At 72.0% G+C, this 113,539-nt stretch carries 105 protein-coding genes and 1 pseudogene (1 of these 106 cut by a window edge); 74 read left to right on the top strand and 32 right to left on the bottom strand.

What is annotated here, in order from left to right; genetic code table 11:
- Together ACIQU6_RS16765 and hemB are read left to right on the top strand one after the other, a co-directional pair.
- A protein-coding gene (locus tag ACIQU6_RS16765) for a uroporphyrinogen-III synthase (RefSeq protein WP_403482363.1) crosses the window boundary here: on the top strand, window positions 1-618 show its end. 1,041 nt of this gene lie to the left of the window's left edge; only the last 618 of its 1,659 coding nucleotides appear in the window; its start codon lies beyond the left edge, outside the window; its stop codon occupies window positions 616-618.
- A 130-nt stretch (window positions 619-748) separates the two neighbouring features.
- Complete coding sequence (hemB, locus tag ACIQU6_RS16760) at window positions 749-1,741, top strand: porphobilinogen synthase (protein WP_403482362.1); 993 nt, start codon at window positions 749-751, stop codon at window positions 1,739-1,741.
- 77 nt (window positions 1,742-1,818) lie between these two features.
- Here hemB and ACIQU6_RS16755 read toward each other — a convergent pair whose 3' ends face one another.
- Entirely contained in the window at window positions 1,819-2,370 is a 552-nt protein-coding gene (locus tag ACIQU6_RS16755) for a DUF4232 domain-containing protein (protein WP_403482361.1), read from the bottom strand.
- A gap of 111 nt (window positions 2,371-2,481) precedes the next feature.
- Window positions 2,482-3,210, bottom strand: coding sequence for a DUF4232 domain-containing protein (locus tag ACIQU6_RS16750; RefSeq protein WP_403482360.1), 729 nt, complete (start codon window positions 3,208-3,210; stop codon window positions 2,482-2,484).
- A 326-nt stretch (window positions 3,211-3,536) separates the two neighbouring features.
- Between ACIQU6_RS16750 and ACIQU6_RS16745 the strand changes: the two genes are divergently transcribed.
- Complete coding sequence (locus ACIQU6_RS16745) at window positions 3,537-4,985, top strand: helix-turn-helix domain-containing protein (RefSeq protein WP_403482359.1); 1,449 nt, start codon at window positions 3,537-3,539, stop codon at window positions 4,983-4,985.
- Between the two features lie 59 nt (window positions 4,986-5,044).
- Here ACIQU6_RS16745 and argS read toward each other — a convergent pair whose 3' ends face one another.
- Complete coding sequence (gene argS / locus ACIQU6_RS16740) at window positions 5,045-6,799, bottom strand: arginine--tRNA ligase (protein ID WP_403482358.1); 1,755 nt, start codon at window positions 6,797-6,799, stop codon at window positions 5,045-5,047.
- A 222-nt stretch (window positions 6,800-7,021) separates the two neighbouring features.
- Between argS and lysS the strand changes: the two genes are divergently transcribed.
- Window positions 7,022-8,746 (top strand): lysine--tRNA ligase, encoded by a 1,725-nt coding sequence (gene lysS / locus ACIQU6_RS16735; protein WP_403482357.1) that lies wholly within the window; start codon window positions 7,022-7,024, stop codon window positions 8,744-8,746.
- 98 nt (window positions 8,747-8,844) lie between these two features.
- Complete coding sequence (locus ACIQU6_RS16730; RefSeq protein ID WP_403482356.1) at window positions 8,845-9,072, top strand: hypothetical protein; 228 nt, start codon at window positions 8,845-8,847, stop codon at window positions 9,070-9,072.
- Window positions 9,073-9,171: 99 nt separating this feature from the next.
- On the opposite strand, the gene ACIQU6_RS16725 is transcribed toward ACIQU6_RS16730, so the two are convergent.
- Both ACIQU6_RS16725 and ACIQU6_RS16720 read right to left on the bottom strand, forming a co-directional pair.
- Window positions 9,172-9,885 carry a DUF3558 domain-containing protein gene (locus tag ACIQU6_RS16725; protein ID WP_403482355.1) on the bottom strand — a complete coding sequence of 238 codons (714 nt, stop codon included), beginning with the start codon at window positions 9,883-9,885 and terminating at the stop codon, window positions 9,172-9,174.
- Between the two features lie 200 nt (window positions 9,886-10,085).
- Window positions 10,086-10,973 carry a hypothetical protein gene (locus ACIQU6_RS16720; protein ID WP_403482354.1) on the bottom strand — a complete coding sequence of 296 codons (888 nt, stop codon included), beginning with the start codon at window positions 10,971-10,973 and terminating at the stop codon, window positions 10,086-10,088.
- 162 nt (window positions 10,974-11,135) lie between these two features.
- Between ACIQU6_RS16720 and ACIQU6_RS16715 the strand changes: the two genes are divergently transcribed.
- Window positions 11,136-12,329 carry an RtcB family protein gene (locus ACIQU6_RS16715; protein WP_403482353.1) on the top strand — a complete coding sequence of 398 codons (1,194 nt, stop codon included), beginning with the start codon at window positions 11,136-11,138 and terminating at the stop codon, window positions 12,327-12,329.
- Window positions 12,330-12,420: 91 nt separating this feature from the next.
- Here ACIQU6_RS16715 and ACIQU6_RS16710 read toward each other — a convergent pair whose 3' ends face one another.
- The 3 genes from ACIQU6_RS16710 to ACIQU6_RS16700 all read right to left on the bottom strand — a co-directional run bounded on the left by ACIQU6_RS16710 (window position 12,421) and on the right by ACIQU6_RS16700 (window position 15,982).
- Window positions 12,421-13,188, bottom strand: a complete 768-nt coding sequence (locus ACIQU6_RS16710; RefSeq protein WP_403482352.1) for an SDR family oxidoreductase — start codon at window positions 13,186-13,188, stop codon at window positions 12,421-12,423.
- A 282-nt stretch (window positions 13,189-13,470) separates the two neighbouring features.
- Window positions 13,471-13,806, bottom strand: coding sequence for a YnfA family protein (locus ACIQU6_RS16705; protein ID WP_403482351.1), 336 nt, complete (start codon window positions 13,804-13,806; stop codon window positions 13,471-13,473).
- A 391-nt stretch (window positions 13,807-14,197) separates the two neighbouring features.
- A complete protein-coding gene (locus ACIQU6_RS16700) occupies window positions 14,198-15,982 on the bottom strand; it encodes an FAD-dependent monooxygenase (protein ID WP_403482350.1) in 1,785 nt (594 codons plus the stop codon).
- A gap of 102 nt (window positions 15,983-16,084) precedes the next feature.
- Between ACIQU6_RS16700 and ACIQU6_RS16695 the strand changes: the two genes are divergently transcribed.
- Window positions 16,085-16,765 carry a TetR family transcriptional regulator gene (locus tag ACIQU6_RS16695; protein WP_403482349.1) on the top strand — a complete coding sequence of 227 codons (681 nt, stop codon included), beginning with the start codon at window positions 16,085-16,087 and terminating at the stop codon, window positions 16,763-16,765.
- 37 nt (window positions 16,766-16,802) lie between these two features.
- Here ACIQU6_RS16695 and ACIQU6_RS16690 read toward each other — a convergent pair whose 3' ends face one another.
- Window positions 16,803-17,231 (bottom strand): MazG-like family protein, encoded by a 429-nt coding sequence (locus ACIQU6_RS16690; RefSeq protein ID WP_403482348.1) that lies wholly within the window; start codon window positions 17,229-17,231, stop codon window positions 16,803-16,805.
- Window positions 17,232-17,374: 143 nt separating this feature from the next.
- Here ACIQU6_RS16690 and ACIQU6_RS16685 point away from each other — a divergent pair, with 143 nt between their 5' ends.
- A complete protein-coding gene (locus ACIQU6_RS16685; protein ID WP_403482347.1) occupies window positions 17,375-17,899 on the top strand; it encodes a cupin domain-containing protein in 525 nt (174 codons plus the stop codon).
- Window positions 17,900-17,995: 96 nt separating this feature from the next.
- Complete coding sequence (locus tag ACIQU6_RS16680; RefSeq protein WP_403482346.1) at window positions 17,996-18,814, top strand: SDR family NAD(P)-dependent oxidoreductase; 819 nt, start codon at window positions 17,996-17,998, stop codon at window positions 18,812-18,814.
- A gap of 100 nt (window positions 18,815-18,914) precedes the next feature.
- Here the strand turns inward: ACIQU6_RS16680 and ACIQU6_RS16675 are convergent, their stop codons facing one another.
- Window positions 18,915-19,511: a hypothetical protein gene (locus ACIQU6_RS16675; protein WP_403482345.1), complete on the bottom strand. Its 597-nt coding sequence runs from the start codon at window positions 19,509-19,511 to the stop codon at window positions 18,915-18,917.
- A 320-nt stretch (window positions 19,512-19,831) separates the two neighbouring features.
- Here ACIQU6_RS16675 and hemL point away from each other — a divergent pair, with 320 nt between their 5' ends.
- The 7 genes from hemL (at window position 19,832) to ccsB (ending at window position 27,672) form a co-directional block, all read left to right on the top strand.
- Entirely contained in the window at window positions 19,832-21,157 is a 1,326-nt protein-coding gene (gene hemL / locus ACIQU6_RS16670; RefSeq protein ID WP_403482344.1) for a glutamate-1-semialdehyde 2,1-aminomutase, read from the top strand.
- 35 nt (window positions 21,158-21,192) lie between these two features.
- Window positions 21,193-21,888: a histidine phosphatase family protein gene (locus ACIQU6_RS16665; protein ID WP_403482343.1), complete on the top strand. Its 696-nt coding sequence runs from the start codon at window positions 21,193-21,195 to the stop codon at window positions 21,886-21,888.
- A gap of 147 nt (window positions 21,889-22,035) precedes the next feature.
- Window positions 22,036-23,244 (top strand): hypothetical protein, encoded by a 1,209-nt coding sequence (locus ACIQU6_RS16660; RefSeq protein ID WP_403482342.1) that lies wholly within the window; start codon window positions 22,036-22,038, stop codon window positions 23,242-23,244.
- Between the two features lie 129 nt (window positions 23,245-23,373).
- Window positions 23,374-23,988, top strand: coding sequence for a TlpA family protein disulfide reductase (locus ACIQU6_RS16655; RefSeq protein ID WP_403482341.1), 615 nt, complete (start codon window positions 23,374-23,376; stop codon window positions 23,986-23,988).
- A gap of 7 nt (window positions 23,989-23,995) precedes the next feature.
- A complete protein-coding gene (locus ACIQU6_RS16650) occupies window positions 23,996-24,757 on the top strand; it encodes a cytochrome c biogenesis CcdA family protein (protein ID WP_403482381.1) in 762 nt (253 codons plus the stop codon).
- Window positions 24,758-24,760: 3 nt separating this feature from the next.
- A complete protein-coding gene (locus ACIQU6_RS16645) occupies window positions 24,761-26,587 on the top strand; it encodes a cytochrome c biogenesis protein ResB (RefSeq protein WP_403482340.1) in 1,827 nt (608 codons plus the stop codon).
- Entirely contained in the window at window positions 26,584-27,672 is a 1,089-nt protein-coding gene (ccsB, locus tag ACIQU6_RS16640) for a c-type cytochrome biogenesis protein CcsB (protein ID WP_403482339.1), read from the top strand. Before ACIQU6_RS16645 ends, ccsB begins: the two co-directional genes overlap by 4 nt.
- Before the next feature lie 92 nt (window positions 27,673-27,764).
- On the opposite strand, the gene ACIQU6_RS16635 is transcribed toward ccsB, so the two are convergent.
- The 4 genes from ACIQU6_RS16635 to ACIQU6_RS16620 form a co-directional block, all read right to left on the bottom strand.
- Window positions 27,765-29,192 carry an alkaline phosphatase family protein gene (locus tag ACIQU6_RS16635; RefSeq protein WP_403482338.1) on the bottom strand — a complete coding sequence of 476 codons (1,428 nt, stop codon included), beginning with the start codon at window positions 29,190-29,192 and terminating at the stop codon, window positions 27,765-27,767.
- Window positions 29,193-29,384: 192 nt separating this feature from the next.
- A complete protein-coding gene (locus tag ACIQU6_RS16630; RefSeq protein WP_403482337.1) occupies window positions 29,385-30,023 on the bottom strand; it encodes a DUF4291 domain-containing protein in 639 nt (212 codons plus the stop codon).
- Window positions 30,024-30,109: 86 nt separating this feature from the next.
- A complete protein-coding gene (locus tag ACIQU6_RS16625) occupies window positions 30,110-30,673 on the bottom strand; it encodes a nucleoside deaminase (protein WP_403482336.1) in 564 nt (187 codons plus the stop codon).
- A gap of 66 nt (window positions 30,674-30,739) precedes the next feature.
- A complete protein-coding gene (locus tag ACIQU6_RS16620) occupies window positions 30,740-31,225 on the bottom strand; it encodes a PLD nuclease N-terminal domain-containing protein (protein ID WP_403482335.1) in 486 nt (161 codons plus the stop codon).
- An 87-nt stretch (window positions 31,226-31,312) separates the two neighbouring features.
- On the opposite strand from ACIQU6_RS16620, the gene ACIQU6_RS16615 reads away from it, so the two are divergent.
- Entirely contained in the window at window positions 31,313-32,767 is a 1,455-nt protein-coding gene (locus ACIQU6_RS16615) for a menaquinone biosynthesis decarboxylase (protein WP_403482334.1), read from the top strand.
- A complete protein-coding gene (gene mqnP / locus ACIQU6_RS16610; protein ID WP_403482333.1) occupies window positions 32,764-33,666 on the top strand; it encodes a menaquinone biosynthesis prenyltransferase MqnP in 903 nt (300 codons plus the stop codon). The genes ACIQU6_RS16615 and mqnP overlap by 4 nt, the downstream gene beginning before the upstream one ends.
- A gap of 211 nt (window positions 33,667-33,877) precedes the next feature.
- On the opposite strand, the gene ACIQU6_RS16605 is transcribed toward mqnP, so the two are convergent.
- A complete protein-coding gene (locus ACIQU6_RS16605) occupies window positions 33,878-34,450 on the bottom strand; it encodes a DUF4870 domain-containing protein (RefSeq protein WP_403482332.1) in 573 nt (190 codons plus the stop codon).
- A 118-nt stretch (window positions 34,451-34,568) separates the two neighbouring features.
- Complete coding sequence (locus ACIQU6_RS16600) at window positions 34,569-35,174, bottom strand: rhomboid family intramembrane serine protease (RefSeq protein ID WP_403482331.1); 606 nt, start codon at window positions 35,172-35,174, stop codon at window positions 34,569-34,571.
- A 107-nt stretch (window positions 35,175-35,281) separates the two neighbouring features.
- Between ACIQU6_RS16600 and ACIQU6_RS16595 the strand changes: the two genes are divergently transcribed.
- Window positions 35,282-36,001, top strand: a complete 720-nt coding sequence (locus ACIQU6_RS16595; protein WP_403482330.1) for a UbiX family flavin prenyltransferase — start codon at window positions 35,282-35,284, stop codon at window positions 35,999-36,001.
- Here ACIQU6_RS16595 and ACIQU6_RS16590 read toward each other — a convergent pair.
- Window positions 35,998-36,132 carry a hypothetical protein gene (locus tag ACIQU6_RS16590; protein WP_274914975.1) on the bottom strand — a complete coding sequence of 45 codons (135 nt, stop codon included), beginning with the start codon at window positions 36,130-36,132 and terminating at the stop codon, window positions 35,998-36,000. The genes ACIQU6_RS16595 and ACIQU6_RS16590 overlap by 4 nt on opposite strands.
- 126 nt (window positions 36,133-36,258) lie before the next feature.
- On the opposite strand from ACIQU6_RS16590, the gene ACIQU6_RS16585 reads away from it, so the two are divergent.
- From ACIQU6_RS16585 to ACIQU6_RS16565, 5 genes are all read left to right on the top strand, one after another.
- Window positions 36,259-36,717, top strand: a complete 459-nt coding sequence (locus ACIQU6_RS16585) for an Lrp/AsnC family transcriptional regulator (protein WP_274914976.1) — start codon at window positions 36,259-36,261, stop codon at window positions 36,715-36,717.
- A 178-nt stretch (window positions 36,718-36,895) separates the two neighbouring features.
- A complete protein-coding gene (gene mqnE, locus ACIQU6_RS16580) occupies window positions 36,896-38,059 on the top strand; it encodes an aminofutalosine synthase MqnE (RefSeq protein ID WP_403482380.1) in 1,164 nt (387 codons plus the stop codon).
- 41 nt (window positions 38,060-38,100) lie between these two features.
- Window positions 38,101-38,625, top strand: coding sequence for a GNAT family N-acetyltransferase (locus ACIQU6_RS16575; RefSeq protein WP_403482329.1), 525 nt, complete (start codon window positions 38,101-38,103; stop codon window positions 38,623-38,625).
- A gap of 97 nt (window positions 38,626-38,722) precedes the next feature.
- Window positions 38,723-39,010, top strand: a complete 288-nt coding sequence (locus ACIQU6_RS16570) for a DUF4229 domain-containing protein (RefSeq protein WP_403482328.1) — start codon at window positions 38,723-38,725, stop codon at window positions 39,008-39,010.
- A 425-nt stretch (window positions 39,011-39,435) separates the two neighbouring features.
- Window positions 39,436-40,800, top strand: coding sequence for a dicarboxylate/amino acid:cation symporter (locus ACIQU6_RS16565; RefSeq protein ID WP_403482327.1), 1,365 nt, complete (start codon window positions 39,436-39,438; stop codon window positions 40,798-40,800).
- A 166-nt stretch (window positions 40,801-40,966) separates the two neighbouring features.
- Here ACIQU6_RS16565 and ACIQU6_RS16560 read toward each other — a convergent pair whose 3' ends face one another.
- Window positions 40,967-41,974, bottom strand: coding sequence for an alpha/beta fold hydrolase (locus ACIQU6_RS16560; RefSeq protein ID WP_403482326.1), 1,008 nt, complete (start codon window positions 41,972-41,974; stop codon window positions 40,967-40,969).
- A gap of 255 nt (window positions 41,975-42,229) precedes the next feature.
- Here ACIQU6_RS16560 and ACIQU6_RS16555 point away from each other — a divergent pair, with 255 nt between their 5' ends.
- A complete protein-coding gene (locus ACIQU6_RS16555; RefSeq protein WP_403482325.1) occupies window positions 42,230-42,913 on the top strand; it encodes a TetR/AcrR family transcriptional regulator in 684 nt (227 codons plus the stop codon).
- Between the two features lie 539 nt (window positions 42,914-43,452).
- On the opposite strand, the gene ACIQU6_RS16550 is transcribed toward ACIQU6_RS16555, so the two are convergent.
- The 3 genes from ACIQU6_RS16550 to ACIQU6_RS16540 all read right to left on the bottom strand — a co-directional run bounded on the left by ACIQU6_RS16550 (window position 43,453) and on the right by ACIQU6_RS16540 (window position 44,661).
- Entirely contained in the window at window positions 43,453-43,764 is a 312-nt protein-coding gene (locus tag ACIQU6_RS16550) for a hypothetical protein (RefSeq protein ID WP_403482324.1), read from the bottom strand.
- Window positions 43,765-43,776: 12 nt separating this feature from the next.
- Complete coding sequence (locus ACIQU6_RS16545; protein ID WP_158690127.1) at window positions 43,777-43,914, bottom strand: hypothetical protein; 138 nt, start codon at window positions 43,912-43,914, stop codon at window positions 43,777-43,779.
- Window positions 43,915-44,457: 543 nt separating this feature from the next.
- Complete coding sequence (locus ACIQU6_RS16540; RefSeq protein ID WP_274914984.1) at window positions 44,458-44,661, bottom strand: cold-shock protein; 204 nt, start codon at window positions 44,659-44,661, stop codon at window positions 44,458-44,460.
- Between the two features lie 318 nt (window positions 44,662-44,979).
- On the opposite strand from ACIQU6_RS16540, the gene ACIQU6_RS16535 reads away from it, so the two are divergent.
- A complete protein-coding gene (locus ACIQU6_RS16535) occupies window positions 44,980-45,822 on the top strand; it encodes a menaquinone biosynthetic enzyme MqnA/MqnD family protein (RefSeq protein ID WP_403482379.1) in 843 nt (280 codons plus the stop codon).
- Between the two features lie 42 nt (window positions 45,823-45,864).
- On the opposite strand, the gene ACIQU6_RS16530 is transcribed toward ACIQU6_RS16535, so the two are convergent.
- Window positions 45,865-47,007, bottom strand: coding sequence for an alpha/beta hydrolase (locus tag ACIQU6_RS16530; RefSeq protein ID WP_403482323.1), 1,143 nt, complete (start codon window positions 47,005-47,007; stop codon window positions 45,865-45,867).
- A gap of 152 nt (window positions 47,008-47,159) precedes the next feature.
- On the opposite strand from ACIQU6_RS16530, the gene ACIQU6_RS16525 reads away from it, so the two are divergent.
- The 4 genes from ACIQU6_RS16525 to ACIQU6_RS16510 all read left to right on the top strand — a co-directional run bounded on the left by ACIQU6_RS16525 (window position 47,160) and on the right by ACIQU6_RS16510 (window position 52,820).
- The gene (locus ACIQU6_RS16525) at window positions 47,160-49,121 is read left to right on the top strand and encodes a protein kinase (protein ID WP_403482322.1); all 1,962 of its coding nucleotides are present in this window, start codon (window positions 47,160-47,162) and stop codon (window positions 49,119-49,121) included.
- A 122-nt stretch (window positions 49,122-49,243) separates the two neighbouring features.
- Window positions 49,244-50,443 (top strand): cyclic dehypoxanthinyl futalosine synthase, encoded by a 1,200-nt coding sequence (gene mqnC, locus ACIQU6_RS16520; RefSeq protein WP_403482321.1) that lies wholly within the window; start codon window positions 49,244-49,246, stop codon window positions 50,441-50,443.
- A gap of 308 nt (window positions 50,444-50,751) precedes the next feature.
- Entirely contained in the window at window positions 50,752-51,324 is a 573-nt protein-coding gene (locus ACIQU6_RS16515) for an imidazolonepropionase-like domain-containing protein (protein WP_403482320.1), read from the top strand.
- A gap of 788 nt (window positions 51,325-52,112) precedes the next feature.
- Window positions 52,113-52,820, top strand: a complete 708-nt coding sequence (locus tag ACIQU6_RS16510; RefSeq protein ID WP_403482319.1) for a demethylmenaquinone methyltransferase — start codon at window positions 52,113-52,115, stop codon at window positions 52,818-52,820.
- A gap of 533 nt (window positions 52,821-53,353) precedes the next feature.
- Here the strand turns inward: ACIQU6_RS16510 and ACIQU6_RS16505 are convergent.
- The gene (locus tag ACIQU6_RS16505) at window positions 53,354-54,256 is read right to left on the bottom strand and encodes a D-alanyl-D-alanine carboxypeptidase family protein (protein ID WP_403482318.1); all 903 of its coding nucleotides are present in this window, start codon (window positions 54,254-54,256) and stop codon (window positions 53,354-53,356) included.
- Between the two features lie 218 nt (window positions 54,257-54,474).
- On the opposite strand from ACIQU6_RS16505, the pseudogene ACIQU6_RS16500 reads away from it, so the two are divergent.
- Window positions 54,475-55,851, top strand: a pseudogene (locus ACIQU6_RS16500) (geranylgeranyl reductase family protein); the annotation flags it as partial.
- A 223-nt stretch (window positions 55,852-56,074) separates the two neighbouring features.
- Complete coding sequence (locus tag ACIQU6_RS16495; protein ID WP_403482317.1) at window positions 56,075-56,530, top strand: carboxymuconolactone decarboxylase family protein; 456 nt, start codon at window positions 56,075-56,077, stop codon at window positions 56,528-56,530.
- A gap of 223 nt (window positions 56,531-56,753) precedes the next feature.
- Here the strand turns inward: ACIQU6_RS16495 and ACIQU6_RS16490 are convergent, their stop codons facing one another.
- A complete protein-coding gene (locus ACIQU6_RS16490; protein WP_403482316.1) occupies window positions 56,754-57,581 on the bottom strand; it encodes a C40 family peptidase in 828 nt (275 codons plus the stop codon).
- Between the two features lie 762 nt (window positions 57,582-58,343).
- On the opposite strand from ACIQU6_RS16490, the gene ACIQU6_RS16485 reads away from it, so the two are divergent.
- From ACIQU6_RS16485 to nuoN, 14 genes are read left to right on the top strand one after another with little or no spacing between them, the layout of a single operon-like run.
- Window positions 58,344-58,703 carry an NADH-quinone oxidoreductase subunit A gene (locus ACIQU6_RS16485; RefSeq protein WP_067349851.1) on the top strand — a complete coding sequence of 120 codons (360 nt, stop codon included), beginning with the start codon at window positions 58,344-58,346 and terminating at the stop codon, window positions 58,701-58,703.
- 9 nt (window positions 58,704-58,712) lie between these two features.
- Window positions 58,713-59,303, top strand: a complete 591-nt coding sequence (locus ACIQU6_RS16480) for a NuoB/complex I 20 kDa subunit family protein (protein WP_403482315.1) — start codon at window positions 58,713-58,715, stop codon at window positions 59,301-59,303.
- On the top strand, window positions 59,300-60,055 hold the full coding sequence (locus tag ACIQU6_RS16475) for an NADH-quinone oxidoreductase subunit C (protein ID WP_403482314.1): 756 nt from the start codon (window positions 59,300-59,302) through the stop codon (window positions 60,053-60,055). Before ACIQU6_RS16480 ends, ACIQU6_RS16475 begins: the two co-directional genes overlap by 4 nt.
- A complete protein-coding gene (locus ACIQU6_RS16470) occupies window positions 60,055-61,389 on the top strand; it encodes an NADH-quinone oxidoreductase subunit D (RefSeq protein WP_403482313.1) in 1,335 nt (444 codons plus the stop codon). The genes ACIQU6_RS16475 and ACIQU6_RS16470 overlap by 1 nt, the downstream gene beginning before the upstream one ends.
- A 35-nt stretch (window positions 61,390-61,424) precedes the next feature.
- Window positions 61,425-62,219, top strand: coding sequence for an NADH-quinone oxidoreductase subunit NuoE (nuoE, locus tag ACIQU6_RS16465; RefSeq protein WP_403482378.1), 795 nt, complete (start codon window positions 61,425-61,427; stop codon window positions 62,217-62,219).
- Entirely contained in the window at window positions 62,219-63,601 is a 1,383-nt protein-coding gene (gene nuoF / locus ACIQU6_RS16460) for an NADH-quinone oxidoreductase subunit NuoF (protein WP_403482312.1), read from the top strand. Before nuoE ends, nuoF begins: the two co-directional genes overlap by 1 nt.
- Entirely contained in the window at window positions 63,598-66,126 is a 2,529-nt protein-coding gene (locus ACIQU6_RS16455) for an NADH-quinone oxidoreductase subunit G (protein ID WP_403482311.1), read from the top strand. Before nuoF ends, ACIQU6_RS16455 begins: the two co-directional genes overlap by 4 nt.
- The gene (gene nuoH, locus ACIQU6_RS16450; RefSeq protein WP_403482310.1) at window positions 66,123-67,508 is read left to right on the top strand and encodes an NADH-quinone oxidoreductase subunit NuoH; all 1,386 of its coding nucleotides are present in this window, start codon (window positions 66,123-66,125) and stop codon (window positions 67,506-67,508) included. Before ACIQU6_RS16455 ends, nuoH begins: the two co-directional genes overlap by 4 nt.
- Window positions 67,501-68,106 carry an NADH-quinone oxidoreductase subunit NuoI gene (gene nuoI, locus ACIQU6_RS16445; RefSeq protein ID WP_403482309.1) on the top strand — a complete coding sequence of 202 codons (606 nt, stop codon included), beginning with the start codon at window positions 67,501-67,503 and terminating at the stop codon, window positions 68,104-68,106. The genes nuoH and nuoI overlap by 8 nt, the downstream gene beginning before the upstream one ends.
- Complete coding sequence (locus ACIQU6_RS16440) at window positions 68,103-68,966, top strand: NADH-quinone oxidoreductase subunit J (protein ID WP_403482308.1); 864 nt, start codon at window positions 68,103-68,105, stop codon at window positions 68,964-68,966. The genes nuoI and ACIQU6_RS16440 overlap by 4 nt, the downstream gene beginning before the upstream one ends.
- The gene (nuoK, locus tag ACIQU6_RS16435) at window positions 68,963-69,262 is read left to right on the top strand and encodes an NADH-quinone oxidoreductase subunit NuoK (protein ID WP_403482307.1); all 300 of its coding nucleotides are present in this window, start codon (window positions 68,963-68,965) and stop codon (window positions 69,260-69,262) included. Before ACIQU6_RS16440 ends, nuoK (ACIQU6_RS16435) begins: the two co-directional genes overlap by 4 nt.
- Before the next feature lie 13 nt (window positions 69,263-69,275).
- On the top strand, window positions 69,276-71,159 hold the full coding sequence (gene nuoL / locus ACIQU6_RS16430; protein ID WP_403482306.1) for an NADH-quinone oxidoreductase subunit L: 1,884 nt from the start codon (window positions 69,276-69,278) through the stop codon (window positions 71,157-71,159).
- A gap of 4 nt (window positions 71,160-71,163) precedes the next feature.
- A complete protein-coding gene (locus ACIQU6_RS16425; protein ID WP_403482305.1) occupies window positions 71,164-72,852 on the top strand; it encodes an NADH-quinone oxidoreductase subunit M in 1,689 nt (562 codons plus the stop codon).
- Window positions 72,849-74,501 (top strand): NADH-quinone oxidoreductase subunit NuoN, encoded by a 1,653-nt coding sequence (nuoN, locus tag ACIQU6_RS16420; protein ID WP_403482304.1) that lies wholly within the window; start codon window positions 72,849-72,851, stop codon window positions 74,499-74,501. Before ACIQU6_RS16425 ends, nuoN begins: the two co-directional genes overlap by 4 nt.
- Window positions 74,502-74,591: 90 nt before the next feature.
- On the opposite strand, the gene ACIQU6_RS16415 is transcribed toward nuoN, so the two are convergent.
- Window positions 74,592-75,080 carry a hypothetical protein gene (locus ACIQU6_RS16415; RefSeq protein WP_403482303.1) on the bottom strand — a complete coding sequence of 163 codons (489 nt, stop codon included), beginning with the start codon at window positions 75,078-75,080 and terminating at the stop codon, window positions 74,592-74,594.
- Window positions 75,081-75,263: 183 nt separating this feature from the next.
- Window positions 75,264-76,481 (bottom strand): fumarylacetoacetase, encoded by a 1,218-nt coding sequence (gene fahA, locus ACIQU6_RS16410; protein ID WP_403482302.1) that lies wholly within the window; start codon window positions 76,479-76,481, stop codon window positions 75,264-75,266.
- 839 nt (window positions 76,482-77,320) lie between these two features.
- On the opposite strand from fahA, the gene ACIQU6_RS16405 reads away from it, so the two are divergent.
- From ACIQU6_RS16405 to ACIQU6_RS16390, 4 genes are all read left to right on the top strand, one after another.
- A complete protein-coding gene (locus ACIQU6_RS16405) occupies window positions 77,321-78,334 on the top strand; it encodes a polyprenyl synthetase family protein (protein ID WP_403482301.1) in 1,014 nt (337 codons plus the stop codon).
- 333 nt (window positions 78,335-78,667) lie between these two features.
- Window positions 78,668-79,915 (top strand): outer membrane lipoprotein carrier protein LolA, encoded by a 1,248-nt coding sequence (locus ACIQU6_RS16400; RefSeq protein WP_403482300.1) that lies wholly within the window; start codon window positions 78,668-78,670, stop codon window positions 79,913-79,915.
- 194 nt (window positions 79,916-80,109) lie between these two features.
- Window positions 80,110-81,165, top strand: a complete 1,056-nt coding sequence (locus ACIQU6_RS16395) for an ABC transporter ATP-binding protein (RefSeq protein ID WP_403482299.1) — start codon at window positions 80,110-80,112, stop codon at window positions 81,163-81,165.
- 34 nt (window positions 81,166-81,199) lie between these two features.
- On the top strand, window positions 81,200-82,096 hold the full coding sequence (locus ACIQU6_RS16390; RefSeq protein WP_403482377.1) for an ABC transporter permease: 897 nt from the start codon (window positions 81,200-81,202) through the stop codon (window positions 82,094-82,096).
- A 27-nt stretch (window positions 82,097-82,123) separates the two neighbouring features.
- Here ACIQU6_RS16390 and rarD read toward each other — a convergent pair whose 3' ends face one another.
- The 6 genes from rarD to ACIQU6_RS16360 form a co-directional block, all read right to left on the bottom strand.
- Window positions 82,124-83,149 (bottom strand): EamA family transporter RarD, encoded by a 1,026-nt coding sequence (gene rarD, locus ACIQU6_RS16385; RefSeq protein ID WP_403482298.1) that lies wholly within the window; start codon window positions 83,147-83,149, stop codon window positions 82,124-82,126.
- 216 nt (window positions 83,150-83,365) lie between these two features.
- Window positions 83,366-84,460 (bottom strand): 2-oxoacid:ferredoxin oxidoreductase subunit beta, encoded by a 1,095-nt coding sequence (locus ACIQU6_RS16380; protein WP_403482297.1) that lies wholly within the window; start codon window positions 84,458-84,460, stop codon window positions 83,366-83,368.
- A complete protein-coding gene (locus tag ACIQU6_RS16375) occupies window positions 84,453-86,405 on the bottom strand; it encodes a 2-oxoacid:acceptor oxidoreductase subunit alpha (protein WP_403482296.1) in 1,953 nt (650 codons plus the stop codon). Before ACIQU6_RS16375 ends, ACIQU6_RS16380 begins: the two co-directional genes overlap by 8 nt.
- A gap of 305 nt (window positions 86,406-86,710) precedes the next feature.
- Window positions 86,711-87,370 carry a response regulator gene (locus ACIQU6_RS16370; protein ID WP_403482376.1) on the bottom strand — a complete coding sequence of 220 codons (660 nt, stop codon included), beginning with the start codon at window positions 87,368-87,370 and terminating at the stop codon, window positions 86,711-86,713.
- Window positions 87,371-87,549: 179 nt separating this feature from the next.
- Window positions 87,550-88,878 carry a sensor histidine kinase gene (locus ACIQU6_RS16365; protein ID WP_403482295.1) on the bottom strand — a complete coding sequence of 443 codons (1,329 nt, stop codon included), beginning with the start codon at window positions 88,876-88,878 and terminating at the stop codon, window positions 87,550-87,552.
- Window positions 88,879-89,046: 168 nt separating this feature from the next.
- On the bottom strand, window positions 89,047-90,267 hold the full coding sequence (locus tag ACIQU6_RS16360; RefSeq protein ID WP_403482294.1) for a sensor histidine kinase: 1,221 nt from the start codon (window positions 90,265-90,267) through the stop codon (window positions 89,047-89,049).
- Window positions 90,268-90,414: 147 nt separating this feature from the next.
- Here ACIQU6_RS16360 and ACIQU6_RS16355 point away from each other — a divergent pair, with 147 nt between their 5' ends.
- The 24 genes from ACIQU6_RS16355 (at window position 90,415) to ACIQU6_RS16240 (ending at window position 112,591) form a co-directional block, all read left to right on the top strand.
- On the top strand, window positions 90,415-91,536 hold the full coding sequence (locus tag ACIQU6_RS16355; RefSeq protein ID WP_403482293.1) for a secretion protein snm4: 1,122 nt from the start codon (window positions 90,415-90,417) through the stop codon (window positions 91,534-91,536).
- 538 nt (window positions 91,537-92,074) lie between these two features.
- Entirely contained in the window at window positions 92,075-93,349 is a 1,275-nt protein-coding gene (locus ACIQU6_RS16350; RefSeq protein ID WP_403482292.1) for a hypothetical protein, read from the top strand.
- A 259-nt stretch (window positions 93,350-93,608) separates the two neighbouring features.
- The gene (locus ACIQU6_RS16345) at window positions 93,609-94,010 is read left to right on the top strand and encodes an NADH-quinone oxidoreductase subunit A (RefSeq protein WP_403482291.1); all 402 of its coding nucleotides are present in this window, start codon (window positions 93,609-93,611) and stop codon (window positions 94,008-94,010) included.
- Window positions 94,001-94,651 carry an NADH-quinone oxidoreductase subunit B gene (locus tag ACIQU6_RS16340; RefSeq protein WP_403482290.1) on the top strand — a complete coding sequence of 217 codons (651 nt, stop codon included), beginning with the start codon at window positions 94,001-94,003 and terminating at the stop codon, window positions 94,649-94,651. The genes ACIQU6_RS16345 and ACIQU6_RS16340 overlap by 10 nt, the downstream gene beginning before the upstream one ends.
- Window positions 94,648-95,808, top strand: coding sequence for an NADH-quinone oxidoreductase subunit C (locus ACIQU6_RS16335; RefSeq protein ID WP_403482289.1), 1,161 nt, complete (start codon window positions 94,648-94,650; stop codon window positions 95,806-95,808). Before ACIQU6_RS16340 ends, ACIQU6_RS16335 begins: the two co-directional genes overlap by 4 nt.
- Window positions 95,805-96,770 carry an NADH-quinone oxidoreductase subunit H gene (locus ACIQU6_RS16330; RefSeq protein WP_403482288.1) on the top strand — a complete coding sequence of 322 codons (966 nt, stop codon included), beginning with the start codon at window positions 95,805-95,807 and terminating at the stop codon, window positions 96,768-96,770. The genes ACIQU6_RS16335 and ACIQU6_RS16330 overlap by 4 nt, the downstream gene beginning before the upstream one ends.
- A 2-nt stretch (window positions 96,771-96,772) precedes the next feature.
- Entirely contained in the window at window positions 96,773-97,357 is a 585-nt protein-coding gene (locus ACIQU6_RS16325; protein WP_403482287.1) for a NuoI/complex I 23 kDa subunit family protein, read from the top strand.
- Window positions 97,354-97,944: an NADH-quinone oxidoreductase subunit J gene (locus ACIQU6_RS16320; RefSeq protein ID WP_403482286.1), complete on the top strand. Its 591-nt coding sequence runs from the start codon at window positions 97,354-97,356 to the stop codon at window positions 97,942-97,944. The genes ACIQU6_RS16325 and ACIQU6_RS16320 overlap by 4 nt, the downstream gene beginning before the upstream one ends.
- On the top strand, window positions 97,944-98,321 hold the full coding sequence (nuoK, locus tag ACIQU6_RS16315) for an NADH-quinone oxidoreductase subunit NuoK (protein WP_403482285.1): 378 nt from the start codon (window positions 97,944-97,946) through the stop codon (window positions 98,319-98,321). The genes ACIQU6_RS16320 and nuoK (ACIQU6_RS16315) overlap by 1 nt, the downstream gene beginning before the upstream one ends.
- A complete protein-coding gene (locus ACIQU6_RS16310; RefSeq protein WP_403482284.1) occupies window positions 98,318-100,357 on the top strand; it encodes an NADH-quinone oxidoreductase subunit L in 2,040 nt (679 codons plus the stop codon). Before nuoK (ACIQU6_RS16315) ends, ACIQU6_RS16310 begins: the two co-directional genes overlap by 4 nt.
- Window positions 100,358-100,374: 17 nt before the next feature.
- On the top strand, window positions 100,375-101,964 hold the full coding sequence (locus tag ACIQU6_RS16305; RefSeq protein ID WP_403482375.1) for a NuoM family protein: 1,590 nt from the start codon (window positions 100,375-100,377) through the stop codon (window positions 101,962-101,964).
- On the top strand, window positions 101,964-103,487 hold the full coding sequence (locus ACIQU6_RS16300) for an NADH-quinone oxidoreductase subunit N (protein WP_403482283.1): 1,524 nt from the start codon (window positions 101,964-101,966) through the stop codon (window positions 103,485-103,487). The genes ACIQU6_RS16305 and ACIQU6_RS16300 overlap by 1 nt, the downstream gene beginning before the upstream one ends.
- 222 nt (window positions 103,488-103,709) lie before the next feature.
- Window positions 103,710-104,579, top strand: coding sequence for a zinc metalloprotease HtpX (htpX, locus tag ACIQU6_RS16295; protein ID WP_403482282.1), 870 nt, complete (start codon window positions 103,710-103,712; stop codon window positions 104,577-104,579).
- Between the two features lie 118 nt (window positions 104,580-104,697).
- A complete protein-coding gene (locus tag ACIQU6_RS16290) occupies window positions 104,698-105,090 on the top strand; it encodes a YccF domain-containing protein (protein WP_403482281.1) in 393 nt (130 codons plus the stop codon).
- 117 nt (window positions 105,091-105,207) lie between these two features.
- On the top strand, window positions 105,208-105,843 hold the full coding sequence (locus tag ACIQU6_RS16285; RefSeq protein ID WP_403482280.1) for a hypothetical protein: 636 nt from the start codon (window positions 105,208-105,210) through the stop codon (window positions 105,841-105,843).
- Between the two features lie 592 nt (window positions 105,844-106,435).
- The gene (locus tag ACIQU6_RS16280) at window positions 106,436-107,041 is read left to right on the top strand and encodes a hypothetical protein (RefSeq protein ID WP_403482279.1); all 606 of its coding nucleotides are present in this window, start codon (window positions 106,436-106,438) and stop codon (window positions 107,039-107,041) included.
- Between the two features lie 456 nt (window positions 107,042-107,497).
- Entirely contained in the window at window positions 107,498-108,736 is a 1,239-nt protein-coding gene (locus ACIQU6_RS16275) for a helix-turn-helix domain-containing protein (RefSeq protein WP_403482278.1), read from the top strand.
- A 137-nt stretch (window positions 108,737-108,873) separates the two neighbouring features.
- Window positions 108,874-109,323 (top strand): recombinase family protein, encoded by a 450-nt coding sequence (locus ACIQU6_RS16270; protein ID WP_403482277.1) that lies wholly within the window; start codon window positions 108,874-108,876, stop codon window positions 109,321-109,323.
- Complete coding sequence (locus ACIQU6_RS16265; RefSeq protein ID WP_403482276.1) at window positions 109,320-109,571, top strand: hypothetical protein; 252 nt, start codon at window positions 109,320-109,322, stop codon at window positions 109,569-109,571. Before ACIQU6_RS16270 ends, ACIQU6_RS16265 begins: the two co-directional genes overlap by 4 nt.
- A gap of 184 nt (window positions 109,572-109,755) precedes the next feature.
- Complete coding sequence (locus tag ACIQU6_RS16260; RefSeq protein ID WP_403482275.1) at window positions 109,756-110,172, top strand: hypothetical protein; 417 nt, start codon at window positions 109,756-109,758, stop codon at window positions 110,170-110,172.
- Window positions 110,173-110,177: 5 nt separating this feature from the next.
- Complete coding sequence (locus ACIQU6_RS16255) at window positions 110,178-110,795, top strand: hypothetical protein (protein ID WP_403482274.1); 618 nt, start codon at window positions 110,178-110,180, stop codon at window positions 110,793-110,795.
- Complete coding sequence (locus ACIQU6_RS16250; RefSeq protein WP_403482273.1) at window positions 110,765-111,652, top strand: protein kinase; 888 nt, start codon at window positions 110,765-110,767, stop codon at window positions 111,650-111,652. Before ACIQU6_RS16255 ends, ACIQU6_RS16250 begins: the two co-directional genes overlap by 31 nt.
- Window positions 111,649-112,143: a GNAT family N-acetyltransferase gene (locus ACIQU6_RS16245; RefSeq protein ID WP_403482272.1), complete on the top strand. Its 495-nt coding sequence runs from the start codon at window positions 111,649-111,651 to the stop codon at window positions 112,141-112,143. The genes ACIQU6_RS16250 and ACIQU6_RS16245 overlap by 4 nt, the downstream gene beginning before the upstream one ends.
- A 235-nt stretch (window positions 112,144-112,378) precedes the next feature.
- Window positions 112,379-112,591 carry a hypothetical protein gene (locus ACIQU6_RS16240; protein ID WP_403482271.1) on the top strand — a complete coding sequence of 71 codons (213 nt, stop codon included), beginning with the start codon at window positions 112,379-112,381 and terminating at the stop codon, window positions 112,589-112,591.
- Window positions 112,592-113,539 lie beyond the last annotated feature (948 nt).

Here is a 113,539-nt window from a genome sequence, read left to right as displayed (position 1 = left end):
GGGCTGGACGCCCGGGCGTTCGCCGGCATCAAGGTCGCGGCGGTCGGCGAGCAGACCGCCAAGGCGCTGGTCGCCTTCGGCGTGAAGCCCGACCTGGTGCCGTCCGGCGAGCAGTCCGCGGCCGGCCTGTTGGAGGACTGGCCGCCCTACGACCCGGTCTTCGACCCGATCGACCGGGTCTTCCTGCCGCGCGCCGACATCGCCACCGAGACCCTGGTGGCCGGCCTGATCGAGCTGGGCTGGGAGGTCGACGACGTCACCGCCTACCGGACCGTGCGCGCCTCGCCGCCGCCGGCCGAGACCCGCGAGGCGATCAAGGGCGGCGGCTTCGACGCGGTCCTGTTCACCTCGTCCTCGACCGTGCGGAACCTCGTCGGCATCGCCGGCAAGCCGCACAACGTGACCGTGATCGCCTGCATCGGTCCGGCCACCGCCAAGACCGCCGAGGAGCACGGGCTGCGGGTCGACGTGATGTCGCCCGAGCCGTCGGTGCACAAGCTGGCCGAGGCGCTCGCGGACTTCGGCGCGGCACGCCGCGACGCCGCGGTCGAGGCCGGGGACCCGGTCACCCGCCCCAGCGAGCGGCGGCCGGGCTCGCGCCGGCGGGCCCGTAGCTGAGCGGGATCCGGCACGCCGCGCAGGGGCGCCTCCGTTTGGGGGCGCCCCTCGCGCGTGCCCGCTCCGCCGCCCCGGACGGCCGACGTTCCGTCGGCAAAGGCGGGTGCGGGGCGGGCGTAGCGTGGAGGGCATGACGAAGTACGGAAGCTATCCGGGGGCGCGGCCGCGCCGGCTGCGCACCACCCCCGTCATGCGGCGGATGGTCGCGGAGCACCGCCTGCATCCGGCCGACCTGATCCTCCCGGCCTTCGTGCGCGAGGGCATCGCCGAGCCGGTGCCGCTCGCCGCCATGCCGGGCGTCGTCCAGCACACCCGGGACACCCTGCGCAAGGCCGCGGTCGAGGCGGTCGAGGCCGGGGTCTCCGGGATCATGCTGTTCGGCGTGCCCGAGGACGCCAAGAAGGACGCGGTGGGCACGGCGGGCACCGACCCGGACGGCATCCTCCAGGTCGCCCTCCGGGACGTGCGGGCCGAGGTCGGCGACGACCTGGTGATCATGTCGGACCTGTGCCTGGACGAGTTCACCGACCACGGCCACTGCGGGGTGCTGGACGCCCAGGGGCGGGTCGACAACGACGCGACCCTGGAGCGGTACGCCGAGATGGCGCAGGTCCAGGCCGACGCCGGCGCCCACGTGGTGGGTCCCAGCGGCATGATGGACGGTCAGGTCGGCGTCATCCGGGACGCGTTGGACCAGACCGGCCACGAGGACGTGTCGATCCTCGCCTACGCCGTGAAGTACTCCTCGGCGTTCTACGGCCCGTTCCGCGAGGCGGTCGGCTCGTCGCTGCAGGGCGACCGGAAGACCTACCAGCAGGACCCGGCCAACCTCCGGGAGTCGCTGCGGGAGTTGGCGCTCGACCTCGACGAGGGCGCTGACATGGTCATGGTCAAGCCGGCGCTGCCCTACCTCGACGTGCTGGCGAAGATCGCGGACGAGGCGGACGTGCCGGTCGCCGCGTACCAGATCTCCGGCGAGTACGCGATGGTCGAGGCGGCCGCCGAGAAGGGCTGGATCGACCGCGACAAGGCGATCCTGGAGACCCTGACCGGCATCAAGCGGGCCGGCGCCCAGACGATCCTCACCTACTGGGCGACGGAGGTCGCGCGGAAGCTGCGCTGACCGGCGACGACGCGAAGGGGCCCCGGGCGCCGCAACGGGATTGCGGCGCCCGGGGCTTCGTCATACCGGCCGACGTCTCACCACACCAGGGCGTCGGCCGGGTTGGTCTGCCAGTAGGTGACGAAGGCCGAACTGTCCACGTACACGCCGCCCTTGGGCAGCTTCGGGCGGGCCCAGCCGCCCACGCTGCCGTCCATCGCGCGGTTGGAGAACAGCACGCCCAGCCTGTGCGCCTGGTACCCGTGGGTGCCCTCCGGCGACTCGGTGCCGATGGCGGCGTACGCGCTCTGGCCCGGCTCCAGGGTGACGACGGCCTGCGGGACGCTGTCCTGGAGCACGAAGGTGGCGGCCTGGGCGTCGTCGAAGCGCAGGACGGGCGCGCCGTACGCGTAACAGGGCTTGCTGCCGGTGTTGGTGGCGGTGAGCAGCAGGTGGTTGAGCGGGCGGTTCACCTTCTGGACGGTGACCTTGGTGGTGGCGGCGGTGCAGGTGACCGGCTTGGCCGGGGCCTTGGCGGCGGCGGTGGCGGTGGCCGGGGCGGAGGCCAGCGCGCCGAGGGCCAGCGTGGCGGTCAGGGCCGCGGCGGCGGCCGTGGCGCGGGTGGAGCGGCGGCGGAGGCGGGTCAGCATGGGGTGGGGTTCCTTTCTCGGGGGCCCGTGTGGGCCGTTGAACGGTCTTCGGCGGGCCGGGTGCGGTGGGCGAAGTGGAGTGCCGGTGCCGGGTGTTGGTGGCGCCGGGCGTTACTGGAGCGCGTCGGCCGCGCTGGTCAGCCAGTAGGTGACCCGCAGCGCATTGTCGATGTGCACGCCGCCGGCCTGGAGTGCGGCGTCGGCCATCTTGTCGTTGTCCTGGAAGCCGACCTTCAGGTGCCGTGCGGTGTAGCCCCCGCCGCCGCTGCCGTCGCCGGCGGAGAGGATGATGCCCGCATAGCCCTTCGCGCCCGGCTTGAGCGAGGTGACGGCCTGGGGCTTGCTGTCCTCCATGACCGGCGGCACGGACTGCGCCCCCTCGAACTGGACGATCGGGTAGCCCATCAGGTCGCACATCGCGGAGCCGGTGTTGGTGACCGTCAGGAGCATGTGGTTGAGCGGGCGCGGCGCCAGGGTGGCGGTGACCTTGGTGTTGGTGGCGGTGCAGGGGACGCGGTGGGCCGGGTCGTAGGGGTCGGAGGCCGCCGGGTGCCGCTTGCCGGAGGACGCCGTCGAGCCGCCGCCGGTGGTGGATCCGGAGTGCGATCCGGAGGAAGAACCGGAAGCGGAACCGGAGGAGTTCGAGTTCGAGGCGCTCGGCTCCGGCGCTGCGCCCGGGGAGGCGGCGGCGGACGCGGTGGCGTTCGCCGTGGCGGAGCCCTCGTTCCGTACGCCCGAGCCGTTGTCGGGGCCGCAGGCCGTGAGCGAGAGCGCGGCGAGCGCGAGGGTGGCGGCGGCGAACAGGCGGGTGCGGGGTCGGCGGAGGACCGGGGAGCGCATGGCTGGATCTCGCTATCTGTGCGGCGGGTTGGACGTGGCTGACGGGCCGGCCGGGCGTGGCCGACCGGACCGGTTGGGCCGGCTGGGCTGTCGTGATCTGCTGGTGGGGTGCGCGGCCGGTGACCGGGTGACCGGGGGACGCGCGGCGCTCGACCCGTTCGAGGGGAGCGGCGTGCTTGGATGGCCCCAGCTTGCGGCCCGTTGTGTCCCAGCCGCCAGCGCCGCCCGGAAACCCGGGACGCTGGAACGCTCAAACCGGATCTGACCTGGGAGAATGGGGGCCGCATGGAATGGCTGGTTGGAACGGCGGGGGGACGGAGGAGCACGTGGGGGCGGGGGATCTCACCGCATTGCTGCGGGAGTTGAAGGAGCGGTCGGGGCTGAGCTACGGGGTGCTCGCCAAGCGGCTGCACCTGAGCACGTCGACGCTGCACCGGTATGTCAACGGGACCGCGGTGCCGACCGAGTTCGCACCGGTCGAGCGGCTGGCGCGGCTGTGCCGGGCGACGCCGGAGGAACTGGTGGAGGTCCACCGACGGTGGATCGTGGCCGACGCGGCCCGGGGGCGCCGGACCGCGGACCCCGCAGCACAGAAAACGGAACCGGAACCGGAGCGCGAACCGGACCCGGAGCAACCGGAATCGGAGCAGCCCGAGCCGGAGCAACCGCTACCGGTGCAACAGCCGGCACCGGAAGGGAAGTCGGGACCCCCACCGGCCACGACGAGCCCATCGGCCCCCTCGACCCCACATCCCCTCTCCACCCCTCGCATTCCCCGCATTCCCCGCATTCCCCGCGCGCGCCGCCTGGCCGCCGTCGTCGGCGTGGGCGTGGCCCTGGCCCTCGGCGCCACCGCCCTCGCCGTGCAAGGCGGCTCGGGGACGTCGGGGACGTCAGGGACGGCCGCCGAGGCATCGCCCGACGGCGCCGGCCGGCCCGCGACCGGGACACCGGGAGCCGGCGGCCCGGAGCATCCCCCGAGCGGCACGGCCGGAACGGGCGCCAAGGGGCGCGGCACCGACGGGCCGGGCACCGACGACGCGAACGGCAGCGGGGCCGACGGCAAGGGCACCGGGGACACCGCCTCCCCCGGCGCGACCGCCCCCGGCGGCGGCCGGCCGGCCACCGGCACCCCGCTGACCGTCTCCACCCAGCCGCAGTTCTGGGACAGCCCCTGCGGCCACCCCTACCTCCTCGACCGCGCCCCGTCCGCCCTCACGCCCCCGCCCAACGAACAGGACGCCCCCGGCTGGGTGTCGGTCTACAAGGCGGTGTCCGCCGGCGAGCAGACCGTGCGGCTGATCGTCCAGGGCACCGGCGAGGACACCGTCGTCCTGGAGTCCCTGCACGTCCGCGTCGTCGGCAGCGACGCCCCGCTCGCCTGGAACGACTACGCGATGGGGTACGTCGGGGTGGGCTGCGGCGGCGATGTGCCCAAGCACTCCTTCGACACGAACCTCGACGCCTCGGTGCCCCGCCTGACCCCGTCGTCGGACGCGAAGGACGACTTCCCGTACACGGTCAGCGCGCACGACCCGGAGACCTTCTACGTCAACGCGACCGTCAGGGACCACCACGTGCGCTGGTACCTGGAGTTGACCTGGTCCAGCGGCGGGCGGCGCGGGACGATGACCATCGGCGACACCGGGCAGCCGTTCCGCACCAGCGGCGACCAGGGGCGGCCGCAGTACGGGTACTCGCTCGACAAGAAGGCGTGGGTGCGGATCCGGCGCGGGCCGGACGGATCGGTCACCGAGCTCCCGGACGGCGCGTGAACGCCCGGGCCCCGTACCGCGAAGTGCGGTACGGGGCCCGGGCGTTGCGTTGCGGGCGCCTACAGCCGCTCGGGGGTGCGGATGCCCAGCAGTGCCATGCCCTTGTGCAGGGTGCGGGCGGTCAGGTCGCAGAGGAAGAGGCGGTTCTCCACCTGCTGCGGGGTGTCCGCCTTCAGCACCGGGCACTGGTCGTAGAAGGTCGTGTAGAGCGACGCGAGCTGGTAGAGGTACGCGGCCAGCTTGTGCGGGGCGTACTCCGCCGCGGCCTCGGCGACGGTGTCGCCGAACGCGTCCAGGTGCAGGCCCAACGCCCGCTCCGCCGGGGCCAGTTCGAGCTCCGGGTGGGCGGTCGGCCGGGTCTCGCCGGCCTTGCGCAGGATCGACTGGATGCGCGCGTAGGCGTACTGGAGGTAGACGGAGGTGTCGCCGTTGAGCGAGACCATCTGGTCCAGGTCGAACTTGTAGTCGCGGCTCGGCGACGTGGACAGGTCCGCGTACTTCACCGCGCCGATGCCGACCTGCGCGGCCCGCTCCTGGATCTCGTCCTCGGTGAGGTCCAGCGCCTTCTCACGCACCACCTCGGCGGCGCGCTGGACGGCCTCGTCGAGCAGGTCCTGCAGCCGCACCGTCTCGCCCTCACGGGTCTTGAACGGCTTGCCGTCCGCGCCGAGCACCGTGCCGTAGCCCATGTTGTGGGCCTTGGTGCGGTCGTTCAGCCAGCCCGCCCGGCGGGCCGTCTCGAAGACCATCCGGAAGTGCAGCGACTGGCGGACGTCCACGACGTAGAGCAGCGTGGTGGCGTCGAGGTCGAAGACGCGGTTGCGGATCGCGGAGAGGTCGCTGGCCGCGTAGCCGAAGCCGCCGTCCGCCTTCTGCACGATCAGCGGGACCGGCTTGTCGTCCTTGCCCTTGATCTCGTCGAAGAAGACGACCAGCGCGCCCTCGGAGCGCACGGCGACGCCGGACTCCTCCAGCAGCCGCGCGGTCTCGGCCATCATCGCGTTGTACGCGGACTCGCCGACGATCTCCTCGTCGCGGATCTCCATGTCCAACTTCTCGAAGACCGAGTAGAAGTAGACCTTCGACTCGTCCACGAACCGCTGCCACAGGGCGAGGGTCTGCTCGTCGCCGGACTGCAGCGCGACGACCCGCTTGCGCGCCCGCTCCTTGAACTCCGCGTCGGCGTCGAAGACCGCGCGGGACGCCTTGTAGACGCGGTTGAGGTTGCTCATCGCCTGGTCGCCGTCGGTGTCGGCGGCCGGCGCGAGCTGCTCCGGGTTCTCGATCAGGTACTGGATGAGCATGCCGAACTGCGTGCCCCAGTCGCCGATGTGGTGGCGGCCGATGGTCTTCTCGCCGGTGAAGTCCAGCATGTTGCGCAGGGCGTCGCCGATCACCGCCGACCGCAGGTGGCCGACGTGCATCTCCTTGGCGACGTTGGGCTGCGCGTAGTCGATGACCGTGGTGCCGGTGGTGGCCGCGCGCGGCACGCCGAGCCGGTCGTCGGCGGCGCGCTCGGCGAGCGTGGTGGTGATCGCCGAGTCCGCGACGGTGATGTTGAGGAAGCCCGGGCCGGAGACCTCGACCTCCGCCAGGACGTCGTCGGAGCCGAGCCCCTCGACGACCTTGCCGGCCAGCTCCCGGGGGTTGCCCCCCAGCTTCTTGGCCAGCGCGAGCAGCCCGTTGGCCTGGAAGTCGGCCCGGTCGCTACGTCGCAGCAGCGGGTCCGCGGCGCCGGCCTCCGGCAGGGCTGCCGAGAGGGCGTCCGCGACGCGCTGGTTGACCGTAGCTGACAGGGAGGTGACCGAGGCCATTGAGCTGCCGTTCCGTTGGGGTGGAAAGGGTTTGCCCCGAGTATCCCACGGCACCACCACTGAATTTCCGGGCGGCGGGCGTCTGGGACAATGGGCGGCGTCAGGCTTGTCCGTCCGGACCGTTCCGCCCGCGCCGCGGGTGACGGAGCGCGGCACCGGAGGGCGCGAGTGGGCGCATCGGAAAGCCACCGGGAAGAGCACCAGGAAGAGGAAGGGCCGATCGTGGCTCAGCAGAGCACCGAGACCGACTGGGTCTCCAGGTTCGCGGACGAGGTCATTGCCGAGGCGGAGCGCCGCGCCCCCGGCAAACCGGTCGTCGTCGCCTCGGGCCTGAGCCCGTCCGGCCCGATCCACCTCGGCAACCTCCGCGAGGTGATGACCCCGCACCTGGTCGCCGACGAGATCCGCCGCCGCGGCCACGCCTGCGTGCACATCCTGAGCTGGGACGACTACGACCGGTACCGCAAGGTCCCGGCCGGCGTCGACCCGTCCTGGGAGGAGCACATCGGCAAGCCGCTGACCGCGGTGCCGGCCCCGCCCGGCAGCACCCACGCCAACTGGGCCGAGCACTTCCGGGCCGCCATGGAGGAGGCGTTGGCGGAGCTGGGCGTGACCTACCGCGGCGTCAGCCAGACCGCGCAGTACACCTCCGGCGCCTACCGCGAGCAGGTCCTGCACGCGATGAAGCACCGCAACGAGATCGACGCCGTCCTGGACCGCTACCGCACCAAGGACAAGGCGACCGGCAAGCCGAAGAAGCAGCAGAAGCCGGTCGACGAGGCCGAGTTGGAGGCGGCCGAGGGCTCCGGCGCGGCCACCGAGGACGACGGCAGCGCCGGCGGCGCGGGCTACTACCCGTACAAGCCCTACTGCACGGTCTGCAACAAGGACTTCACCAAGGTCATCGGCTACGACGACGCGACCACCGACCTGACCTACGAGTGCGTCGCCTGCGGCCACTCCGAGACCGTGGCGCTGCGCGAGTTCGACCACGGCAAGCTGGTCTGGAAGGTCGACTGGCCGATGCGCTGGGCCTACGAGGGCGTGATCTTCGAGCCGTCCGGCGTGGACCACTCCTCGCCCGGCTCGTCGTTCGTCGTCGGCGGCCAGATCGTCCGCGAGGTGTTCGGCGGCGACCAGCCGATCGGCCCGATGTACGCCTTCGTCGGCATCAGCGGCATGGCGAAGATGTCCTCGTCCAAGGGCGGGGTGCCCACCCCGGGTGACGCGCTGCAGATCATGGAGGCGCCGCTGCTGCGCTGGCTGTACGCCCGCCGCAGGCCCAACCAGTCCTTCAAGATCGCCTTCGACCAGGAGATCCAGCGGCTCTATGACGAGTGGGACAAGCTGGTCGCCAAGGTCGCCGACGGCACCGCGCAGCCCGCGGACGCCGCGGCGCACGCCCGGGCGATCGGCACCGCCGCCGGTGAACTGCCGCGCACGCCGCGCCCGTTGCCGTACCGCACGCTGGCCTCCGTCGCGGACATCACCGCGGGCCACGACGAGCAGACCCTGCGCATCCTGAGCGAGCTGGACCCGGAGCACCCGGTCGCGTCCCTGGACGAGACCCGGCCGCGGCTCGACAAGGCGGAGCACTGGATCGCCACCCAGGTCCCCGCCGACCAGCGCACCGTCGTCCGCGCGGAGCCGGACGCCGAACTGCTGGCCTCCCTGGACGACCAGTCCCGCGGCGCGCTGCGGCTGCTGCTGGAGGGCCTGGACGACCACTGGTCGCTGGACGGCCTGACCACGTTGGTCTACGGCGTCCCGAAGGTCCAGGCGGGCCTCACCCCGGAGGCCAAGCCGACCCCGGAGCTGAAGGTCGCCCAGCGCGCCTTCTTCGCCCTGCTCTACAACCTCCTGGTCGGCCGCGACACCGGCCCCCGGCTGCCCACGCTGCTGCTCGCGGTGGGCGCGGACCGGGTCCGCACGCTGCTGGGCGGCTGAGCGGAGGAGAGCGACGGCGTCGGCTCCTCCTTGAGAGCGAGAACGGGTTCGGCCCCGGGAACGAGGGTTCCCGGGGCCGAACCCGTCACGATGGCTCTATGAGGGGAATCATCGGTTTCATCGTCATGCTCCAGGGCGGCCTGGGCCTCGTCGGCCGGCTCTTCTTCGACGGCCCCTGGGGCGTGCTGCACCACTTCGTCGACCTGTCGACGCCCGTCTACGCCGGCATCTTCGCCGTCGGCGTCGCCCTGCTGGGCTGGGAGGAGTGGGACCGCAACCGCAAGGGGAAGGCGGCGGAGGGCGCTTCGGGCGGCCAGGGCGCCTGAAGGTGCCCACCGGCGCCTTCAGGCGCCAACTCCCGCCAGGCCGGAGCCGCTTGCCGCACAGGACCGTCGGAGGGTCTCCTCCGACGGTCCTGTGACGTGTCAGGCGCCGTTGGCCTTGGCCGCCGAGGCGACGGCCTCCTTGGCGGCGGCCTGGACGGCCTTCAGCAGGTCGTTGCCGTTGGGGGAGTCGGCCCCGGCCATGCCCGCGCCGTTGTAGTTGACCGTCACGACGATGTTGGCGGTGCGCGCCACGACCGTCGTGTTCTTGAAGTCGTTGTCGTCCTTGGAGATGTCGTAGGTGATGGCGGTGGCCGCGTCACCGGTGCCGGTGGACGCCACCGCGTTGACCTTCTTGGCGCCCTGGGTGCCCTTGGCGTCGTTGATCTGCTGGGTGTAGAAGTCCGTGGCGCGCTTGTCGCCGGAGCCGACGGTCGGGTCGGAGTCGTAGCGCTGGTAGGCGACGTCCAGCCAGCGGAACTGGGTGCCGTCGACGCCCTGCTCGTCCGAGCTGCTCCAGGAGCAGGCCCCGCGGGCGTTGGCGTCGGTGGACTTGCCCTGGTTGCCGGCGGCGTCCTTCACCTTGGGCAGCATCTTGTTGATGGTGTCCTTGGAGAACGCCTCGCAGGGGTTCGGCAGCTTCTTGAACTTGGCCGCCGCGACGGTCGGCGACGGCGAGCCCGTGGCGCTGGACGAGCCGGAGGGAGTGCTGCCACCGGAGCTCTTGCTGTCCGAGCCGGAGCACCCGGCGACGAGCAGCACCGGTACTGCTGCGCAGGTGAGGAGGCTGGCGAGTCGCTTGGCTGATCGGTGCATGGTTCCTTCGCTGTTCGTCGTCGTCGAGTCGTTGCGGACCCTTGTGGAACGTGACGACCCGCCCCACCGGTCGGGACGGGTCCAAGGGCACGGTACGCGGCGCAGCGAGGCGAGTGGTCGTTTCGCGGCGATTGACCGACGGGGCGAATCGGGCGAAAGCGGTATCAATACCCTCTTCGTGGCGATCTGCTCTTACGGTGCTATTCGCTGAGCCTGTCGGCCAGTTCGCCGGCCAGGGAACGGGCCTTGTCCTGCAGTTCCTGGCTTTCCGGCAGTCGCGTCTTGTCCGTGGACCACTGGTCGTAGGTGAGCGTCACGATGACGTTCGACGTGCGAAAGACCACAGTGATGTCGCGGTGCACGCCGGAGTCGGCGGTGATCAGCTGGTCGTTGAGGAAGCCCACGTCGCCGAGGCCGTCCAGGACGCGCGGCGCGAGCGGGCCGCCGGGGTTCGACGCGGGGGCGGAGGGGGCGTCGGACGGGCTGGCCGACGGCGAGCCCTTGTCCGCCGAACCGTCCGCCTTCTTCCCGCCGGTGTCCTTGCCCGTGGCGCTGTCCCCGGGCTTGGGCTGGTCCGAGGGCTGGTCCTTCGGGGACGCTGAGGGCGAGGCGGCCTCGGTGCCGGCGGACGGGATCTTGGCGGCCTTCTCCTTGTCGGAGTAGAGCTGTTGCGCCCGGTCGTCGTCGCTGACCGCGGCGTCGTACGAGACCACGCGCTGGATGTCGAGCGTGAGGTGGCGGGTGCCCGCGGTGGTCTCCCGTGCCCACTGGCAGCCGACCCGGCGGTCGGTGTCGTAGGTGATGTCGGCCCGGCCGGCGAGGATCTTCTCCGCGTCCGCCTGCGACGGTTGCTGGCCGTCGCCGGGCAGCATGTCGCGCAGGGTGCTGCGCGAGGGGAGGGTGCAGGGCTCCGGCAGGGTCTGGTAGCGGCCGGGCTGGGCGGACTGGCTGGCGGCGGTGGCGTCGCCGCCCTTGCCGTCGCCGCCGCTGGTGTCGGTGGTGGAACCGCCGGAGCAGCCGGTGAGGCCGGCGGCCAGGGCTGCGGTGACCAGCAGCGCGGCACCCGGTACGAACGATTTGCGCGGCACCGTTCGTGGCTCCTCTCCCGCGGAAATGTGGTTGCCGCCGGGCGGCGGCCGATGGACACAATGTGTACCGCACGTCGAGCCGTGAACGCCGGTTCGCCGTCCAGGATCGGACGTATTGTCCGCATAGTGCGTTTTTCGGATTTCCGGGGGAAGAGTTCAGCCATGTCGTACACCGAAGTGCCCGGCGCCCAGGTGCCGATCCGGATGTGGGCCGACCCGTCCACGGTCGAGGGCGTCGCGATGCAGCAGTTGCGCAACGTCGCCACGCTGCCGTGGATCAAGGGCCTGGCCGTCATGCCGGACGTGCACTTCGGCAAGGGGGCCACCGTCGGCTCGGTCATCGCGATGAACGGGGCGGTCTGCCCGGCCGCCGTCGGCGTGGACATCGGCTGCGGCATGAGCGCGGTCAGGACCTCGCTCACCGCCGACGACCTGCCCGACGACCTGTCCCGGCTGCGCTCCCGGATCGAGCGGACCATCCCGGTGGGCCGGGGGATGCACGACGACCCGGTCGACCCGCGCCGGATCCACGGCTTCCCGACCGCGGGCTGGGACGACTTCTGGGCGCGCTTCGACGGGGTGGCCGAGGCGGTCAGGTTCCGGCACGAGCGGGCCGCCAAGCAGCTCGGTTCGCTGGGTTCGGGCAACCACTTCATCGAGTTCTGCCTCGACGAGAGCGGCGCGGTCTGGCTGATGCTGCACTCCGGCTCCCGCAACATCGGCAAGGAACTGGCCGAGCACCACATCGAGCAGGCCCGCAACCTGCCGCACAACCAGGGGCTGGTCGACCGCGACCTCGCCGTCTTCGTCGCGGACACCCCGCAGATGGCGGCCTACCGCAACGACCTGTTCTGGGCGCAGGAGTATGCCCGGCACAACCGTGACGTGATGATGGCCCTGTTCCAGGACGTCGTCCGCAAGGAGTTCCCCAAGGCCCGGCCGACCTTCGAGCCGGTGATCTCCTGCCACCACAACTACGTGGCGGAGGAGACCTACGACGGCATGGACCTGCTGGTGACCCGCAAGGGCGCGATCCGGGCCGGCAGCGGCGACCTGGGGATCATCCCCGGCTCGATGGGCACCGGTTCGTACATCGTCCGGGGACTGGGGAACCCGGCGTCCTTCAACTCCGCCTCGCACGGCGCCGGTCGGAAGATGAGCCGGAACGCCGCGAAGAAGCGCTTCTCCACGCGCGACCTGGAGGAGCAGACCCGGGGCGTGGAGTGCCGGAAGGACTCCGGGGTCGTCGACGAGATCCCCGGCGCGTACAAGCCGATCGAGAAGGTCATGGACCAGCAGCGGGACCTGGTCGAGGTCGTCGCCAAGCTCAAGCAGGTGGTGTGCGTCAAGGGGTGAGGGCCAGGAGGGCGCCGGGTCGGGCCCGGGCGGGCTCGGAACCGGCCCGGGGCGGGGCGCTGTCGGGGCGCCCCGCCCCGGGCCTCTTGTCTCAATTGCCGCGGTGCACCTTGGTGTTGGACGCCTGGGCGCGGGGGCGGACGACGAGCAGGTCGATGTTGACGTGCGGGGGGCGGGTGACCGCCCAGGCGACGGTGTCGGCGACGTCCTCCGCGGTGAGCGGCGCGTCCACGCCCTCGTAGACCCGGGCGGCCTTGTCGGTGTCGCCGCGGAAGCGGGTGGTGGCGAACTCCTCGGTCTTGACCATGCCGGGGGCCACCTCGATGACCCGCACCGGCTGCCCGCACAGCTCCAGGCGGAGCGTCTCGGCGATGACATGGGCGCCGTGCTTGGCGGCCACGTACCCGCCGCCGCCCTCGTACGTCGCGTGCCCGGCGGTGGAGGAGAGGACGACGACGGTGCCGTCGCCGGAGGCCGTCAGTGCGGGCAGCAGCGCCTGCGTCATGTGCAGCACGCCGAGCACGTTGACCTCGTACATCGCGCGCCAGTCGGCCGGGTCACCGGTGGCGACCGTCTCCGAACCGAGCGCGCCGCCGGCGTTGTTCACCAGGACGTCGATCGAGGGGAAGCGGTCCATCTCCTGAGCGAAGGCGTCGACGGCGGCGCGGTCGGTGACGTCGAGCGCGTACGCCTCGGCGTGTGGCAACTCGGCGGCGAGGGCCTCGATCCGGTCCTTGCGGCGGGCGGTGAGCACCACGCGGTAGCCGGCGGCGGCCAGGGCCCGGGCGGTCGCGGCACCGATGCCACTGCTCGCTCCGGTGACGACGGCGGTACGGAGGCCGGCGGTGTCGGCGGTCATGGTGCTCTCCCTCTACACGGTGTGGGTGGACAGTGAGCCGAGCCGCGGTGCGGCACGTGAACTGCGGCGCCGCGCATGGACCGTGGTGCGGTGCGTGCGCGGCAGCGTGGTTCGCGACCCGCGGTGCGGAACGTGTCCTGTGGTGTGGGTGATGCGTCTGTGGTCAGGATATGCAGTGGTGGAGGGTGCGTTGGCGGTCGGTGGGTGTGCGCTTCCCGCTTCGGCCCCGAGGCTTGATGGCGTCCCCGGCGCGGGGGACCGGGGCGGGGCGCGCTCGTTCGTCTAGTGGCCGCGGGGGGCGTACATGATCACGGCCATACCGGCCAGGCAGACCAGCGCGCCGATGACGTCCCAGCGGTCGGGGCGGTAGCCGTCCGCGACCATGCCCCAGAGCAGCGACCCGGCGACGAACACCCCGCCGTACGCGGCGAGGATCCGACCGAAATGGGCGTCCGACTGGAGCGTGGCGACAAAGCCGTACAGGCCCAGGGCGATCACCCCGGCGCCGATCCACGCCCAGCCCCGGTGTTCCCGCACCCCCTGCCAGACCAGCCAGGCACCGCCGATCTCGAAGAGCGCGGCGACGATGAACAGGGCGGCGGAGCGGGCGACGAGCATGCCGCCCAGCGTAGAGAACGCCGGCGGGCCGGCGTCTTGGCGGTCCGGTATGCGGGTGCCCGGTGGCCGGTGGCCGGTGGCCGGTGCCTCGGCCTTGGGGCGCGGCCTCGGGTCTCGGCGGCCCAGGGGCTGGGCTGTGGGCTGCTGGGCGGTGCGGCGTCGGGACCGGTTTTGGCGTCGGGGCCGGTTTTTGTGTGGTGCGCCTCCCTGCCGTCGTGGTGGGTGCCGGGTGCGGGGCCTCCGGGGTGGGTGTTCGGGCTGCTTCGCTTTACGTCCGAACACCCACCCCTCCGGTCCCGCACCCTCCCGTGAGGGAACGGGGTCCTGCTGCCCCCGGGGCGAGCGGCGTGGGGCGAGCGGCCCAGAGCGAGCGGGCCGGGGCGGCAGCGGGTCATATCTGTTCGGAAGGCGCGGAGCGCCCGGAGCGTGTCGAGGGCTCGGAGGGGGCGGAGGTCGTGGACGGGGCGAAGGGGGTGAACGGTGCGGTGGCGGGCCGGGGTTGGGGGATGGTGGGGGCCGTCGCGGTGCCGGTCCAGTGGGCGAGGGCGGTGCGGATTTCGGCGGTGCGCTCGGTGGGGGTGGTGGTGTCCGTGGCCCAGGCGATGTAGCCGTCGGGGCGGACCAGGACGGCCGTCGTGCGGTCGCTCGCCCAGGAGGCGGTGACCAACCGGTCGGGGGCGGGGACCGGGGGCGCGTCCGACGACGGTGCGTCCGTCGCCGATGCGTCCGTCGGCGGCTCGTGCTCGGGGGTTATCAGGGCGAACTTGCCCTGCCGGAGGAGCTCGTAGAGTCGGCCGCCGCCGGCGAGGCGGATGTCGGGGGCGCGCCGGCCGGCCAGTCGATGGGCGCCGGGGCCGGCCGGGTAGGCGAGGTCGATGCCGGAGAGGCTGCCGACCGCCCGGCGGGGCAGCGCCGGCACCCGCCGGAGGAGCTGCAGGCCGAGGCCGCGCAGCGCCCGGGCGGGGGCGGAGCGCATCAGCGCGAGCCGGATGATGGCACCGCTGCTGCGCAGCACCGTCTTGCCGACCGGATGACGCTCCGCCTGGTAGCTGTCCAACAGGCTGTCGGGGGAGTGGCCCCGGAACACCGCCGCCAGCTTCCAGCCGAGGTTGGCCGCGTCCTGGAGGCCGACGTTCATCCCCTGGCCGCCGGCCGGGGAGTGGACGTGCGCGGCGTCACCGGCGAGGAAGACCCGCCCGACGCGGTAGGACGGGGCCTGCCGCTCGTCGCTGTGGAAGCGGGAGACCCAACGGGCGTCGTGCAGGCCGAAGTCGGTGCCGAAGGCGAGGCGGGTGACCTCGCGGACCTCGCCCAGGGTGGCGGGGGCGTCCTCGGCGGCCTGGGCGTGGCGGTTCCAGCCGATGACGCGGTACCAGCCGTCCCCGAACGAGGCGATCAGGCCGAAGGCGTCCGGGGTGGCGTTGACGGTGAAGGGGGAGGCGGGGGGCTGGGCCAGCCGGACGTCGGCGAGGACGACGGAGCGGATGACGGCCTTGCCGGGGAAGGGCAGGCCGATCGCCTCGCGGACGGAGCTGCGGCCCCCGTCGGTGCCGACCACATAGGCGGCACGCAGGCTCCCGAGGCCGTCGCCCGCGCCGCCGTGCTCCGCGCCGCCGTGCCCCTGACCGTCGCCCGGGCCGCCGTTCGCGCCAACGGCCGCCCGGAAGTGGACCGTTGCGCCGTCCGCGTCCTGGTCCAGGCCCAGCACCTCGGAGCCGTACCGGAAGGTGACGCCGGCCCGCTCGGCGCGCCGCAGCAGCAGGCGCTCGATTTCGTACTGCGGGGTGATCAGGACGAAGGGGAAGCGGGAGCGGAGCCGGGCCATCGGCAGCGTCGCCATCCCGAACAACTGGAGCCCGGCGAGCCGATGGCCGCCCGCGACCAGTTCGTCGGCGAGTCCGCGGGCGTCCAACTGCTCCAGTGACCGGGCGTGCACGGCCAGGGCCCGGCTGAGATTGCTGGTGGTGCGCTCCCGGCGCTCCAGGAGCGTGACGGCCAGGCCGGCCTCGGCGAGATCGCCGGCGAGCAGCAGCCCGGTCGGGCCGGCGCCCACCACGATCGCGTCCGCGTCCCGCCCGGTCGGCGCGGCGTCGGTCGGGCGCGCGTCCGCTCTGCCGACGGCGTGGCTCTCGCTGTCGCCGCGGGTGGCTCCTGGCTTGCGGTTGAGGGCATCCATGACTGTCGCCTCCTGCCAACGCATGTTGGTCAACGCTTGTTGGCAAAAGCGTATGGTGTCCACGGCTCGCGTGTCAACGGTTGTTGGCCTACATTTGTTGGCATGGTCGAACGTGCTCTCTCCGCCACCCCCGCCGACGCTTCTTCCGGCGCCCCCGAGGTCCGGCCGGAGGTCGACAACGGCCCCGTCCCCGTCGTCCCCGAGGCCCCCGACGCCGGCGTCCACCCCCGCCCCCGCCGTTCCGACGCCACCCGCGCCGCGATCCTCGCCGCCGCCCGGGACCGCTTCGCCGCCGACGGCTACGAGCGGGCCACCATCCGCGCCATCGCCCGGGACGCCGGCATCGACCCGTCGATGGTGATGCGCTACTACGGCAACAAGGAGGGCCTCTTCGCCGCCGCCTCCGCGATCCGCGTGCCCGCCCTCGACCTCGCCGCGGTGCCGGTCGGGGAGCGGGGCGCCCGGCTCGTCCGCCACTTCATCGAGCTCTGGGAGGGCGACGAGACGCTCACCGGCATGATGCGCGTCGGCGTCACCAACGAGGCCGGCGCGGAGCGGATGCGGCAGGTCTTCACCGAGCAGGTCCGCCCGATGCTCGACGCGGTCTGCACGGTGCCGGAGGAGGCGCCGGCCCGCGCCGCCCTGGTCGGATCGCAGATCCTGGGCATGGCGCTGTGCCGCTACGTCCTGCACTTCGGCCCCGCCGTCGACTTCAGCCACGACGAGCTCGTCGCCTGGATGGCCCCCACCATCCAGCGCTATCTGACGGCCGAACGACCGTAGCGGCGGCCCCCGTTGGGGCGGCGCGGCGGCCGACGGCTCAGGCCGACGGCCCCGCGCCCCCGTCCGGCACCTGCCCCGCGATGCGCCGCAGATGGGCCTCGAAGACCCGCCGCGCCTCGGGCGTCAGCGTCCGCAGCGCCACCATCGCCGTCACGATGACATCGCACAGCTCCGCCTGGACGTCGTCCCAGGTGTGGCTGTGGCCCTTGCGCGGATTCTGGCCGGTGGCCCCGATGACGGCCTGGGCGACCTCGCCGGCCTCCTCCGAGAGCTTCAGGAACCGCAGCAGCCGCTCCTGCTCCGCCGGCAGCACGCTCTCCCGGTCGAGCCAGCGCACCAGCCCGTCGACGGTGTCCCAGGGGGCGGCGTCGGACGGGGGCGCGGAAGAACGGGCGGGAACGGGCCGGGAGTTGGCGGCGGCCGGAGTGTGCGCGGGCTCCGGCGGGACGGTGGGGTGATCGGGCATGGCCCGATTCTGCCGCTCGTTCCGGGGCCCGCGCCCCCGTGGCCCCTAGGGTGAGGCGACACCGGCAGGAGAGGCGACGACCGACAGACCGGCGCACCGGGGCGACCCCGGGCGCGGCGGACGAGCGGAAGGCGGCCAGGCGGATGGACGAGCACCCCGAGATGCCCCGCGACCGGTTCCCCCAGGAGCTGATCGCGTTCTACGGGCTGACCCGGCTGCCCCGCGAGGGCGGCTGGTACCGCAGCACCTGGGCCGGCCCGGAACGGCCGGACGGCCGGCCCGAGGGCACGGCGATCGTGATGCTGCTGACCGCCGAGCCGGGCGTCTTCTCCGCCCTGCACCGGCTCCCGACCGACGAGATCTGGCACTTCTACCGGGGCGACCCGCTCACCCTGCTCCTGCTGCCCGAGCACGGTGACGCCGGCGGTGCGGCCGCCCGCACCGTCGTCCTCGGCCCGGACGTACTCGGCGGTCAGCACGTGCAGTTCACGGTCCCGGCCGGCACCTGGATGGCCGCCGAGGTCGCCCCCGGCGGCTCCTGGACGCTCTTCGGCTGCACCATGGCGCCCGGCTTCACCTTCGCCGACTACGAGCACGGGGACGCCGGCCGGTTGGCCGCGCGCTTCCCTCAAGAGGCGGCACGGATCGGGGCGTTGAGCCGAGCGTGACGGCGACGCCCACCCGTCGGGCCCACCCGGCACCCGACGGGCCCACCCCGCAGCGAGAAGCACCAAGAAGACCGCCGGCAAGGAGAACCCCACCCCATGACGAGCATCCCGCACGCCGACCACACCGGCCCCCGACCGGGCGCACCCGACCCCGCCCTCCCCGACCTCACCGGTCAAGTGGCCCTGGTCACCGGGGCGTCGGGCGGGATCGGCCGGGGCATCGCGCTGCGGTTCGCCGCCGCCGGTGCGGACGTGGTCGCGCACTACCGGGCCGGCGAGGAGGCCGCGGGGGCGCTGGTCGAGGAGATCCAACGGGGCGGCGGGCGGGCGCTCGCGCTGCGCGCCGACCTGACCGCGGAGGAGGAGTGCCACCGGCTGGTCGCGGAGGCGGCCGGGTGGCGCGGGCGGCTGACCGCGCTGGTGAACAACGCGGGGGTGCAGCCCACCCAGGAGCTGACCGGGATGTCGCTCGCCGACTGGCGGGCCGTCGCCGACCCCAACGTGCACAGCGTCTTCGCCTGCACCCAGGCCGCCGTGCCGGCGCTGCGCGCGGCCGGCGGCGGCACGGTGACCCACATCGCCTCCATCGAGGCGGACCGCCCGGCGCCGCACCACGCCCACTACTGCGCGTCCAAGGCGGCGGTGGTGATGCACGCCCGGGCGGCGGCCCTGGAGTACGGGCCGTACGGGATCCGCGTCAACAGCGTCTCGCCGGGGCTGATCGCGCGGCCGGGGCTGGCCGAGGACTGGCCGGAGGGGGTGGCCCGGTGGCAACGGGCCGTGCCCACCGGGCGGTTGGGGCGGCCCGAGGACGTCGGCGACGCCTGTGTCTTCCTCGCCTCGCCGATGGCTTCCTGGATCACCGGCCACGATCTCGTCGTGGACGGCGGGGTCTCGGCCCGTCCCACCTGGTGAGCCCGTCGCGAGGGAGGGCCCGTCCACGAGCCGGCACCCGCGGTGCGTCGGCCCCGCGGCGCCGCCCCGGCCGGGCCTTACGCGGACCGCGTCCGGCGGCTCACGGCCACACCAGGCAGTACGCCTGGTGCCCCGCCTCGTGGAGGCGGTGGGAGAAGTCCTGCCATTCGTGCAGGAGTTGGTAGACGCTGAAGGCGTCGCGGGGGCCGCCGCGGTCGGGGACGGTGGACCAGATGAAGGCGGCCGCGCCGACCGACTCCTCGCCGACGCCGCGCAGCGGATCGACCACGGTCATCGGGAGCTTGACGACGGCGTAGTCGGGGTGGAGGACGACCAGTTCCAGCGGGGGCACCTTGTGCAGCGGTATGCCCTCTATACCGGTGAGGACCATGGCCGCCATGGTCTCCGGCTTGATCTTGGTGAACATGCCGCCCATGCCGAGCTCGTCGCCGCCGAGTTCCTCGGGGCGCATCGAGATCGGGACCCGGGCGGCCGTGGCGCCGTTGGGCGCGCCGAAGTACTTGTACGTCACCCCCATGCGGCCGCCCCTGTTTTCCCCGCCCGTAATGCTCTCGGTGCCCCTGTACCGGTCTTCGTCCCCGTGGCGCTCGGCGCCCTCCCGCCGGTGACGGCCGCGCTGGGCGCGCTCGGGACCCCGGTCATTGGTTCCCTCGCCCAGTTCGCCACCGCGATGCATATCTCCACCCGACCACTCGCAGCCCCAGCCGCGCAACCCGATCATCGTCCCAGAGACCTCCCCCGTCACCGGCGCGTGAAACGCCCGGCCGCACGCCCCCGTGCACCTCTGAGACCATTGCTTGCGTGACTTACTCGTACGACGCCCCAGTTTCGCAGACGCGCGGGGGCTGACGCCCGGTCGCGAGCGAGAGGAACGAAAAAGAAACCAAGCGGGAATGCAGGGGAATCGCGCGGGCGGGCCGGGTGGTCCGCGGGTGCTTCCCCGCGCCCCAGCCAGCCGGGCCGTGTCCGCGCGCCGCCGCCCTCCCTCCCCCGTATATGCAGGTCAGGATCACAGTGTCTTTTCCGTATGAAGCCCCTGTTTCGCAGTCGCTGTTCGACCGCGCGTCCGTGGTGACGCCGGGCGGCGTGAACTCTCCGGTGCGGGCCTTCCGGGCCGTGGGCGGTACGCCCCGGTTCATGGTGTCCGGTACCGGCCCGTACCTCACCGATGCCGACGGCCGGGAGTACGTCGACCTGGTGTGCTCGTGGGGACCGATGATTCTCGGCCACTCGCACCCCGAGGTGATCGCGGCGGTCCAGGAGGCGGTGTCCCACGGCACGTCCTTCGGGACGCCCGGCGCCGGCGAGGTCGAGCTCGCCGAGGAGATCGTGGCGCGGATCGCCCCCGTCGAGCAGGTGCGGCTGGTCTCCAGCGGTACCGAGGCGACGATGTCGGCGATCCGGTTGGCGCGCGGCTTCACCGGCCGGGCCAAGGTGATCAAGTTCGCCGGCTGCTACCACGGGCACGTGGACGCGCTGTTGGCCGCGGCCGGTTCGGGCGTGGCGACGTTCGGACTCCCGGACACCCCCGGGGTCACCGGTGCACAGGCCGGCGACACCGTCGTGCTGCCGTACAACGACCTCGACGCGGTCCGGGCCGCCTTCGCCGCCCACCAGGGCGAGATCGCCTGTGTGATCACCGAGGCGTCGCCGGGCAACATGGGCGTCGTCCCGCCGCTGCCCGGCTTCAACCAGGGCCTCAAGGGCCTCTGCGAGGAGCACGGCGCGCTCTTCATCTCCGACGAGGTCATGACCGGATTCCGGGTCAGCAGGGCCGGTTGGTACGGCATCGACGGCGTCCGCCCGGACCTGATGACCTTCGGGAAGGTCATGGGCGGCGGCTTCCCGGCCGCGGCCTTCGGCGGCCGCGCGGACGTCATGGCGCACCTGGCCCCGGCCGGGCCGGTCTACCAGGCGGGCACGCTGTCCGGGAACCCGATCGCCACCGCCGCCGGCGTCGCGCAGCTCCGACTGCTCGACGACGCCGCGTACGCCAGGGTCGACGCGGTCTCGACGGAGGTCCGCGGACTGGTCACCGCCGCGCTGGCCAAGGAGGGCGTGGCGCACCGGCTCCAGGTCGCCGGGAACATGTTCTCGGTCTTCTTCACCGACGCCGAGGTCACGGACTACGACAAGGCCAAGGCGCAGGAGTCGTTCCGCTTCACCGCCTTCTTCCACTCGATGCTGTCGCAGGGCGTGTACCTCCCGCCGTCCGCGTTCGAGTCGTGGTTCGTCTCGACCGCGCACGACGACGCGGCGATCGAGCGGATCGCCGCCGCGCTGCCGGCCGCCGCGCGGGCCGCGGCCGAGGCGACCGCGTGATCGGCACGGGCGGAGCGGACCGGAAGATGGGTGACATGAACAACGGCGACGCGAACGGCGACGAGATCACCGTCGTCCACCTGATGCGGCACGGCGAGGTGCACAACCCCGAGGGCGTGCTCTACGGGCGCCGGCCCGGCTACCACCTCTCCGATCTGGGGCGGAAGATGGCCGACCGGGTCGCCGAGCACCTCGCGGACCGGGACATCACGCACGTGGTGGCCTCGCCGCTGGAGCGCGCGCAGGAGACCGCGTCGCCGATCGCCGGCGCGCACGGCCTGGAGATCGCCACCGACGAGCGGCTGATCGAGGCGGCCAACGTCTTCGAGGGCAAGACCTTCGGGGTGGGCGACGGTGCGCTGAAGAAGCCGGGCAACTGGAAGTACCTCACCAACCCGTTCCGCCCGTCGTGGGGCGAGCCGTACATCGAGCAGGTCGTCCGGATGATGGCGGCGCTCGGCGCGGCCCGGGACGCGGCCCGCGGGCACGAGGCGGTGGCGGTCAGCCACCAGCTCCCGATCTGGATCGTGCGCAGCTTCGCCGAGCGGCGGCGGCTGTGGCACGACCCGCGGAAGCGGCAGTGCACGCTGGCCTCGCTGACGTCGTTCACCTTCCACGGTGACAAGATCGTTTCCGTGGGATACAGCGAACCGGCGCGCGACCTGGTGCCGTCCCATCTGTTGGCGGGCGCCAAGCCCGTGAAGGGCGGGTCCAAGGCGTTCGGCGCCTGACAAGCCATCACGTGGCGAAATGTCAAATTCGCCGGAAATGCAGAGTCTGAGCCAATAGCACGGAACCTCACCGTCCGACATGCCCTCTATAAAGATGTCCGTTTATATGGATATCTAGTTCGTCGAGCACGGATGGGGAACGACGCTATGGGCGCGATCAGTCGGCGAAGCCTGCTGGGCATGGGAGTTGGGGCGGCCGCCGCGCTCGGCGTGGCGGGCTGCTCCAGTTCCGGGTCCGGCGGCGGTCAACGGGTGAAGAACGCGGCGCCGGCCCGGCCCAAGCTCATAGGCGACGGCTCGACCTCGGACTACGGCAAGCAGCCCAACCAGCCCGCCGCCCCCGAGCGGCTGGAGCCGGGTCAGACCCCGCCGCAGTTCGTGATCTTCTCCTGGGACGGGGCGGGGGAGGTCGGCAACGGCCTCTACCCCCGCTTCCGCAAGCTGGCCAAGGACCACGGCGCGGCCATGACCTTCTTCCTCTCCGGGCTGTACCTCCTGCCCGAGCAGAAGAAGCACCTCTACCTCCCGCCGAACAACAAGCCCGGCGCCTCCGACATCGGCTACCTCAGCGACGCCCACATCAAGGAGACGCTCGACAACGTCCGTCAGTCGTGGCTCGACGGGCACGAGATAGGCACCCACTTCAACGGCCACTTCTGCTCCGGCCGGGGCAGCGTCAAGCACTGGACGCCGCAGCAGTGGCAGTCCGAGATAGACCAGGCGGTGGGCTTCGTCACCAAGTGGCGGACGCACACCGGCTTCTCCGACGCGGACCCGCTGCCCTTCGACTACCGCAAGGAACTGGTCGGCGGTCGCACCCCCTGCCTGCTCGGCCAGGAGAACCTGCTGCCCACCGCCCGCAAACTGGGGTGGCGCTACGACGCGAGCTCGCCCGGCGGCCTCCAGATGTGGCCCCGCAAGAAGCAGGACATCTGGGACTTCCCGCTCCAGCAGATACCTTTCCCCGGCCACTCGTTCGAGGTCCTGTCGATGGACTACAACATCCTGGCCAACCAGTCCAAGAACTCCACGAAGGCGCCGCCGGCCAACTACCCGGGCTGGCGCCGGCAGGCCGCCGACGCGTACATCTCCGGTTTCCGTCGGGCCTACGAGACCAACCGCGCGCCGTTCTTCATAGGCAACCACTTCGAGGAGTGGAACGGCGGCATCTACATGGACGCCGTCGAGGAGGCGTTCAAGCACATCGCCAACGAGAAGAACAAGGACGTCCGGCTGGTCTCCTTCCGGCAGTTCACCGACTGGCTCGACGCGCAGGATCCGCAGGTCGTCCGCAAGCTCCAGCGGATGGGCGTCGGCGAACGGCCGGCCGGTGGCTGGAAGAGCTACCTCGCCTGACGGTCGATCGGACCGCGCGGCGCGCCGGAATGGGCGGTTCCGGGGGGTCTGACATGGCTCTTCGCGCGGGGCGTGGCGGGGCGAGGGGGGCGCGGAAGATCCGCAATTGGCCCATGCGAAACTTTTCACATGAGTGACAGCCGCGCCCCCCGCCGCCTCACCAGTCGCCGCCGTCTCGCCCTGTACGCCGCGGGAGCGGCGGCCGCCTCGCTGACGCTCGGCGCCTGCGGCGACGGTGCCTCCGGCGGCTCGGCGCAGACCCGGTTCGTCCAGGGCAAGAACGGCGTCGACACCGTCCAGCCCGACGAGCGGCAGCCGGCGCCCGACCTGTCCGGCGAGACCACCACCGGCAAGAAGCTGAACGTGGCGGACTACAAGGGAAAGGTCGTCATCGTCAACGTCTGGGGCTCGTGGTGCGGCCCCTGCATCGCCGAGGCCGCCAACTTCGCCAAGGTCGCCAACGAGACCAAGGCCAAGGGCGTCCAGTTCGTCGGGATCAACACCCGCGACGTCGAGAAGGCGCAGGCCACCCAGTTCGAGGAAGAGCACAAGATGCCCTACCCGAGCCTGTTCGACCCCCAGGGCAAGTTGATGCTGCGCTTTCCCAAGGGCAGCCTCAACCCGCAGGCGATCCCGTCCACCATCGCCATCGACCGGCAGGGGCGGATCGCCGCGCGCTCGATCGGCCCGCTCGCCGAGGACGACCTGCGCAAGATGGTCGACCCGCTGATCGCCGAGAAGTGATCGCGTGATCGCGCTCGCCGCCGCCACCGCGCAGAACCAGACCATCCTCACCGGCACGCTGCTCGCCGCCGTCCCGCTGGCCCTCTTCGCCGGCCTGGTCTCGTTCTTCTCGCCCTGCGTCCTCCCCCTGGTCCCGGGCTACATGTCCTACGTCACCGGCGTGACCGGCACCGACCTCGCCGAGGCCCGGCGCGGCCGGATGCTGGCCGGCGCCGGCCTCTTCGTCCTCGGCTTCACCGCCGTCTTCGTCTCCGGCGGCGCCCTCTTCGGGTTCTTCGGCCAGACCCTCCAGGAGTACAAGCCCGTCATCTCGCGCGTCCTGGGCGTGCTGATGATCCTGCTCGGGCTGGCCTTCGCCGGCCTCCTGAAGCGGTTCGGCCAGCGCGAGCTGCGGTTCCACAAGAAGCCCTCGATGGGGCTGAGCGGCGCGCCGGTGCTCGGCGTGCTCTTCGGCGTCGGTTGGACGCCCTGCCTGGGGCCCACCTTCACCGCCGTCAACGCGCTGTCCTTCCAGGAGGCCAGCGCCGGCCGCGGCGCACTGCTCACCGTGGCCTACTGCCTGGGCCTGGGGCTGCCGTTCATCGCGGTGGCGCTCGCCTTCCGCCGGATGCTCGGCGCCTTCGGCTGGGTCAAGCGGCACTACGTATGGGTGATGAGGGCGGGCGGCGGCATGATGATCGCCCTCGGCGTGCTCCTCGTCACCGGCGTCTGGGACAGTCTGATGTCGCAGCTCCAGAGCTGGACGCAAAGCATCACCGTTGGGATCTGATTGATGTCCACCAAGACCGACACCACGGACGAGCCGGGCTCCACCGCCGACCAGGGCGGTGATCTCGGCGCGGCCGGATCCCAGCTCTCCACCGCCCCCAAGGAGGACATCAGCCTCCCCTCGCTCGGCCCGATCGGCTGGGCGCGGTGGTTCTGGCGGCAGTTGACCTCGATGCGGGTGGCGCTGCTGCTGCTCTTCCTGCTGTCCATCGGCGCGATCCCCGGGTCGCTGATCCCGCAGACCAGCATCGACCCGGTCAAGGTCGACCAGTTCAAGGCCGAGCACGCCACCCTCGGCGGGATCTACGACAAGCTGGGGATGTTCCACGTCTACAGCTCGGTGTGGTTCTCGGCGATCTACCTGCTGCTGTTCATCTCGCTGATCGGCTGCATCGTGCCGCGCGCCTGGCAGTTCGTCGGGCAGCTCCGCGGCCGCCCGCCGGTCGCCCCCCGCCGGCTGACCCGGCTGCCCGCGTACACCACGTGGCGCACCGAGGCGGCGCCCGAGGACGTCCTCGACGCCGCCGAGCGGATGCTGAGGAAGCGGCGCTTCCGGATCCGTCGGGAGGGCACCGCGGTCGCCTCCGAGAAGGGCTACCTCCGCGAGGCCGGCAACCTCCTCTTCCACGTCGCGCTGATCGTGATGCTGGTGGCGTTCGCCGTCGGCAGCCTGTGGAAGTCCGAGGGCGGCAAGCTGATCGTCGAGGGCGACGGCTTCTCCAACAGCCTCACCCAGTACGACGACTTCTCCTCCGGGCCGTTCTTCGACACCGACACCATGGCGCCGTTCGGCTTCACCCTGAACTCCTTCGACGCGACCTACGAGCGGACCGGCCCGCAGAAGGGCACCCCCCGCACCTTCCAGGCCAACGTCACCTACTTCTCCGGCGCGGACGGCGCCGAGCACAAGCAGACGATCCGGGTGAACACCCCGCTCGACATCGACGGCAACAAGGTCTACCTGCTCTCCCACGGCTACGCGCCGGTCGTCACCGTCAAGGACGGCCGCGGCAAGACCGTCTACCACGGTGCGGTGCCGTTCCTCCCGCAGGACCCCAAGAACTTCACCTCCTCCGGCGTGGTGAAGGTCCCCGGCGCCCGGACCAAGGACGACCAGCGCAACCAGCTCGGTTTCCAGGCGCTGTTCGTCCCGACCTTCGGCGGCAAGAACTCCGGGTCGATGTTCTCCCAGTTCCCGGCGCCCGACTTCCCCGTGCTGTCGGTGAACGCCTGGCACGGCGACCTCGGCATGGACTCCGGCCTGCCGCAGAACGTCTACCAGCTCGACACCAAGCGGCTGAAGCAGTACAAGGACGCCAGCGGCGACATCTTCAAGAAGATGCTGCTGCCCAAGGACCGCGCCGGGCAGATGCTCGGCCACGCCGGCGCCAAGCTGACGCCCGACCAGCTCGACGCCGAGTCCACGATGAAGCTCCCGAACGGCGAGGGCTCCATCACCTTCGAGGGCATCAAGACCTGGGCCAGCTTCAAGATCGCCCACCAGCCCGGCAACGGGCTCGCGCTGGCCGGCGCGGTCTGCGCGCTGCTCGGCCTGGCCGCCTCGCTGTTCGTTCAGCGGCGCCGGGTCTGGGTCCGGGCGGAGCCCGCCGACGGCGGCGGCACCGTCGTCGAGATGGCCGGCCTCGGCCGCAGCGAGTCGGCCCGGGTGGCGGAGGAACTGGCCGCCCTGGCGGCCGCGTTGACCCCGAGCGCCCCGCTGGCCGCGCCCGCACCGGACACCGGGGAAGCCCCCGCATCGTCCGCCGAAGACCCGACGGAGCCCACCGACTCTGCCGATCCTGCTGATCCCTCCGAAGGAGCGCGCGCGTGAATCTCGCTGCCGCAGCCAACGAGACACTGGCTCACAACAGCAATGTGCTGGTCTATTCGGCGATGGCCATCTACACCCTGGCCTTCGTTGCCCACATGGCCGAGTGGGTGTTCGGCAGTCGCAGCAAGGTCGGCCGGTCCGCCGCCGCCCTGACCGCTGAGGGCGCCGCGGCCGTCGCGGCGGCTCCCGTGCGCAGTGCGCAGAGGGGGGGTACCGCGGTCCTGGAGCGTCCCAAGGTCGTCACCCGGGCCGCGGCCGGCAGCCGGGACGTCCCCGACGGCCCCGGCGCGCACGGCGGCACGGAGAAGGGCGACCTCTACGGTCGGATCGCGATCTCGCTGTCCGTCCTGGCCTGGGCGTTGCACGTGGGGGGCATCGTGACCCGTGCGCTGTCCGTGCAGCGTGCCCCCTGGGGCAACATGTACGAGTTCTCCACGACCTTCGCCGGGGTCGCGGTGGGCGTCTACCTCGTCCTGCTGCTGTTGAAGAAGAACGTGCGCTGGATCGGTCTGCCGCTGGTCACCACCGTCCTGCTCACCCTGGGCCTGGCGGTCAGTGTCCTGTACACCGCCAGCGACCAGCTGGTGCCCGCGCTGCACTCGTACTGGCTGTGGATCCACGTCTCCTGCGCGATCCTGTCCGGCGCGGTGCTCTACCTCGGCGCGGTCGCCACGCTGCTCTTCCTCTTCCGCGACCGCTACGAGGCCAAGCTGGCCGACCCGGAGGGTCCGCAGCCCGGCGCCTTCGCCACCTCGATCCTGGAGCGGCTGCCCTCGTCGGCCTCGCTCGACAAGTTCGCCTACCGGGTCAACGCCACCGTCTTCCCGTTGTGGACGTTCACCATCATCGCGGGCGCCATCTGGGCCGAGGCCGCCTGGGGGCGTTACTGGGGGTGGGATCCCAAGGAGGTCTGGTCCTTCATCACCTGGGTCGCCTACGCCTGCTACCTGCACGCCCGGGCGACCGTGGGGTGGAAGGGCCGCAAGGCGGCCTGGCTGGGCCTGATCGCCTTCGCCTGCTACCTCTTCAACTACTACGGCGTGAACATCTTCGTCACCGGCCTGCACTCCTACGCCGGCGTCTGAGCAGCTCCCGCCCGACCCCCAACGCAACCGGTGCCGTACGGACGGCCTCCCCCGAGGTCGTCCGTACGGCACCGTCGTCTGCGCGGCCGGTGTCAGCGGCGCTTGCGCCCGCCGTGTTCCTGCCGCGGCGGGTGCTGGTCCGCGCCCGGCAGCTCCGGCTTCGGCAGGTGGGCCACCTCCCACTGCGCCTCGGCCAGCTTCTCGGCGGTGTCCCGGGGCAGCCGCGGTGCGTGGTGCGTGGGGGAGCGGAAGCCGAACGCCGAGGTCAGATCGCCGAACGTGTCCCGCCGCCAGTCGCTGATGTTGGGCTCGGTCACGCCCGTGAACCGCTCCAGGAACTGCAGCACGGAGGTGTGGTCGAAGGCGTCGCCGGCCGCCCAGCCGCCCACCGTCCAGGGGGAGATGATCAGGCACGGCACCCGGAAGCCGGCCCCGATCGGCAGGCCCTGGACGAACTCGTCCTTGGTCCCGGCCGGTGCCACCGGCGGTGGCACGTGGTCGAACAGGCCGTCGTTCTCGTCGTAGTTGAGGATGAAGGCGGTCTTCGCCCACACCTTGGGGTTCGAGGCGACCGCTTCGATCTTCTTGGCCACGTAGTCGGCGCCGGCGGCCGGCAGGTAGTCCGGGTGCTCCGACTGGTGGCTGGTGGGGATCAGCCAGGAGACCGCCGGCAGCCGGTCGTTGCGGGCGTCGTCCTCGAAGGAGCCCGCCTGCCGGCGCCGCATGCCCCGCTCGTACAGCGCGGTGCCCGGCTTGGCGTCCCGGAACGTCTGGAACTGCTCCAGCAGGTTGCAGCCGTAGTTGTCCTCCTCCTGGTACACCTGCCAACTGATACCGGCCGCCTGGAGCCGCTCCGCGTACGTCGTCCATCGGTACGGCGTGGGCGCGGTGTTGTCGAGGATCGGGCCGCCGTGGGTGCCGCCCGGGTCGAGGGTGCCGGTCATCCAGTACAGGCGGTTGGGCCAGGTCGGCCCGAAGACCGAGCAGAAGTAGTTGTCGCAGAGGGTGAACGCCTCGGCGAGGGCGAACTGGAAGGGGATGTCCTGGCGGGTGTGGTAGCCCATCACATAGGGGCCGTTGATGCCGTCGGCCTTGCGGTGCGCGGGCAGCCAGCGGTCCATCTTGCCGCCGTTCCACGCCTCGTGCTGGACCGACCAGGCGTGGCTGGTGGAGGGGATGGCCTGGGCGCTGGAGGTGTGGGTGTTCAGGCGGAACGGCAGCAGATAGCCGTCGGGGTTCTCGGCGTCGGGCTGGTAGAAGACGGAGCGGCCGGTGGAGAGCCTGAGCGCGTGCGGGTCGTTGAAGCCGCGGACGCCGCGGAGGGTGCCGAAGTAGTGATCGAAAGAACGGTTCTCCTGCATCAGGAGGACGACGTGCTCGATGTCGCGCAGTGAGCCGTTACGCGGGGGACCCGCGGCGACGGCCTTCTGGACGCTGGGCGGCAGCAGCGACAGTGCGGCGGTGCCGCCGATCGCCGCTGCCGCCGAGCCGAGGAGTCTGCGTCGGGTCATATCCGGCATATGTGCCACTCTCCCTGAGTCGCGTAGGCCCTCGGTGGACCTTCCCGACTCTGGCGGTGGCCTAGTTTCGCGGGCAGGGGGAGGTTGCTGAACGACGCGTCAATTGGCCGTGAACAGACCCGAGTTGGCTGGTCAGCCCTACGTCCCGTACGTCACGTGACGCAGCGCACGACCACTCGCGCACCACTCCGGCTACGCCTTTGCGGCAATTGACGGGGACACGCGGCTTACGCCCGGAGTTCCCTCGGGCGCCGGGTACGGGCGTTCGTCGGGGAGCAGGGCGCGGGCGGCGCCCTCCTCGCCGGCGCGCACCAGCGCGTGGATCTTCCGGGCCAGCGGCGTCACGTCGCGGACGGCGACCAGCCACTCGTCCGCGTAGGCCCGGGACAGCGCGCCGGACAGCCCCAGTTGGAGCGAGCGGTGCGGGAGCGGCCTCAGGTGCAGATCGCGCTCGGGGTCCCACTGGACGCGGGCCGGGGAGGTGCGCAACGCGCGCTGCCAGGCGGCGCGGTCGGGGTGCCGGGCGGGGTCGTGGTGCGACAGGCACGCGTCGCGCAGCGCCCGGTCGAAGCCCTCCCGGGCGATCTCGACGGCCAGCACCGTCTCCTGGTCGGCCTTGGTGGCCCAGCCGCAGCGGTACATCATCCACAGGAACGACGGCTTGACCCACGTCATCCGGTCCCGCTTCCAGGCGGCCGGGAAGCGGCCGTCGCGCGCTGCGGGGCGGCCCAGCGCCGGCGCGTACGCCTGGTAGACGGTGACGGTGTCGGCGGTGTGCAGCGCGCGGATGCGGCAGAACGGCTCTCGGGAGGCGGGGGTTCCGGGGCTCATGACGGCCCATCCTGCCGACGCCGGGCGCCGCGGACCACCGGATTACGCGTCAGTCCTCGGCACCCCGCTCCGACGGGCCGACGGCCTCAGACGCCGCCGATGTCCTCCTGCCACAGCTCCGGGTGCGCCCCGATGAACTCCCGCATCAGCGCCGCGCATTCGCGGTCGTCCAGCAGCACCACCTGCACACCGTGCCGGGCCAGCCAGTCGTGCCCGCCGTGGAAGGTCCGGGCCTCGCCGATGACGACCCGGGAGATCCCGAACTGGCGGACCAGCCCGCTGCACAGCCAGCACGGCGAGAGCGTGGTGACCATCGTCGTGCCCCGGTAGCCGCGCCGCCGTCCGGCCGCCTGGAAGGCCACGATCTCGGCGTGCCGGGACGGATCGCCGTCCTGCACGCGGCGGTTGCGGCCCAGGCCCAGCGGCGCGCCGTCCGGTCCGTAGAGCGCCGCCCCGATCGGGACGCCGCCCTCGGCCAGCCCCGCCCGGGCCTCGGCGAGGGCCGTCGCCAGCATCGCGCGGGCCCGCTCCTGGAGGTGGTCGGGGTGCCCGGACAGATCCTCGTGGCCGTCGATGTGGCCGTAGCGGCGGACGGCCTCGCGGTCCTGTCCCCACGCCCGCGGCCGGTCCCGATCCGGTGCCTGGTCCATGCGGTCACTCTTCCCGCCCGGCCGGCCGTCGCAACGCCCGCTGGGCCGGACGGCCGTGAGGGGGGCTCAGGACGCGGCGGGCGGGGTCTCCTCGGGACCCTTGCGGCCGCCGGGTCCGTCGCCGGAGCCCCCGGCGCCGCTGCCGTCCGCGTCCTTCGGGCCGTCGCCGGGCCCGGCCTCCTTGCGGCGCAGCTCCTCCTCGCGGCGGCGCAGATCGGCCTCCCAGTCCTTCAGCAGCGTCTCGTCCTTCTTGTTCTCCTCGCGCAGCGACCGCAGGAACTCGGGGTTGTCGTCCGGTGCCACCCACGCCGCGCCGGAGTTGCGGTGCCACTCGGCGGGCGTGCCGCCCCGGCCGTTCGGGGCGCGGTCCCGCGGCCGGCCCGCCACCAGCCAGGCGATCGGCCCGATCAGCACCTCGCCGAAGAGCAGGATGATGAACACCCACGCCACCTTCGGCAGCCCGCGGACCTGCGACTCGGGGGTGTTGAGGCAGTCGATGAAGGCGTAGATCCACAGCGCCAGCACCAGTAGGAACGGCAGATACCTGAGCATGGTGGACGGTCCCCCTGGGCGCGCGGGCGGACCCGCGACGGGGCCCCGTGACCCGTACAGGGTAGTGCGTATCGGATACTGGAACGCATGGCTTACGACGATCTTCGCTCCCTGCTGCGGGCTCTGGAGCGCGAGGGCGACCTCACACGCATCAAGGCCGAGGTCGACCCGTATCTGGAGGTCGGCGAGATCGTGGACCGGGTGCAGAAGGCCGGCGGGCCGGCGCTGCTCTTCGAGAACGTCAAGGGCTCGGCGATGCCGCTGGCCATGAACGTCTACGGCACCGACCGCCGGCTCCTCAAGGCGCTCGGCCTGAGCGACTACGAGCAGATCAGCGAGAAGATCGGCGGGCTGCTCAAGCCCGAACTGCCGCACGGCTTCGTGGGCGTGCGCGAGGCGTTCGGCAAGCTGGCGAACATGACGCACGTCCCCCCGAAGAAGGTCAAGGGCGAGGCGCCCGTCCAGGAGGTCGTGCTCACCGGCGACGACGTCGACCTGGAGAAGCTGCCGGCGCTGTTCACCTGGCCCAAGGACGGCGGCTCCTTCTTCAACCTCGGGCTGACCCACACCAAGCACCCCGAGACCGGCGTCCGCAACCTCGGCCTCTACCGCCTCCAGCGCCACGACAAGCGCACCATCGGGATGCACTGGCAGATCCACAAGGACAGCCGCAACCACTACCAGGTCGCCGCCAAGCGCGGCGAGCGGCTGCCGGTCGCGATCGCCTTCGGCTGCCCGCCGGCGGTCACCTACGCCTCCACCGCCCCGCTGCCCGGCGACATCGACGAGTACCTCTTCGCCGGCTTCCTCCAGGGCAAGCGGATCGAGATGGTGGACTGCAAGACGGTCCCGCTCCAGGTCCCGGCCAACGCCGAGGTCGTCATCGAGGGGTGGCTGGAGCCCGGCGAGATGCTGCCGGAGGGCCCGTTCGGCGACCACACCGGCTTCTACACGCCACAGGAACCGTTCCCCGCGCTGAAGATCGACTGCGTCACGATGCGGCGGCGCCCGCTGCTCCAGTCGATCGTGGTGGGCCGGCCGCCGACCGAGGACGGCCCGCTGGGCCGGGCCACCGAGCGGTTCTTCCTCCCGCTCCTCAAGATCATCGTCCCGGACATCGTGGACTACCACCTCCCCGAGTCCGGCGGCTTCCACAACTGCGCGATCGTCTCGATCGACAAGAAGTACCCCAAGCACGCCCAGAAGGTGATGCACGCCATCTGGGGCGCCCACATGATGTCGCTGACCAAGCTGATCGTGGTGGTGGACGCGGACTGCGATGTGCACGACCTCCACGAGGTCTCCTGGCGGGCGCTGGGGAACACCGACTACGCCCGCGACCTGACCGTCGTCGAGGGCCCGGTCGACCACCTCGACCACGCCTCCTACCAGCAGTTCTGGGGCGGCAAGGCGGGTATCGACGCCACCAAGAAGTGGCCCGAGGAGGGCTACACCCGCGACGGGGGCTGGCCGGACATGGTCGAGTCGGACCCGGCGATCGCCGAGCGGGTGACGAAGCGTTGGAAGGAGTACGGGCTGTGAGCGCCTCTGCCGCCGCGGTACCGCAAACGGGGAAGACCAGGGCCTTCCTGCGACTCGTCGTCATCGAGCACTCGGTCTTCGCGCTGCCCTTCGCCTACATCGCCGCGTTCACCGCGATGCAGCGGCTGGACCAACACGTCCACTGGCTGCGGCTGTTGCTCGTCACCGTCGCCATGGTCGGCCTGCGCACCTTCGCGATGGCCGTCAACCGCATCATCGACCGGGAGATCGACGCCCGTAACCCGCGCACGGCCGGCCGCGAACTGGTCACCGGCGCGGTCTCGGTGAAGTCCGCCTGGACCGGCGCGCTGATCGCCGTGGTGGTCTTCCTGGGCGCGGCCGCGCTGCTCAACCCGCTGTGCCTGGTGCTGGCGCCGGTCGCCGTGGTGCCGATGGTGGTCTATCCCTACGGCAAGCGCTTCACCAACTTCCCGCACGCGATCCTCGGCCTGGCCCAGGCGATGGCCCCGGTCGGCGCCTGGCTCGCGGTCACCGGTTCCTGGTCCTGGGAGTCGGTGATCCTCGGTCTCGCGGTCGGCATCTGGATCGGCGGCTTCGACCTGATCTACGCCTGCCAGGACGTCGAGGCGGACCGCGAGAACGGCGTGAAGTCCGTGCCGGCCCGCTTCGGCGTGCCGGGCGCGCTCTGGGGAGCCCGCTGGTGCCACGTCGTCACGACCGCGCTGCTGGCGTGGTACGGCGTCGTCATCGGCGCCGGCCTCTTCTTCTGGATCGGGCTGGTGATCGTGGCGGTGGCCTTCTGCTACGAGCACGCGATCGTGCGCCCGCACGACACCTCCCGCCTCAACCGGGCGTTCTTCCAGGTCAACAGCTTCATCGGCATCGCGCTGTTCGTCTGCGCCCTGCTCGACCTGTTCGTCCGCGGGCTGACGCCGTGAACGACCCGACGCCGTAACGACGCCCGACGTCGTGAGGCCCTGACGCCCTGGCACCGCGACACCGCGGTGCCAGGGCGTTCTCGCGTTCTGAGACGTCGTGGTGCCGTGGCGTCGCGGCGACCCGACGACGTCGCGGCCCGTCGCGCTCCGGGACGCGCCGCCCGGTCGACCGTTGCAGGTGAGCCCTCGCCGCTCCGCCCTTGCTGAGCGCTCAGCCCTTCACGAGCGGCCAGGCGATCAGCCGCGGATAGCTCCACGGCTCGCCCTTGTTGGCCTTGGTCGTGGCGATGATGGCGCAGACGATCCCGGATATCGCGTAGGCCGCCATGACCACCATGACGGTCACCAGCGGCACGGCCAGCCCCGGCGGCGCCTCGCTGCTCCCGCTGTGGTCGACGGCGGCGAAGACGATCGCGCTGCCGAAGTACAGCACCACGCCGAGCACCGCGACGATGGCCTGGGTGAGGCCGAAGTTCAGCGCCTGGGTGGCGTGGTGGCGGACGTACGGGTCGTGCTTGTGGCGGGCGTTGCTCCGGAGGGACAGCGGGGCGATCCAGCCCAGGAAGCCGCCCAGGCCGCAGAACATCGAGCCCGCGGTGATGGTCAGCACCGCGCCGAGGTGCGCCCACATCGCCGGGCCCGTCGCGGGCGCGGGCGGTGGCTGGACGCCGTAGCCGGGGGCGGTCCGGTAGCCGTAGCCGGCCGCGCCGGGGTGGCCGTAGCCGCCGGGCGGGGGCTGTTGCCAGCCCGCGGACGGGCCGTGGCCCTGGTAGGGATCCGACATCTCCACTCCCCCGCCTCTGCGTCCCCGTGCCCCCGACGGGCCGCGCCCTCGTGTCGCGCGGCCGTCACGTCCCGCTCGCCGGGCCGGGAACGCCCGGATTGGGACGGCGAGTTCGAGACTACGGGACGGGTCTGACAACGGCGCCGGCCGCCGGCACCGCCCGCCCCCGCCCGCGCAGCAGGCACGCCGCCAGCACTCCGCCGATCAGCCCGAACAGATGGCCCTGCCAACTGATCCCGCTGGTGGTGGGCAGCGCGCCCCACAGGATCGAGCCGTAGAGCAGGCCGACGCCCACCCCGATCGCGATGTCCAGCGGCTTGCGCTCGATGAAGCCGCGCACCAGCAGATAGCCGAAGAGCCCGAAGACCACCCCGGAGGCGCCCGCGGTGTTGCTGTGCGCCGGGGCGGTCAACCACACGCCCAGGCCGCTGACGACGATGATCAGCAGGGCCGCGGCGAGGAACCGGCGGATGCCGCTGCGCAGCGCGGCGACGAAGCCGAGCACCAGCAACGGCAGGGTGTTGGCGGCCAGGTGTTCGAAGCCGAAGTGCAGGAAGGCGGCGGGCACCACGTCGACCAGTTCGGCCGGATCGCGGGGCTGGATGCCGAAGGTGTCCAGCGCGTTGCCGCTGAGGGTGTCGATGCCCTCCAGGACCCAGAGCAGCGCGACCCAGCCCACCATCAGCAGCAGCGCGGGCCTGGCCCCTGCGGTCCGCGGTGTCATCGCCCGCCCCCTTCGTCGTCGTTCTCGCGCGCCCGGTGGCGTCGTACCGGCGCACAGGTAGTAACGGTCGTGACGGTCCCGGTGGTTCCGCCGGATAGGCTCGATCCGTGGAGCCGCCGCACAACAACACCAGCAAGCAGGACCCGGGCCGTCGCCCGTGGGTCGTGGGAATCTCCGGCGCGTCCGGGACGCCGTATGCCGCGTCCGTGCTGCGCGGGTTGCTCGCCGCGGGGGAGGCGGTGGACCTGATCGTCAGCCGGGCGTCGCGGTTGACGCTGCTGGACGAGACCGGCATCGCCTTCCGGGACGCGCACTGGCCCAGCGACCTTCGGGAGTGGCTGGCGCGCGGCGCGGACGGCAAGCCGGACACCTTCCGGGTGACCGACGAGATGCTGGCGCGGGTGCGGCACTGGCCGGCCGGGGACCTGGCGGCGGGGCCGTCGTCGGGTTCGTACCCGGTGCGGGGGATGCTGATCGTCCCGGCGAGCACGGCGTGCGTGGCCGGGGTGGCGCTGGGGCTGTCGAAGGACCTGCTCCAGCGGGTGGCGAGCGTGACGCTCAAGGAGCGGCGGCCGTTGGTCGTCGCGGTGCGGGAGACCCCGTTGAACGGGCCGACGCTCAAGCACTTGGTGGCGCTGGACGAGGCGGGCGCCGTGGTGCTGCCCGCCTCTCCGGCGTTCTACGCGGGTGCGACGCACATCCAGGATCTGGTGGACTTCGTCGCGGGCCGGGTGCTCGATGCGGCAGACGTGCCGCACGGGCTGTACCGGCGGTGGGAAGGGGAGCTGGGGGGCGGCTCCAAGGGGGAGGCCCCCGAAGCTCGTTAGCGCTTCTTGGTGAGGGCGCGGCCGAGGCGGCGCCGGGCCCGCGGGGTAGTGGGCTGCTGGGCGGCACGAGAACGATTGGCCTGGTCCTGCAGCTCACGCATGCGGGCGTAGGCCATCTCGATCGAGTACACGGTGACAACTCCTGTTGAAAGATCGTCCTTGATCGTTCTAAATGAATCACAGGGCTAGGACCCCTGTATGCCTTAGATTCTACATGCAAAACGCAGAAACGCGGAAAGATTGGAAGGCTTGAGGGCATGGACGCGGTGGATAGGCAGCTCATTCAGGCACTTCGCGAGAACGGCAGGGCCTCCTACGCGGAACTCGGCCGGCTCGTCGGCCTCTCCGGCCCCAGCGTCACGGACCGGATCAACCGCCTCGAAGCGGCCGGAGTGATCACCGGATACCGCGCGACGGTCGACGCCGCCTCGCTCGGACTGGGCGTGACCGCCCTGGTCGGCATCTCCCTCTCGGACGCCGCCGACCACGAGGACGTCGCCCGCCGGCTCAAGGACCTCGCCGAGATCGAGGACTGCTGGTTCATCGCCGGCGACGACTCCTACATGCTCAAGGTCCGGGTCGGCGACGTGGACGGGCTGGAGCGCACCATCCGGCGGCTGTCCGGCACCAAGGGCGTCTCCCGCACACGCACCACGATCGTGCTCTCCACCAAGTGGGAGAACCGCGTCGGCGAACTCCCCGAAGAGGTCGGCTGAATCCGGCGCACGCCGTCGGCGGACGGGGGCCCCGGGCGGCGTCCAAGGGGCCTCCGTCCGCCGCGGAAGCGGGGGAGTAGGCTCGGCGAAGCCCGTTTTTCGCAGGAATGGCCGACGTTCCAGGTGGAACGGCCGGTGACACACAGAGATGGTGGGAGGCGACCCGATGGCGGCGTCGATGGATGCGGGCCTCAAGCGCGAGCTGGAGGAGAAGGTCCACGCCGGGGAGCGACTGACCCGCGAGGACGGGATCGCCCTGTACGAGTCCGACGACCTGGCGTGGCTGGGTGGCCTCGCCCACGAGGTGCGGACCCGGAAGAACGGCGACGCCGTCCACTTCAACGTCAACCGCCACCTCAACATGACCAACGTGTGCACCGCGTCCTGCGCGTACTGCTCGTTCCAGCGCAAGCCGGGCGAGAAGGACGCGTACACGATGCGCATCGAGGAGGCCGTCCGCCTCGCCAAGGCGATGGAGAACGACAACCTCACCGAGCTGCACATCGTCAACGGCCTGCACCCGACCCTGCCGTGGCGCTACTACCCGCGCTCGCTGCGGGAGTTGAAGAAGGCGCTGCCGAACGTCTCCCTCAAGGCGTTCACCGCCACCGAGATCCACCACTTCGAGACCATCTCCGGCCTGTCCGCCTCCGAGATCCTCGACGAGCTGATCGACGCCGGACTGGAGTCGCTGACCGGCGGCGGCGCCGAGATCTTCGACTGGGAGGTCCGTCAGCACATCGTTGACCACGCCACCCACTGGGAGGACTGGTCGCGGATCCACCGCCTCGCCCACGAGAAGGGCCTGAAGACCCCGTCCACCATGCTCTACGGGCACATCGAGGAGCCCCGCCACCGCGTGGACCACGTCCTGCGGCTGCGCGAGCTCCAGGACGAGACCGGCGGCTTCCAGGTCTTCATCCCGCTGCGCTACCAGCACGACTTCGTCGACATGAAGGACGGCAAGGTCCGCAACAGGCTCCAGGCGCGGACCACGATGGCCAGCGGCGCCGAGGCCCTGAAGACCTTCGCGGTCTCCCGGCTCCTCTTCGACAACATCCCGCACGTCAAGGTCTTCTGGGTGATGCACGGCGTGCAGACCGCCCAACTCGCCCTCCAGCACGGCGCCGACGACATGGACGGCTCGGTCGTCGAGTACAAGATCACGCACGACGCGGACAACTACGGCACGCCGAACAAGCTGACCCGCGACGACCTGCTGGACCTGATCCGCGACGCCGGCTTCCGCCCCGTCGAGCGCAACACCCGCTACGAGACCATCCGCGAGTACCCGGGCCCGGACCCGGAGCGCCGCGAGTCCCCGCAGCCGATGCGGCTCTGACACCGGTCGGGGCCCCACGGGGCCCCGGTAGGGTCCGCCCCATGAGCGTGCGCTTCGAGCCGGACCCCGCCGTCACCCCGGAAGTCCGGGACGGGATCTGCCAGTTGTGGGCGGACGTCTCCAACGCGGGCGGCGCGGTCGGCTTCGTCCCGCCCGTCACCCCGCAGGACGTCCGCTCCCACCTCCTGCGCCACCTCGCCGCCCTCGCCGAGGGCGGCGAGCGGCTGCTGCTCGGCCGGGACGCCGACGGCCGCGTCGTGGCCACCGCGTTCCTCACCACCAACTGGCACTGGATGTCCACCCACTGGCTGTGGGTCTCCACCGTCATGGTCCACCCCGACCTCCAGGGCCGGGGCGCCGGCCGCGCGCTGATGGCCGCGGTCGCCGACGTCGCCCGCGGCGTCGACGGCATCATCGGCCTCCGGCTCACCTGCCGCGGCGGCACCGGCCTGGACCGCTTCTACGCGTCCTGCGGCTACCGCGAGATCGGCCGCGCCCCGCGCGCGATCAAGCTCGCCGACGACGACCTCCGCGACGACCTGACGATGTGGCTCGACCTGGCCTGATGCGCCCGCGGACCGGGGGCCCGGAAGATCGCCCGGCGTCCTGTGCTTGACTGGACGGCAGACCCTTTCGGTTGCCGTTGAGAAGAAGGTCCCGACCGTGAGTAGCTCCAAGTTCGCCACGCTCCGCTACACCGCCCTTCGCATCGGCCTGTTCGTCGTCTGCTTCGCCGTGGTGTGGGTGCTGGCCTACTTCCGGATCATTCCGCTCGGCGTCGGCAACTCCAACACGATCTGGCTGCTGCTGCTCGCCATCGTCATCTCCGCGCCGCTCAGCTTCGTGCTGCTGCGCAAGCAGCGGGACGCGATGTCCGAGCAGATCGTGGCCAAGGTGGACCGCCAGAAGGAGCGGCTCGCCGCCAACCAGCGCATGGAGGACAGCCTCTAAGGCCCCGTCCGCCCACCCCGGACTGTAAGACGCGTCACGTCGGCGCGCCGTCCGTCCCCCACCCCCGTACGGCGCCCGGTCCGCGGAGTCCCAACTCCCCGGACCGGGCGCCGTTTTGTGCCCTTCGGCCCGCTCCGTGGTGCTGCGTCAGCTCTTGTCCCCGACCCAAAGATTTTCTTTGGGTTCCTCAAAGTTCGAGTGTTAACGTACTTGTCATGAAGACAGCAGCCGCGCCCTCGAAGCCCATGAGCGTCCCGCTCGTGGGGCGCCTGCACGTCGATCTTTGCCGCTGTATGTCCGCGGCCTGTTGCCGCCGCTGACCTGCCCCCAGCGGCCGGAGATCCCGCGTACGGACCTCCTGGCGCTCCTGCACGCCGTTCCCGACGCCCCGCGTCCCACGTCTTCCCGTCACCGGAGTGTGTCCGTTGTCCACGTCTGCCCAGACCCCTGCGCCCGCGAAGGCGCCCCAGACCCCGAAGACCTCCCGAATACCCAAGATCCCGTTCTGGGTCCAGATCCTGGCCGGCCTCGTCCTCGGCGTGCTGCTCGGCTGGGTCGCCAAGAGCGGTGACATCGGCTGGCTCGGCTCCACCCTGGAGCACATCGGCGACCTCTTCGTCCAGCTGCTGAAGCTGGCCGTCGCCCCCCTGGTCTTCTTCGCGATCCTGGTCTCGATCACCAACCTGCGGCAGGTCAACAACGCCGCCCGGCTGGCCACCCGCACCCTGCTGTGGTTCATGGTCACCTCACTGATCGCGGTGGCGATCGGCCTGGCCATCGGCCTGCTGACGCACCCCGGCGCGGGCACCGGCCTGACCCCCAAGGACGGCAAGCTCCCCCAGCACACCGGCTCCTGGATCGACTTCCTCACCGGCATCGTCCCCACCGACGTCATCACGCCGTTCACCCAGCTCAACGTCATGCAGATCGTCTTCATGGCGGCCGTCGCCGGCATCGCCGCGCTGCAGCTCGGGGAGAAGGCCGAACCGGTCCTCACGATCAGCCGCTCCGCCCTGGAGCTGCTCCAGAAGGCGCTGTGGTGGGTCATCCGGCTCGCCCCGATCGGCACCGTCGGCCTCATCGGCCACGCCATCGCCACCTACGGCTGGAACCTCATCGGCAAGTACGCGACCTTCACCGTCGACATCTACGTCGGCTGCGCGCTGGTCCTCTTCGTCGTCTACCCGCTGCTGCTGTCGACCGTCGCCAAGGTCAACCCGGTGCAGTTCTTCCGCGGCGCCTGGCCCGCCATCCAGCTGGCCTTCGTCTCCCGCTCCTCGGTCGGCACCATGCCGGTCACCCAGAAGGTCACCGAGCGCCTCGGCGTGCCCAAGGAATACGCCTCCTTCGCGGTGCCCTTCGGCTCGACGACCAAGATGGACGGCTGCGCCTCCATCTACCCGGCGATCGCCGCGATCTTCATCGCCCAGATCTTCAACGTCCACCTGGGCATCGCCGACTACGTCCTGATCGCCTTCGTCTCGGTCATCGGCTCCGCCGCCACCGCCGGCCTCACCGGCGCCACGGTCATGCTGACCCTGACCCTCTCGACGCTGGGCCTCCCCCTGGAGGGCGTCGGCCTGCTGATGGCCATCGACCCGATCCTGGACATGATGCGGACCGCCACCAACGTCGCCGGTCAGTCGGTCATCCCGATCCTGGTCTCGGCCCGCGAGAAGATCCTCGACCGCGACGCCTACGCCCGCGCCACCAGCGTGAACATCGCCGACGACGCGGTGGCCGGCGCCAAGGCGACGGAGGAGCGGGAGCCGGCGGTGGCCGCGGCCTGACCGGCCGCGGGCCCGGTCCGTACCGGCCCCGGCCCGCAACGCAGTTCACCGCAGCGCCCCTGCGGCCCGTTCTCCCTACGGGCCGCAGGGGCGCTGCGGTGCGTGCGGCGGGCCTGCCCGACAGGGCCCAACGGGGCTCTGCTGCGGCTCGGTTGTGCCCCAGCGGTTACCGCCCGCCCCGTTGCGCCCCGGTGTGGGCCACGATCGCGTCCGTCAGCGGGCGGTGGGTCTGCGGTGGCAGGGCATGCCCCATCCCCGGGACCTCCACCACCGCGGCGTTCCCGATCACCTGCGCGAGGTGCCGCGGGTGCGGCGGCGGGAACACCGGCTCGGCCGGCGCGGAGACCACCAGCACCGGCACCGCGTTCCGCGCCAGCGCGTCGGTGCGGAGCATCCCGCCGTCGTCGGCGCGACCGTGGGCGGTGCCGACGTGGTGGTGCCCGGTGTGCGCGACGACCCGGCGCTCCAGCGCGTCGAAGTAGCCCTCGTCGAAGGGCAGTTGACCACCGGCGAGTGCCCGCCAGTGGGTGATCCGGCGCGCGATCTCGGCCTCCTCGCCCTGGTCCACCACCGGGCGCGCCCACAGCTCCAGCACCTCCGGGGCGATGCCCGGCAGCTCCGCCACCGGGACGGTGCCGCCGTCGGGCCGGGTGTACGGGGTGGTGCTGAGCGCGCAGGTGCCGATCAGGGTGGCGCTGAGCAGCCGTTCCGGACGGTCGGCGAGCGCCATCTGGACGAGCATGCCGCCCAGCGACATCCCGACGAGATGCGCCCGCTCGACGCCGAGTCCGTCCAGTACGGCGACCACGTCGGCCGCGAGGTCCGCGATCCGGTACGGCCGTTCCTCGAACGACCAGGTGGAGCGGCCGGTGTCCCGGTGGTCGTAACGGATCACCCGGTGGTGCGCGGCCAGCGCGTCCACCAGGGGCTCCGGCCAGCCGACGCCGGTGGCCTGGGCGCCCATGACCAGCAGCAGCGGGGGCGCGTCGACGGGGCCGCGCTGTTCGGTCCAGAGCCGGATGCCGGGGGCGGCCTCGACGAAGCGTTCCTCGGTACCGGGGCGCTCCGTGGCGCGTGGCGCGGTGCCGTGTTGTTCGGTGCCGTGTTGTTCGGTTTCCGCCGTCGTTTGCCTGCGGCGGGGCTGCGGGTGTGGCTGGTGGGGCGGCTGCGGCATGGGGATCTCCGGGGGTGTGCCTCTTCGCGTGTGCTGCCGTGCGTGAGAGGGGACGGGTGGGCCGCGCCGGGTGGGCCCTGTGGCCGGTTGTGGCCGTGGGAGTTGCGTGGCGCGATGCGCCACGAATACGCGACGAACCGTATCGTCTCGTCATGGCCGCATCGTGTCAACCAAGGGGGGCGTGGAAAACGAAGATCGTAAACTTACCCGGCGGTCAATGCCGCGCAGGGGGCGGGACGATGGAGGGGCTTCAGGGTGGGAGCTGCCAAGAGCAAGCGGGTGCCGCGGGCCATACGGGAGCAGCAGATGATGGACGCCGCGGTGCGGACGTTCGCTCGGCGGGGGTACCGGGCGGCCTCCATGGACGAGATTGCCGAACTCGCCGGCGTCTCCAAGCCGTTGGTCTATCTCTACCTCAATTCCAAGGAAGACCTGTTCAGCGCCGTCATCCGGCGTGAGTCGGCCGCCCTGGTGGCGGCCGTGACCGCGGCCGTGGAGCCGGGGGTCGCCGCCGACCGGCAGCTCTGGAGCGGGCTGATCGGCTTCTTCGCGCACACCGCCGAACACCCGGACGGCTGGGCGGTGTTGCACCAGCAGGCGCGGACGCAGGGGGAGCCGTTCGCGGTCGAGGTGGCCGCGACGCGGGCGGAGATCGTGCGGTTCGTGACCGGGCTGGTCGCGGCCGCCGCGAAGGAGGCGGGGTGCGCGGGGGAGCTGGCCGACCGCGAGGTGGCGGGCCTGGCGCACGCCCTCGTCGGTGCCGCGGAGTCGCTCGCCGAGTGGGCCAACGCCCGTACGGCCGACGGGACTTCGGCGTTCGGCTACTCGGGCGAGGGCGAGCCGCCGACGGCCAAGGAGGCGGCGGCGACGCTGATGAACTTCGTGTGGGTGGGGTTGGGGCGGCTGATGGCGGGGGAGCGGTGGGCCGCTGGGGAGTGAGGGGGCGTTCTCTTTGGCGCGGTCCTGCGGCCCGGTGGGGGCGGGTGCGGTGTGGTGGGCGCGGGGGCTCTGTGGCCTCCCGTCGGTGGGGGCTTGCGTCTCGCGGGATCTGTTCGGTGGGTGGGGCCGGGGCAGTGTCCCGGGACACTCCCCCGGCCTTCGGCCGGGAGGCGCCCCCGCGGTGGGGGCGCCCCTGGTGTGTGGATGGGGACTGCCCGGGCTTCGCTCCGGATCCTGCGGGCGCACCCCGGGACAGCCCCTCCGGCCCGCGCCGTCGCCGACTCTCCGCCGGTGGGCCCGGTCCGGCCGTCCGCTGGCCGTTGGCGTGCGCCGTCGGCGACTTCCCGCCGGTGGGTCCGGTCGCCACTGCACGCTGGCTTTGGGCTCGGGGCGTGGGGTGCGCGCTCCGCTGTGAGATGGGGCGCGTTTGTGAAAGGGGTTGCCCTGGCTCTGGAGCCGGGGGCCTTCGCGCGTCAAACTGGAACCCCCGTGTCACCTCTGTGGGGGAGGTGGCACGGGGCCTGCCTTCTGACGGGTTCCTAACGAGGGGGCAGCGCCACCGCGGTCTGCATCTGGCAGGAGTTGCACCAGAACGCCCATCCGTTGGCGTCCACGGAGCGCGAACCGCAGGCCAGACACGGGTCGCCGACGAAGCTGGCCGCGACCCACGCGCCGGCCGATGCGGCCCGTCGGCCCGCCGCCGCCCGTTCTTCCGCGTAGCAGGGAATGCACACGCCGCCCTCCCGGCCGGGCAGTTTCATCGGGCGCAATCCGCAGGCGGCGCACGGGAGCCTGCCGACGTACTGGGCGTCCAGGCCGACCGGATTGCCGTTTCTGCTGAAGGCCGCCATGGCCTCCCTCCTCTATGCCAGGACGGTTCCGGTGCCGGCGCAGCCGGAGCACTGCGTGGTGACCTTGTGGCCGCCAGGGGTCTCCCACTCGACGGTGCCCGCGCCGCCGCAGTCCGGACAGGGTTTCTGCGGGGGCATGTTCTCGCTCATTCTGCCCACGGTAGGACTTGTCATGTGGCCGTGTGACCACTTTCCGTGATCGTGGTGAAGGGCTGGGCGTGGAGGCGAGAGCGGGTCCGGTTTTTCCGGGACTGGTCGAATTTGGGGATCGGGGTGCCCGGGGCGGGGAGGGCGCAGGCCAGGGCGGTGGTCGGTGGCCCGGAGGTGGGAATGGCGGTGGTTTTCCGGCGCGGGAATCTTGGAAATCCGCAATCCGAACTTGCTGGGGCGGGGTATTTCCGAGGGTTCTCGGGGGAGGGGAATTCCGCGTTCCGTTCCCGGCGAGGGGGATCGGCGGCGGGGTCGGCGTGGGGTGCCGGAAGGGGGCGGCGCCGGGTGGTGGATGGAGTGGTCGGCGCGCCGGTCGGGAGCGCCAGGCGCCCAATATTCACGAGGTATTCATTTTTCGGCGCGGGGGGTGGTGTGGCTACGAAAGGCTGTACAAAAGGCAGGAGCCCCACGCTCCGCCGAAGCGGAGTGGGGCTCCTTGGGTACTACTTATCGACTTGTAGAGGAGAAGCCGGAGCGATTGGCTCAGGCCGGGGAGACGTTCTCCGCCTGCGGGCCCTTCGGGCCCTGGGTCACGTCGAAGGTGACCTGCTGGTTCTCCTCAAGGGAGCGGAAACCGGTGGCGTTGATCGCCGAGTAGTGGACGAAGACGTCCGGGCCGCCGCCGTCCTGGGCGATGAAGCCGAAGCCCTTTTCAGCGTTGAACCACTTGACGGTTCCGGTAGCCATGAGCCCTCCTTGGGCCAAAGGGTTGCCCTGCTCCAGAACCTGCAAAGAAGTCTGAAAACTACAAAAGCCTGCGGTCACATGCTCCGCAGGCTCTGTACTGCAAGGGAAACCAAACTGCAACTTGGCCTGAGCCTAGCATGGTGCGCTCCGAAGGCGGAAGAGCCAAAGATCACGTTTGGCCGGGGGAAGGAAAGGCCACGCCGGGCCCCCGGCGTCCGCCGGCGGAAGCCACGGGTCTAGCCTCCGCATGTGGACAATTCAACCTTCGGAGACACACTCGCGGGAGCCGACGCCGACCACCGTCGCAGCCGGCCGCGGGTGGGCCACATCCAGTTCCTGAACTGCCTGCCCCTTTACTGGGGCCTGGCCCGTACGGGCACCCTCCTTGATCTGGACCTCACCAAGGACACCCCGGAGAAGCTCAGCGAGCGGCTGGTGCGCGGGGAGCTCGACATCGCGCCGATCACCCTCGTCGAGTTCCTGCGCGCCGCCGACGACCTCGTCGCCTTCCCCGACCTCGCGGTCGGCTGCGACGGGCCGGTCATGTCCTGCGTGATCGTCTCGCAGAAGCCGCTGGAGCAGCTGGACGGCGCCCGGGTCGCCCTCGGGTCGACGTCCCGGACCTCCGTCCGGCTGGCGCAGCTCCTGCTCGCCGAGAAGATCGGCGTGCGGCCCGACTACTTCACCTGCCCGCCGGACCTCGGGCTGATGATGCAGGAGGCCGACGCGGCGGTGCTGATCGGCGACGCCGCGCTCCGCGCCAACCTGCACGACGGGCCCGCACTGGGCCTGGACGTCCACGACCTGGGCCAGATGTGGAAGGACTGGACGGGACTGCCGTTCGTCTTCGCGGTCTGGGCCGCCCGGCGCGACTACCTGGAGCGCGAGCCGGAGGTCGTCCACCAGGTGCACGAGGCGTTCCTGGCCTCGCGCGACCTGTCGCTGGAGGAGGTCGGCAAGGTCGCCGAGCAGGCCGCCCGCTGGGAGCACTTCGACGCGGACGTGCTGGAGCGGTACTTCACGACGCTGGACTTCCGGTTCGGGCCCGAGCAGTTGGGCGGCGTCATCGAGTTCGCGCGCCGGGTGGGACCGACGACCGGCTTCCCGGCCGATGTGGCGGTGGAACTGCTGGCGGCGGAGCGGGCCGGCGCGCGGCCGTAGCGGGCCCGTGACCGCCTCGGGGCGCGGCCGGAGGTTGCGGGGCTACGGCGCCGGCGTCGGGCCGCGCAGGACCCGGCTGATGGCCTCCAGGCTCGCGTCCCGCATCCCGCGGACGTAGCTGCGGGCGTTGTGGCCGCCGCCCTCGATGACGTGCAGCCGGGCGTGGACCGGCCCCTTGGCGTACCGCTGCACGAAGCGCTCCAGATTGGCCCGGCCGCTCTCCTGCGTGCCTATCTGGAACTGGACGAAGACGTCCGGGGCACCTGGGCGGGCGGCCAGGCGCTGCGCCAGCCACTCCGGGTCGTTGGCCCGTTTCGCCGCATCGTGGCCCCGCCACAGGGGCGAGTCCGGGCGGGTGTCCGGGCCGCTGGCGATCACCGCCTTGAAGCGGTCCGGGTGCGCCAGGACCTGCTTCAGGGCGACGAAACCACCGGACGAGGAGCCCATGAACCCCCACCCGTCCCGGCTGGTGAACGTCCGGAAGTTGGCCCTGACCAGGTCGGGCACGTCGTCGGACATCCAGGTGCCCATCTTCGGCTGCCCGGGGATGTCGCTGCCGTCGTAGTAGCGCTTGCCGGGATTGAGGACCGGCATCGCCACGATGAACGGCCTGCCGCGCCCCAGGGCCGCCAGGTCCGTGACGGTCTTCTGGAGCTTGAGCTGGGGGTTGCTCCAGTAGTTGACGGGGAAGCCGTAGCTGCCGGGCAGGGCGATCAGGACGGGGAAGGCGCTGTTCCGGTAGCGGTCCTCGTAGTACTCCTTCGGCGCCCAGACCCACACCTCTCCGGTGAACCCGGACTTCGTGCCGCGCAGGGTGGTGACGCCGATCTTCGTGCCGTCGCCGAGCGTCGCCGCCGTACGGAAGTCGGCCCGCGGGCCGGTCGGCATCCGGACGGCCGGGTCCGACGCGACCGCCGGCGCCGGGCCGGGCACGCCCTCGGGCAGCGACCGGCTGAACGACATCGGCTCACCGGTGTCGTTCAGCACGTCCAGGTACTTGACGGCGGGGTAGACGCAGAGGCCGAACACGGCAACCAGGCCGGTGAGGAAGGACATCCGCCACCGGGGACGGGCCGGCCGGTCGTCCCGTGAACGGGCGCGGCGGGTACGGCCGATGAGGCCGCGACGGGGGCTGCGGTACCGCCGGCGCGGGTCGTACGGGCGGTCCCCGGGGGTGTGATGCATGGGCGTTCTCCCGATGGACGGGCCCTGGGCGGGGGTGAGGGGCCGATGACCGGCTTGTGCCCTGTTTGATGCGGAAAGCGGGTTCCCGGTTTCGGGGGCCCGGCATGAACTCGGTCATAAGCTGAGGGCTGCCGTCTGGAGGGGGAGGCGCCATGGAACCGTTGGCCGCGGACGACCCACGGGTCCTGGGCGGATACCGGCTGCTCGGCCGCCTGGGGGCGGGCGGCATGGGCCGCGTCTACCTGGGGCGCAGCGCGGGCGGCCGCACCGTGGCGGTGAAGGCGGTGCACGCCCAGTACGCCGCGGACGAGCAGTTCCGGGCCCGTTTCCGGCGCGAGGTCGCCTCGGCGCGACGGGTCGGCGGCGCCTGGACCGCGCCCGTCCTGGACGCCGACCCCGACGCCGCCGTCCCCTGGGTCGCCACCGGCTACGTCGCCGGCCCCTCCTTGGCCCGCGCCGTCGCCGACCACGGCCCGCTCGCCGCACCCTCCGTACGGGCCCTGGGCGCCGGCCTGGCCGAGGCGTTGACCGCGGTGCACGCGCTGGGGCTCGTCCACCGGGACGTCAAGCCCTCCAACGTGCTGCTCACGCTCGACGGGCCCCGGTTGATCGACTTCGGGATCGCCCGGGCAACGGACGGCACCGTCTCGCTGACCTCCACCGGGGCCTCGGTCGGTTCACCCGGCTACATGGCGCCCGAGCAGATCCTCGGCAACGGTGCGGAAGGGGCCGCCGACGTCTTCTCCCTGGGGGCGGTGCTGGCGTTCGCGGCAACCGGGACCAGCCCGTTCCCCGGGGACTCGTCCGCCGCGCTGCTCTACAAGGTGGTGCACGAGGAACCCGAACTGGGCCCGGAACTCACCGGCGCCCTGCGCGAGTTGGTGGCCTCCTGTCTGGCGAAGGACCCGGCCCGGCGGCCCACCCCGGAAGCGGTCGCGGCCCGGCTCGCGGGCGGCGCCGGCGCGGCCGCGCTGGTGCGCGCCGGATGGCTGCCCGGCCCGCTCGTCGAACAGGTCAGCCGGCAGGCGGTGGCGCTGTTGGATCTCGATGCGGGGGATGCGGGGGCTGCTGCGGCCTTCGGCGTTGGGGGAGTTGGGCCGGGTGTCGATGACTCGGGCACCGGTGGCCCGGATGCGGGCGACTCGGACGCCTCCGGCCCGTTGGTGGGAACTGCGGTGCCCGGAGGGGCATTTGGGCCGCCGGACCCCTCGTACGGGGGCGGGGTGGAGGCGGCAACCGAGACGGCTTCGGATGCCGAAGCCGCATCCGGAACGGCCTCCGGGCTGATCCCGTTCGACAGCCCGGTGCAGGGGGTAGGAGACGCAACACCTGGGGTGGGCGCGCCTACCGGGCCGGGAACCGGGGCGGGCCCCGTGCCCCCGCAGGTCGCCTGGCCCGAGGCCGGTACTCCGCGGGCCGCGTCCACGTACCCGCCTCGGCCCGTGCCCGGCGCCGTGCCCTCGTCCGCGTCCCCCTCGGGCATCGCCGACCTGCCGACCGGCTCCACGCCCTCCCGGGACGCCGCGCTCGCCCCCAAGGAGCGACGGATCGCGCTCAGTGGTGTGCTCGGCGGCAAGGACCGGCCCCGGAGGATGAGCTGCACCCTGGTGCTCTCGGTGGCCGGTGCGCTGGCGGTCGCCACCACTGCCGGGGTGCTCTTCGGCGTGCTCAAGGGGCCGGGGGGCGGCGGCAGCGCCGCCGAACCACCGTCCGGCCAGCGCCCCTCCACCCTGCCCTCCACGCCCGCCCAGGGTGCCGACCGCGGCGTCCCGCACGCCTTCCTGGGCACCTGGAACGGTTCCGTCACCATGGCCAACGGCATCCCCAACGGCACCATCTCCAGCGTCATCACGGCCGGCCACAAGGGCAACGTCGTCGTACGGACGACCTACGACGCGCTGCTCGTGCGCTGCCGGGCCAAGGCGAAGCTGCTGTCGGCCACCGACCGCGCACTGGTGCTCCAGGAGAGCCCCGACGGCACCCAGGGGCCGGGCTGCACCGGCAACACCTCCACCGTCACCTACACCCTCGGCACCGACGGCACGCTCACCTTCGCCTCGGACGACAAACGGGGCGGCACCCCCAAGGCGACCCTGACCAAGAGCGGCGGCTGACGGCGTCGCCGCCGCCCGCGGACCGGCCGCCAGCAACGTTGTCAGACCCCTGGCGTACGCTGGTTCACGCCTTCAGTCCGACTTGTCAGTGCCAACTGTCAGCCTCCGAAAGGGACACCCCGGTGACCGAGAACGCCGACCTCCAGTCCGTACTCGACCGCGCCGCACAGGGTGGCCGCATCACCCCCGAGGAGGCGCTCGACCTGTACCGCTCCGCGCCGCTGCACGCGCTGGGCCAGGCCGCCGACGCCGTCCGCCGCCGCCGTTACGCCGGCACGGAGCACATCGCGACGTACATCATCGAGCGCAACATCAACTACACCAACGTCTGCGTGACGGCCTGCAAGTTCTGCGCCTTCTACGCCGCGCCCAAGGACACCAGGAAGGGCTGGACCCGCGACCTCGACGACATCCTGCGGCGCTGCGCGGAGACCGTCGAGCTGGGCGGCACCCAGATCATGTTCCAGGGCGGTCACCACCCGGACTACGGCGTCGAGTACTACGAGAAGCACTTCGCGGCCATCAAGAAGGACTTCCCCCAACTGGTCATCCACTCCCTCGGCGCGTCCGAGGTCGAGCACATGGCCCGGATCTCCGGGGTGAGCATCGAGGAGGCGATCCAGCGGATCCACGCCGCGGGCCTGGACTCCTTCGCCGGCGCCGGCGCGGAGCTCCTCCCCGCGCGCCCCCGCAAGGCCATCGCGCCCCTGAAGGAGTCCGGCGAGCGCTGGTTGGAGATCATGGAGGCGGCGCACAACCTGGGCGTGGAGTCCACGTCCACGATGCTGATGGGCACCGGCGAGACCAACGCCGAGCGCATCGAGCACCTGCGCATGATCCGCGACGTGCAGGACCGGACGGGCGGCTTCCGCGCCTTCATCCCGTACACCTACCAGCCCGAGAACAACCACCTGAAGGGCCAGACCCAGGCGACCCTCTTCGAGTACCTGCGCATGATCGCGATCGCGCGCATCTTCCTCGACAACGTCGCCCACATCCAGGGCTCGTGGCTGACCACCGGCAAGGAGATCGGCCAACTGTCGCTGCACTACGGCGCGGACGACCTCGGCTCGATCATGCTGGAGGAGAACGTGGTCTCCTCGGCCGGCGCCAAGCACCGCTCCAACCGCCAGGAGATCATCGACCTGATCCGCAAGGCGGGCCGGGTCCCGGCGCAGCGCGCGACGACGTACGAGCACCTGGTCGTCCACGACGACCCGGCCAACGACCCGGTCGACGACCGCGTCGTCTCGCACCTCTCCTCGACGGCCATCGAGGGCGGCACCGCCCACCCGGAACTGAAGCTCATCGACGCCAACTGACGTCCGCCGACCAACCGGCCGACCGACCGCCAACCGGCCGGTGGGCGGCTGCGGTTGACGATCGGCTGCGGATGGCGTGCGGCTGCGGTTGGCGACGTCCGGCCGCCGGCCCGACCGCGGCCGGTCGCGTCACCGTCGTTCCGCGTGATGCCGCTTCACTCCACGTCATTCCGCGGGGCAACGTCATTCCGCGGGGCACGCCACGTCCGAACCGGACACGTCCGAGGCGGGCACATCCGGAACCGGACCGTCAACCGGTCACGAGAGCCCGCCAGTCGGTCACGAGAACCCACGGTCACGGGAAGCCCATGCTGACGCTGCATCGAGTACGAGCCGTCCGGCTCACCGCCGCCGAGGACGCCGAGCCGCTCCTCGGGCACGCGGTCGTCGTCGACGGTGACCGGCTGGCCGCCGTCGGCCCGTACGAGGAACTGGTGGCGGCCTACGGCACGGCCCGGGTCCGGGAGTGGGACGGGACGCTGACCCCGGGGCGCCACGAACCGGACGGCGCGGCGCTGTTGGAGGCCGCCTACCACCCCGATCCACGCGAGGCCGCCGAACTGGGCACCGAGCCGCTGACCGGCGCGGCGCTGGCCGCCCTCCCCATGACCGAGGCCCGCTGGGGCGCCAGCGCCCGGCGCGGCCTCCAGCGCCTGCTGGCCGCCGGCACCACCAGCCTCGCCGGCCCGTTCACCCGTCCCACGGTCCGCACCGCGGTCCACCGCTCCGGCCTCCGCGAAACCGTCACCCCCGCCCGAACGCCTGCGGGTGCACCGCGCCGCCTCACCCCGGGCGCCCCGGCCGACTTCGCCGTCTTCGCCCCGGACGGCACCTGCCTGGCCACCGTCCTCGCCGGCCGCCTCCTCCACCGCCGCCGCTGAACCACCCCGCACCACATGCACCTCACACCTGCACTTCCCCACACCTCTCACCACCACCATCACCACTCCCACAACCCCCACCACCATCACTGCGCCCATCACGCTCTGCGGCACCAACTTCGCACTCCGTAACGAAGTTGGGAACACTTCACGCTCCGTAATCGTTGCCGGAGTAAGAGGAGGAGGCGGCGCGACGCGGGGAGAGCGGACCGGAGGTGCGGCAGGCGCGCGGCGCGGGACTCCTGAGGCAGGGCGGCGACGGTGGAGGAGGCGGACGGGAGACGTCGGGTGTGCGCGGGAGGCGCGCGGGGGAGTGACGGACGCGGGAGGGGAGTGCAAAGCGCAGAGGCGCATGCGAGCGTCAAGAACACGTCAAGGCGCGCCGTTTGTGCATCAGGGCGGTGTCAACGGAAGCGGAGTGGGCGATTCAGGCCGGAAAGATCATGTTCGCGGGGACGGCCGTCGCCCGGCCGCTCACGATGCACTGCGCACCGCTAGACCGCCCGGAATGTCAGAGGGGGGCATGACGGCCGTCCCCGACCAATCACTTCCGTTCGCTCGGTCACTTCCGTGCGCTCAGCCAACGCCCGAGATCCGCCGGGCGGGCCCCGAGATCCGTCGGGCGGGCGACGCACCCGCAGAATCGGGCGGCGTGGGGCGTGGGGCGTGGGGCGTGGGGCGTGGGGCGTGGGGCGTGGTGCAGCGCGGGCCCGGGGTGCGGGCCGGGTGGCGGGTCGGTCGGGGCGCCCGGTGCCGGGGGCCGTCTCGGCACGGTGGACAATGGCCGGGTGACCCGAGCATCCCTGGACAAGCAGCCGCACGAAGTCGCCGCGATGTTCGACGACGTGGCGGCACGGTACGACCTCACCAACGACGTGCTCTCGCTGGGCCAGGCGCGGCTCTGGCGCAAGGAGGTGGACCGCGCGGTGGCCGCGCGGCCCGCGGAGCGGGTGCTCGACCTCGCGGCCGGGACCGGTACTTCCTCGTTGCCGTTCGCGCAGAACGGGGCGTACGTCGTGCCGTGCGACTTCTCGGTCGGGATGTTGGGGGAGGGGAAGAAGCGGCGCCCGTGGCTGCCGTTCACGGCGGGGGACGGGACTCGGCTGCCGTTCGCGGACGGGGTGTTCGACGCCGTCACCATCTCCTTCGGGTTGCGGAACATCCAGGACACCGATGCGGCGCTCGCCGAGCTGTACCGCGTCACCAAGCCCGGTGGACGGGTGGTGATCTGTGAGTTCAGCGAGCCGACCTGGGCGCCGTTCCGGACCGTCTACACCGAGTACCTGATGCGGGCGCTGCCGCCGGTCGCCCGTGCGGTCAGCAGCAACCCGGAGGCGTACGTCTACCTCGCGGAGTCCATCCGCACGTGGCCCAACCAGCCCGAGTTGGCCGCCCGGCTCCAGGGCGTGGGCTGGACCGAGGTCGCCTGGCGCAATCTGACCGGCGGGATCGTGGCGCTGCACCGGGGCGTCAAGCCGCAGTCCGCGGAGGGCTGAGCCGCACCTACCGAGGCCGAGGCCTAGGCCGAGGCTGGGCGCCGAGATGGGGCCGGGCAGCCGGGAAACCGGGCGCGGGTGGGCCGGAGCCGGCCGAGGGCCGAGCCGGGTCCGCCGAGGGTGGAGCCGGCGGCCTGCTGTGTGCGGCGGACCCGGCCGGCCGTGAGGTGCGAGCCCGGCCGGCCGGGGGTCGGGTCAAGCCGGTACGAGTCAACCCAGTAGGCGCACCCGCGCCGAGGAGAGCCGAGCCGGCGCAAGTCGAGCCGGCAGGTGAGCCCGCGCCGGCAGGAGTCGAGCCGGCCGGCGGGGCGAGCCAACGTGCCGGCCCGTGTTGGCCGTTCGCCGAGGCGCCGAAGGGGCGAGGGGTCGGAGGGGGCGAGGGGACCGAAATGCGAGCGTGCTCGCTGTTGTCCGGCGGGCTCGGTGGGATTGGGGTGGCGCGCAGAGGGCCCGTCCGCAGTTGCGCAACTGCGGACGGGCCCTCTGGCTTTACGGCGGGGCGGCCGGCGGGTGGTGGCCGGCCTGTTCGGTGGTTACTTCTTGAAGGCGTAGTCCATGAGCTTCTTGGCGTCGGCGGTGCGGTTGTTCAGGTTCGGGGAGGCGAGCACCGTGCCGATGACGGTCTTGCCACCGCGGGTGGCGGCGAAGACCAGGCAGTACTTGGCCTCCGGGCCCGAACCGGTCTTCACGCCGATGGTGCCCTTGTAGCTGCTGAGCAGGTTGTTGGTGTTGGTCCACGACATGTAGCGGTAGCCGCCGTTGCTCGTGGCGACCTTCTGCTTGGTGGACGTGGTGCCCACGACCGTGCGGAAGGTGGAGAACTTCATCGCGTTGCCGGCCAGCTTGGTCAGGTCGCGCGGGGTCGAGTAGTTCTTGCCACGCCCTATTCCGTCGAACGAGTCGAAGTGGGTGTTCTTCATCCCGAGGTTCTTGGCGGTGGTGTTCATCTGGCCGATGAACGACTTCACCCGGGCGTCGCGGGTCGAGCCGGTGCCGAACTTGTCGGCCAGCGCGTAGGCGGCGTCGCAGCCGGACGGGAGCATCAGCCCGTAGAGGAGCTGGCGGACCGTCACCTTGTCGCCGACGATCAAGTGGGCTGACGAGGCCCAGTTGTTGTTGACGATGTAGTCGCTGTACGCCTTCTGGATCGTGACCTTGGAATCCAGGTTGAGGTTCTTCTGGGCCAGCACCACCCGGGCCGTCATGATCTTGGTGGTGGAGCCGGTGGACCGGCGGGTGTCCGCGGCCTTGGCGAACAGCGTCGAGCCGGTGCCGTTGTTCATCACGAAGCCGCCCGCGGCGGTGATCGTGGGGGTCGGGAGGGCGGCGGCCTGCGCCTGGGAGCCGAACGCCCCGGCGGTCAGGACGGCTCCGGTGGTGACGGCCACGGCGGAAGCGCGCCGGATGCCCTTGATGCCTTTGATGCCGATTTTCAAAGTAGATGCTCCAAATACCCCTGCGTTGCGGCCACATGGGCGTGCCGCTGACTCTTGAGACACTCATAGGGCGGCGATGGATGCGCCGCGGACGGACAGTTTTTCGTCAATTCCGTAGGCGGCGGGTTACGGGGGGTGAGCGGGCTGCGGGGTGGGGCGTCGCGGCCGCGGACGTCCGTGGACAACCCTTCAGTTTCCGATCAGCACGGCCCTCATAGACTGCGACGGGGCTCCGAAGCGCCAGAGCCAGAGCCAGCTACCGACTTCCGGGAGACAACGCCGTGACCGAGTCCGCGTCCGTGACCGAGTCCGTGACCACACCCCGATCGGAGCACAGCGCGGACGTGATCGTCGTCGGTGCCGGGCCCGCCGGTTCGGCCACCGCCTACCACCTCGCCAAGTCCGGTCTGGACGTGCTGCTCCTGGAGAAGACCGCGTTCCCGCGCGAGAAGGTCTGCGGGGACGGGCTCACCCCGCGCGCCACCAAGCAGTTGATCGCGATGGGCATCGACGTCTCCGAGGAGGCCGGCTGGCTGCGCAACAAGGGGTTGCGCATCATCGGCGGCGGCTCCCGGCTCCAGCTCGACTGGCCGGAACTCGCCTCCTTCCCGGACTACGGACTGGTCCGCAAGCGCGACGACTTCGACGAGCAACTGGCCCGGCAGGCCCAGAAGGCCGGCGCCCGGCTCCACGAGCGCTGCAACGTGGGTGCCCCGATCGTCAACGAGCTGACCGGGAACATCACCGGCGTGCACGCCAAGTTGGGCGAGGAGAAGGAGCCGGTGACCTTCCACGCCCCGATCGTGGTCGCCGCCGACGGCAACTCCACCCGGCTGTCGCTCGGGATGGGCCTGCACCGGCGCGAGGACCGGCCGATGGGCGTCGCGGTGCGGACGTACTTCACCTCGCCGCGGCACGACGACGACTACCTGGAGTCCTGGCTGGAGCTGTGGGACCGCCGCGGCGCGCAGGACCGGCTGCTGCCGGGTTACGGCTGGATCTTCGGCATGGGCGACGGCACGAGCAACGTCGGTCTCGGGATCCTCAACTCCAGCTCCGCCTTCCGGGAGTTGGACTGGCGGGAGATCCTCAAGGCGTGGTGCGCGTCCATGCCGGAGGACTGGGGGTACACGCCGGAGAACATGACCGGGCCGATCCGCGGCGCGGCCCTCCCGATGGCCTTCAACCGCCAGCCGCACTACACGCGGGGTCTGCTGCTGGTCGGCGACGCGGGCGGGCTGGTGAACCCGTTCAACGGCGAGGGCATCGCGTACGCCATGGAGTCCGGCGCGATCGCGGCCGAGGTGATCGTCCAGGCGCAGGCGCGGGCCACCTACGCCCAGCGCGAGCTGGCGCTGCAGCGCTACCCGAAGGTCCTCAAGGACACCTACGGCGGCTACTACTCGCTGGGCCGGGCGTTCGTGAAGCTCATCGGCAACCCGAAGGTGATGCAGATCGCCACCCAGCGCGGGCTGACGCATCCGCTGCTGATGCGGTTCACGCTCAAGATGCTGGCCAACCTCACGGATCCGACGGGCGGCGACGCGATGGACCGGATCATCAACGGGCTGAGCAAGGTCGCGCCGAAGGCGTGACGAGGCGGGGCGCCCGCCCCTCCTCGCACGTGTCCGCCTCCGCATGCGCCGTCGCGCCCCGCTGACCGGGCGCGATGACCTCAACGGGCCGGTCCCCTCCCCGGGGGCCGGCCCGTCGTCACATCGTCCGCGCGCGATCCGTCGGTGCAGTGACGGGGAAGCCGGCAGGGCTTCGCCGGTCGGTTTGCCGTGAGAAGAGTGGATTTCCGTGAGGAGCGCAGCGATGGACGCACGTATGCAGAACCCCGTGACGGTCATTCCGGAGGCCCTGTCTCCGCTGTTGGCCGTGGCGGAGGCGGCCCGCAGCGGCGGGGTGCCGCAGGAGACGATGGAACTGGTGCACCTGCGGGTCAGCCAGATCAACGGGTGCAGTTACTGCGTGGACGGCGGGATCAAGAGTGCCCGTAAGGCGGGGGTGGCCGACGACAAGGTGTGCACGGTCGCGGCGTGGCGGGAGGCGTCCTACTTCAGTGACGAGGAGCGGGCCGCGCTGGCGCTCGCCGAGGCCGCGACCCGGCTCGCGGACCGTCCCGACCCGGTGCCGGACGCGGTCTGGGACGCGGCCGCCGACCACTTCGACGCGCGTCAACTGGCGGCGCTGGTCCTGATGGTCGGGTTGACGAACCTGTTCAACCGGCTCAACGCCACGACCCGGCAGCCGGCCGGCGCGGGCTGGTAGGCCGCCGTCGTAGCCGTGGCCCGGGCGGCCCGCACGGGGGCCCGGAGCGTCGGATCCCCCGCCATGTCCGGGTCAGGTCAACTCTCCTGACCCTTTGGGGGAGATGATCCCTTGAGTGCGTGACCCGTTGGATATCCGACCCTTCGGGGGCATAACGGAACCGCCCCTCCCGAGCGGGGAAGGGGCGGTTCCGCGGTGCGCGCTGTAGGGCGCCGCGGTGGTGTCAGAGGACGCGCACCGCGCCGGTGGGCATGTCGTAGCTGAGCGGGCGCTCGACGATGCCGGTGCTCGGGTTCTGGGCGCCGATGAAGTTGCCGTTCCCGACGTAGACGGCGACGTGGTAGGCGCTGCCGGCGCTGCCCCAGTAGAGGATGTCGCCGACCTGGAGGTTGCCGAGGCCGACCTGGGTGCCGGCGGTCGACTGGCTCTGCGAGACGCGCGGCAGGTCGATGCCGATCTGCGAGAACGCGGCCTGGGTCAGCCCGGAGCAGTCGTACGAGGACGGACCGCTGGAGCCGAGCACATACGCCTTGCCGAGCTGGGACTTGAGGAAGGACACCAGCGAGGCGGCGCTGCCGGTCGCCTGCGACGAGGAGGATGAGGAGGAGCCGGAGTCGGAGACGGCGGAGAGCGCGCTGCGCGTCTCGGAGCGGGAGGCGCGGGCCTGCGCGGCTTCCTTCTCCTGGCGGGCCTCTTCGGCGGCCTTCTTCGCCTCGGCCTCGGCCTTGGCCTTCTTCTCCGCGGCGGCCTTCGCCTTGCCCGCGGTCTCGTCGGCCTTGGCTTCCGTGGCGTCCTGGAGCGCCTGCCGCTCGTAGTTGAACGCGGCCTGCTGGGCGGCGTCGGCGCTCTTGGCGGCGCTGGTGGCCAGCGCCGCGGTGATGGTGGGCATCTCCTGGGTTTCGGAGACGGGCTTCTCGGCGGCGTTGGCCGGCACGGTCGCGCCGGTCACCGCGAGGGTGAGGAAGCCACCGGTCACGCCCGCACGCAGGGCCCGCGAGGACGCGGAGCGGCGGGGCTTCCGGTGGCTGGGTATGAGTGCGTTCGGGGACATGGCACCACGGCTATCAGGAGCCGCTGGTTGCTGCCAACAAAGGTGGGGTGCACCACACTTGATGTGTACCTGGCGAATAAAACGGACTTTTCGTCAGCCGGTGCGGAGCTGACGCGATGTCCGAATTTCGTGATCATGTTCCTACGCACGGCATTTGGCGGCGAGCGCGGCCTCCCGGGGCGCCTACCACTTCTTGATCCGCCACGCCAAGGCTTCCCGGCCGTCAAGGTCTTATGGCTTCAAATCGCGTGGGATAGGTCACTCGTGAGTGTCCGTTATGTTCCCGTGACCGACCGTCGGTTCGCGCGCCGCCCCCAACCACCCCCGCCGCCCTGCAGATCCGGCCACCGCTCGTGAACGCGAGCACGCGCCGACGATCACGACAGGGTCACGGCCGCATCACGTCTACGACCGCCGCGCATATAGCAGTTGACGTCCGCCCAGCACCAATTTGCCTGTGCGGCAGGCGTCTTGATAATGAAATCACCGCGCTGACCAGCGGTAACCCCGGCGAATGTCACCTCTGGTGATCACTTGCACGCTTGGCGTGCGGGGCATGTCGGTCATCCGATGTCATGATCCTTCGTCAGGTGGTGAAGATCACAAAGGCGTTGGCTTACCCCGTGTCGCAGATCACAGACCGACGGGCATAAGATGCGGGCATCGGGCTTGTGAACTGCCTCACATATCCGCGATCACCTGGGGTAGTCGAGCCCGAGCGGACCGCCATCCAGTCATCGTCGACTGAAGGGAGCGAGGACGGTGAACGCTTACGCGCCCATCCTCGTACTGGGAGCCCTCGGGGCAGGCTTTGCGATCTTCTCCGTGGTCATGGCCACGCTCATCGGCCCCAGGCGCTACAACCGGGCCAAGCTCGAAGCGTACGAATGCGGAATCGAGCCGACGCCACATCCGTCCGGTGGCGGCCGTTTCCCGATCAAGTACTACCTGACGGCGATGCTCTTCATCGTCTTCGACATCGAGATCGTCTTCCTCTATCCCTGGGCGGTCAGCTTCGACGCCCTGGGACTGTTCGGGCTCGTCGAGATGCTCCTCTTCGCGCTCACCGTCTTCGTCGCCTACGCCTACGTCTGGCGTCGTGGCGGCCTGGAATGGGACTAGGGGTCACCAATGGGACTGGAAGAGAAGCTGCCCAGCGGCTTTTTGCTGACCACTGTCGAGCAGGCCGCGGGCTGGGTGCGCAAGTCCTCGGTCTTCCCGGCGACCTTCGGACTGGCCTGCTGTGCCATCGAGATGATGACCACCGGCGCCGGGCGCTACGACCTGGCCCGCTTCGGCATGGAGGTCTTCCGCGGCTCCCCGCGGCAGGCCGACCTGATGATCGTGGCCGGCCGGGTCAGCCAGAAGATGGCGCCCGTCCTGCGGCAGGTCTATGACCAGATGCCGAGCCCGAAGTGGGTGATCTCCATGGGGGTTTGCGCCTCCTCGGGCGGCATGTTCAACAACTACGCGATCGTGCAGGGCGTCGACCACATCGTCCCCGTCGATATTTATCTGCCGGGCTGCCCGCCCCGTCCCGAGATGCTCATGGACGCCATCCTCAAGCTCCACAAGAAGATCCAGGCCGGGAAGCTCGGGGTCAACGCGGTGCAGGCCGCGCGCGACGAGGAGGCGGCGGCGCTCAAGGCGCTCCCGCTGATCGAGATGGGGCGCTCCGCCGAGACCTCCTGCCGGTCGGAGAAGAAGGGGCTGCTGCGGTGAGCGAGCCGACGAACCCCCCGAACCCGGACGCCCCCGAGGAGGCCGTCCCGGCGCAGCGCGACGACACCGGCGAGGTGATCGCCACCCGCCGCGGGATGTTCGGCGCCAACAACGGTGGGGACACCTCCGGTTACGGCGGACTGATCCGCACCGTCCGGCTGCCCGGGGCCAGCGCCCGGCCGTACGGCGGGCCGGGCGCCACCGACGGCTACGGCGACTTCGACGAGATCGCCGACGAGTTGGAGGGCGCCCTCGACGAACAGGGCCTGGTGCCCGAGAACGTCATCGACAAGACCGTCGTCGACCGCGGCGAACTCACCTTCCACATCCAGCGGGAGTTCCTGCCGGCGGTGGCCCGGACCCTGCGCGACGACCCCGCGCTCCGCTTCGAGTTGTGCACCGGCGTCAGCGGCGTCCACTACCCCGACGACGCCGGCCGCGAGCTGCACGCCGTCTACCACCTGCGCTCGCTCACCCACAACCGGCTGCTCCGGCTGGAGGTCGCGGTCCCCGACACCGACCGGCACCTGCCGTCGATCGTGGACGTCTACCCGACCAACGACTGGCACGAGCGCGAGACCTACGACTTCTTCGGCCTGATCTTCGACGGGCATCCGGCGCTCACGCGGATCATGATGCCGGACGACTGGCAGGGCTTCCCGCAGCGCAAGGACTACCCCCTCGGCGGCATCCCCGTCGAGTACAAGGGCGCGCAGATCCCGGCTCCCGACCAGCGGAGGTCGTACACCTGATGAGCACTCCCAGCCAGACGTCCCGCGCAACCCCCCGCGAGACCACCGAGGGCCCCGTCTACACCGTCACCGGTGGCGACTGGGACGAGATCGCCGCGGCCGCCGCCAAGTCCGACGACGAGCGGATCATCGTCAACATGGGGCCGCAGCACCCCTCCACCCACGGCGTGCTCCGGCTGATCCTGGAGATCGACGGTGAGACCGTCACCGAGGCGCGCTGCGGCATCGGTTACCTCCACACCGGCATCGAGAAGAACCTCGAATTCCGGACCTGGACGCAGGGCACCACCTTCGTGACGCGGATGGACTACCTGACGCCCTTCTTCAACGAGACGGCGTACTGCCTGGCGGTGGAGAAGCTGCTCGGCATCACCGACGACGTCCCGGACCGGGCCACCGTGATCCGGGTGCTGCTGATGGAGCTCAACCGGCTCTCCTCGCACCTGGTGTGCATCGCCACCGGCGGCATGGAGCTGGGCGCCACCACCATCATGATCTACGGCTTCCGGGACCGGGAGTTGATCCTCGACATCTACGAGTTGATCACCGGCCTGCGGATGAACCACGCCTACGTCCGCCCCGGCGGCCTCGCCCAGGACCTGCCGCCCGGCGCCGTCGAGCAGATCCGCGCCTTCGTCAAGAAGATGCGCAAGAACATCGTCGAGTACGACAAGCTGGCCACCGGCAACCCGGTCTTCAAGGCCCGCATGGAGGGCATCGGCTATCTCGACCTGGCCGGTTGCATGGCCACCGGCGCCACCGGCCCGGTCCTGCGCTCGGCCGGCCTGCCGCACGATCTGCGCAAGGCGCAGCCGTACTGCGGATACGAGGAGTACGACTTCGAGGTGCCGACGGCCGACACCTGCGACGCCTACGGCCGGTTCCTGATCCGGCTGGAGGAGATGCGGCAGTCGCTGCGGATCGTCGAACAGTGCCTGGACCGGCTGGAGCCGGGGCCGGTGATGGTCGCCGACAAGAAGATCGCCTGGCCCGCCCAGCTCGCCCTCGGCCCGGACGGTCTCGGCAACTCCCTCGACCACATCAAGAAGATCATGGGCACCTCGATGGAGGCCCTGATCCACCACTTCAAGCTGGTGACGGAGGGCTTCAGGGTCCCGCCGGGACAGGCGTACGCCGCCGTCGAGTCGCCCAAGGGCGAGCTGGGCGTGCACGCGGTCAGCGACGGCGGCACCCGCCCCTACCGGGTGCACTTCCGCGACCCCTCCTTCACCAACCTGCAGGCCATGGCAGCGATGTGTGAGGGCGGCCAGGTCGCCGACGTCATCGTCGCCGTCGCGTCCATCGACCCCGTGATGGGAGGCGTCGACCGGTGAACGCCACTCCGGCACCCAAGGACGTCCAACTGGGGATGCCCCAGCTTCCGGCCCCCGACTACCCGGCCGACGTCAAGGCCCGGCTGGCCGCCGACGCGCGGGAGGTGATCGCCCGCTATCCCGACTCCCGCTCGGCGCTGCTGCCGCTGCTCCACCTCGTCCAGGCCGAGGAGGACCACGTCACCCGCACCGGCATCCGCTTCTGCGCCGAGCAACTCGGGCTCACCACCGCCGAGGTCACCGCCGTGGCGACCTTCTACTCCATGTACCGCCGGGAGTCCGGCGGCGACTACCAGGTCGGCGTCTGCACCAACACCCTGTGCGCGGTGATGGGCGGCGACGCCATCTTCGAGGACCTCAAGCAGTACCTCGGCGTCGACAACGGCGGGACCACCGAGGACGGCAAGGTCACCCTCGAACACATCGAGTGCAACGCGGCCTGCGACTTCGCGCCCGTCGTGATGGTCAACTGGGAGTTCTTCGACAACCAGACGCCCGGCTCGGCCCGGAAGCTGGTCGACGACCTGCGGGCCGGGCGGAGTGTCGAGCCCACCCGCGGCGCCCCGCTGTGCACCTTCAAGGAGACCGCGCGGATCCTCGCCGGCTTCCCCGACGAGCGGCCCGGCGCCGTCGCGGCGACCGGCGGCGCCGGCCCCGCCTCGCTGGTCGGGCTCCGCCTGGCCAGGGGCGAGACGCCGGGCCACGCCGATCACGTCGTCGCCCCGCGGACCACCGCGGACCGCCCGTCCGACGAGGCCGGGGCCCCGGACGCGGGGGCACCGCCCCGCGGTGACGGGGCCGCCGGTCCGCACCACGAGGAGGGGAAGTGATGACCGTGGCAGCCGAGTTCGGCGGGGCCTCCCGGCCGCACCCCCAGGGAGCCACCAGCCCGGAGAAGGTCCTCGCCCCCGTCCTGTCCGCCTTCTGGGACGAGCCCGAGTCCTGGACGCTTCGGACCTATCTGCGTCACGAGGGCTACGAGGGCGCCCGGAAGGCGCTGGCCATGGACCCGGACGACGTCATCGCCTACGTCAAGGACTCCGGGCTCCGCGGCCGCGGCGGCGCGGGCTTCCCGACCGGGATGAAGTGGCAGTTCATCCCGCAGGGCGACGGCAAGCCGCACTATCTCGTCGTCAACGCCGACGAGTCGGAGCCCGGGACGTGCAAGGACATCCCGCTGCTCTTCGCCAATCCGCACGCCCTCATCGAGGGCATCGTGATCGCGGCGCACGCCATCCGCTCGAACCATGCCTTCATCTATCTCCGCGGTGAGGTGGTGCCCGTCCTGCGCCGGCTGCACGAGGCCGTGCGCGAGGCGTACGCGGCGGGCTTCCTCGGCAGGGGCGTCCTCGGCTCGGGCCTCGATCTGGACGTCACGGTGCACGCCGGTGCCGGCGCGTACATCTGCGGTGAGGAAACCGCCCTGTTGGACTCCCTGGAGGGCCGTCGCGGCCAACCCCGTCTGCGTCCCCCCTTCCCCGCGGTGGCCGGCCTCTACGCCTGCCCCACTGTGGTGAACAACGTCGAATCCATCGCTTCGGTTCCCGCGATCCTCAACAAGGGCAAGGACTGGTTCAGGACGATGGGCAGCGAGAAGTCCCCGGGCTTCACGCTCTACTCGCTCAGCGGCCACGTCGCCAACCCGGGCCAGTACGAGGGCCCGTTGGGCATCACCCTGCGCCAACTGCTGGACCTCAGCGGGGGGATGCGCCCCGGCCACCGGCTGAAGTTCTGGACGCCGGGCGGCTCCTCGACCCCGATGTTCACCGACGAGCACCTCGACGTCCCGCTCGACTACGAGGGCGTCGCCGCGGCCGGCTCGATGCTCGGCACCAAGGCGCTGCAGTGCTTCGACGAGACCACCTGCGTGGTCCGGGCGGTCACCCGCTGGACCGAGTTCTACGCCCACGAGTCCTGCGGCAAGTGCACGCCGTGCCGTGAAGGGACGTACTGGCTGGTGCAGTTGCTCCGGGACCTGGAGGCCGGCCGGGGCCGGCCGGAGGACCTCGACAAGCTCGCCGACATCGCCGACAACATCAACGGCAAGTCCTTCTGCGCCCTCGGCGACGGCGCCGCCTCGCCGATCTTCTCCTCGCTCCAGTACTTCCGCGCGGAGTACGAGGAGCACATCACCGGCAAGGGCTGCCCCTTCGACCCCGCCAAGTCGACCCTCTGGGCCGGCAACAACGCTCACCTGGGGGTGAACGCATGACCGTCACGACCAATGCCCCCGACGGGGGCGGGGCGGCGGCGGTGCCACCGGAGGACCTCGTCACCCTGACGATCGACGGCATCGGGATCTCCGTCCCCAAGGGGACGCTGGTCATCCGGGCCGCCGAACTCCTCGGCATCGAGATCCCGCGCTTCTGCGACCATCCGCTGCTGGACCCGGCGGGCGCCTGCCGGCAGTGCATCGTGGAGGTCGAGGGCCAGCGCAAGCCGATGGCCTCGTGCACCATCACCTGCACCGACGGGATGGTGGTGAAGACCCAACTGACCTCCCCGGTGGCCGAGAAGGCGCAGCGCGGCGTGATGGAGCTGCTGCTGATCAACCACCCGCTGGACTGCCCGGTCTGCGACAAGGGCGGCGAGTGCCCGCTGCAGAACCAGGCGATGCAGGTCGGCGACCCCGACACCCGCTTCGAGGGCAGGAAACGCACCTTCGCCAAGCCGGTGCCGATCTCCACGCAGGTGCTGTTGGACCGCGAGCGGTGCGTGCTGTGCGCGCGGTGCACCCGGTTCAGCAACCAGATCGCCGGTGACCCGATGATCGAGCTGATCGAGCGGGGCGCCCTCCAACAGGTCGGCACCGGCGAGGGCGACCCCTTCGAGTCGTACTTCTCCGGGAACACCATCCAGATCTGCCCGGTGGGCGCGCTCACCTCGGCCGCCTACCGCTTCCGCTCCCGCCCCTTCGACCTGGTCTCCTCGCCGTCGGTGTGCGAACACTGCGCGGGCGGCTGCGCGACCCGTACCGACCACCGGCGCGGCAAGGTCCTGCGGCGGCTGGCGGCGAACGACCCCGAGGTCAACGAGGAGTGGATCTGCGACAAGGGCCGGTTCGCCTTCCGGTACGCGCAGGCGCGGGACCGGCTGACCCACCCGTTGGTGCGCAACGCCGACTCCGGTGAACTGGAGCCGGCGAGCTGGCCGGCGGCGCTGGACGCCGCGGCGCGCGGGCTGGCCGCGGCCCGGGGCCGGGCCGGCGTGCTGACCGGCGGCCGGCTGACCGTCGAAGACGCCTACGCCTACGCCAAGTTCGCCCGGGTCGCGCTGGGCACCAACGACGTCGACTTCCGGGCCCGGCCGCACAGCGTCGAGGAGGCCGACTTCCTCGCGGCCCGGGTCGCCGGCCGCGGCCGGGACCTGGGGACGGGGGAGGGCGTCAGCTACGCCTCGCTGGAGCAGGCGCCGGCCGTCCTGTTGGCCGGTGTCGAGGCGGAGGAGGAGGCGCCCGGCGTCTTCCTGCGGCTGCGCAAGGCGCACCGCAGGCGCGGCCAGCGCACCTGGGGGCTGGCCAGCCACGCCACCCGGGGGCTGATCAAGGCCGGCGGGCGGCTGCTGCCGGCCGCGCCCGGCACCGAGACGGAGTGGCTGGACGCCCTCGCGGGCGGTGTCGGCCTGGACGGCGAGGGGCGGGCCGCGGCCGAGGCGCTGCGCGCGGACGGCGCGGTGATCGTCGTCGGCGAGCGGCTGGCGACGGTGCCCGGGGCGCTGACCGCCGCGCTGCGCACCGCCACCGCCACCGGCGCGCACCTGGTGTGGATGCCGCGGCGGGCGGGGGAGCGGGGCGCCGTCGAGGTCGGGGCGCTGCCGGGGCTGCTGCCCGGCGGTCGGCCGGCGACGGACCCGGTGGCCCGGGACGAGGTCGCCGCGGCCTGGGGCGTGGCCGCGCTGCCGCACCGGCACGGTCGGGACACCGGCCAGATGATCGAGGCCGCGGCCACCGGTGAGCTGGCCGCCCTGCTGGTGGCGGGCGTGGAGGTGGCCGATCTGCCCGACCCGGCGCGGGCGTTGACGGCCCTGGACGAGGTCGGGTTCCTGGTCAGCCTGGAGCTGCGGCCCTCCGCGGTGACGCAGCGGGCGGACGTGGTCCTGCCGGTGGCGGCGGTGGTCGAGAAGGGCGGCACCTTCCTCAACTGGGAGGGCCGGGCCCGCCCGTTCGAGCCGGCGCTCAAGCCGGACCAGATGACCCGGCGGCAACTCCCGTCCGACGCCCGGGTGGTGCAGATGCTGGCCGACGCCATGACCGCGGTCGACGACGGCGCCGCGGCCCTGGACCTGCCGGATCTGACCGCCGTGCGCCGGGAGTTGGACCGGCTCGGCACCTGGGGCGGCCCGTACGCGGGCGAACCCCGGGAGACGGGGCGGCCGCTGCCCCGTCCGGCGAGCGGCGAGGCGGTCCTGGCCGGGCACCGGCTGCTGTTGGACCGCGGGCTGCTCCAGGAGGGCGACGAGGCGCTGGCCGGCACCCGGCACGCCGCGCTCGCCCGGCTGTCGCCGGCGACCGCCGAGGAGAACGGCGTGCGGGACGGCGATCTGGTGGCGGTCACCGGGCCGGCGGGCGCGGTCCACCTGCCGCTCCGGGTCACGCAGATGCCCGACCGGGTGGTGTGGCTGCCGCTGAATTCCGTGGGGGGTGGCGTCGCCGCCGACACCGGGGCGCACCCCGGTGAGCTGGTGAGGCTCTCCGCTGTCCCCGGTACGCCGGTGCCGGCCAAGGAGGAGGACGCATGATGCAGCATCCCGGTTTTCCGGTGGTCGCGTTGGCCGCCCAGGAGGACCTGTCGATGTTCGGGCGCGACCCGTGGTGGCTGGTCGTCATCAAGGCGGTGTTCTGCTTCGCGTTCCTGATGCTGACGGTGCTGTTCTCGATCGTCTGGGAACGCAAGGTCGTCGCCTGGATGCAGTTGCGGATCGGCCCCAACCGGCACGGCCCCTGGGGGATGCTCCAGTCCCTGGCCGACGGCATCAAGCTGATGCTGAAGGAGGACCTGGTCGTCCGGCGCGCCGACAAGGCGGTCTACGTCCTCGCGCCGATCGTGGCGGCGATCCCGGCCTTCATGGCGATCGCGGTGATCCCGTTCGGCCCGGCGGACAACGAGATCTCGATCCTCGGTCACCGCACCCCGATGCAGCTCACCGACCTCCCGATCGGCATCCTCTACATCCTGGCCACGGCGTCGGTCGGCATCTACGGCATCGTGCTGGCCGGTTGGTCGTCCGGGTCGACCTATCCGCTGCTGGGCGGGTTGCGGTCGTGCGCGCAGATGATCTCCTACGAGATCGCGATGGGCGCGGCGTTCGCGTCGGTGTTCCTGTACTCCGGGTCGATGTCGACGTCGACCATCGTCGAGTCGCAGGCGAACCGGTGGTACGTGCTGCTGCTGCCGGTGTCGTTCCTCATCTACATCGCGACGATGGTGGGGGAGACCAACCGGGCGCCGTTCGACATGCCGGAGTCCGAGGGCGACCTCGTCGGCGGCTTCAACACCGAGTACTCGTCCATCAAGTTCGCGATGTTCATGCTCGCCGAGTACGTCAACATGGTCACCGTCTCGGCGGTCGCGACCACCCTCTTCCTGGGCGGCTGGCGGGCGCCCTGGCCGATCTCGACGTTCTGGGAGGGCGCGAACCACGGCTGGTGGCCGATGCTCTGGTTCGTCATCAAGGTGCAGCTCCTGCTGTTCTTCTTCATCTGGCTGCGTGGCACGCTCCCCCGGGTCCGCTACGACCAGTTGATGCGGCTGGGGTGGAAGGTCCTCATCCCGGTGTCGGTGGTGTGGCTGCTGCTGGTCGCCACCGTCCGGGCGCTGAAGAACGAGGGCTTCGACTTCTCCCGGATCGTGCTCTACGTGGGCGGCGGCGCGGTGGCGCTGCTGCTGGTCTCGCTGCTCGTGGACTTCTTCCGGCGGATCGAGCCGGAGCGGGAGGGCGACGGGGACGCCGCCTTCGACCCGACGGCCGGCGGTTTCCCCGTACCCCCGCTGCCCGGGCAGCACCTGCCACCGGTGCCGCGCCGACGGCCGCGCCGGGACGGGGAGTTGATTGTCAGTGGTCGGGTGGACACTGTGAGTGACGGAAATGAGAGCGACGGAAAGGGGGGCGACGGTGCCTGAGTTCCAGAACCCGGTGGCCGGCTTCGGCGTGACCTTCAAGGCCATGTTCAAGAAGCGGCTGACCGAGCAGTACCCCGAGGAGAAGAAGCCGACGGCGCCGCGTTTCCACGGCCGGCACCAGCTCAACCGCCATCCGGACGGGCTGGAGAAGTGCGTCGGCTGCGAGCTGTGCGCCTGGGCCTGCCCGGCGGACGCGATCTACGTGGAGGGCGCCGACAACACCGACGAGGAGCGCTACTCCCCGGGCGAGCGGTACGGCGCCGTCTACCAGATCAACTACCTCCGCTGCATCCTGTGCGGCCTGTGCGTGGAGGCCTGTCCGACCCGCGCGCTCACCATGACGGGCGAGTACGAACTCGCCGACCGCTCCCGGGAGTCGCTCATCTACACCAAGGAAGAGCTGCTGGTGGGCCTGTCGGAGGGGATGGTCGACTCCCCGCACGCGATCTACCCGGGCATGACCGAACGGGACTACTACAGCGGGCTGGTGACCGAGGCCGCGCCCGGCACGGTCCGTCAGGTCGCCCTCTCCCGCGGCGAGCGGCCAAAGGACGCGGCCGAAACGCAGGACGCCCAGGGCAAGGAGGCGCGCGCATGACGGGGCTCGCCGCCACCACGACCTCCTCGGGGGAGGCCGTGCAGTTCTGGCTCCTGGGTATCGTCGCGGTGGCCGGAGCGTTGTGCACGATCCTGATGAAGCGGGCGGTGCACAGCGCCCTTTCGCTCGCCGGGACCATGATCGTCCTGGCGATCTTCTATCTGGCCAACGGCGCGTACTTCCTCGGCATCGTGCAGATCGTGGTCTACACCGGCGCGATCATGATGCTCTTCCTCTTCGTGGTGATGCTGGTCGGCGTCACCGCCGCGGACTCCCTGAAGGAGACTCTCAAGGGCCAGCGGTGGCTCGCCGCCGGCCTGGGCCTGGGCTTCGGCATCCTGCTGATCGCCGGGATCGGCAACGCCTCGCTCAAGGAGTTCAACGGCCTGGGCGAGGCCAACGCCGGCGGCAACGTGCAGGGCCTGGCCGCCCTCATCTTCACCAAGTACGTCTTCGCCTTCGAGATCACCGGCGCGCTGCTGATCACCGCGGTGGTCGGCGCGATGGTGCTCACCCACCGGGAGCGCACCGAGCGCGCCCGGACCCAACGGGAGCTCTCCGAGGCCCGCATCCGCGAGGGCAAGCAGGTCACGCCGCTTCCGGCCCCAGGGGTCTACGCCCGGCACAACGCCGTGGACATCCCCGGCCTGTTGCCGGACGGCACCACCTCGGAGCTGACGGTCAGTCCGACGTTGCGGGAGCGCGGCCAGGTCCGGGACGTCTCCGGTCAGTCGCTGGCCGAACTGAAGGCGCTGGAGCAGCGGTCCGAGGAGTGGCTGGGGCGGGAGTCCGGTCCGGTCGAGAAGTCGCAGCGGAAGCGGCCCGGCCCCGCGGCGCCCAAGGAGGGGGCCCAGAAATGAACCCGGTCAACTACCTCTACCTCGCCGCCCTGTTGTTCACCATCGGCGCGGCCGGCGTGCTGATCAGGCGGAACGCCATCGTGGTGTTCATGTGCATCGAGCTGATGCTGAACGCCTGCAACCTCGCCTTTGTCACCTTCTCGCGGATGCACGGCAATCTCGACGGCCAGATCATCGCCTTCTTCACGATGGTCGTCGCCGCGGCGGAGGTCGTGGTCGGCCTGGCCATCATCGTGTCGATCTTCCGCACCCGTCATTCGGCCTCGGTCGACGACGCCAGCCTGATGAAGCTGTAAGGGGTCGCACAAAGTGGAGAACTTGATCGCGCTGCTCGTCGCGGCACCGCTGGTCGGTGCGGCCCTGCTGTTGTGCGGCGGCAAACGCCTGGACCGCGCCGGCCATTGGATCGGCTCGCTGCTCGCGGTGGCGTCGTTCGCCGTCGGGGTGGTGCTCTTCGTCGACCTGCTCGGCCGCGGCGCCGAGCACCGCACCCTGCACCAACACCTGTTCAGCTGGATCCCGGTCGGCGGCTTCCGGGCCGATGTGGCCTTCCAGCTCGACCAGTTGTCGATGACCTTCGTCCTGTTGATCACGGGCGTGGGCTCGCTGATCCACCTCTACTCGATCGGCTACATGGAGCACGACGAGCGGCGCCGCCGCTTCTTCGGCTACCTCAATCTCTTCCTGGCGGCGATGCTGCTGCTGGTCCTCGCCGACAACTACCTCCTCTTGTACGTCGGTTGGGAGGGCGTGGGCCTGGCGTCGTACCTGCTCATCGGGTTCTGGCAGCACAAGCCCAGCGCGGCCACCGCCGCGAAGAAGGCGTTCCTGGTCAACCGCGTCGGCGACATGGGCCTGTCGATCGCGGTGATGCTGATGTTCACCACCTTCGGCACCTTCGCGTTCGGCCCGGTGCTCGGCGCCGTCGGCCACACCTCCGAGGGGAAGCTGACCGCCATCGGGCTGGTGCTGCTGCTGGCCGCCTGCGGCAAGTCGGCGCAGGTGCCGCTCCAGTCCTGGCTGGGCGACGCGATGGAGGGCCCGACCCCGGTGTCGGCGCTGATCCACGCCGCCACCATGGTCACCGCCGGGGTGTATCTGATCACCCGCTCCGGGGCGATCTTCAACGCCGCGCCCACCGCCCAGGCCGCGGTGGTCGCGGTCGGCGCGGTCACCCTGTTGTTCGGTGCGATCGTCGGTTGCGCCAAGGACGACATCAAGAAGGCGCTGGCCGGCTCGACGATGTCGCAGATCGGCTACATGGTCCTGGCCGCCGGGCTGGGCCCGATCGGCTACGCCTTCGCGATCATGCACCTGGTCACCCACGGCTTCTTCAAGGCGGGGCTGTTCCTCGGCGCCGGCTCGGTGATGCACGGGATGAACGACGAGGTGGACATGCGCCGTTACGGCGGCCTGCGGAAGCACATGCCGATCACCTTCGTCACCTTCGGGCTCGGCTACCTGGCCATCATCGGCTTCCCCGGCCTGTCCGGCTTCTTCTCCAAGGACAAGATCATCGAGGCGGCGTTCGCGCGCGGCGGCACCGAGGGCTGGATCCTCGGCGGCGCGGCCCTGTTGGGCGCCGCGATCACCGCGTTCTACATGACGCGGGTGATGCTGATGACGTTCTTCGGCGAGAAGCGGTGGGACCCGGCGGAGTTCCATCCGCACGAGTCGCCGAAGTCGATGACGCTCCCGATGATCGTGCTGGCCGTCGGGTCGGTCTTCGCCGGCGGCCTGTTCAGCGTGGGCGACGCTTTCGTGCACTGGCTGGAGCCGGTCACCTCCTTCGCGGAGGGCCACTCCCCGGTGGGCGCCGGCGTGGTCACCGCCGCCACGATGGTGGTGCTGGTCCTCGGCGCCGGCCTCGCGTGGCTGATGTACGGCCGCAAGGAGGTCCCGGTGACCGCCCCGCGTGGTTCGCTGCTGACCCGGGCCGCCCGCCGCGATCTGCTCCAGGACGACTTCAACCACGTCGTCCTGGTGCGCGGCGGCGGGCATCTGACCCGCACGCTGGTCTCTTTGGACCACTCCCTGGTGGACGGCGCGGTCAACGGCACGGCGGCCGCGATGGGCGGACTCTCCAGCCGGCTGCGGCAGTTGCAGACCGGCTTCGTCCGCTCGTACGCGGCCCAGATGCTGGGCGGGGCCGCCGTTCTCGTCGCCGCGACCCTGCTGATGAGGGGTGTCTAAAGCCATGTCGTTTCCCCTGCTGACGGCGACCGCCGTGGTGCCGGCGATCGGTGCGATCGCCACCGCCGCGGTGCCCGCCGCCAAGCGCACCGTCGCCAAGTGGCTGGCGCTGCTGTTCTCGCTGGCCACGCTGGCGCTGGCGCTGGTGATCGCGGTGCGCTTCGACCCCGGTGCCAAGGGCCCGTTCCAGCTCACCGAGTCCCACGCCTGGATCCGGGACTTCGGGGTCCGCTACGACCTCGGCGTGGACGGCATCGCGGTCGCCCTGATCGCCCTGACCGCGCTGCTGATCCCGTTCGTGATGCTGGCCGGCTGGCACGACGCCGACCCCTTGGAGGGCGAGGCCGCGCCCGACGGCGGCTCCGCCGCGGGCAACCGCCGTTACAGCTGGCGGCCCACCCAGGGCTTCTTCGCGCTGATCCTGGCGGTTGAGGCGATGGTGGTGCTCTCCTTCGAGGCCACCGACGTCTTCCTCTTCTACCTCTTCTTCGAAGCCATGCTGATCCCGATGTACTTCCTCATCGGCGGCTTCGGGGACCGCGCCGGCGGGCGCGGCGAGCAGCAGGCCGCCGCCCAACGGTCGTACGCCGCGGTGAAGTTCCTGCTCTACAACCTCGTCGGCGGCCTGATCATGCTGGCCGCGGTGATCGGGCTGTACGCCGTCACCGCCCACCAGTTGGGCACCGGCACCTTCTCGCTCACCCAGATCGTGCAGGCCCGGGCGTCCGGCGCGCTGAACATCGACACCGGCACCGAGCGGCTGCTCTTCCTCGGCTTCTTCTTCGCCTTCGCGGTGAAGGCGCCGCTGTGGCCGTTGCACACCTGGCTGCCCAACGCCATGGGCGAGGCCACGTCCCCGGTCGCGGTGCTGATCACCGCGGTCGTCGACAAGGTCGGCACCTTCGCGATGCTGCGCTTCTGCCTCCAGCTCTTCCCGGAGGCCAGCAGCTGGGCCACCCCGGTGATCCTGGTGCTGGCGCTGATCAGCATCGTCTACGGTGCGCTGGTCGCGGTCGGCCAGCGGGACATCAAGCGGCTGATCGCCTACGCCTCGATCTCCCACTTCGGCTTCATCATCCTGGGCATCTTCGCGATGACGTCCCAGGGCCAGGGCGGCGCGACGCTCTACATGGTCAACCACGGCATCTCCACCGCCGCGTTGATGCTGGTGGCCGGCTTCCTGATCAGCCGCCGCGGGTCCCGTCTGATCGCGGACTTCGGCGGCGTGCAGAAGGTCGCCCCGGTCCTGGCCGGCACCTTCCTGGTCGGCGGTCTGGCCACCCTGTCGCTGCCCGGCCTGGCGCCCTTCGTCAGCGAATTCCTGGTCCTGGTCGGCACGTTCAGCCGCTATCCGGTGATCGGGATCATCGCCACCGTCGGCATCGTGCTGGCCGCGCTCTACGTCCTCGTCCTCTACCAGCGGACGATGACCGGCCCGGTCGGGGCGGAGGTCGACAAGATGCCCGACCTCAGGGCGCGCGAGCTGGTGGTGGTCGCGCCGCTGATCGCGCTGCTGCTCTTCCTCGGGGTGTACCCCAAGCCGCTCACCGACATCGTCAACCCGGCGGTCCAGCACACCCTGTCCGTTGTGGACAAGAAGGATCCCAAGCCCACCGTGCAGGTGGACGCCGTGCCGGGGGCGGGCCGGCACGGCCAGCCCGCGCAGACCCAAGACGTGGAGGCCGCGAAGTGAGTTCCGTGGCACGTGTCCACAGCCTGTGGACGGCGGCGGCCGGGACGCCGGGCAGAATCCCGGCCCCGAAGATCGAGTACGTCCAACTGTCGCCGACGCTCATCGTCCTCGGCGCCGCGGTGCTCGGCATCGTGGTCGAGGCGTTCTGGCCGCGCCGCAGCCGCTACCACGCCCAGGTACTGCTGTCCGTGGTGGCGCTGGCCGCCGCGTTCGCCGCGGTGATCGGCCTGGCGGCGGGCGGCTTCGGCTCGTCCAAGGCGCATCTGGCGGCGATGGGCGCGATCGCGGTGGACGGCCCGGCGCTGTTCCTCCAGGGCACCATCCTGCTGGTGTCGCTGATCGCGGTCTTCACCTTCGCCGAGCGCCGGTTGGACCCGACGGCGGACGGAAAGCCGGTGGACTCCTTCGCCGCGCAGGCCGCGGCCGTCCCCGGCGGCGAGGCCGAACGGGCCGCGGTCAAGGCCGGGTTCACCACCACCGAGGTCTTCCCGGTGCTGCTCTTCGCGGTCGGCGGCATGCTGGTCTTCCCGGCCGCCAACGACCTGCTGACCCTCTTCATCGCCCTGGAGGTCTTCTCCCTCCCGCTCTACATCCTGTGCGCACTGGCCCGACGCCAGCGGCTGCTCTCGCAGGAGTCCGCGGTGAAGTACTTCCTGCTCGGCGCCTTCTCCTCGGCGTTCCTGCTGTTCGGCGTCGCCCTGCTCTACGGCTACGCCGGCACCGTCAGCTACGCCGGGATCGCCGAGGTGGTCTCGGGCGGCGCCCGGCAGGTCGATCCGGCGCTGGCCGGCACGATGGGCAATGACGCGCTGCTGCTGATCGGCGGGGCGCTGGTGCTGATGGGCCTGTTGTTCAAGGTCGGCGCGGTGCCCTTCCACATGTGGACGCCGGACGTCTACCAGGGCGCCCCGACGCCGGTGACGGGCTTCATGGCGGCCGCCACCAAGGTCGCCGCGTTCGGTGCGCTGCTGCGGCTGCTCTACGTCGTGCTGCCGGGGATGCGCTGGGACTGGCGGCCGGTGATGTGGGGCGTGGCGATCCTGACGATGCTGGGCGGCGCGATCCTGGCCATCACCCAGACCGACATCAAGCGGCTGCTGGCCTACTCCTCCATCGCGCACGCCGGGTTCATCCTGGCCGGTGTCATCGCCGCCAGCCAGGACGGCATCTCCTCGGTGCTCTTCTACCTGGCGGCCTACTCCTTCGTCACGCTCGGCGCGTTCGCCGTGGTGACGCTGGTGCGGGACGCCGGCGGCGAGGCCACCCACCTGTCCAAGTGGGCCGGGCTCGGGCGGCGTTCGCCCCTGGTGGCCGCGGTCTTCGCGGTCTTCCTGCTGGCCTTCGCGGGCATCCCGCTGACGTCCGGGTTCGCCGGGAAGTTCGCGGTGTTCAAGGCGGCGGCGGAGAGCGGCGCGGGCTGGCTGGTGGTGATCGGTGTGATCTCCTCGGCGATCGCGGCGTTCTTCTACATCCGGGTGATCGTGCTGATGTTCTTCAACGAGCCGAAGGCCGACGGCCCCACGGTCGCGGTGCCCAGCGTCCTGACGTCCGGCGCCATCGCGGTCGGCGTCGCGGCCACGCTGGTGCTGGGCGTGGCCCCGCAGTACTTCCTCGATCTGGCCGGCCACGCGGGGCTCTTCATCCGCTGACCCGCCGACGCACCACGCACGGCCGCCGCCCGGTGTCCCGAGGGGACGCCGGGCGGCGGCCGTACGCGTGCCGGTCGGCCGGCCGCGCGGTCAACTCCTGGGCATGTCCGGCAGCTTGGGCATGTCCGGCACCTTCACGCTGCCGTCGTCGGCCTTGGTGTAGTGCTCGGTCGGGCCGCCCTTCCACTTCACGGTCAGGGTCTTGCCGTCCGCGCCCGGTTCGAGGACGCCCATGGTGTGGCTGGTGGAGCCGTCGGTGCACTTGAGGACGGCCATGGTCGCGCCGCCCATCGTCTCCACCTTGCCCATGCAGGCGGACTGGTGCCCCTGGCTGAACGCGGCGGTGCCCTTGGCGACCACCAGGACCAGCGGGCTGGCGGAGGAGCCGCTCTTCCAGGCGCCCTCGACGGCGCCCGGCTGCGCGGCCTTGCCGTCGCCGCCGGTCGGGGCCGAGGGGGTGGACTCCGGCGTCTTGCTGGGGGTGCTCGCGTCCTTGCCGCTGTCGCCGCTGCTTCCGCAACCGCTGAGCAGGAGCGCGGCGATGGCGGCCACCCCGGCGAACTGCGCTGCCTTGCGCACGTACGTCTCCTCCGTCGTCGTGGGACAGGGAGACGTGAGGCTAGCAGCGGAACGGGGCGCGTGGCGCGGCCCGTTGGCCGTCACGCCCCTTTCCTCCCGTATGGCGCGCTCGACGGCCCGCCGTGCGCTCCGCCCGGCCGCCTCCGGCTCCGCCGGGGCGGGCGGAGGCGGCCGGGCGGCGGGTCACGCCGGGAGCTGGGCGGCCGGCAGCACCCGGCCGGTGACCTCGCCGAGCCCGATCCGGCCCCCGTCCGGGCCGGGCGCCCAGGCGGTGAGGGTGACCTCGTCGTCGTCCTGGAGGTAGGGGCCGTTGCCCTTGGTGAGCTCCAGCAGGCAGCCGAGCTGGTCGGGCTCGGGTCCGGAGACGGTGCCGGAGGCGTAGAGGTCGCCGGTGCGCAGCGACGCCCCGTTGACCGTCATGTGGGCCAACTGCTGGGCGGCCGTCCAGTACATCGACGCGAACGGCGGGCGGGAGACCACCTCGCCGTTGAGCCGCACCTCGATGCGCAGGTCGAGGCCGCCCGGCTCGGCGTCGGCGTCGTCCAGGTACGGCAGCGGTGCCACGTCCCGGGTCGGCGGTGCCGTCCGGGCCGCGTCGAAGGCGTCCAGCGGCGTGATCCAGGCGGAGACCGAGGTCGCGAAGGACTTGCCGAGGAACGGGCCGAGCGGCTGGTACTCCCAAGCCTGGATGTCGCGGGCGGACCAGTCGTTGACCAGGCAGACGCCGAAGACGTGGTCCCGGAAGCCGGCCAGGCCCACCGGCGCGTGCAGCGCGGAGGGCGTGCCGACGACGAAGCCGACCTCGGCCTCGATGTCCAGGCGGGTGGACGGGCCGAAGACCGGCGCCGGGTCCTGCGGGCTCTTGCGCTGGCCGTGCGGCCGCACCACCGGGGTGCCGGTCACCACGACGGTGCCGGCCCGGCCGTGGTAACCGATCGGCAGGTGCTTCCAGTTGGGCGGCAGGGCGGCGCCGTCGGGGCGGAAGATCCGGCCGACGTTGGTGGCGTGGTGCTCGCTGGAGTAGAAGTCGACGTAGTCGGCGACCTCGAAGGGCAGGTGCAGGGTGACGCCGTCCAACGGGCGCAGCAGCGGGGCCACCGCGGTGCGGTGCGCGGGGTCGGTCAGGGCGGTGCGGACGGCGGCGCGGACCTCCTGCCAGGCGGGGCGGCCCGCGGCCAGCAGGGGGTTGAGGGTGGCGGCGCCGAGCGGTGCGGCGTGCGGCGCGGGCACCAGGCCCGGCACGGCGTCCGGGAGGGCCGCCAGGTCGAGGACGTGGCGGCCGTAGCGGACGCCGAGCCGGCGCAGGCCGGGGGCGTCGGCGGTGCTGAAGACGCCGTAGGGAAGGGTGTGCGGGCCGAAGGGGTCGCCTTCCGCCAGGTCGAACGGGTTCTGCTCGGGCATGGGGACTGCTCCTCGCGTTCGTCGTCGCCGGTGGGCGGCCGGTGGGGCGCCCCGCCCGAACCGCGGTGTGCGCGGCGGGTGGGCGCTCCGGGGTGCCGGTGGGTCCGTCGATCAGGGTACGACCGGTGGCGATCAACGGGGCGGCCCTCGGCGGGGAACGGGCGGTCGGTGACCGGGAAACGGCGGGCGGGGCGGGCGTCCGCGATGCGTCGGGCCGCAGATGCCATTAATTGCCGTTGATTGCTGCGAGTTGCCGGGAATTGCCGCGGATCGCCGGAGGCGCTCAGGGGCGTCGGGAGCCCGCGGGCAATCGCCGGGAAAGGTGGGGAAGTTCCGGAATGGCGGGGGAAGTGCCGTGCCGTGCTTCGCCGTTCGGGCCGGTGGGGGTGTCGGCCCGGTGGGCGCACCGGTCCTGGGGGGCGTCCCGGTCCGCGGGGGTGCGCGGGGCGGTTGCGACGTTCACGACTCTCCCACGGCTCCTCCATGTCCCCGCGGAGCGGGACGGGGGCGCCCGCCCGCCGTCCGCTACCGAAGAGAGTGAACGGCGTGGGCCCGGCGAAGGGTCGGCCGGGCGTCTGTCGGGTGTCCGTTCCGCCGGTCACCACGGTGACGCCAGGGGCTCTTGGGGCATCTGCAGCCCCTGTCGTCCCACCGTCCCCGCGGAAGGCCGGGCCGGAAATCGATCAAGAACAGACCGGCGGGACGGCTTCTGTGCTGGCCGAGTGGTTCGGGGGGCGGGCGCTCGCGGTGATCCAACCGTGACCGGATACGCTGGCCAATGGTGAAGACAGCGACAGATCGACATTCCGTTTGATCGTCAGCAGACAGGAGTACCCCTCGTGACCGTCGTCGGGCCCATTGGGCTGAGCGTGCGGGACAAGGCTCTCGAAGCCGATGTCCAGGCCGGGTTGGCGGCTGTCGAGGAGGGCCTGCTGGAGGCCACCAAGAGCGATGTGCCGTTCATCACCGAGGCCGCGCAGCATCTGGTGCGCGCCGGCGGCAAGCGGTTCCGTCCGCTGCTGGTGATGCTGGCCGCCCAGTTCGGCGACCCCTTCAGCCCCGGCGTGGTCCCCTCGGCCGTCGTCGTGGAGCTGACGCACCTGGCGACGCTCTACCACGACGACGTGATGGACGAGGCCGAGGTGCGCCGCGGCGTCGCCAGCGCCAACGCCCGCTGGGGCAACTCCGTCGCGGTGCTCACCGGCGACTTCCTCTTCGCCCGCGCCTCGCACATCCTCGCCGACCTCGGCCCCGACGCGGTCCGGATCCAGGCCGAGGCGTTCGAGCGCCTGGTGACCGGCCAGATCCTGGAGACCGCCGGTCCGCGCGACGGCCGCGACCCGATCGAGCACTACCTGGACGTCCTCGCCGGCAAGACCGGCTCGCTGGTCGCCGTCGCCTGCCGCTTCGGCGCGATGATGTCCGGCGCCGACGAGACGATCGTCAACATCCTCACCCAGTACGGCGAGCGGCTGGGCACGGCCTTCCAGCTCGCCGACGACGTGCTGGACATCGCCAGCGACTCGCACGAGTCCGGCAAGACGCCCGGCACCGACCTGCGTGAGGGCATCGCGACGCTGCCGGTGCTGCGGCTGCGGGCGCTCGCCGAGTCCGACGCCGGCACCGCCGAGGACCGGGCGCTGTGCGAGCTGTTGGCCGGCGACCTCACCGACGACGCCCGGCACGCCGAGGCGCTGGCCGGGCTGCGCGCCCACCCGGCGCTGGAGCAGGCCCGCCGGGACACCGTGCGCTACGCCGAGGAGGCCCGCGCGTCGCTGGCGCCGCTGCCGGAGTGCCTGGCGAAGACGGCCCTGGAGGGGCTGTGCGACACGGTGGTGCACCGGGCGGGCTGAGCCGCCGACACCGGAACGTCCGGGCCGGGCCCGGACGTTCCGCCTTTCCCCGCCTTCCCCGATCTCCCCTAGGGCTTCCCCTACGGCATCCCCGCCGGGGCGCTGCGCCCGCGGTCGTACGTGTGGCGCCGAGCGGTGCTCCGGTGTCATCCCACAGCAGTACGCGGAGTTGGCCCTGCGGGTTGACGCTGTCGTGCGCGAGTTTTGGTGGGATGGAGACACCACGAAGCGGCGGAGCGGGCCATCATGGTCCGGCGGACTGGGGGCACCACCAGCGTCGGCTGGGGGAGCGTGCACGACACCACACCGCCGCACACGACGGAGGTAGGCCAGATGGTAGGGAACGAACCGACTGAGGTCGCCGGGGAATGGGGCGGGGGGCGCTCCGCGAAGCGCCGTAAGGCGGTGCGGTACGCCGTGCCGGTCGCGGTGGCGGGGGTGACGGCCGCGACGATCGGGCTGGTCCCGGCGTTCGCCGGGTCCGGTTCCCCGGATCTGCCGAAGATCTCCGCCCAGGACCTGATAGCGAAGATCGCCAAGTCCGACGTCCAGCAGCTCTCCGGCACGGTCCAGGTCACCACCGACCTCGGCCTGCCCGCCCTGCCGGGCGGCGCGGGTGCCGGCGGCTTCGGCGGCGGCGCGAAGGGCGGCGGAGCGGATGCTTCCGCCTCGCCGCAGAGCAAGTTGACCGAGCTGGCGTCCGGGACGCACACCCTGCGGGTCGCCGCCGACGGCCCCGAGAAGCAGCGGGTGTCGCTCGTGGGCCAGTCCGCCGACTACACCCTCGTCCACAACGGCAACGACGTCTGGGCGTACGACAGCGGCAGCAACACCGTCGTGCACCACAGCGCCCCCAAGGGCGCCCACCACGGCACCCCGCGCGACCTGCCCAAGGACGTGCAGAACGCCACCCCGCAGGAGCTCGCCAAGCAGGCGCTGAAGGCGGCCGGGGACACCACCTCGGTGACGGTCGGCGACACCGCCAAGGTCGCCGGGCGGGACGCGTACCAGCTCGTCCTCACGCCCAAGCAGGCCGGCTCCACGGTCGGTTCGATCCGGGTCGCGGTGGACGCGGCCAACGGCGTCCCGCTGAAGTTCACCCTCACCCCCAAGAGCGGCGGCCCGGCCGCGATCGACGTCGGCTACACCCGCGTCGACTTCGCCCGCCCGGCCGCGGACACCTTCGCCTTCACCCCGCCCAAGGGCGCCAAGGTGGAGAACGGCGACCGGGCCGAGGGCAAGGCCGCCCGCCAGCACGGCAAGGACCTCGGCGGCCTCAACGGCCTCAAGGACCACAAGGGTTCACAGGACTTCGGCGGGTTCGACGTGCTCGGCAAGGGCTGGACGTCCATCGCCACCCTCAAGGCCCCCGGCGGGCCCGGCGGCAAGGACCAGCTCGCCAAGGGCGAGGCCGGCAAGCTGATGGACAGCCTGGGCTCCAAGGTGAGCGGTTCGTTCGGCTCCGGCCACGTCTTCAGCACCCGACTGGTCAACGCCCTGCTCACCGACGACGGCACGGTCTATGTGGGCGCCGTCGACAAGCAGGCCCTGATAGCCGCGGCCGACGCCGCGAAGAAGTAACGGGCCGGCGGCGGCCGGGCCGCGCCGCGTCTCCCGCCCGGGAGGAGCGGCGCGGTCCGTACGCGGTCCGTACGCGGTCCGTACGCGGTCCGTACGCGGTCCGTACGGGCCGGTAAGCGGTCCGTACGCCCTGTCGGGTGCTCCACAGGGGCGTCGCCCCAAGGGGCCGTCATGCGCGAGGAGTTGGGGAGACCGTGTCATCACCACCGTCCGCGGACGAGGAGCGCGCGGCGCCGCGGGACGCGGACCGGGTGATCGAGACCCGCGGGCTGACCAAGACCTACCGCGGCGGCCGGCCCGCGGTGGACGGCCTGGACCTCGCCGTGCCGCGCGGCAGCGTCTTCGGGTTCCTCGGCCCCAACGGCTCCGGCAAGACCACCACCATCCGGATGCTGATGGGGCTGATCGAGCCGACCGCCGGCACCGCCCGGGTCCTCGGCCGGACGATGCCCGGCGCGGTCCGCCAGGTGCTGCCCAGGGTCGGCGCGCTCATCGAGGGCCCGGCGCTCTACGGCTTCCTCAGCGGCCGGGACAACCTGCGCCGGTTCGACGCCGCCGACCCGGCCGCCGACCCCCGCACCCGGAGCGAGCGGGTCGGCCGGGCGCTGGAGCGGGTGGGCCTGGCCGCCGCGGCCGGCAAGAAGGCGCGCACCTACTCCCTCGGCATGAAGCAGCGGCTGGGGCTGGCCGCCGCCCTGCTCCAGCCGCGCGAACTGCTGGTGCTGGACGAGCCGACCAACGGCCTGGACCCGCAGGGCATGCGGGAGATCCGCACCCTGGTACGGGAGTTGGCGGCGGACGGCACCACGGTCTTTCTCTCCTCCCACCTCCTCGACGAGATCGAGCAGGTCTGCACCCATGCCGCGGTGATGGCCCGGGGCCGGCTGGTCACCCAGGGCCCGGTCGCCGGCCTCACCTCCGCCGTGCTCGGCCCGGCCGCCCGCGCCCGGTTGGTGGTGGCCACGCCCGATCCCGCCGAGGCGATCCGGGTGCTCGGGGAGCGCGGCCTGACCGGGCTGCGGGCCGACGGCGACCGCGTCACGGGCGAACTGCCCGCGGCCGCACCCCAGGGCACGGCGCCGGCGGACGGCACGGCGATGGCGGACGACTCCGTGCCACCGGACCCGGCGGAGCTGAACGCCGCACTGGTCCGCGCCGGGGTCCGGGTCCGGGCCTTCGGCACCGAACGGGCGTCCCTGGAGGACGTCTTCGTCCAGCTCACCGGGGAGGGGTTCGATGTCGCGGGATGAGACGGCGGAGCGGCCGGCGCGGCGGTCCGGGGTGATGACGGCGATCGTGCCCCCGCCACCCCCGCCCTTCCCCTCGCCCTCGTCGGAGGCGCGCCGGGCCCACCGGGCGCGCTGGTCACCGCAGTTGCTGCGCAGCGAGCTCGCCACGACGTTCCGGCGCTGGCGCACCCTGGTCCTGCTGGCGGTGCTGGCCGCCGTCCCGGTCCTGGTCGGTATCGCCGTGCGGATCCAGACCGGGGGCTCCGGCGGCGACGACCGCGGCCCGGCGTTCCTCGCCGGCATCGCCGGCAACGGCCTCTTCCTGGTCTTCACCGCCCTCGCGGTGACGCTGCCGGTGTTCCTGCCGATGGCGGTCGGGGTGATCGCGGGCGACGCGGTCGCCGGCGAGGCGCACACCGGGACGCTGCGCTACCTCCTCGTCGCCCCCGCCGGCCGCGGCCGCCTGTTGCTCGCCAAGTTCGCCACGGTCATGGCGTTCTGCGCGGTGGGCACCCTCGTCGTGGCGCTCTCCGCGCTGATCACCGGCGCGCTGCTGTTCCCCCTGGGCAAGGTGACGCTGCTGTCGGGGACGTCCATATCCTTCGGCGAGGGGCTGCTGCGGGCGCTGGCCGTCGCGGGCGTCGTGGCGCTCTCGCTGCTCGGGGTGGCGGCCCTCGGCCTGTTCGTCTCCACTCTCACCGACAGCGGCGTCGCCGCCATGGCCACGACGGTCGGCCTGGTGCTCACCGCCCAGATCCTGGACGGCATACCGCAGCTCCAGGCCATCCAGCCGTACCTCTTCCCGCACTACTGGCTGTCCTTCGCCGACCTGCTCCGCGACCCGGTCTACTGGGACGGGATCTGGCGGGACCTCGGCCTCCAGGCGCTCTACGCCGCGGTGTTCGGGTCGGCGGCCTGGGCGCGGTTCACCACCCGCGACATCACGGCCTGAGGGGCTGACGGGCCGGCGCCCGGCGGCCTACCGGCCCGGCTCCCCGGCGCCGGCCGGCGGAGCGGCGGCCGAAGGAGCCGCCGGCTCCGCCGCGGCGCGCTCGGTCTCCAGCGCCTCCGTCGCCGCCCTCTCGCCCGCCAGCGCCCCCGCGGCGGCCAGTGCGGCCCGCCCCCGACGGGCGGTCCGCAGCGCGTCCCAGGTCAGCATCGCCAGCGCGGCCCACACCAGCACGAAGCCGGCCCAGCGCTCGGCCGGCATCTCCTCGTGGAAGACCGCGAGTCCCAGCAGGAACTGGAAGGTCGGCGCCAGGTACTGGAGCATCCCGAGGGTGGTCAGCGGCAGCCGTACCGCCGAGGCGCCGAAGCAGATCAGCGGCACCGCGGTCGCGACGCCGCATCCCGCCAGCAGCAGCGCCTGCCCGGTCCCGCCGCTGACGAACACGGACTGCCCGCGCACGCCCAGGTAGATCAGGAAGCCCAGCGCCGGCAGCGCCTGGAGGGCGGTCTCGGCGCTGAAGCCCTCGATGCCGTCCAGCTTGATGCCCTTCTTCACCAGCCCGTACGTGGCGAACGACAGCGCCAGCCCGAGCGCGATCCAGGGCATCCGCCCGTAGGCGACGGTCATCACGACCACGGCCAGGGTGCCGACGCCCACCGCCGCCCACTGGAGCGGCCGCAGCCGCTCGCGCAGCACCAGCACCCCGAACGCGATGCTCACCAGCGGGTTGATGAAGTAGCCGAGCGAGGCCTCCAGGACGTGCCCGGTGTTGACCGCCCAGATGTAGAGGAACCAGTTCAGCGAGATCACCACGGCGCAGACCAGCACCAGTCCGAGCCTCTTGGGCTGGCGCAGCAGCGGGCGGATCCAGGACCAGCGGCGCAGCGCCGCCAGGAGGACCAGGGCCACCGGGAGCGACCACGCCATGCGGTGGGCCAGGATCTCGGCCGGCGCGGCGGCGTCCAACAGGTGCCAGTAGAGCGGCAGCAGGCCCCACATGGTGTAGGCGGCGAGGCCGTACGCGAGGCCCGTGCGCTGGTCGGTTCGGGACGGCAAGGGGGCCTCCAGAGGGTGCGGTCGATCCTGTGCAAGGTAGCGCCGCCCGCCCCTGATGTCATGCCCGTTCCGAAATACGGTCATGACATCAGGGGCGGGCCGGTGGGGTGGGCCCCGTGCCCCCCTCAACGCCGCGGCGGGTGCCCGCCGGAGCGCGCCTGCGCGCTCCGGCGGGCACCCGCCGGGGGTGTGGCCGGATCCGGCCCGGGTGTGGGGCTAGCCGACGACCGTCCAGGTGTCGTTGCCGGCCAGCAGGGCGGACAGGTCGCCCTTGCCCTTCTGCTCGACGGCGGTGTCCAACTGCTCGGCCATCAAGGCGTCGTAGACCGGCCGTTCGACGTCCCGCAGCACGCCGATCGGGGTGTGGTAGAGGGTGTCGGGGTCGGCGATCCGGGACAGCGCGAAGGCCGTGGTGGGGGAGGGGTGGTGCGCGTCGTGCACCAGCACGGCGTCGGCGCCCTCCTCGGTGACGTCGATGACCTTGAGGTCGCCGGTGGCCGGGTCGCGGACGACGCCCTTGGCGCCGAGGCCGTCGGCCGCGGGGGCGCCGAACCGGATCGGCTGCCCGTGCTCCAGCCGGATCACCGCCTCCTGCGCCTGCTCCTTGTCCTTGAGCGCCTCGAAGGCACCGTCGTTGAAGATGTTGCAGTTCTGGTAGATCTCCACCAGGGCCGTGCCCGGGTGGGCGGCGGCCGCGCGCAGCACCGAGGTGAGGTGCTTGCGGTCGGAGTCGACGGTGCGGGCCACGAAGGACGCCTCGGCACCCAGCGCCAGCGAGACCGGGTTGAACGGCGCGTCCAGCGAGCCCATCGGCGTCGACTTGGTGATCTTGCCGAGCTCGGAGGTGGGGCTGTACTGGCCCTTGGTCAGCCCGTAGATCCGGTTGTTGAACAGCAGGATCTTGAGGTTGACGTTGCGCCGCAGGGCGTGGATGAGGTGGTTGCCGCCGATGGAGAGGGCGTCGCCGTCACCGGTGACCACCCACACCGACAGATCGCGGCGGGAGGATGCCAGTCCCGTGGCGATGGCCGGGGCGCGGCCGTGGATGGAGTGCATCCCGTAGGTGTTCATGTAGTACGGGAAGCGGGAGGAGCAGCCGATGCCGGAGACGAAGACGATGTTCTCCTTCGCCAGGCCGAGCTCCGGCATGAAGCCCTGGACGGCGGCGAGGACGGCGTAGTCGCCGCAGCCGGGGCACCAGCGCACTTCCTGGTCCGACTTGAAGTCCTTCATGGACTGCTTCGCCGTGGCCTTGGGCACCAGGGAGAGCGCCTCGATCGGCGCGGGCGTCGCCGCGGCCGTGTCAGTCATTGATGGCCTCCTTAAAGACCTCCGCGAGCTGCTCGGCCTTGAACGGCATCCCGCTGACCTGGGTGTGGATGCGTGCGTCGACGAGGTACTTCGCGCGCAGCAGCGTGGCGAGCTGGCCGAGGTTCATCTCCGGCACGATCACCTTGTCGTAACGCGCGAGGACCTCGCCGAGATTCCCCGGGAAGGGGTTGAGGTGGCGCAGGTGCGCCTGGGCGATGCGCTGCCCGGCGCCCCGGACCCGCCGCACCGCCGCGGTGATCGGCCCGTAGGTGGAACCCCAGCCCACCACCAGGGTGTCCGCGCCGCGGCCGGCCTCGTCCTCGGGGTCGTCGACCTCGACGTCGGGGACGGTGACGCCGTCCACCTTCGCCTGGCGGGTGCGGACCATGAAGTCGTGGTTGGCCGGGTCGTAGGAGATGTTGCCGGTGCCGTCCTGCTTCTCGATGCCGCCGATGCGGTGCTCCAGGCCGGGCGTGCCGGGCAGCGCCCAGGGTCGGGCCAGGCTCTGAGGGTCGCGCTTGTAGGGCCAGAACACCTCGGTGCCGTCCGCCAGCTCGTGGTTGGGGCCGCTGGCGAACTGCACGCGCAGGTCGGGGAGTTGGTCGACCTCGGGGATCCGCCAGGGCTCCGAGCCGTTGGCCAGGTAGCCGTCGGAGAGCAGGAAGACCGGGGTGCGGTAGGTGAGCGCGATCCGGGCCGCGTCCAGCGCCGCGTCGAAGCAGTCGGCCGGCGTCTTCGGCGCCACGATCGGCACCGGCGCCTCGCCGTTGCGGCCGTACATCGCCTGCAGCAGGTCGGCCTGCTCGGTCTTGGTGGGCAGGCCCGTCGACGGGCCGCCGCGCTGGATGTCGACGATCAGCAGCGGGAGTTCGAGGCTGACCGCCAGGCCGATGGTCTCGGACTTCAGTGCCACACCGGGCCCGGAGGTGGTGGTCACCGCCAGCGAGCCGCCGAACGCCGCACCCAAAGCGGCGCCGATGCCCGCGATCTCGTCCTCCGCCTGGAACGTCCGCACGCCGAAGTTCTTGTGCTTGGACAGCTCGTGCAGGATGTCCGAGGCCGGGGTGATCGGGTACGAGCCGAGGTACAGCGGCAGGTCGGCCTGGTGGGACGCGGCGACCAGGCCGTAGGAGAGCGCCAGATTGCCGGAGATGTTGCGGTAGGTGCCGGTCGGGAAGGCCGCGGTGGCCGGCGCGACCTCGTAGGAGGTGGCGAAGTCCTCGGTCGTCTCGCCGAAGTTCCAGCCCGCCCTGAAGGCCGTGACGTTCGCCTCCGCGATGTCCGGCTTCTTCGCGAACTTCGCCCGCAGGAACTTCTCGGTGCCCTCGGTGGGCCGGTGGTACATCCACGACAGCAGGCCCAGCGCGAACATGTTCTTGCTGCGCTCGGCCTCCTTGCGGGAGAGCCCGAACTCCTTGAGCGCCTCGATGGTCAGCGTCGTCAACGGCACCGGGTGGACGTTGTACGCCGAGAGCGTGCCGTCCTCCAGAGGGTTGGTCGCGTAGCCGACCTTCGCCATCGGGCGCTTGGTGAACTCGTCGGTGTTGACGATGATCTCCGCGCCGCGCGGCACGTCGCCGAGGTTGGCCTTCAGCGCGGCCGGGTTCATCGCCACCAGGACGTTCGGCGCGTCGCCGGGGGTGAGGATGTCGTGGTCGGCGAAGTGCAGCTGGAAGCTGGAGACGCCGGGCAGCGTGCCGGCGGGGGCGCGGATCTCGGCGGGGAAGTTGGGCAGCGTCGACAGGTCGTTGCCGAACGACGCCGTCTCGGACGTGAAACGGTCACCGGTGAGCTGCATGCCGTCACCGGAGTCGCCGGCGAACCGGATGATCACCCGGTCCAGGCGCTGGACCTCCTTGCCCGCGCCGCCGTCGCCGGACGCGCGCTGTTCCCCGACAAGCGCTCCGTCGGCCTGTTCGGCTGTGCTACTGACCTGGCTGGTCACTGCTTCGGACCTCCCTCAAGGGGTACGGCGACCCCGCCGGACGCAGGGCGTGGGACGGGTCGTACCGACCGGTTGTCCCATAACCATCGTACGTGGGTAAGGGTGCCCTTCCCTGGACCGGTCGCATGGTGGACGCCGGGATGAGACACCGTTCTGTCGTGATGTGTCATCGAATTACTGCCCCCGTCACCCTGCCTCCCTCACCCGGCGCCCTCATCCATTGGTGCTAGGACCATCGTTCTACGCCGGGGCCCCGACCGCCGGAAGATCGGGACATTGCCGATACCTGGCAGAGTGTCAGCCCGCTAGGAGTTGAGATAGGTGAGGACCGCGAGCACCCGGCGGTGATCCCCGTCACTCGGCGTCAGGCCCAGCTTGAGGAAGATGTTGCTGACGTGCTTCTCGACCGCGCCGTCGCTGACCACGAGCTGCCGGGCGACCGCGGAGTTGGTCCGGCCCTCGGCCATCAGCCCCAGCACCTCGCGCTCCCGCGGCGTCAGATGCGCCAGCACGTCCTGCTTGCGGCTGCGGCCCAGCAACTGGGCCACCACCTCCGGGTCCAGCGCGGTGCCGCCGCCGGCCACCCGGACCACCGCGTCCACGAACTCCCGCACCTCGGCGACCCGGTCCTTGAGCAGGTAGCCGATGCCCCGGCTCGACCCGGCCAGCAGCTCGGTGGCGTACTGCTCCTCGACGTACTGCGACAGCACCAGCACCCCGACCTCCGGGTGGTCCCGGCGCAGTCGGAGCGCGGCCCGCACGCCCTCGTCGGTGTGGGTCGGCGGCATCCGCACGTCGGCCACCACCACGTCCGGTGGGGTGCCCGCGCCGGCCAGCTCGGCGACCGTCCGCACCAGCGCCTCGCCGTCGCCCACGCCCGCCACGACCTCGTGCCCGCGGTCGGTCAGCAACCGCGTCAGCCCTTCCCGCAGCAGCACCGAGTCCTCGGCGATGACCACCCGCACCCTGTCCTCCACGACGACGATTCCCCCCACGTTCCCTACGGTCCAGCCTGCCGCCCCCCAGCATCCCAGCATCCGGACCGGGGCGGGTGGGTGAGGGGGAGGGAGGGGAGCGGGGCACCCGCGCGGGTGGGGCCGGACCCCCGTCCCGGTCCCACCCGCGCGGGCCGTACGCGCCGCCGTCAGCCGCGCCAGGGCAGCTCGGCGGTGACGACGGTGGGGCCGCCGGCCGGTGAGTCCACCACCAGCAGGCCGTCGACGGAGTCCAGCCGCTCGGCGAGGCCGGCCAGCCCGCCGCCGGCCGCGGTGCTCGCGCCGCCCCGGCCGTCGTCCGACACCAGCAGCATCAGCCTGTCCGGGGTGTGCCAGACGTCCACCGCGGCGTGGTCCGCGGCGCTGTGCTCGGCGACGTTCCGGAGCAGTTCGGAGACGGTGAAGTAGGCCATGCCCTCGATGGCCGCGGCCGGGCGGCGGTCCAGGTCCACCTCGACCGCGACCGGCACCGGGCAGCGCCCGGCCAGTGCGGAGAGCGCCGGGCCCAGTCCGCGGTCGGTGAGGATGGCCGGGTGGATGCCGCGGGCCAGGTCGCGCAGCTCCTGGAGCGCGATCTTCACCTCACCGTGCGCCTCGTCCACCATCGCCGCCGCCGCGCGCGGGTCCTGCGCCAACTTCTCCTTGGCCAGCCCGAGATCCAGTGCCAGCGCCGCCAGCCGGGCCTGCGCGCCGTCGTGCAGGTCCCGCTCGATGCGCCGCAGATCGGCGGCGGCGGTGTCCACCACCACCCCGCGGTCCGACTCCAGCTCGATGACCCGGGTGGCCAGCGACGACGGCCCCAGCAGCCCGCGCACCAGGAGCCGGTCCACCTGCGTCAGCCCGCGGAACAGCCACGGCCCGGCCAGCACCATCAGCAGCCCGAACCCGCCGCTCACCGCGGCCGCCACCGCCGGGCTGACATAGAGGACGGTGGTGCCGTCGCCCCACAACTGGACGCCCGGCAGCCCGGCATACGGGCGGACGAGCCAGAACCACAGCGGGAAGGTCAGCAGCGCCCACCCCACCGTCCAGAACGTCACCGCCAGGACGAACGCGAACAGCGCCCACGGGAAGACCAGGAACGCATAGAGCAGATGCCGCCAGGACGCCCCGCTCTTGAGGACCGCACCGACCCACGCCATCAGCCCCGGCTTCGCGGGGCGCAGCGGCTCCGGCGCGGCCACCTCCAGCCCCAGCAGCGCCCGCGCCCGGGCCCGTTCCAGCGCGCCCAGCCCCCGGCCGCCGGCCAGCCCGCCGGCCAACACCGGGACGCCCAGGAACGTGATCAGCAGCCCGGCGCTCAGCGCGACCACGGTGACCGCGTAGCCGAACGTCAGGCAGGCGATCGGCAGGCTCAGGCAGAGGTGGAGGAACTCCCGCCAGGTGCGCCCGGCGAAGGGGGCGCGCAGGCCCACCGGCACCCGGGGACCGTCGGTCCGCGGCGGGTGGGCGGGGTGCGCCAGATACGCGGTGTCCATGTCTCGTCGTCGTCCTTCTGCCGTGGCGTCCGGCGCCGGCCCGGCGCCGATTCCGGGTGGCGCTGCCGGCCCCTGCCGGCTCCGTCCAGCGTCGGGCACCACCGGCGCCCGGGCCATGAGGCTGCTCGCAGTCTTCCGCCGGGGGTTTTCCCCACCCCGGCACCGGGGTCAGCGCCCGCCGGCGCCCGGTCGCTCCGCGGCAACCGCGGGCCGCTGCCGCCACGGCACCTCCGCGGTCACCCGGGTCGGCCCGCCGTCCGGCGAGTCCAGCACGAACAGCCCGTCCACGGCCCCCAGTCGGTCCGCCAGCCCGGCCATCCCGCTGCCGCCGTCGAGCCGCGCCCCGCCCCGCCCGTCGTCGTGCACCTGGACCAGCAGCCGGTCCCGGGACCGCCACACCTCCACCGAAGCGCGCCGCGCCCCGCTGTGCTTGGAGACGTTCTGGAGCAGCTCGGAGACGGTGAAGTAGACGATCCCCTCGATCGCCGGGGCGGGCCGCTCGGTCAGGTCCACGGAGGTGGTGACCGGCACCGTGCAGCGCCCGGCCAACGAGGCCAGCGCGGGCCCCAGTCCGCGGTCGGTGAGGATCGCCGGGTGGATGCCGCGGGCCAGGTCGCGCAGTTCCTGGAGGGCCAGCTTCACCTCGCCGTGCGCCTCCTCCACCATCGCCGCCACGGTCTCGTCGGCCTGCCCCTCCAGCAGCTTCTCCTTCGCCAGGCCGAGGCCCATGGCGAGCGCCACCAGCCGGGCCTGCGCGCCGTCGTGCAGGTCCCGCTCGATCCGGCGCAGATCGGCCGCCGCGGTGTCGGTGACCACCATCCGGTCCGACTCCAGCTCGGCGATCCGCCGCTCCAACTCGTCGGACGGGGACAGCAGTCCGCGCACCATCACCCGGTCCGCGTTGGACAGCCAGCGCGCCACCCACGGCAGCACCGGCCAGGCCACGAACAGCGACACCAGGGTCACCGTGAAGGTGAAGATCCCCCACGGCAGCCGGACCACGGCGAACAGCGCGTGCCGCCAGGCCACCGGGTCCGTCAGGCGCGCCCACAGCCAGCCGAAGAAGCCGCGCTCCCGGGCGTGCGGCGGGCTCGGCTCGGCCACCGTCACCCCGAGCCAGGCGCGCGCCCGGGTCCGCTCCAGCTTCCCGTAGAGCCGACAGGCCATCAGACCCGAGGCCAGCAGCGGCAGTCCGACGACGGTGAGCGAGAGCCCCACCCCCAGCACCAGCCACACCACGAGCACCGCGAACGCGGCGACGTCCAGCGGGAGGTTCACCAGCAGATAGCCGATCTCCCGCCAGGTCCAGCCGCTGAGCGGGGCCCGCGGCGGCGGGAGCGCCACCGACTCGGTGTCGTCGGCGGCAGTGAGCTGGGATCTTTCCGTCATGCGCCCAGCTTGCCGGGGTCCGCGGCCGACTGCCATGGGGTTCGTCGGGTGGCGGGTGGGGGGTTTGCCCCACCCGCCGTGCGCGGGGCCCGGGTTGGCGCGGGACGCTGTGGACAGCGTGCGGCCGCGGGCCCGTATGGTGTTGCGGTGCGAAACGGCCGCGTGGACATGACGAGTGCGACGACGGGCGCGGCCGCGGGCCCGGGACGGCGCGGCGACGACGGCCGGCCCACGACGGGACCCGCCGCCACCCCCCGCCCCCCGGCCCCCGCCGGCCGGCGCTGGGACGACCGCGGCCGGAACCGGACCGCGGCCCTGGCCGGCGCGCTGCTCGCCGCCGTCGCCGGGATCTGCGCGACCACCTGGTACGGCGCCGACGCCGCCCTCTGGCTCGGCGCCGCGGCCGTCGGGTGCGCGGGCGGCGGCGCGGCGCTCACCGCGGCGCCCGGCCGCCGCCCCGTCGGCACCGCCCTGCTGCTGACCGGCGGCACCCTCGGCCTCGTCGCCGCCTGGCAGGCCGCGCCCGGCGCCGCCCGGCTCGCGGCCACCGGACTCACCGCCGCGGCCGCCCTGGCGCTGCTCGGCCTCCGCACCCGGCTGGGGCGCGGCGGCCTCACCGGCGCGGCCGCGGTCGTGCTCGCGGTGGCCGGTTGGGAGCTGGCGCTGGCCCTGACCGACCCGGTCCGCACCGGCGTCGTCCTTGGCTTCCTCGCCGTCCTGGCCCTCGGGGCGCTGCCCCGGCTCGCCCTGCGCACGGCCGGACTGACCGGGTGGGACGAGAAGCACGCGGGCGGCGCCCCGGTCAGCCGCCACCAGGTGGCCGCCGCGCTCGCCGCCACCCACCAGGGGCTGGCCCCGGCCACGGTGGCCACGGCCGCCTCCGCCGGCGCGGCCGGCGTCCTCGTGGCGGGCGCGCCCGGCCCCTGGCCGGTGCTCACCGCCCTGCTGCTCGCCGTCGTGCTGTTCTCCCGGGCCCGCGCCTACCCCCTGGCCGTGCAGGTGGTCGCCCTGCTCGCCGCCGGAACGGCCGTGTGCGTACGGCTCGTTCTGCTCTGCGCGACGGACGGCGGCGCCCCGGCGCTCGCCCTGGTCGCGCTCGGACTGCTGGCGGCGCTGCCCCTGGTGGCGCTCGCCGTCCGCCTCCCGGACCCGCTGCGCAACCGGCTGCGGCGCTGGCTGGACGTGGTGGAGTCGGTGAGCACGGTGGCGCTGATCCCGGTGGGCCTCGGCGCGTTCGGGCTCTACGGGACGCTGCTGGGTGGCGCGTGACGAGGGGAGGCCCGGTGGCGGCGGAGGCGACGGGGAGTTCCTGTGAAGACCCGGCGGCGCGGGAACGTTCCGGCCGGCCCGGGGAGTTCGGAAGGCGGGGGCGGTGACTGCGGCGAGTACGGAAGGCGTGGGGGGAAGGGCAGTGGACGTGGCGAACGGCAACGGTGCCCCCACTTCGGGCGGTTCGGGCGGTGGCGAGGGTGCGGGCGGTGCGGCGGTGACGGGTGGGGCGCCGGGCGCGCTGCCCGCCGCGGTGCCGATGCCGCCGGCCGCCCCGGCGCCGGGCCCGACCCCTGTCCCGGTGCCGACCCGACCGGTGCCGGTCACGGCCGAACCGTCCCCGTTCGACCCGCCGCCGGCGCCGGTGCACACGTCCCCACCGATGCCCGCGCCCGTTCCCGGGGCCGCTCCGGTTCCCGCGCCCGTGCCCGTCAACCCGGCCGTGGCGCCGGCCGGTTCGGCCCCGGCGGCGACTGCCCCGCTCCCGGTGACCGCCCCGCCTCCGACGGCGGCCCCGCAGGCCCCGTCCGCTCCACCCGTGGCCCCGTCCCCGGCCGCCGCCCCACTGCCCCCGGTGGCGCCGACGCCGCCTCCCGGACCCGCTGCGCCCGCCCCCGGCTCCTACGGGCGCGCCGGGATGCCCGCGCGCACGCCCGTCTCCGTGCCGTTGCTGCCGCCCGAGTTGGCCGACGGGCAACCCCGACCGCGGCGTGGCGACCCGCTGCCCCGGCGCGCCGGCCGGGCCCTGCGCCGGGTGTTCGCCTCCTCGCCGGCCGCCGAGTCCGCCGCCCTGACCCGGGCCGCGTCCGCCATCCAGCAGCCGGTCTCCAGCGGCCGGCAGATCGCGGTGTCCAGCATCCGCGGCGGCGCCGGCAAGTCCACCGTCGCCGCCCTGCTCGCGCTGACCTTCGCGCACTACCGCCCCGACCCGGTGCTCGCCGTCGAGGCCGACCCGGCGCTGGGCACGCTCCCGCACCGGCTCGGCGCCCGCGAGGTCCGCTGGTCGGGCTCCGACCTCGCGCAGATCCTCGACCCGTCGATGCTGATCACGGATCTGACGGGCTATCTCCTGCCGTTCGCCGGCGGCGGCTGGCTGCTGCCCGGCAGCCAGGGCGCCATCGGCACCCGCCTGGACATCGACACCTATCGCGTGGTGATGACCTCGCTGCGCCGCCACTTCGCCGCCACGGTGGTGGACTGCGAGACGCTGCCCGCCGAGGTCGCGCGCACCGCGCTGGTGACCACCCAGGCGCGGGTCCTGGTCACCCCGGCGACCCCGGAGGGCGTGGCCGCCACCCGTTCCGTACTGGACTGGATCGGCGGTCTGCACCCCGGACTGCTGCCGACCGCGGTCGTGGTGCTCACCCACTCCTCGCCCGACAGCGGCGTCGACGTCCGCAAGGCCGCCGCGCATCTGGGCGCCGGCGGCGCCGCGGTGCTGCCGCTGCCGTACGACCGCCACCTGGCGGCGGGCGGCGCCATCCGCACCGAGCTGCTGGGGGCCCGCACCCGCGAGGCCGCGGCGCGGATCGCGGCCGAGGCCATGGACCGCGCGGTCTCCCGCGACCCGTCCCGCCGCCAACAGCGACAGCAACAACACCAATCGCAGCAGCAACAACCGGCGCCCGCGCAGCCGCCCACCCAGGGGGCCGCCCCACACCCGGCTCCGCCCCCGGCGCCGCAGGGCTACCCCCAGGCCCAACAGGCCCAACAGCCGTCGGTATCCCAGCAGCCCCAGATGCCCTCGCACCCCCAGGCGCCACCCCGGCCGGCCGACCCCCGCACCCCGTACGGCGGCGGCACCCCGCGCTGACCGGCGGCCGCCGCCCCGCCCCGGCCGCACTCCGATCCCGCCCATCGGACGTTCCCCGTCCGCAGCGTGAGACGCCGCAGGAGGCAACCAGGTCGTCCGTCTACGCTGCCGGCCACCCAGGTCGGGCGAAGCCGGGGCAACCCCGGCTCCCCGTGACGATGCGGCTGCGGGGCGGGGTCGGCGCAGGGCCTAGACTCCGGTCCGTACAGATCGTGTAAAAGTCGTTTCAAGAAGCGCAGTCAGGGAGCGAGGGGCGGACGTGCCGGACGCGACCGTACGCACCACCGTCGCCGCGGACTATTTCCAGGGCTACTCGGCCGTCGGGATCATCGCCGTGGTCGGCGTGCTGTTCGTCGCCGTGGCCTTCGGGGCCGGGCGGCTGCTGCGGCCCGTGGTGCCCACCCCGGAGAAGCTGCTGACGTACGAGTGCGGCGTCGACCCGGTCGGCGAGGGCTGGGCACACACCCAGGTCCGCTACTACGTCTACGCCTTCCTCTACGTCGTCTTCGCCGTCGACTCGATCTTCCTCTTCCCCTGGGCGACGGTCTTCGCCGCCCCGGGATTCGGCGGTGTGACGCTGGTGGAGATGTTCATCTTCCTCGGCTTCCTCGCCGTCGGCCTGCTCTACGCGTACAAGAAGGGCGTCCTGGAATGGACGTGACCCCCGCCCCCACCGGCCCCGAGGCCGCGCCCGGGAGCGCCGCCCCCGTGCCCCTGCCGGAGCCCCGGCGCCTCGGCGCGCTGGCCCGGCTCGCCCCCGAACCCATGAAGGTGGTCCTCAACTGGGGCCGCCGCTACAGCCTGTGGGTCTTCAACTTCGGACTGGCCTGCTGCGCCATCGAGTTCATCGCCGCGTCCATGGCCCGGCACGACTTCATCCGGCTCGGCGTGATCCCGTTCGCGCCCGGCCCGCGCCAGGCCGACCTGATGGTCGTCTCCGGCACCGTCACCGACAAGATGGCGCCCGCGGTCAAGCGGCTCTACGAGCAGATGCCCGAGCCGAAGTACGTCATCTCCTTCGGCGCCTGCTCCAACTGCGGCGGCCCGTACTGGGATTCGTACTCGGTCACCAAGGGCGTGGACCAGATCATCCCGGTCGACGTGTACGTCCCCGGCTGCCCGCCGCGGCCGGAGGCGCTGCTCCAGGGCATCCTCAAGCTCCAGGAGAAGATCGCCCGCGAGTCGCTCGGCGAGCGCTACTCGCGCACCGCCCGGCCGTCCGCCGCCGCCCTCCGCAGCGGCCTGGTGGCCCCGCCGGCCGCCCCGACCGCCCCGGCGAACGCGGGGGAGGAGCCCCGATGACGCAGCAGCCGGAACAGCCCGAGCGGCCGGCCGAGGACGTGGCCGCCGAGCCGGCCGCCGAGCCGGTCGTCGGCTGGCTGCCGGGCCCGGCCGGTGAGCTCTTCGGGGCCGGCGCCACCGCGGAACTCGCCTACGACCTGCTGACCGTCGACGTCCCGGCCGACGCCTGGACCGCCGCGCTGACCACCGCCCGCGACGCCCTCGGCTGCAGCTATTTCGACTGGCTGAGCGCCGTGGACGAGCCCGGCACCGGCTTCCGGATCTGCGCCCACCTCGTCGACGTGACGCGCCCCGGCGCCGTCCGCCGGCTGGTCGTGCGGACCACCGTGCCGCACGACGCGCCCGCGCTGCCCACCGCCGTGGGCGTCTTCGCGGGCGCCGGCTGGCACGAGCGGGAGACCCACGAGATGTTCGGCGTGGACTTCACCGGCCATCCGCACCTGGTGCCGCTGCTGTTGCCGGAGACCTTCGAGGGCCACCCGCTGCGCAAGGACTTCGTGCTGGCGGCGCGGGTCGCCAAGGCGTGGCCCGGCGCCAAGGAGCCGGGCGAATCCGAGCACGGGGGCCCCAAGCGGCGGCAGATGTTGCCGCCGGGGGTCCCGGACCCCAACGAATGGGGGCCGCTCAAGGGCCAGTTGCCGGCCGCCCCGGCGCGACCGGCCCGGGGCGCACGGGCGGCCGGCGCCGCCGGCGAGCGCCCGCCCCGGCGCACCCGTTCCGTGAGCGCCGGCTCGGCGAGCCAGCAGACGACGGACACCGAGCCGGCCGCCGGAGCGGGCACGGAGGCGGACGCCGCGACCGGTGCGCCGGTCGAACGCCCGGCCCGCGCGGCCCGCCCGGACCGGCCGCCGCGCCGCAACCGCTCCGTGAGCCAGGGCTCGGTCAGCCAACAGCCGGCGACCGGGGCCACCCCGGAGGACCCCGCCCCCAAGGGCCCGGCCCCCGAGGACCCCGCGCCCCCGCGTTCCTCCGACGCGCCCTGGCACCACGCCCGCCCGGCGTTCGACGAGGCCGGGGCGGAGCCGCAGGACGGCCCCGAGCCGCCGCGGAAGCCCCAAGAGCCCCGGCCCGCACCGGAAGCGTCCCCCCGACCCCCCGGCGAAGCCGACCGCACCGACGCCGACCGCACCGACGACGAAGGAGGCGACACCCCATGAGCGACACCCTCGCCCTGGTGCTGCGCCTGCTCGCGGTCTTCGTGGTCTTCCTGGTCTTCCCGCTGGTCATCGGCCAGACCGAGCACAAGGTCATGGCCCACATGCAGGGCCGCCTCGGCCCCATGTACGCCGGCGGCTTCCACGGCTGGGCCCAACTCGTCGCCGACGGCGTCAAGTTCGCGCAGAAGGAGGACGTCGTCCCGGCCGGCGCCGACCGGCGGATCTTCCAACTCGCGCCCGCGGTCGCCCTGTTGCCGTACCTGCTGGTCATGGTCGCGATCCCGATCGGGCCGGGCAACGCCGTCGGGCAGGCCCTGGACGCGGGCATCTTCTTCGTGCTCGCCGTCATGGGCGTCGGCGTGCTCGGCTCGCTGATGGCGGGCTGGGCGTCGGCCAACAAGTTCTCCCTGCTCGGCGGCCTGCGGACGGCCGCGCAGCTGCTCGCCTACGAGCTGCCGATGCTGCTGGCCGCCGCCTCCGTCGCGATGGCCGCCGGCACCCTCTCGCTGCCCGGCATCCTCGACGCCTTCCACTGGTGGTGGGTGCCCTGGCAGCTCATCGGCGGCGTGGTGTTCTTCACCGCCGGACTCGCCGAGCTCCAGCGGCCCCCGTTCGACATGCCGGTCGCCGACTCCGAGATCATCTTCGGCGCGTACACCGAGTACACCGGCCTGCGCTTCGCGCTCTTCCTGCTCGCCGAGTACGCCGGCATCGTCGTGCTCAGCGCGCTGACCGCGGTCCTCTTCCTGGGCGGCTGGCACGGCCCGTTCGGCGCCGACGGCCTGGGCTGGCTGTGGACGCTGGTGAAGACCGTGGCACTCAGCTTCGTCGTCATCTGGCTGCGGGTCACCTACCCGCGGCTGCGCGAGGACCAGCTCCAGAAGCTGGCCTGGACGGTCCTGATCCCGCTCGCGCTCGCCCAGATCGCCCTCACCGGCGTCATCAAGGTGGTGATCTCCTAGCCATGGGCATCCCCGGATCCGGCCTGGCCAAGGGCCTGGCCGTCACGCTCCGCACCATGACGCGGAAGTCCGTCACCGCGCAGTACCCGGACGTCCAGCCCGACCTCGCGCCCCGCACCCGCGGCGTCATCGGGCTGTTCGAGGAGAACTGCACGGTCTGCATGCTGTGCGCCCGCGAGTGCCCCGACTGGTGCATCTACATCGACTCCCACAAGGAGACGGTGCCGCCGGCCGCCCCCGGGGGCCGCGAACGCAGCCGGAACGTGCTCGACCGCTTCGCCATCGACTTCGCGCTGTGCATGTACTGCGGGATCTGCATCGAGGTCTGCCCCTTCGACGCGCTGTTCTGGTCGCCGGAGTTCGAGTACGCCGAGACCGACATCCGCGAGCTGACCCACGAGCGCGACAAGCTGCGCGAGTGGATGTGGACGGTGCCCGAGCCGCCCGCGCTGGACCCGGCGGCCGAGGAGCCCAAGGAGATCGCCGCCGCCCGTAAGACCGCGGACAAGCTGGTCGCCCAACAGGCCGCCGCCGCACCGGAACAGCAGACCACCGCTGACGACACCACCAAGGGGGAGGGAACGTGACGCTCGCCGCCGCAAGCCACGGCTTCCTCTCGCCCACCGGCGTCGAGATCGCCTTCGTCCTCGTCGGCCTCGCCACCCTCGGCGCGGCGCTGGTGACCGTCACCTCCCGGCAGTTGGTGCACGCCGCGCTGTGGCTGGTGGTCGCCCTCGGCGGGATCGCCGTGGAGTACCTCCTGCTCACCGCCGAGTTCATCGCCTGGGTGCAGGTGCTGATCTACGTCGGGTCGGTGGTCGTGCTGCTGCTCTTCGGGCTGATGCTCACCAAGGCGCCCATCGGCCCCTCGCCGGACGCCGACTCGGGCAACCGCTGGGCCGCGCTCACCGTGGCCGGCGCCTCGGCCGCGGTCCTGGTCTGGGTCGTCGTCGACGCCTTCCGCGCCACCTGGATCGACCTCGACGGGGCCGTCCAGGGCTCCTCCGAGGTCTCCGGGCGCAGCCTGTTCCGCTTCTGGGTGCTGCCCTTCGAGGCGCTCTCCGTCCTGCTGCTCGCCGCGCTCGTCGGCGCGATCGTGCTGTCCCGCCGGGGCGGCGGTGCCAAGGGCGCCGCCGAGACCTCGGCCCCCGCCGCGGGGGAGGGGCGGCACTGATGCATCTCGCCTACCCGGCGGTCCTCGCCGTCCTCCTCTTCTGCACCGGCCTGTACGGCGTGCTCGCGCGCCGCAACGCGATCCTGGTGCTGATGTCCGTCGAGCTGATGCTCAACGCCGTCAACCTCAACCTCGTCGCCTTCGACGTCTGGCTGCGCGACGCCCTGCACGGCGGCCAGGCGCTCACCCTCTTCACCATCGCCGTCGCCGCCGCCGAGATCGGCATCGGGCTGGCGATCGTGCTGCTCGTCTACCGCAACCGCGGCAGCTCCGACATCGACCGGCTCCGCGACCTCGCCGAGCGGCCGGCCGGACCGGACACCGCGGACGGATCGGCCGCGGCCCCCTCGGACACCGGGGCGGAGGCCACCGCGTGACGCTCACGACCACCGCCGTACTCGTCCCCCTCCTGCCCTTCCTCGGGGCCGTCGCCGGCCTCCTCATGGGGCGGCGCTCGCCCGGCTTCGTCCGCCCGCTGGCGGTGCTGCCGACGCTCGCCGCGGCGGTCCTGACCGTCGCCGTCGCCGTCGGCCAGGGCGGCGGCCCGGCCACCGACGTCGCCACCCGGCTCACCCCGACCGGCTCGCTCCCCATCGACCTGGCGCTGCACGTCGACGGCTTCGCCGCCCTGATCGCCGTCCTCGTCGGCACCGTGGCGACCTGCGTGCAGATCTACTCCACGGCCTATCTGCGCGACGATCCGCGCTACCCCTCCTACGCCGCGCTGGTCTCGCTCTTCACCTCCGCGATGCTGCTGGTCGTCTACACCGGCGACCTGATGGTGCTGCTGGTCGGCTGGGAGGTCATGGGCATCTGCTCGTACTTCCTCGTCGGCCACTACTGGGAGACCGAGGCCGCCCGCACCGCCTCCCTCAAGGCGTTCCTCGTCACCAAACTGGGCGACGTGCCGTTCCTCTTCGGCATCTTCGCGCTGGCCGCCGACACCGGGACCTTCCGGATCACCGGCATCCTCGGCCACATCGCCCGTGACGGCCTGCACCACCCGACGCTGATCGCGCTGCTGCTGCTGGCCGGCGTCGCGGGCAAGTCGGCGCAGTTCCCGCTGCACACCTGGCTGCCGGACGCGATGGCCGGCCCGACGCCGGTCTCCGCGCTCATCCACGCCGCGACGATGGTCGCCGCCGGTGTCTACGTCGTGGCCCGCCTCCTCCCGGTCTTCGCCGCCTCCGCGGCGGCGCTGATCGTGCTCGCCGCCCTGGCCGCGGTGACCATGGTCGGCTCCGCCCTGGCCGCGCTCGCCCAAGACGACATCAAACGCGTGCTGGCCTACTCGACCGTCGGCCAACTCGGCTACATGACCGGCGCGCTGGCCGTCGGCGACCGCGGCGCCGCCGTCTTCCACCTGCTGTCGCACGGTGCGTTCAAGGCCCTCCTCTTCCTCGGCGCGGGCGTGGTCATCCACGCCGCCGGCACCAACTCGCTCTCCGCGATGTCCCGGATGAGCGGCCTGGCCCGTCGCATCCCGGACGCCGCCTGGACGCTGGGCGTCGCCCTGCTCGCCCTCGCCGCGATCCCGCCGTTCGCCGGCTTCTTCTCCAAGGAGGCCGTGCTGGGCGCGGCCGAGCACGCCGCCACCGGCCACGCGACCGGCATCCCCGGCGCCGCCGGCTGGACCGTGCTGCTCTCCGGTCTGCTCACCGCCCTCCTCACCGCCGCCTACGCCACCCGACTGTGGCTGCTGACCTTCCACGGCACCGGCCCCGAGGTCCCCGACCACGGTCCCCAACCGCGCGCCATGACCGGCGTCCTGTGGGTGCTCTTCATCCCCACCGTCGGCCTCGGACTGGCCGCCCCCCTCCTGCCCGCCTGGTTCGACGGGCGCTCGCTCGCCCCGACCACCACCACCGCCGTCCTCGGCACCGGCGTGGCCCTCATCGGCGGCCTGATGACCTACGCCGCCTGGCGCCACACCCACCCGTCGCCCGACCACCGCCCCTCAACGAGCCGCTCCGCGGCGCCCCCTTCGTCTGCCCTCGCCACCCGCACCCCCGCCGGAGCGGTGGCGCTGGCCGACGACGCCGCCCCCGCCCTCGCCGAGGAACTGGCCATCGTCAGCCACCCCCCGGCCCCCGGCGCCGCGGACCCGGCCGACCCCGGCCGGCTCCTCCTCGGCCCGCTGCACCGCCACGCCGCCGCCGGCTTCCACCTCGACGCGGTCTACTCCGCGCTGTTCGTCCGGCCCACCCGGGCGGCCGCGACCCTGGTCCGCTTCCTGGACCGCGCGGTCGTCGACACCTACGTCGCCGGCGCCGGCGCCGCCCCCCGCTGGCTGGGCGCCGCGGTCCGCCGCGCCCAGACCGGGAACGTGCAGACCTACCTCGGGGCGCTGCTGGCCGGCGCGCTCGTCCTGGCCATCGCCGCCGTCCTCGTCGCTACGGGCACGGGAGCCTGACCGTGAACCACACCGCCATGCAGATCCTCCTCGCGGGCGCCGTCGTCCTCCCCCTGGTCGGCGCGCTCGCCGCCCTGCTGCCGGCCCCGCCCGGCCTGAGGGGGAAGAACCCCGACCAGGCCGTACTGCGCCACGGCGTGACCGTCACCGGCGTGGTGCTCGTCGCGACCCTCGCGCTGGCCGCCGGCTTCGACCGCGGTCACCCGGCGCGTATGCAGGCCACCACCGACCTCAGGTGGATCCCGGCGCTCGGCATCCGCGTGCACCTCGGCATCGACGGCATCTCGCTCCCCCTCCTCGTCCTGAGCGCGCTGCTGACCTTCCTCTGCGCCCTCTACAGCTACTTCAAGATGCCAACGGGCCCGTCCCCCAAGGCATTTGTGGCGCTGCTCCTCGTCCTGGAATCCGGCACCCTCGCGACCTTCGCGGTGCTGGACCTGGTGCTGTTCTTCCTCGCCTTCGAGATGGTCCTCATCCCGATGTACTTCCTCATCGCCCGCTGGGGCGGCGCCGGCCGCCAGGCGGCCGCTTGGAAGTTCATCCTCTACACGCTGCTCGGCTCCGTCGTGATGCTGCTCGGCCTCCTCCTCATCGGGCTGAAATCCGGCACCTTCGACATGGTCGCACTGGCCACTGACAACGGCCCGAAAACCCAGCTCAGCCACACCGTTCAGGTCATCGCGGTGCTCGCCGTCGGCATCGGACTGGCCGTCAAGTCCCCGATGTGGCCGCTGCACAGCTGGCTGCCGGACGCGCACACCGCGGCCCCCACCGCCGGCTCGGTCCTGCTGGCCGGCGTCCTGCTGAAGATGGGCACCTACGGCTTCGTCCGGATCGCGCTGCCGATCACCCCCGACGGCCTGCACACCCTCGCGCCCTACCTCGGCGCGCTGGCCGCCGTCGGCATCGTCTACGGCTCGCTGGCCTGCCTCGCCCTGGTCCGCTCCGGAGGCAGCGGCGACCTCAAGCGCCTGATCGCCTACAGCTCCGTCGGCCACATGGGCTTCGTCCTGCTCGGCATCGCCACCATGACCCCCACCGGCGTCAACGGCGCGCTGTTCGCCAACATCGCGCACGGCCTGATCACCGGCCTGCTCTTCTTCCTCGTCGGCGGCCTCAAGGACCGCCTGGGCAGCACCGACCTGGACACCCTCTCGGGCACCACCGGCGCCGCCCTCTACGGCCGCGCCCCCCGCCTCGGCGGACTGCTCGCCTTCGCCGCCGTCGCCTCCCTCGGCCTGCCCGGACTGGCCGGCTTCTGGGGCGAGATGCTGACGATGTTCGGCGCCTACCACCCGGCCGCCGGCCTCAGCCGTCCCGCCTTCCTCACGTTCATGGCGCTGGCCGGCCTCGGCACCCTGCTGACCGCCGCGTACCTGCTGCTGGTCGTCCGCCGGGTCTGCATGGGCGGCACCCTCAAGGCCGCGACCGCCCCCGGCGAGACCGGCGGGCCGGCCCCCGCCCCCGCCGTCCCCGACCTCGCCCGCTACGAGTACGCGGCCTGGGGCCCCCTCGCCGCCCTCACCGTCCTCGCCGGACTGTGGCCCGCGGCCCTCCTCGGCCTCACGAACCCGGCCGTCCAGCAGCTCCTCGGAGGCGGTAAGTGATGAGTCAGGCCACCTCGCTGGTCCAGTCCGTCGACTGGCTCGCCATCGCCCCGCCCACCCTGACCGCGGCCGTCGCCTTGGTGGTGCTGGTCGCCGACCTCTTCCTGCCGGCCGGCCGCAAGCACCTGTTGGGCTGGTGCGCGACCGCCGGCCTGGTTGCCGCCGCGCTCCTGCTGCTGCCCCTCCTGGACGGCCACCGCCGCACCTTCTGCCTGACCGGCCAGCCGCAGGCGTGCAGCTACGCGGCCGACCACTTCACCCTGATCGTCCAGTTCCTGGTGCTCGGCGGCGCGCTGCTGACCGCCCTGCTGTCCATCGACACCCTCAAGGACCACGACCTGCCCGCGGGGGAGTACTGGTTCCTGCTGCTCTCCTCGGCCGCCGGCGCCGCCCTGCTGCCCGCCGCCCGGGACCTGGCCACCCTGGTCATCGCCCTGGAGGTCGCCTCGCTGCCCGCGTTCGCCCTGGTCGGGCTGCGCCGCGGCGACCGGCTCTCCTCCGAGGCGGCGCTGAAGTTCTTCCTCTCCTCGGTGGCCGCCACCGCCGTGATGCTCCTCGGCGTGAGCTTCGTCTACGCGGCCACCGGGAGCCTGCACCTGTCCCGGGTGGCGCACGCCCTCGCCGCCCTCCCGGACCCGCGGCTGGCCACCCTGGCCAGCGCTGGCGTCGCGCTCACCCTGGTCGGCTTCGCCTTCAAGACCGCCGCCGCCCCCTTCCACTTCTGGGTGCCGGACACCTACGTCGGCGCCCCGCTGCCGATCGCCGCGTACCTCTCCGTCGTCGGCAAGGCCGTCGGCTTCTCCGGCCTGATCCTCGTCACCGTCCAGGGCTTCCCCTCGTACGCGAACGTCTGGGGCCCGGCGCTGGCCGTGCTCGCCGCGCTCACCATGACCGTCGGCAACGCCGCGGCGCTCCGCCAGGACCCGGCCCGCGCCCACAGCGCCGTCCGCCTCCTGGCCTGGTCCTCCGTCGGGCAGGCCGGCTACCTGCTGGTCCCGATCGCCGCCGCTGGCTACGCCCACGACCCCGCGCACGCCGTCGGCGCCACCGTCGCCTACGCCCTGATGTACGCCGCGGTGAACCTCGGGGCGTTCGCCGTCGCCGCCCTGGTGTCCCGCACCAGCCCCGCCAACCGCCTCGCCGACTACCGGGGCCTCTACCACCGCCGTCCCCTGGTGGCACTCGCCCTCGGCTTCTTCCTTCTCTGCCTGGCGGGCCTGCCCCCGGGCATCATCGGCCTGTTCGCCAAGGTGACGGTCTTCTCCTCGGTCGTCGACGCCGGCCTGGGCTGGCTCGCCGTCGTCATGGCCGTCAACGTCGTGATCGCGCTGTACTACTACCTCCAGTGGACGGCGGTCCTCTTCCGGCCGGCGACGGCCCCGGCCGACGGGACCGCCGAGCAGCCCCCGGCCCGGATCCCGGCCGCCCTCGGCACCGCCCTGGCGCTGGCGACCGCGCTGGGCGTCGTCCTCTCCGGCGCCCCCCAACTCGTCCTCCGCTTCGCCGCCGGCGCCCTCCTGTAGGACCCCGCGCCGCCCCTCGGGCGGGCCCGCGGCGCCGGTCGCGGCGGCCGGGAGCCCGCCCGCCGCGACCGGTCCCCCTAAGGGCACCCCCGCCCGCCCCTGACCAGGCACGCCCGGGGAACCACGCCCGCCCCTCTCGCGTTGACCAGTGAGTAAGGGTCCACTGGAGAGTGGAGAAACGCAGCCAAGGGTTCCCCTGCCGCACCACCTGGAGGGCGTACCGTGCACCGCCGGCACAACGGGCTCAGGACCGCCGTACTCCTCGGGGGACTGTCCGCACTCATCATCGTCATCGGCAGCTTCTTCGGCCGCACCGGCCTGATCGCCGCCGTCCTGATCGCCGTGGGCACCAACGCCTACGCGTACTGGAACAGCGACAAGCTGGCCCTGCGGGCGATGCGGGCCCGCCCGGTCAGCGAGTTCGAGGCGCCACAGCTCTACCGCATGGTCCGCGAGCTCTCCACCGCCGCCCGCCAACCCATGCCCCGGCTCTACATCTCCCCGACCCAGGCGCCCAACGCCTTCGCCACCGGCCGCAACCCCCGTAACGCCGCGGTCTGTTGCACCGACGGCATCCTCCAGATACTCGACGAGCGCGAGCTGCGCGGCGTCATCGGCCACGAGCTCAGCCACGTCTACAACCGCGACATCCTGATCTCCTCCGTCGCCGGCGCGCTGGCCTCGGTCGTGATGTTCCTGGTCAACTTCGCCTGGCTGATCCCGGTGGGCCGCTCCGACGATGACGACGAGGGCCCGGGCCTGATCGGGATGTTGCTGATCATGCTCCTCGGCCCGATCGCGGCCTCGCTGATCCAGCTCGCCGTCAGCCGCTCCCGTGAGTACCAGGCCGACGCCTCCGGCGCCCAACTCACCGGCGACCCGCTCGCGCTGGCCTCCGCGCTCCGCAAGCTGGAGCGCGGCACCCAGCAGCTCCCGCTGCCCCCCGAGCCCCGCCTGGAGACCGCCAGCCACATGATGATCGCCAACCCGTTCCGCCCCGGAGAGGGCCTGACCCGCCTCTTCTCCACCCACCCGCCGATGCCCGAGCGCATCGCCCGCCTGGAACAGATGGCCGGCCACCACCGCCCCTGACGGCGCCCCGGGTCACTCCTTCGGGGACCGGTGCCCCGGCGACGCAACGTTCCACCAGGTCGCTCGCGTCTTGGACGGCGGAACCACTCACCACCCCGCCCGTGGAAGGCTGCCGATCATGAAGTTCATCCTCAACGTCCTCTGGTTGATCCTCAGCGGTCTCTGGATGGCGATCGGCTACGTCGTCGCCGGAATCATCTGCTGCGTCCTGATCGTCACCATCCCGTTCGGCATCGCCAGCTTCCGCATCGCCGGCTATGCCCTGTGGCCGTTCGGCCGGACGACCGTCGAGCGGCGTGACGCCGGCGCCGGTTCGGTGATCGGCAACATCATCTGGGTCGTCTTCGCCGGCTGGTGGCTGGCGCTCGGCCACATCGTCACCGGCATCGCCCTGTGCGTGACGATCATCGGCATCCCGTTCGGCATCGCCAACTTCAAGATGGTCCCGCTCTCGCTGCTCCCCCTGGGCCGCGAAATCGTCCCCACGGACCAGCCGTTCGCCACCCGTTGACCGGCGGCGGGCGGTGCCGTTGCGTGCATTAGTCGCCCGTTAGCGGAACGCCAGCCCCGTCCCCGAAGCTGATTGCCGTCCGGGAACGAGACGAGAGCAACCGCAACGGGAGACCCGATGAACACCGCCACCGCCACCAACCGCTTCCGCGGCCGCGCCGGCCGCCGCCTCGCCGCCGCCCTCGTCGCCGCCGCTGCGCTTGGCCTGGGAGCCACGGCCTGCGGGCCGGACTCCGGGGCGGCGGCCCCCGCCGGCTCCCCGGCCCCTGCCGGCTCCCCGGCCCCGTCCGACGCGCAGCACGCCTCGAACCCGCCCGCGGACAACTCCGGTGCGCAGGGCCAGAACGGCGGCAGGACGGCGCCGTCCGCCGCCCGGGGCGCCACCTCCGGGGGCGGCGGCCACACCGGCGCCAGCTCCGCCCCCGCCGGCGGCGGCGTCGCCCACGCGGGCAGCCACCGCACCTTCGTCGGCAAGCTGGAGTACCTCGCGCCCGGCAAGCTGATCGTCAAGCCCGAGGGCGGCGGCATGGACCAGGCGTTCTACGTCGCCAACGACACGCGGATCCTCGGCGCGGCCGCGATCTGCTCCATCGACGACGGCCGCGTGACCATCGGCAAGGACGGCTACGGCACCTCCAAGTGCACCGAGGAGCAGCTGGAGAAGGCCGCGAAGACCAGCAGCGTGACCGTCCGCGTCACCATGGACCGCAAGTCCGGCGCCGCCGAGACGGTCGAGGAGAAGTACCACCCGTAAGCCGCGCCCCGCGCGCCCGGTGGGTCCTGTGCCCGCCGGGCGTACGGCCGTTGCGCGGCCCCGGGCCGACTCCCGTGCCCGGGAACGCCGTTGGGGCGGCGCGTCCCCGTGTCGCGCCGCCCCAACGGCTTCCCTGCGTGCCGCACGCCCCCACCGGGGGCGCGATCAGCGGTAGTTGACGAACTTCCCGCTTGATCGCCTGACCTGCGGTTTTGTGGCGGAAGGGTCCGTGAGCTGCGAAAACTACGTTCAGTAGTTGCCGCCGTTTTCCGGGCCCTTCCTGGCCCTTGTGCCCTGGGTGTGCCCTCAGGGCACGAGCGGTGCAGGAGGCTCGGGGCAAGATGCGATCCCGAACGGGATCACTGCCGGATGAACAGAATCACGCAACAAGGCCGATCCGGTTCAGCCGTTTCCATCTTGACGTCGCTTTGCCCGCTGGGACGCACGTGTGCCGTACTTATTTTCGAACTGTCGCCCATGGTGACTAACTCATCACTGGACTGAAAATCGTCTGGCCACGTGCAGTTGAGCACGGGAAGTCTGATCGTCGCATCAATGAACGGTGCAGCCACTTCAGTCCAGGAGGACGCTCGTGAAGAAGTCGCAACTGTCTCGCCCGCGGTGCGCACTGGCTCTGGCCGCAGCCGGGTGTGCCGCGGTGACAGTGCTCTCCATTCCCGGCGCGACCGCTCAGCCCGTTGCCACCCACCATGCGAGGGCCCAGTCGGCCGCGAGCACGCTGGCAGACCCTGTCGTGGACGGAAAGCCGTACTACCTCGTCGAGACGGTCTCGAACCGGGGTATCACTTTTGAGCAACACGGCAGGTGGGACTACGCGCTCCTGACCAACCAAGCGGGGTCGCGCGGAACGCCCCTGGTCTTCCACAAGCAGGACGACGGCACCTACACCATCACCTCCACGAGCTCCAACTGGGGCGGCTACACCACCTGGTGCACCAGCTTCGAGGGCGTCTACCTGGCGAAGCCTGGCGGTTGCGAGGTCCGCGGCTCCGATCGCTTTACCCTCACCCCCCACTCGCAGGGCTACATGATCACCCGGAAAACCCTCGGGGGCGCAAAGGAGTATGCGACCTACCCCAGTCCTAATCGGGGCGGCAAGGGCTGGCTGTCCATGGAGCCCAGCGTCTTTCCTAACTTCCGTGAATACGCCTACTTCAAGGCCATCCCCGCCGAGTAGGCGCAACACAGCCCACGCATGCAGCGATCACTTGCGCTGGCCGTGATCGCTCTTGCCGCGGGCATGTGCACGAGTAAATCCGGGACATGAGGAGAACCTCGGACTCTTCCCGCAACGACTGCGGCCGCCGGCTTCCAGGAACTGGCGGCCGTTGCGCATGCCAGCCGCCCGGGTGGTATGCGCAACGGCCGCTCGGAGGGAGGGGGATCGAGATCGAGCGTAAGACTGTCCGGCCTCGGTGGCCGCGAACGATGCGCAAGTCGCGTTCTCGAAGGGGAGCGCGGATCAGTGTGGGGCCTTGGTATCGCTGTCCCTCGCTGTCAACCGTTAGGAATTCCGTCCCATACGCCAACGGCCCGTCTCCGCAAGGTGAGGCGGGCCGAAGCGTGTCCCCGGAGCCTGGGGCGCGGGTACCTTCCGAAGTAGGCAGTAACGACCTGAAGGAGCACGGTAATTATGGCGCGGTGGTCCGACTACACGACAGGCGAGCGAATCAAGATCCTGCGGGGGCGGGAGATCCGGCAAACCGATCTTGCGGAGATGACCGGTCTATCCGTCGTGACCGTTCAGAAGGCGGAGCAGGACCGGGCGTTGAGCCTGCCGACGCTCCTGAAGATCGCGGACGCGCTCCGCGTCGACACCTCAGTGATCCTCGGCCAGCAGGCGCCGCGGCGGACGATGGACCGAGCGGACCGGTCCGTGATGCGGGCCCTGTCCTGCGCGGTGCACGACACGGCGGCCGGGGCGCTCCCGGACGTCGAGCATGTGCCGACGCTGGATGAGTTGGCGGAAATCACGGCCCGCTGCTGGGACTTGTACTGGCGGGGGCACTACACCGAGGCGGGTACGGTGGCGGCTCCGTTCGTCACGTCGGCCGCCGCGGCGGTGCACTCCGCGCCGGTGGGGGAGCAGGCGCGCGTGCTGGGGGCGCTTTCGGACGCGTACCGTGTCGCGGGATACGTGGCGAACCTGTTGGGGAACCGGGATCTCGCCTACGCGGCGATCGGTCATGCGCAGGCCACCGCGGAGCGGGCGAGTGATGACCTGCGGGCGGCGCTGGTGAAGTCGGGGCGCGCCTGGGTGTACTTGCGCGATGCCCGGCTGGCGGAGGCTCTGACGCTGGCGGAGCGGGCGGCGGTGGACATCGAGCCGCGATTCTCGACGGCCACGCCGGAGCAACTGACCGTGTACGGCAGCCACATCAACTTCGCGGCCGTGGTCGCCTCTCGGATGGGCGACAAAGATCGCACCGCCGACTACCTCAGCCAGAGCCACGCCGCCGGCGCGCGGATGGGGGCCGAGCACCGCGCGCACGGGACGCTGTTCGGGCCGGTCACGGCGACGACGCAGGCCGTCGGCGTCAACGTCTCTCTTGGGCAGGCAGGGAAGGCGCTACAACTCGCAGGCTCCATCCATGACGTCTCGCAGCTCACCCCGGCGGCGCGGAACCGGTATGCGATGGACAAGGCCATGGCGCAGGCAGACGCGAAGATGTGGGACGCGAGTTTGGACACGTTGGAAGCGGCACTGAGGGCTGCCCCGGAGTGGGGACGTCACCAGGCGTTGCCCGGGGTGATCGTGCAAAAGGTGGGGAAGGCGTCCACGGCGCGGCTACGGCGGGTTTCGGAGCTGATCGGCACGTCGGCGGCCGGCGCGGGTGGGTTTTTGCCGGCGACGGCACGAACCGCGCTCTGAGTGGTACGCGCCGGACGAGTTTTCCCAGTTGATTCCTCAACTGGCATACGGGGCGGACGACTTGAGCACTGACCACTCGTCGAAGTCATCCGCCCCGTATCTTCATGATGACCGTGTGTGGCGAGACGGTTGCGGGCATGGAGATATCCGCCTCCCGCCGAGTTCCGGTCGCGCTCTACGTCGCCACGGGTGAACAGGACGCCGCCGAACTCCTCGTCGACTACTGCCGGCAGTACGCCGCCTCTCGGGACTGGATCGCCGTCGAGGCCGTGACGGATACCGACCGCCAGGCTCCACTGGAGTCCCGGCCGGGCTGGGCACGCATCTGTGAGTTGGTGTCCGCTGCGGCGGTGCGCGGCGTCGTCACCTACAGCGCCACCATGCTCGCCGAGCCTGTACCCGAGTTCGAAGCCGTGCGCACTCGACTGCGCGACGGGGGCGTGTTCCTCGTCGCGGCGCGCTCGCTGATCGGTAACCCGACTGCGCCCACGCGCCGAACTCCCGGCCAGGTGGCCCGTCGCCAAGGCGTCGCCGACGCCGCCAGTGGCTACGAGGGGTGCGGGGCGGAGTGGGAGGCCCTCCAGTGAGCGCCGGCCCTTCCGAGGCGCAGGGCGCGCTCACGCTGCCGGAAGTCGGGGACCTCGTGACCGAGAACGAGACGGGCGCTAAGTGGGTCTGCACCGACATCGAGGCGCCGGGCGGGCCCGCCGCCCGGTGGGTGCTGCGCCCGCTGTTCGGCGGGGGCGCTGACGGGCAGCGGATCCGCAAGCTGCACCCGGTAGACGTCCAGGCGTACTCCGTGCTGCGACGCCGCGGCGAGTGGACGCGGTTGTGAGCGCCGTCTGCGACTGGCCGAACGGATATGGGCCTGGTGGCGATGGCCGAGGCCGTCGAGGCTCGGCGTGGTTGCCCCCGTAGCTCACCCGGCCGCCCCTGAACCCCGGCGGCCCGTCGGGAGAACAGAACAGCCCCGCAGGCCGCCGGCACCGCTCGAATCAACTCAACGAGAGGAGCGCATCATGAGCACCAAAACCGTGGAACAGGTCGAACTCGGCAAGTTCCTGGTGGTCACCGCCCGACAGTTCGACGCCGGGCGGACTGCCCCGGAGATGTTCTCTCCGGCCATCGACGCCGAATGGCACCGCCTTCTGAACACGCCGGACTATCAGGCGTTCTGCACCGAGCACGCCGGGCGTCCGATCGGGCACACGTCGAACGTGGGAACCGGCGAAATCTCCTGGGTCCGTGCCTACGAGGAACTGTTCGGGCCACTGCCGGAAATCTGGTTCACCGACCAGCACGGGCGCCTGGACCACGAGGGGTTAGGGCACTACCGGGAGACCGGGACCGTGGTCGCCGAATGGGACTGCTCGCCGGCCCCCGGCGGCGACGACGTGGCCGCCCCCGCGCGGCAGACGGTGGCAGCAACCCTGTGACCGCCATGTCGGTTGGCGGAGCGCTCCGGCCCAGTGCCGGGGCGCTCCGCCTCATCGCGCCCCGCACCATCACCCCCAGGGCGGACGTCGACGCCTACGTGCGAGCCGTGGCTGCCCACTGCCCCTACCTCGCCCCCTCCCTCGACCGCGGCCTGACCGGCTGGACGCTTTACGAAGCCGTGGGCGCTCCCGCGGATGTCGAGGCCGAGGTGTTCCACGCCGCTGTGCAAGCGGCTGAATGGGTCCGGCCGTTGGTGGCCCGTGCCCATGGCGCGTTCGTGTGCGAGAACGTCGCCGTCCTGGGCGCGGGACGGGAGGTGTTGCAGTGGCCGCACTGGGCCCTGAAGCACCTGTACGGGCCGGTGGGCTTGATGATCGGCAAGTTCGCCGCAGGGGAGGAGCGCGCCGACCGCAGCGGCCGCAGTATCCCGCCACCGCCGGTTTCGTTCCTCCCGGTGCGGGCTGCTATCAGGCCCCGTGACGGCCGGTTCCTGCAACGCACCCCGAAACTGGCCGCTGCCATGACGTCCGCGAGGGACGACGGCCGCGACGTGTTCAGCCAACTCGGCCACGACTGGAAGGACATCAGACTATGGGCGCAGCACCTCCCGCCGAGGCAGTAACAGCTCTGGAGCACCTGTTGGGCCCGGTCACCTGCAACCTGCTCAGTGACCGGCGAGGCTCCCGGGCGTGGAAGGCCATCGGCCCCCGAGGCACTGCCGCGTTGAAGGCCAACAACCCCGAGGTCGCACCAGGCCGCGACAAGGCTGCGGAGATGGCCCAGGAAGACCGGCACCTCCTCGCCCTCACCGACGCGGGCGCCCTCAGTCCCGAATACCGGGTCGATGCTGGCGCGTGGGAGGGCGGCCGGTGGCTGGCGGTCCGCTGGATCGACGGAACACCCCTGTGGAACGCCCTGGCTCTGGCCCGCGGTTCCGAGGGCGACCGGCCCTCGGTACGGCCGTGGCTCCTAGGCATCGCCCGAACCTGGGCGGAGCAGCTTGAACGACTGCACGCCGCCGGTTGGGCCCACGCCGACGTGCAGCCCACCAACACCCTCGTGACCCGCGACGGCCGCGCCGCCATCTTCGACTTCGCCCTGTCGTGCGGGCCCGAGGAGGCGGGGCGGCTTCCGTACCGGGGCGCCCTGACCCACACCACCGCCCCCGAGATCGCCGACGCCCTCCTGACTACCCCCGACGACACCCACGTCCAGGCCCGACCGCCCGCTGACATCTGGGGACTGGCCGCATCCCTGTTCTGGTGCTGGACCGGACACCGCCCCATCCCCTACGCCGACGACACCCCGCGGATGGACAAACTCCGCGCCATCGCCGACGGGAAGCGCCTCCGCCTTGATGACGCCCGGCCGTGGCCCTTCCCAGTCTTCGAGGAGATCGTCACGGCGTGCATGGTGCCAGCCGCCGACGAGCGGCCCACCGCCGCCGACCTGGTCACCATCATCGAGGAAGCCCAGTGATCACGCTGCGGGACCTAGTCCCCGGCGACGCTGCGGCCGTGCAGAGGATCTACAGCGGCGCTTCCGTCACCTTCACTCGCGGCCACACCATGACCATCGAGGAAGCCACCACCTACGTCACCACCGCCATCGCCCAGGCCCGAGCAACTCCCCGCGAACGATGGTGCTTTGGCGTCACCGCCGGCGATGACCTGCTCGGGTTGATCAAGTTCCGGGACCGCGGCACCGGTCACGCCACCTTGAGCTACGTCCTGCGGGACGACAGTTGGGGTCGCGGGTACGGCACCGCCGCCGTCCAACAGGTCATCGCGTACGCGTTCACCACCACCCACTTGGACAGGCTGAGCGCCAAGCATCACCCCGACAACCCTGCCTCTGGCCGCGTGCTGGCCAAGGCCGGGTTCGCCCGCACCACGGTCTTCCTGGGCCGGATGGACGGTACGCCGGTGGCTTACCCCGTCTACGAAATCCACCGCACCCGGGGCGACTGACAGTTCAACCGCCCAGAACACCACACAGCAGCGCCCCGAGCAGGCCGCTTAGGCCCGGTCCGCTCGGGGCTCGCCGATACAGCTTGTAGGAGCTGAACGACGTATGCGCGATGCTATCGCCCGCGCCCTTGATTGGGTGCTCGCCTTACTTCCGTGGACCCGCCGACCCCGGCCCGGTCGGCACACCGCGGCCTACCTGGCAGCACAACCCGCGCCCACCCCCGAGCCTGCCTCTGTGGACGCTTGGTCCCGCCCTTGGACGGGACCAACCAAGGAGGAGGCGGCCGAGTTCTTCCGGCAGCGGGCCGAGACCACGCTCGAACTGCACGCGATCCGGGAGCGGCGACGTGCGGCAGTGCTCGCCACCATGGGGGTGGATTACCCGTACGTGTACGACGGTGCCCCGTTCCCTGTGTCTGCGTTCGCCGTGAAGGGGAGGGTCGCGTGACTGCTCACCGCCGGTTTGATCTGGCTCCCTCGGACCGGGCGGCGCCGTGCTACCGCTGTGGACTGCCAACCCGACTTCAGGTGCCGGTGGGGCGCGTTCTTGCTACCAGCGGCTCGGATATGACGCTGCATGCCTGCCCGAACTGCATCCAGCACTTCCGCGGAATCCTCACGTGCGACGCCCGGCAACCAGGATGGGGCAACGGGCCCGCCGTCGACCGCCGGTGCCTCCCGTGTGTACGCGACGTAGGCCACCAGGACGACCACGCAAATACCGTCGGCGATCAGTGGCCCCGAGGGCACGCCGCCATCTCCTGCTACCACTGCGGCGACGAGACCGAAGCGCCCGTTGCGGTCGGCTTCATACCGGCCACCAGCGGCCCCGGATACACCCTGCAAGCCTGCCCAGACTGCGCCATCTTGCTTGGCGCCGGGCCAACCCCCGACGACGTGATCCGGTAGCGCCGCAGTCCCCTACGGCCCCGCGCGGACCCTGTCCGGGCGGGGCTTCGTCGTGCCTGGCGGCGGGCGCCTATTCGGCGGGGTGGGGTGCGGCGTGCTAGGCGGTGATGGCGGTGCGTAGGTTGTTGTTGGGCACGCTTCCTGGTGAGGTCGCCGGGCTGCTGCGCGGCGGCTGACTGGAGCGCTGTTCCGCGCCCTGTCCGGCCCCGTGCGGGGCTACAACGTTGCGGTGACCATTTTGAGGTCGCTCTCAAAAAGGTCGATGCGCCGCTGGCGCAGTGTCGCGGCGGGGCATCCGCCGTGCGTCCCTGGCATGGCCGCGGCATTGTGATGCCGACGTCAAAATGGTGCCTGGTGGCGGGAACCTGCTGCGCGGTGCCGTGCAGCAGTCGCCCGACTTCATCAGTAGGCGGGCACACGTGGTCGGTGGGTTTGGTGGTTGACCTGCGGGAATGTCATGCGGGGCTGCCGGAGGCGTGTGTCCACG

It is taken from the genome of Streptomyces sp. NPDC090442 (genome assembly GCF_044769405.1).
In the GTDB taxonomy this organism is placed as follows: domain Bacteria; phylum Actinomycetota; class Actinomycetes; order Streptomycetales; family Streptomycetaceae; genus Streptomyces.
Note: the sequence above shows the minus strand (reverse complement) of the source record. Positions and strands in the feature narration are given on the sequence as shown.

Bases quoted from the DNA above. Each gene is read 5' to 3' on its own strand.
- hemB (WP_403482362.1), top strand. From the start codon at position 749: ATGACGAAGTACGGAAGCTATCCGGGGGCGCGGCCGCGCCGGCTGCGC.
- ACIQU6_RS16755 (WP_403482361.1), bottom strand. From the start codon at position 2,370: ATGCTGACCCGCCTCCGCCGCCGCTCCACCCGCGCCACGGCCGCCGCC.
- ACIQU6_RS16750 (WP_403482360.1), bottom strand. From the start codon at position 3,210: ATGCGCTCCCCGGTCCTCCGCCGACCCCGCACCCGCCTGTTCGCCGCC.
- argS (WP_403482358.1), bottom strand. From the start codon at position 6,799: ATGGCCTCGGTCACCTCCCTGTCAGCTACGGTCAACCAGCGCGTCGCG.
- ACIQU6_RS16730 (WP_403482356.1), top strand. From the start codon at position 8,845: ATGAGGGGAATCATCGGTTTCATCGTCATGCTCCAGGGCGGCCTGGGC.
- ACIQU6_RS16725 (WP_403482355.1), bottom strand. From the start codon at position 9,885: ATGCACCGATCAGCCAAGCGACTCGCCAGCCTCCTCACCTGCGCAGCA.
- ACIQU6_RS16715 (WP_403482353.1), top strand. From the start codon at position 11,136: ATGTCGTACACCGAAGTGCCCGGCGCCCAGGTGCCGATCCGGATGTGG.
- ACIQU6_RS16710 (WP_403482352.1), bottom strand. From the start codon at position 13,188: ATGACCGCCGACACCGCCGGCCTCCGTACCGCCGTCGTCACCGGAGCG.
- ACIQU6_RS16705 (WP_403482351.1), bottom strand. From the start codon at position 13,806: ATGCTCGTCGCCCGCTCCGCCGCCCTGTTCATCGTCGCCGCGCTCTTC.
- ACIQU6_RS16700 (WP_403482350.1), bottom strand. From the start codon at position 15,982: ATGGATGCCCTCAACCGCAAGCCAGGAGCCACCCGCGGCGACAGCGAG.
- ACIQU6_RS16695 (WP_403482349.1), top strand. From the start codon at position 16,085: ATGGTCGAACGTGCTCTCTCCGCCACCCCCGCCGACGCTTCTTCCGGC.
- ACIQU6_RS16690 (WP_403482348.1), bottom strand. From the start codon at position 17,231: ATGCCCGATCACCCCACCGTCCCGCCGGAGCCCGCGCACACTCCGGCC.
- ACIQU6_RS16685 (WP_403482347.1), top strand. From the start codon at position 17,375: ATGGACGAGCACCCCGAGATGCCCCGCGACCGGTTCCCCCAGGAGCTG.
- ACIQU6_RS16680 (WP_403482346.1), top strand. From the start codon at position 17,996: ATGACGAGCATCCCGCACGCCGACCACACCGGCCCCCGACCGGGCGCA.
- ACIQU6_RS16675 (WP_403482345.1), bottom strand. From the start codon at position 19,511: ATGCATCGCGGTGGCGAACTGGGCGAGGGAACCAATGACCGGGGTCCC.
- hemL (WP_403482344.1), top strand. From the start codon at position 19,832: ATGCAGGTCAGGATCACAGTGTCTTTTCCGTATGAAGCCCCTGTTTCG.
- ACIQU6_RS16665 (WP_403482343.1), top strand. From the start codon at position 21,193: ATGAACAACGGCGACGCGAACGGCGACGAGATCACCGTCGTCCACCTG.
- ACIQU6_RS16660 (WP_403482342.1), top strand. From the start codon at position 22,036: ATGGGCGCGATCAGTCGGCGAAGCCTGCTGGGCATGGGAGTTGGGGCG.
- ACIQU6_RS16655 (WP_403482341.1), top strand. From the start codon at position 23,374: ATGAGTGACAGCCGCGCCCCCCGCCGCCTCACCAGTCGCCGCCGTCTC.
- ACIQU6_RS16645 (WP_403482340.1), top strand. From the start codon at position 24,761: ATGTCCACCAAGACCGACACCACGGACGAGCCGGGCTCCACCGCCGAC.
- ACIQU6_RS16635 (WP_403482338.1), bottom strand. From the start codon at position 29,192: ATGCCGGATATGACCCGACGCAGACTCCTCGGCTCGGCGGCAGCGGCG.
- ACIQU6_RS16630 (WP_403482337.1), bottom strand. From the start codon at position 30,023: ATGAGCCCCGGAACCCCCGCCTCCCGAGAGCCGTTCTGCCGCATCCGC.
- ACIQU6_RS16625 (WP_403482336.1), bottom strand. From the start codon at position 30,673: ATGGACCAGGCACCGGATCGGGACCGGCCGCGGGCGTGGGGACAGGAC.
- ACIQU6_RS16620 (WP_403482335.1), bottom strand. From the start codon at position 31,225: ATGCTCAGGTATCTGCCGTTCCTACTGGTGCTGGCGCTGTGGATCTAC.
- ACIQU6_RS16615 (WP_403482334.1), top strand. From the start codon at position 31,313: ATGGCTTACGACGATCTTCGCTCCCTGCTGCGGGCTCTGGAGCGCGAG.
- ACIQU6_RS16605 (WP_403482332.1), bottom strand. From the start codon at position 34,450: ATGTCGGATCCCTACCAGGGCCACGGCCCGTCCGCGGGCTGGCAACAG.
- ACIQU6_RS16600 (WP_403482331.1), bottom strand. From the start codon at position 35,174: ATGACACCGCGGACCGCAGGGGCCAGGCCCGCGCTGCTGCTGATGGTG.
- ACIQU6_RS16585 (WP_274914976.1), top strand. From the start codon at position 36,259: ATGGACGCGGTGGATAGGCAGCTCATTCAGGCACTTCGCGAGAACGGC.
- mqnE (WP_403482380.1), top strand. From the start codon at position 36,896: ATGGATGCGGGCCTCAAGCGCGAGCTGGAGGAGAAGGTCCACGCCGGG.
- ACIQU6_RS16575 (WP_403482329.1), top strand. From the start codon at position 38,101: ATGAGCGTGCGCTTCGAGCCGGACCCCGCCGTCACCCCGGAAGTCCGG.
- ACIQU6_RS16560 (WP_403482326.1), bottom strand. From the start codon at position 41,974: ATGCCGCAGCCGCCCCACCAGCCACACCCGCAGCCCCGCCGCAGGCAA.
- ACIQU6_RS16550 (WP_403482324.1), bottom strand. From the start codon at position 43,764: ATGGCGGCCTTCAGCAGAAACGGCAATCCGGTCGGCCTGGACGCCCAG.
- ACIQU6_RS16545 (WP_158690127.1), bottom strand. From the start codon at position 43,914: ATGAGCGAGAACATGCCCCCGCAGAAACCCTGTCCGGACTGCGGCGGC.
- ACIQU6_RS16540 (WP_274914984.1), bottom strand. From the start codon at position 44,661: ATGGCTACCGGAACCGTCAAGTGGTTCAACGCTGAAAAGGGCTTCGGC.
- ACIQU6_RS16530 (WP_403482323.1), bottom strand. From the start codon at position 47,007: ATGCATCACACCCCCGGGGACCGCCCGTACGACCCGCGCCGGCGGTAC.
- ACIQU6_RS16525 (WP_403482322.1), top strand. From the start codon at position 47,160: ATGGAACCGTTGGCCGCGGACGACCCACGGGTCCTGGGCGGATACCGG.
- ACIQU6_RS16515 (WP_403482320.1), top strand. From the start codon at position 50,752: ATGCTGACGCTGCATCGAGTACGAGCCGTCCGGCTCACCGCCGCCGAG.
- ACIQU6_RS16495 (WP_403482317.1), top strand. From the start codon at position 56,075: ATGGACGCACGTATGCAGAACCCCGTGACGGTCATTCCGGAGGCCCTG.
- ACIQU6_RS16490 (WP_403482316.1), bottom strand. From the start codon at position 57,581: ATGTCCCCGAACGCACTCATACCCAGCCACCGGAAGCCCCGCCGCTCC.
- ACIQU6_RS16480 (WP_403482315.1), top strand. From the start codon at position 58,713: ATGGGACTGGAAGAGAAGCTGCCCAGCGGCTTTTTGCTGACCACTGTC.
- ACIQU6_RS16470 (WP_403482313.1), top strand. From the start codon at position 60,055: ATGAGCACTCCCAGCCAGACGTCCCGCGCAACCCCCCGCGAGACCACC.
- nuoE (WP_403482378.1), top strand. From the start codon at position 61,425: ATGCCCCAGCTTCCGGCCCCCGACTACCCGGCCGACGTCAAGGCCCGG.
- nuoF (WP_403482312.1), top strand. From the start codon at position 62,219: ATGACCGTGGCAGCCGAGTTCGGCGGGGCCTCCCGGCCGCACCCCCAG.
- ACIQU6_RS16455 (WP_403482311.1), top strand. From the start codon at position 63,598: ATGACCGTCACGACCAATGCCCCCGACGGGGGCGGGGCGGCGGCGGTG.
- nuoH (WP_403482310.1), top strand. From the start codon at position 66,123: ATGATGCAGCATCCCGGTTTTCCGGTGGTCGCGTTGGCCGCCCAGGAG.
- ACIQU6_RS16440 (WP_403482308.1), top strand. From the start codon at position 68,103: ATGACGGGGCTCGCCGCCACCACGACCTCCTCGGGGGAGGCCGTGCAG.
- nuoK (WP_403482307.1), top strand. From the start codon at position 68,963: ATGAACCCGGTCAACTACCTCTACCTCGCCGCCCTGTTGTTCACCATC.
- ACIQU6_RS16425 (WP_403482305.1), top strand. From the start codon at position 71,164: ATGTCGTTTCCCCTGCTGACGGCGACCGCCGTGGTGCCGGCGATCGGT.
- fahA (WP_403482302.1), bottom strand. From the start codon at position 76,481: ATGCCCGAGCAGAACCCGTTCGACCTGGCGGAAGGCGACCCCTTCGGC.
- ACIQU6_RS16400 (WP_403482300.1), top strand. From the start codon at position 78,668: ATGGTAGGGAACGAACCGACTGAGGTCGCCGGGGAATGGGGCGGGGGG.
- ACIQU6_RS16390 (WP_403482377.1), top strand. From the start codon at position 81,200: ATGACGGCGATCGTGCCCCCGCCACCCCCGCCCTTCCCCTCGCCCTCG.
- ACIQU6_RS16380 (WP_403482297.1), bottom strand. From the start codon at position 84,460: ATGACTGACACGGCCGCGGCGACGCCCGCGCCGATCGAGGCGCTCTCC.
- ACIQU6_RS16365 (WP_403482295.1), bottom strand. From the start codon at position 88,878: ATGGACACCGCGTATCTGGCGCACCCCGCCCACCCGCCGCGGACCGAC.
- ACIQU6_RS16360 (WP_403482294.1), bottom strand. From the start codon at position 90,267: ATGACGGAAAGATCCCAGCTCACTGCCGCCGACGACACCGAGTCGGTG.
- ACIQU6_RS16340 (WP_403482290.1), top strand. From the start codon at position 94,001: ATGGACGTGACCCCCGCCCCCACCGGCCCCGAGGCCGCGCCCGGGAGC.
- ACIQU6_RS16335 (WP_403482289.1), top strand. From the start codon at position 94,648: ATGACGCAGCAGCCGGAACAGCCCGAGCGGCCGGCCGAGGACGTGGCC.
- ACIQU6_RS16330 (WP_403482288.1), top strand. From the start codon at position 95,805: ATGAGCGACACCCTCGCCCTGGTGCTGCGCCTGCTCGCGGTCTTCGTG.
- ACIQU6_RS16325 (WP_403482287.1), top strand. From the start codon at position 96,773: ATGGGCATCCCCGGATCCGGCCTGGCCAAGGGCCTGGCCGTCACGCTC.
- nuoK (WP_403482285.1), top strand. From the start codon at position 97,944: ATGCATCTCGCCTACCCGGCGGTCCTCGCCGTCCTCCTCTTCTGCACC.
- ACIQU6_RS16305 (WP_403482375.1), top strand. From the start codon at position 100,375: ATGCAGATCCTCCTCGCGGGCGCCGTCGTCCTCCCCCTGGTCGGCGCG.
- ACIQU6_RS16300 (WP_403482283.1), top strand. From the start codon at position 101,964: ATGAGTCAGGCCACCTCGCTGGTCCAGTCCGTCGACTGGCTCGCCATC.
- ACIQU6_RS16290 (WP_403482281.1), top strand. From the start codon at position 104,698: ATGAAGTTCATCCTCAACGTCCTCTGGTTGATCCTCAGCGGTCTCTGG.
- ACIQU6_RS16285 (WP_403482280.1), top strand. From the start codon at position 105,208: ATGAACACCGCCACCGCCACCAACCGCTTCCGCGGCCGCGCCGGCCGC.
- ACIQU6_RS16275 (WP_403482278.1), top strand. From the start codon at position 107,498: ATGGCGCGGTGGTCCGACTACACGACAGGCGAGCGAATCAAGATCCTG.
- ACIQU6_RS16270 (WP_403482277.1), top strand. From the start codon at position 108,874: ATGGAGATATCCGCCTCCCGCCGAGTTCCGGTCGCGCTCTACGTCGCC.
- ACIQU6_RS16260 (WP_403482275.1), top strand. From the start codon at position 109,756: ATGAGCACCAAAACCGTGGAACAGGTCGAACTCGGCAAGTTCCTGGTG.
- ACIQU6_RS16255 (WP_403482274.1), top strand. From the start codon at position 110,178: ATGTCGGTTGGCGGAGCGCTCCGGCCCAGTGCCGGGGCGCTCCGCCTC.
- ACIQU6_RS16250 (WP_403482273.1), top strand. From the start codon at position 110,765: ATGGGCGCAGCACCTCCCGCCGAGGCAGTAACAGCTCTGGAGCACCTG.